Here is a 105695-nt window from a genome sequence, read left to right as displayed (position 1 = left end):
CTTCAGCGCCTCGTTGTACGCCTTCCAGTTCGTCGTGCGGTACTTCGTCCGCTTCCTGTTCTTCGCTTCTGCCTCTGTCACGCCGTCAGTCTATGGCTGACGGCGGGGCGATTTGCGCAACAAAGCCCTACGCCAGTGTTGCAGTTGGGATTTGAAATCCGCCCCGTCTGGCGTTGGGATTATGCCGTTTGCTTATTGATTTGCGCAACAAAGCCGTATCAAAGAATAAGCCTGCTCAGCCAAGAATCCAATATACATAACCCACATTCCGGCAAGCTTGATGGTCCTCGGGATGCCGCCCGCGTCTGGCGTATAGGCGCCTATTCCAAAGAACATCGATTTTCCATTCCGAAACGCCCACGTATTTTGCGCAACAAGCAAGCTCGAAACAATTATCAGAATCGGGTTTCCAATCTCACACACCAACAACGCAGCCACCAAAAAGGCCAGCAGAACAGCACCCACAACAGCACAGATCAAGCCAATCATCTCAAACGATGCTTTTTGCATAACTATTGCCCTCGTGGACCATTTTTTGGCGGAGAGTACGGCAAAGGCGCCGGCCATTTAGGTGCCGGCGAACTAAAATCCTTGATCAACGGCTTAACGAAGGCGTCCCAGCCTCCCTGCAGATCAACAAAGGCGTTAAAGCGTGCCGCATTACCTGCCGAGTGCCCCAGCAATGAAACTATTACGCTCGCACTCACATTCTGAGCCGCCATCTTCGCAACCTCAGTTTTTAGATCTGAATCTGTTATGGCGGCGCCAATATTCGCCACGGTGCCGATGCTTGCGGCCACCCCACCCACGACTCCAGTCGGAGAAACTAAAATTCCTATATTTGCAGCCTTGTTCATGTCTTTGAATATTTGCGCATCGGCTGCCGCCAAATACAATTTGCTCGCCGCATCGCTTCTGTCGATGTTGTGCGCACCGGCAACACAGTCAGCAGTCGCACAAGGCCAGTATTTTGCAGAATATTGCTTTCCATCGAGAACATAGTTAATAGTATACCGCCCTTGGGCATCTAGGGGCAAACCAGTCCTCGTGTCGCGCGGCTGCCCAGGCGAAGCGGCTTCGGGCGGCAGCGCAAACATGCGCGGCATGTATACCGAGCTCAACCCACCTGTCTGTTCTTGCAAAAACTTTGTCGCCTCAGGCGATACGGACCTTAGTACTTGCACGAGCTTTTGCCCGTCGGCGCCGACCGTCCATGCCGCATTGGGATCAAAGATCTCCTTTTCCCAATTCGGTATATTTACTCGCATTCCTGCTGAAATATCTTCACCGAGCGCCCGATTTCCCAACGCGCGCATCGCGTCCTCAATCTGAGCAGCAGTAAATCTTCCTCCACTTCGGGCTGCCAAAGTTTGAGCTAGCGCGCGTTCGTCAGGATGCAACTGCCGATTGTTCGCATCTGCATTGAACGCCGCCGCCGCACCGGCCGTGCCGCCGACGCCTGCCCCAGCCACCGTCACCGCCAGGTTCTTCAGCGTGTTGATCGCCGTGGGGTCGGTGATGCCCAGGCTGGTGACGACCTTATCCATCGCGTTCAGCGCCAGGCTGCCGGCGATGTTGCCGGTCGCCCCCGGCGTGCCGAAGGCGATGCCGCCAATGGCCGTGTGCAGTGCGCTGCGGTACAGCCCGCCGTCCTTCCACTTGTCCGCTTCAGCGCAATCCTTCTTGTCAGGGCACGCATCAAACGCTTCTTTGTACTTGGCCCCCGCGTAGTCCCCCGCCGCCTTGTAAGCCGCCTTCCCGAACGCCGCCGTCACCGCCACCCCGTCGCGCAGCTCCTGCGTGGCCTTGGTCTTGTCAAACGTGTGCAGCAACGGCTGGTGCAGGCCGCTCGGGCTGGTGCTCAGGCTGGTACGGTCCTGGTAGACCCTGGCATCGACGGCGTTGATGCGGCTGTCCAGCGCCGCAATCTCGCCACGCAGGGCTTGCACGGCCTGGTTCCATTCCTGCCATCGGCTGTTGTTGCCGTAGTAGTCGGTGCCCGCCCCAACGCCCACTTCCACTGGCGCCGGCAGGCTCGCCGTCGTGGTGGCCGCCTCGGCTTTCCCCGGCACACCCAGCACGCCCGGCCGCACGCTGTCCACCGATGGCGACGGCGCTCCCTGCACGTTGTAGTAGCAGTCGTCGCACGGCGGCGGCTCGCTCCACAGCAGTTGCTCCAGTTCGCTTTGCTTTTGGCTGCGCTGTGCCGCCAGCGGCTCCCGCTGGGCTGCCTTCATGGTCGCTACCCGCGCCGGCTGCAGGTCCGCTCGCGTGAGGTGCACGCCGCCGGCAATGCTGCTGCGGGTCGTGAAGGTCTCCTGGGTGTCCAGCCGCGCAAAGCCCATGGCGCTGCCTGCGGTGCCGCCGCCGGCCGGGGTGACGCTGGTGCTCAGGCTCACGCTCCAGCTCTTGCCTGAGACCACATCCCGGTTGGCCACGTCCTCGTGCGTCAGCGTCTGGGTCTCGAAGTAGTTCTTGCTGGCGTCTGCCTTGCTCGCCACTGCCGCGCCACTCAGATGGGTGTGTCCCCACACCTGTACGTCCAAACCGCGCGTGCCCGCCACGATGGCGCTTTGCTGCTTGATGGATTCGTACTCGGCCAGCAGTCTGAGCTGGCTGGCGCTGAGCCCCAGGCTGGGGGCGCCAATGCTCCCGCCGGGGATTGGGATACTCACATTGATGCCCCAGCTCTGTTCCTTGGCCTGGTAGAAGGTCTCGTCCTGCGGGCTGACGAGGCTGAGGTTGCCCCCAACACGGTGGCCGACATACACCTGTGCTCGTTCGCCGGTGGCCTTTGCGCCGCTCAGGCTGGTGTCTCGTCCGCTGAACATGCTCAGTTCGCCGCCGGCCGTCAGCTCGCTGTTGAAGAACGTCGTGCCCCAGCCGTTGCTCCAGGCGTTGGAGCGGCTGGCGGCGAGGTTGACGCTGAAGCCTTGTGACGGCCCCCCAATTCCGAAGCTGATGCCCACCGATGCCGAGCTGCTCGTGCGTCTGGTCTGCTCGCTGTCCCGGCCGACTGCTGCCGTCAATGTCAGGTCGCGGTCTGCGCGTACGCTGAGGTTCTGGCTGGCTGTCACGCGGCTGCCGATGAGGTTGATGTCGCCGTTGTCGCCGGTGCCGGTGGCGGTGAGGCTGGCGTTGCGCCCCGCGTTGATGGCGGACTCGATGGGCGTGCTGGTCTTGCTGAGGCTTTCGAAGTCACTGGCGCTGGCGCCGATGCTGGCGCTGAAGCTCCAGCCGCCGGCCGTTGCCGCGCCCGACAGCGTGTCGGCCTTGAGCAGATTCTCGAAACTCGTGTAGTTGTTGTAGATGGTCAGCCCGCTGGTGAGCAGCGCCATGGCTTGGTGGCGGCCGTTCTCGGTGCGCTTGGCGACACGGTTCATCTCGCCGACGGTCTGCACCGCGCTGACCAGCGGGCTGGTGGCCGCCAGCGTCAACCCGCTCTGCCGCTCCCGCACGATGTTGAGCACACTGCGGGTGTTGTTGTTGCTCTGCAGCGTGATGTTCTGCGCAGCGATGTGGATGTCGCCGATGGGGGCGGTGATGTCGCTGGACAGCTGCAGGTAGCTGCCCCCGGCCGTGGCCAGCACATCGCCGGCCAGGCTGCCCACGCTGGTGCTGGCCTGGCGGGTTTCCTGGGTGCTGGTGATGTCGCTGCGGCTCTTGGAGCCGATGGTGATGGACAGGCCGCCGTTGCCGAAGATGCCGCTCTTTTTGACCGCGCGCGACTCGTACGCATAACTGGCCTCCTGCGTGGCGAGCAGGTTGAGGTCCTGGTCAGCGTGCAAGCCCACGGCGCCATCGGCCATGACGAGGCTGCCGACGATGTTGAGATTGCCGCCGGCACCCAAGGAGACCGAGCGGCCGCTGATGTCGCTGGGGTTGGCGGTCTCCTCCAGGCTGGTCTTGGTGATGTCAGTGACGCGCTTGCTGAACCACTTGCGCTTGACCTCGTAGAAGCGCTCGTAGGTGGTGTCGGTGGTGATGTCGTGGGCGACGTCCAGGTCCCGCGCGGCCACCAACGAGACGTGGCCGTTGTTGGACTCGATCTTGGCGCCGGTGATGAAGAGCTTGCCCTGTTCGGCACCGGTGCCGCTGGCCAGCAGCGCGACGTCGCCGCCGGCCACCAGGCGGGCCTGCACCAGGTTCTCGGTGGTGGGCATCAGGGTGGTGTTGCCGTTGACCGTGACCTCCTTGGTCAGGTCTTTGCGGGCCAGCAGCGCAACGCCGTTGCCCTGCACGGCAATGCTGCCGCCGGCCTGCACCTGGGTGCCGTCCAGCGTGACGATGCCGCCGGTGGACTGCAGGGCCACCGAACCGCCCGCGTCCAGCGTGGTGCGGGTGTAGCGGGTGAGGTCGCGCGTGGTGTTGCCTTCATAGACGCGGCTGCTGCTGGAGGTGGGTGACAGCGTCAGGTCAGCCGCCGCTGTCATGGCCACAGAGGCCCCGGCCTTGAGGCTGCCGGCCTTGTAGGTCAGCTCGCCGCCGCTGTTCAGGCGGATGTCGCCCGTGGCCTGCAGCGTCAGGGCATCGGTATCCATAGCACCTGCGGAGGCCAGCATCACGTCGCTGCCATTGACTGTGCCGCCCGTCCAGTTGACGGCAGCGGCGGACTGCACCAACGCCAGGCCCGTGCTGTCGACGGAGGCGCCCGCCGCGCTCACGCCCTGGGCGCTCACCACAGCGGCACCGCCGGCCGTCGTCTTGAGCGTGCCGGTAAAGCCCAGGTTGCCGGCGGCATCCAGCGTCAGGCCGCCTGCGCTCGCCTCCAGCCGGCCACGGATGTTGACGCCCGGGCCGGCCTCGTTGGCCAGCAGGTAGATCTGGTTGGCCAACATGCCGGCGGCGGCGCCAATGTCGATGGACACGGCGGGCTGGGCGTCGCTGCGGCCTTGCGGCGTGGCCGCCAGCGTGGTGTAGCTGACCTGGTTGGGGCCTGCCACGGCGTAGATGGCGCTGTTGCCGGCCGGCAGGTTGACCGGACCGTCCACCTGCACCGCGCCACCGATGAGGTCCAGCGAGCTGAGGCTGCTGCCGTTCAGGCCGCCCGCGCCGATGGCGACCGTGCCGCCGCTGACCGAGAAGCCGTCCAACGTGGAGCCCACCAGCGGCCGGCCGCTGACCAGGCTGGCGCGGTGGGTGTTGATGAAGCCGCAACCATTGCAGGTGATGCCATTGGGGTTGGCGATGACGACGTCGGCCGGCATGCCGAACACTTCGATGCCACCGGCCAAGGTGCTGGCGGCCGTGCTGGTGACTTCGTTGACGATGAGGCGGGCCTGCGCGGCCGGGTTGCCGGCAAACAGCACATTGCCGCCGATGGCGCCGGCCAGTTGCGAGGTCGCGGTCGTGGCAGTGGCGAACTTGGCGTCGGGCTTGGGCGCCATAACCGGGATCTGGCAGCGTGCGCAGGGGCGTGGCTCGGGAGGGGGCCGGGGTGTGGGAGTCGGCGCGGGGGTGGGGGCCGGCGGGGGCGGCGGCGCGAAGCTGCCGGGCGCGGCCGTCGAGTTGTTGAGCACCAGGCCTGCGGCGTTCACGTTGAGCTGCGTGAACAGGTTGTGCGACACGCCGGAGCTGTTGGCTGGCGCGATGTGCACGACGGTGGTGCCGTTGCCTGCCGTGTCGATTTTGGGCTTGCGGCCAGCGGGCGCGTTGGCTTCGGCCGTGGCTTGCGCCCAGGCTTGCGGCAGGCCGGCCGGCGCCAGCGCGTGAAGGCCACCCAGCAGCAGGATGGCCTGTGCGATGCGGGTCTTGGTGCTCGTCTGCTTCATGGTCTCTCCCTGAGATTCAGTAACTTGCATTGACGCTGGCATACAGCACCGCCGAGGACGCCTGAAAGCCGCGCGGGTGCTGCAGCGGCGCGGCCACGGCAATGTCGACGGCCAGCCCCCCCCCAACTTGCCACCCACCTGGCCACGCAACCCGGCGGCTGCACCGGCGAGAGTGCGCCCGCCCGGCGCGCCGCCGGCCACGCGCCCGATGTCCAGCGCCGCATAGGGCTGCACGGCCCAGCCGGCGCGCCACTCGATGCCCGGGCCACACCAGTCCTGCTTGAGGCTGACCTGTTCGCGGGCCGCGAGCAGGTCACGGGCGTCAAAGCCACGCACCGTCCAGCGCGAGCCAATGACCGGAAAGTCGGCACCGCTGGCGGGGTCGCGCACACCTGCCCAGGACAGGCGCAGCTCATGGCGCCAGCTGCCCCAGCCCCGCTGCCAGCCGATCTGCGCGCGCGCCGTGCGCGCCAGCGGCGGAGGCTCGAGAGCCACGTCGTCGCCGAGCGGCCGGCGGGTGCCGACGCCTTGTTCGTAATCAAGCTGAAATTCGCCACTCTCGCGACGCCACCAGCCGTTGAAACCCCAGTCATGCGAGCGCAGGTTGCGCCGCTGCAGCACCAGCTCCACGTCGTCGATGTGGTTGCGCGTGCGGCGGTCACTCACACCCAGCCACACGGCCCAGCGCGCCCGCGCTGCGAAACGCCGTCCACTGCCAGCGGGCCTGCCACCCGGCGTCGTGGCCGTTCTCGCTGAAGGTGGTGGACAACCCCTGTATCGGCCGTGAATGCTCGCTGCGCGTGCCGTTGAGGCTGAACAGGTGGTATCCCCAGGGCAAGGTGTAGCCGAGCATGCCGGTGCGCTGCATGGGGCCACCGCCGCCTTGCAGGTTGCTGGACACGTAGGCCGTGAGCTGATCAGCCAGGCCCAGTGGTGCGTCCAGCACGAAGCTGAGGGAGCCCTGCAGGCGGCCGAATTCCCGCGTGCCGGCGTTGTCGGCACCAACGCTGAGCCGCCAGCGTCGCCCGCCGGGCGCGGCCATCACCAGCACGCTCTCGTCAGCAGCTTCGGCGGCCTCGATCTGCATCTGGGCCGCCTGGCTGGACAGCCGGGCCAGGTTCTCCAGCGACTGCTCGATGTCACGCAGGTTCAACACCTCCCCCGCATGCACGGCCAGTGCATTGCGGCTGGCAGCCTGCGCTGCGCCGCGGCTCTCGATGCGGGCAATGCGCCCCAGGTGCAGCGCCAGACGCAGCGTGCCGTCTGCGACGGTTCTGCGCCGGCAGGCTGAGGCTGCTGGTGACATAGCCCAGCGCCACCAGGCGCGCCTCCAGGTTGCGGCGCAGCCGGTCGATGCTGTCGGCGCCCAGGCAGGCATCGGTGAAGGCGCCCAGGTCGGTGAGCACCACGTCCAGAGCCGCCGGTGCCGCCGACGGCGCCAGCCACTGCACGCGCTGGATCGGAAAGCACGGCGACTCCGCCCTGACGGGCTCCAGCCAGGGCGCCTGCCTCGCGCCCGACCATTGCGGCGCCTGGCGCGATTGCGCCTCGCGGATCTGCTGGGTGCGCTCGCGCTCCAGCGCCTCCAGCTGCTCACGGCGGTCCTGAGCGTGACCGGCGCTCAGCGCCAACGCCAGGCCGGCGCCCCACAACCGCCTTCGCCACAACCGCCACGCGCACCCGTGGCGCGCCCTCGCCTGCTCCACACGCCCTCCCTCACGGCCGCAGCGTCTGGGAACTACTTGGCCAAACGGGAGGGATTCTGATCAGCCATGCCAGCTTGTGCCCAGGAGACTTCCTGTCCCATAAGCCAGCGACGGGCGACCCCGCAGGCTCAGCGCTTGTCGCCCTTGCTCGAAATGCTGCCCATGCCGGACACCGAGCGCTGCACAGCGGGGCTGCCGAAATAGTCCACCGAGCCCACACCGGAGATGTGGGCGGACAGCTCGTCCGTGACCCACAGCACCACGTTGCCGATGCCGCTGACGCTGACCCGCGCCTTGTGTGCCTGCAGCCGGTCTGCCACCACCTTGCCCTTGCCAGAAATCTGCAGCGACAGCTCGTCCGCTCGGCCGCCCAGCTGACCGTCACCGGCACCGCTGATGCCGAAACTCAGCTGGCGCACCTGCAGTTGGTCCAGCCGCACGCTGCCGGCGCCGCTGATGCTGAGCTTGAGCTGGTCAAGCTTCAGCAGCCCGGGCGCGTGCAGGTCGCTGGCGCCCGAGACCGACAGCTGGCTGAGCTGGCGCATCTCCACCTGCACGAAGGGCTTGTCCGCATGCCAGAACTTCCAGCCCCCGGCCGGCTGGATTTCCAGCCGCCGGCCGCGCAGGCGCAGATCCACGCCCTTCTGCACCTCGTCATCGCCGGCCACGAAGACCTGGTCCCGCTCGCCCAGCACCAGCACCACACGCGCCGCGCCGCCCAGGTCCAGCCGGTCGAACTCGCCCGGCGTGTAGACGCGGCCGGGCCCCGGCGGCAACGGTGGCGCCGGGGTCGCGGGCAGCGCCGCCGGGGCGGCCGGCGCGGGCAGGGCGGGCGCCGCCGCCGGGGGCTGCGCCTGGGCGGCACCGGCCGCCAGCAGCAGGGCGCGCAGCAGCGCCTTCACAGCGACTGCTCCCGCAGCATCTTGGAGACCTCGCGGTTGGCCGTGATGCGCGTACCGTCGCGCAGCTGCACGACGAGCTGCGAGTTCTCGTCCGGCGTCAGGCTGTCGACGAAGTCCAGGTTGACGATGCAGCCGCGCTGCACGCGCAGGAAGCGAGTCGGGTCCAGCCGGGTCTCGAAGTCCGCAATCGGCAGGCGCACGAGGAAGCTGCGGCCGCGGCTGGTGATGGCGGTGTACTTGTTGTCGGAGCGCAGGCACTCGATGTCGGCCACCTGCAGCGGGAAGATCTTGCCCTGGTCGCGCACCAGCAGGCGGGTCAGCGGCGCGTCCGGCGGGGCCGTCAGCGCCTGCGCCACCTCGGGCGTCAACGGTGCCGCATCGCGCAGCGCATGGGCCACGGCCTCGTCGAAGCGCTCGCGCGAGAAGGGCTTGAGCAGGTAGTCCACCGCGTGCAGCTCGAAGGCGGTCAGCGCATGCTGGTCATAGGCGGTGGTGAAGATGATGCGCGGCTGGCTGGCGTCGCCCTGCAACGCCTGCACCACCTGCAGCCCGTTCAGGCCGGGCATCTGGATGTCGGTCAGCACCAGCGCGGGCCGCAGCGCGCGGATCTTCTCCAGCGCCTCCTCGCCATCCTCGCAGACGGCCACCAGCTGCAGGCCCGGCGTGGCACGCACCCAGTCTGCCAGCGCCTCGGCGGCCAGCGGTTCGTCTTCGGCGATCAGGACGGTGGTCGTACTCATGCGAAGGCACTCCGGGATTTCTTGGTGATGGACGCAAAGCCACCGGTCGAAGTTGCCCAGCGACTGCCGTGGAACCGGCTTTGCCGGGCCACTGGCAGTGCCCCCTTGAGGGGGCGCGCGAAGCGCGTAGGGGGTGGCCTCATGCCTGTGGGATGAAAAGATCGACGCGAAAGCCCGCGCCAGGGGCCGTGTGGATGCGCAGCCGGGCCTGGCCGCCGTAGTCCAGCGAGAAGCGCTTCTGCAGCGCCGCCAGCCCGACGCCACGGCGCTGGCCGGGCTTGGGAGCCAGGGCCTCGGGCGCGCAGCCGGGGCCGTCATCGGCCACGGCGAGCTCCAGGCCCTGGTTGAGCGCGTTGCGGCGCGCGGTGATGGTGACGGTGCCGCCCGCGCGGCGCGGTGCCACGGCATGCAGGATGGCGTTCTCCACCAGCGGCTGCAGCGTCAGCGGCGGCAGCTCGTCGGCCATCACGCGCTCCTCCAGCTGCCAGTCCACGCGCAGGCGCTGGCCCAGGCGCAGCGCCTCCAGCGCCAGGTAGTCGCGCAGGAAATCCACCTCGTCGGTCAGCATGACGCGGTCCTCCGTGCCCCGCTTGGTGTCCAGCACGTAGCGCAGCATGGACGCGAACTGCAGCAGCGCCGCCTCGGCCTGCGCGGCGTCCTTGCGCGTCAGCGCGATCAGCGTGTTCAGCGTGTTGAACAGGAAATGCGGGTTCAGCTTGCCGCTGATGGCCGACAGCTCGGCCTTGGCCAGCGCACTCTCGGCCTGCGCCGCCGCCACCGCCGCCGCCCGCACCGCCCGCGCCTGCAGCACCGCCGTGAACGCGGTGACGATGGCCGCATACACCACCAGCCCCCACACCGAGCGCCACAGCAGCCCGGCCATCAGCACGGCGCCGGCATGGTCGCCGCCGAACAGCAGCGCATTGACCGCGAACTCGCCGGCCTGCCACAGCGCCGCGAACGCCACGGCCGCCAGCCCATGCGCCATGGCCGTCGCGCCGGGCTGGGCATCGCTGGCATGCAGCCGGCGCGCCACCGGCCACACGGCCACGCCCAGCAGCATGGGCGCCCACAGCATGGTGGTGGCCTGGTAGACGGCCAGCCAGAACGGATCCAGCCCGCGGTCGAACTCGCTGCCGGCCAGCACGAACAGACACCAGGCCAGCGCGCAGCAGCCGGCATAGGCCAGCCACATCCGCCGGTTGGGGCGGGGCGGGGCAGGGCGGAGTCCGAGGGTGTCCATGCATTCATCTTAGGGAGCCCCGGCACGCGGCCGGCGGCTGCGGAGACGAAGTGCGGGCCGCCGGGTGCGGGATGCGGTCTGCGGGGTGTTGCTGACGGTGCACGGCCCCCCGCCCGGCATAATTCGCCCCCTTCCCCATCGAAATTCAGGCGAGCGTCATGGCCAGCGTCAACAAAGTCATCCTCATCGGCAACGTCGGCAAGGACCCCGAGGTCCGCTACAACCCCAGCGGCGGCGCCTGGGTCACGCTGAGCCTGGCCACCACGCGCAACTGGAAGAACCGCGAGACCGGCGAGCGCCAGGAAGAGACCGAATGGCACCGCGTCGTCTTCAACGACCGCCTGGCCGAGATCGTCGGCGAGTACGTCAAGAAGGGCCGCCCGCTGTACGTCGAGGGCCGCCTGAAGACCCGCAAGTGGCAAGACAAGGAAGGCCGCGACACCTACACCACCGAGATCATTGCCAGCGAGATGCAGCTGCTGGGCGGTCGTGAAGGCGGCGGTGGTGGCGACGAAGGTGGCGGCGGCTACAGCCGTGGCGCCGGCGGTGGTGGCGGCTACAGCCGCGGCGGCGATGCCGGTGGCGACGACTTCGGCGGCGGTGGCCGCCCGGCCGCCCGCCCGGCCCCGCGCCCCGCGCCGCAGCGCGCCCCGGCCCCGGCGCCCAAGGCGTCGACCGGCTTCGACGACATGGACGACGACATCCCTTTCTGAACGGCACCTGCCCGCACAAGACCCGGCCCGTGGCACATGCCACGGGCTTTTTTTCGCCTGCACTGCGTCGGGGCTGGCCAAGACCGGGGCGGTGCCTGTCGCACCAAGCCGGCACCGGCTCACACCCCGGGTCGCACAGCGGCGAAGACGGGCTTCACCAAGTCTTCCCCTCAGAAGCCCCCGGGTTACCCCCTGTCCGCAGGGGGAGGCGTGACAGAGTTGGCACGCATCCCGCTTTATTCTCATTGCCCATAAATTCAAACCAATTTCCAGGGGGTTTCCATGAGCTTCAAGCCTGTCATCTCGGCTCTGCTGGCCACGGCTGCGTGGCTGAGCGCGTCGCCGGCGGCTGCCGTTGTTGCTGCGCCTGCAACCCCGCAAGTCAACGTGGAGATGACAGCCGTTGAGTACAACGGCCTGACGTCGGACACACCGGCCTTCATCAGTCCGTCCACCACCTACACGGTCGCGACGGACTACAGCACCAGCTCGGTGACGACAAACAGCACCATCAGGCGAGTTTGGGAAGCGCCCACCGAAACCACGGCGGGCCTGGCCTATCTGTACGACGTCGCCGAGACGACGACGACGGTCACCGACCACATGGCCTCGTACGACCACTACAGCTGGGGCCAGCAGCTGAACACCCCCGATGTGTCTGGCACGAAGTACGTGACCTTCAGCGCCACGATCGAGTCCAGCGCCATGACGTCCGTCTGGCTGAACGTCTACACCACGGGGAGCTACACGCCCGCGTCCAGCCCCTTCGGCGCCAGCGTGCCGGCGCTGCCGTCGTTCTACTTCCGCATGGCAGGTGAATCCTCCTGGACACTGCTCAGCGCCTATGGCTCGACCTCCGCCGAGTCCAGCACGTTCGGCACCGAAGCCAGCTTTGGGCTGAAAGTCCTGGACGGCTCAACGACCCACATCCAGTTTGCTGCCGTCGCCGGCAACGGCATTGCCCTCGATGCGCTCAGCGTGTCGATGGGTCAGGGCTACTACAACCCGTTCGATCAAGTGCGCAGCGTCACCACCACCACCACCGAGACGCTGGTCGGCGCCGAAGTGCTGGCCCCCGTGCCGGAGCCCGAGACCTACGCGCTGTTCGCCGCCGGCCTGCTGTTCGTCGTGATGCGGCTGCGCAACCGCAACCGCTGAGCGCCGGGGCAACCGCCCCTGCCGCCCTGCCTCGAAGCCCGGCCACCGTGCCGGGCTTTTTCATGCCCGCGCCGAATGACACCCGCACGGCACACCCTCCCCTGAAACCGCGACAGGCAAGTCCCGAGCACCCCGTGCCGAGGGCGCTGTTAGGTTGCGCGCCCCACTTGGTCTTGAACGGAGAACACCATGGCATGGCAAGGATGGAAGGGCACGGCGCTGACCGCGCTGGCGGCACTCGCGACCTGGACGGCAGGGCCTGCCCGGGCCCACGGCGAGCATGAGCATGGCGCCGCGGCCGGGCCGGCGGTGTCGTTCGTGCAGTTCTCGTCGCCCAACCTCACGGCGCCCGGCACGCCGCTGACGGTGCAGGGCAAGCTCAGCGTGCCGCGCCAGCGCGGCTGGCACGGCCACCGCAAGCTGCCGGCCGTTGTCATCGTGCACGGCTCGGCCGGCATCGACGCGCGTGGCGACTTCTACGAGGCCGCGCTGAACGATGCCGGCATCGCCACACTGCAGATCGACATGTGGCAGGCGCGCGGCTACACCGCGCCCGGCCAGCGGCCCGCCGCGCCCATCCTGACCTACCCCGACGCCTTCTCAGCGCTGCAGTTCCTGGCCCAGCAGCCTGGCATCGACGGCGCGCGCGTTGGCGTGCTGGGCTTCTCCTGGGGCGGGCTGGTCAGCATGGGCACGGCCGAGCGGCTGTATGCCGGCCAGTTCGGCGGCGGCCGGACCTTCAAGGCCCATGTGGCGCACTACCCGGTGTGCTACGCCTGGAACAACGCGCCGCTGCTGGCCGCCGTGCGCAGCACGCCGGCGCAGTACGGCGTGCAGTGGTTGGCCCTGACCGGCGCGCCGGTGCTGATCCAGGTCGGCACCAAGGACGACTACGACAACAGCGCCAAGCCCTGCCAGGACCTCGCCGCCGCAGCCAACGCCAGCAATGGCAGCAACAGCCTCGTGCGCGTGGTGGCCTATCCCGACGCCACGCATGGCTGGGACCGCCTGATGGTGCCCATGACCGTCAACGACCCGTTCGCCAACCAGGGCAGCTTCTTCAGCACCGGCGTGCCGCCGGCGGTGAAGTTCACCCCTGATGCCGAGCAGGCCTACCAGTCTCGCGCCCGCGTCGTGCGCTTCTTCGAGCGGCAGCTGTAAGGCGGGCGGCCGGGCCGCAGCCCCATCGGCCTGTCATGCAGGCCGCCTACGCTGGCCGGGCTCGCACTCCGCCATGCTGTCGCTCCTGCACCTATCCCCCTGGGCCTGGCCCCTGATCGGCGTGCCCGCGCTGGCGGCCGCCGTCGTCGCACTGCAAGGGCGGCTGCTGTTCGGCCGCACCTGGCACATCCGCCGCGCCGCCCCCGGCCCTGCCGCCGCGCGGCGTCGCAGCGAGGCCGTGTGGCTGGCGCGGCCCGGCGGCATTCAGCTGCAGGGCTGGCTGACCGTGCCGGCCGAAGCCCCACCGCGCCGCCTGCTGCTGTGGTTTGGCGGGCGCAACGAGCATGTGGCCTGGACGCCCGACCTCGCCGGCTGGCTGCCCGACGACTGCGCGCTGCTCGCCTTCAACTACCGCGGCCTCGGCGCCAGCAACGGCTGGCCGGGCGAGACCGCCTGCGTGGCCGACGCGCATGCCGCTGCAGACTGGGGCCTGGCGCGGCTCGCGCTGCCGCCCGGCGCGCTGCACCTTGCTGGCCGCAGCCTGGGCACCGGCGTGGCCATGCAGCTCGCAGCGCGACGGGCCGCCGCCGGCACGCCGGTGGCCAGCATCGCCCTCATCACACCGCTGAAGAGCCTACGCGCCGTGCTGCGCCGAAACCCGCTGACCGCCCCGCTGACGCCCTGGCTCCGCTCGCCGCTGGACAGCCTGGCCGCCGCACGGGCGCTGCGCTGCGAGGTGCTCGTGCTGCTGGCCGAGACCGACCGCCAAGTGCCGCACGCGCATTCGCACCACCTCGTCGACGCGCTGCGCCGCGCAGGCTCGGCCGTCACCGTGCACCAGCTCGCTGGCACCAACCACCGAAGCTTGGCGCGCACGCCGGCCGCCATGCAGCACTTGGGCAGCTGGCTGCCGCCCACACCGCCGGCCGCGCATTCGTCATCCCGCTGAGCGTTGCTGGTGGCGCGGGCCCTGCCCGACAGCCCGCTGGCACACTGCGCCGGCATGAAGCGCCGCCTGCTGCTGTCGACCGCCCTGCTGCCCATGCTGACCCTCGCTGCTCCCCCGGTGCCCACCGTGCTGCCCCTGTGGCCAGAGGGCGTGCCGCCCGCCCGCCGCGCCGACGCGCCGGCCGCACGCGGCGAGGTAGCCCCTGAGCGCACCGACGAGCAGGGCCGCATCGCCCATGTCTCGCTGCCCACGCTGACCGTCGTGCCGCCTGCGGTGGACCGACCCAACGGCACGGCCGTCATCCTGTGCCCGGGCGGCGGCTACAGCGTGCTGTCCTTCCAGCGCGAGGGCCTGCAGTACGCCGCCTGGCTCAGCACGCTGGGCATCACCACCTTCATCCTCAAGAGCCGGCTGCAGGACTGGGGCCACCCCGCGCCGCTGCAGGACGTGCTGCGCGCGCTGCGCCTGGTGCGCTCGCGCGCGGCCGAGTTCGGCGTGCGGCCCGACCGCATCGGCGTCATGGGCAGCTCGGCCGGCGGCCACCTCGCGGCCACCGCCAGCACGCTGTTCGAGCACGCCGACGGCCGCACCGGCGCCGCGCTCGATGCCGTCAGCGCGCGGCCCGACTTCGCCGTGCTCGTCTACCCCGTCATCACGCTGATGCCGCCCGCCGCCCACCCCGGCTCGCGCAAGGCGCTGCTGGGCGAGCAGCCCGAGTCGGCGCTGCTGACGCTGCTGTCCGTGGACCAGCAGGTCACGCCCGCCACGCCGCCCACGCTGCTGCTGCACACCCAGTTCGACAAGACCGTGCCGGTGGACAACAGCCTGCTGCACTACCAGGCCCTCACGCGCGCTGGCGTGCCAGCCGAGCTCTACGTCTTCGAGCAGGGCGGCCACGGCATCGGCATGCGCGACGGCCTGGGCAATGCCTCCGCCTGGCCCCGCCGCGCCGAAGACTGGCTGCGCCAGCGCGGCCTGCTGAACAAGGACACCCCGCGATGAAACGCCGCCACCTGCTGACCGCCACCGCCGCCCTGGCCGGCACCGTGCCCGCCTGGGCCCAACCCGCCGGCACGCTGACGCTGCCCGGCATGGACCTGCACGACCCCTTCATCGTCACCGACACCGCCAGCCAGACCTACTGGCTGTTCACGAAGAACCACGGCGACTTCACCGGCCGACAGGCCATCGGTGTGATGGCTTACCGCAGCCGCGACCTCAAGCACTGGAGCAAGCCCGAGCTGGTGTTCCAGCTGCCCGCCGACACCTGGGCCGTTGAGGGCTGCTGGGCGCCAGAGGTGCACCGCTGGCGCAACAAGTGGTACTTGTTCGTCACCGTGCACAACGAGCGCCTGCCGCTGGCCGACCCCAGCCCGGTGCCGGGCCAGAAGACCTACCGCCGCAGCACCGTGCTGGCCGTGGCCGACACGCTGGGCGGCCCCTTCACGCTGGTGCGTGGCGGCGAGCCCGTGGTGGACAAGTCGCTGATGACGCTGGACGGCACGCTCCACCTGGACCGTGCCGGCAAGCCCTGGATGGTCTACGCCCACGAATGGCTGCAGCTGCGCGTGGGCGCCTTCGCCGCCGTGCCGCTGGACGACGAATTGCGCGCCGTGGGCCCGCCCCGCGAGCTGTTCCGGGGCAACGCCTCGCCCGCCGCCAAGCCGCAGCAGGGCCAGGGCATCATCGTCACCGACGGCCCGCAGCTCTACCGCACGACCGACGGCAGCCTGCACATGCTGTGGTCCAGCTGGGGCGACGACGGCTACTTCCAGACCGTGTCGCGCTCCCCCTCGGGCGAGCTGTTCGGCCCCTGGGAACACGGCCCCGTGTGGCTGGCCAAGGGCAGCGGCCACGGCATGCTGTTCCGCACGCTGGACGAACGCTGGATGCTCGTGGTGCACCGCCCATTCAAGAACGCGCGCGGCAAGCTCTACGACGTGCGGGAGCTGGCCAGCGGATTCGAGCTGGTGAGGCAGCGGGTGGAGCTGGATTTGGATGCGGCGCCGTTGGGGCCACAGGGGTGACGCCAAGCGAAAGTTGCCCCGCCGCCGGCCTGTAAAGTCGTTAGCGAGGGAGGCAACATGCTGTTCAAGAAAGCTGACGACAAGACCAAACGACTTCGCTTGCTGGAAGACCTGCACGCATCGCCCGTGCTGGACGCACGCCAGAAGAATCGACTCAAGGATGAGCTCTGGCGGGTCAAGCAGGGCCTCGACGGCGAGCGTGACGCAGCGTTCCACATCGACAGCCTGATGCGCGACGGTGCCAACACGGCAGTGCTGCACGACCTGCGCTTTGTCGTAGACGGCGAGGTTGCACAGATTGACCACTTGGTCTTCAACCGGTTGCTGGACTTCATCCTGGTGGAAACCAAGTGCTACGCCGGCGATGTCGAGATCAACGATGTAGGCGAGTTCACGGTGCGCTACAACAGCGGCAAGCGTTTTGGCGTGGCATCGCCATTGGCACAAAGTGAACGGCATGCGCGCGTGCTGGCAAAGCTGTTGGATCGCCTGGGCATCACCGGCAGGCTGGGCACGCAGCCCAAGTTCCACCATCTGGTGATGTTTCACCCCAAGGCCATCATCCAGCGGCCCGATGCGAAGCGGATGGACACCAGCAACGTCATCAAGGCCGACCAGTTCGCTCAATGGCGTGATCGCTGGCTGGATAGCCCGTCAACCCTCACCGCGTTGGCCAGCATCCTCAACGTGCGCGGCCGGGACACGCTGAAGGAATGGGCGGAGTTGTTGGTGCGAGAGCACCAACCGGCGGACTTGCTGGCGCTGCCAGACTTCATGCAACCGCGTGCTGGCGGATCAGCATTGGCCAACTCGGGGGCGGTCGCTGGGCAACAAACGTCGCGCGCTGCGGCTGCCCCTGAACAGGCGCCGGCCGCGGAGCCTGCCAAGCGGCTCATCTGCGCCAGTTGCGATGCCAAGATCAGCTACGCAGAAGGCAAGTTCTGCTGGAGCAACACGAGGCGTTTCGGTGGCCTGCAGTACTGCCGAGAACACCAGCAGGCATTCCGCTGACATCGAAGTCAATGGGGCCGGCCACTCAAGGCAGCAGAGGCAACCCGAGTTCCTTGAGGAACTCGTTGTGCTTTTGTTTGGCGCGCTTGATCTGCTTGTCTAGTTCGACGAGTTCGTCATGCACGGCCTGCAGATCGACTTCCTTTTCGGCCTGCGCCGTGCTCACGTAGCGTGAGATGTTCAGGTTGAAGTCGTTCTTCTCGATCTCGTCCATCGGCACGCGCCGGGCATACCTGGGTTCTTCTTCCCGGAACTGATAGGTGCGGACGATCTTGGCAATGTGCTCTTCGGTGAGCCGGTTCTGCCGCTTGTCCTTGACGAAATTTTCGGCGGCATTGATGAACAGCACGTCATCCGGCTTCTTGCATTTCTTCAGCACCAGGATGCACACCGGGATGCCGGTGGAATAGAACAGGTTGGACGGCAAGCCGATCACCGTGTCGATGTGCCCGTCCTTCAGCAGCTTGGTGCGGATGCGCTCCTCTGCCCCGCCACGGAACAGCACGCCGTGCGGCAGGATGATGGCCATCACGCCTTCGGGCTTCAGGAAGTGGAAGCCATGCAGCAGGAAGGCGAAGTCCGCCGCCGACTTGGGCGCCAGACCGTGGTTCTTGAAGCGCACGTCGTCCGCCAGCGCCTCGGTCGGCTCCCAGCGGTAGCTGAACGGCGGGTTGGCCACGATGGCGTCGAACGCCGGCTTTTTGGCCGGGTTCAGCTCGCGCAGCATCTCCCAGTCGTTGGTCAGCGTGTCGCCGTGGAAGATCTCGAACTCGGTGTCCTTCACCCCGTGCAGCAGCATGTTCATGCGCGCGAGGTTGTAGGTGGTGATGTTCTTTTCCTGCCCGTAGATCCTGCCAATGGTGCCGCCCGCGGCCTTCATGCGATGGCGCACGTTCAGCAGCAATGAGCCGGAGCCGCAGGCGAAGTCCATCACGCTGTCCAGCCGCTGCTTGACGCCGGTCCTGGGCTCCTGGCTGTCCAGCGTGACGATGGCCGACAGAACATCCGAGGCCTGCTGCGGCGTGTAGAACTCGCCCGCCTTCTTGCCCGAGCCCGCCGCGAACTGGCCGATCAGGTACTCGTACGCATCGCCCAGCGTGTCCACGTCGGTCGAGAACGCCGCCAGCCCTTCGGCAATCTTCTGGATGATGGTGCACAGCTTGGCATTGCGCTCGGTATAGCCCTTGCCCAGCTTCGTCGAGCTGAGGTCGATCTCCGAGAACAGGCCCGCAAACGTGCTTTCGAACGACTCGGTCTCGATGTGGCGAAAGCCGTCCTGCAGCACGCCCAGCAATTCGCCGTCGTGCGTGCGGGCCATCTGGGCGATGTTGCTCCACAGGAATTGGGGCTTGATGACGTAGTGCGCCTTGCGGCGCATCTGCTTCTCGAAGGCCGGCACGTCACTCAGGTTCTCTTCGTACCAGACCTGCAGTGGCGTGCTCGCGCCGGTTTCACGCAGCACGTCACCCGCGATGTCGGGGTAGTCGCTTCCCAGCTCCTTCTTCGCCGCGGCCTCGTAGTTGTCGGACAGGTAGCGCAGGAACAGGAAGGCCAGCATGTAGTCGCGGAAGTCATCCGCGTCCATCGCGCCGCGCAGTTGGTCGGCGATGGCCCAGAGGGTCTTGCCCAGCTGCTTCTGTTTTTCTTCGGTCATGGGGAATCGTTGATCCGTGAATCAGTGCAGCTCGGACGGTGCGCCGCAGCACTTCTTGAACTTCTTGCCACTGCCGCAGGGGCAGGGCTCGTTGCGGCCCACCTTGCCGCTCAGCCGCCGCGCCTGCTCACGCTCGGCCACGGCCTGCCGCAACGGCAGCCAGAACGCATGCAGGCGCAGCAGGCTCTCCTCGATCTGCGCCGCCAGAGCCTCGCGCTGTTCGGGCGTGCGGGTCAGCGCATCCTGGTCGTCAGAAAACTCGTCGGCGCCCAGCAGGCCGATGGGCCGGTACCAGCGGCTGGCCTCGGCGTCGTCCAGCAACGGCTGCCAGGCCGGCCGGCTGAGCTTGACGCCCTCGTCGAAGCCGTAGGCCCAGGCCTCCGCATCCTCGTACTCACCCAAGTCGCCGTACTGAGTCGTCCCCCAGCAGGGCTCCACCATCGGCGGGCGCTGCTCAAAGCCGCGCACGATGCTGTTGAAGTGGCGCATCACGAGGCCGATCAGGTGGTTGGCCTCGTCCAGGCTTTCCACAACGGGCAGCATGGCGCCATCGGCACGCCTCCAAACCAGCGGCAGCCAGCGGCTGGGCATCACCGTTTCCGGCCCGATCGCCAGCGCATGCAGAAAGCCATCCAGCATGTCCAGCCTCATGCCTTCGTCGGTGTCTGAATCCAGCAGGAAAGCGTCCAGCTCGCCCAGCTCGTCGTCCGACAGCGGCGTCATCATCAGTTCCGCGCCGCTCGGCAAAACGGCCGGCTGCCCGGCCTGTGCCAGCCGGTGCAACAGCTCCGGCTCGGCGGCCTCGGCCTCCTGCTGGGCGTGGGTCACGAAGTGGTGGACACCCTCTTCCTCGAAGGCCTCGAAAGCCGCCGCCAGCGCAGCGGCGTCGGTCTCGAAATGCTCGTCCCAGACGGTGGCCGTGCCCAGTTCGTCCACAACTTCCAGAATCCACGCTTCGCCAGCCCCCCGGTAGATCTCGATGCTGAGCGTGTGCCCCTCGGCGCTGTACGTTTGCGTCAGCGGGGAGTGGATGAGTTCGATGTCGTCGTCGGTCATGACTGGGCGGTGGCCATGGTGGGCGTCTTGCCGAAGATGTCCGGCAGGGTGAACTGGTAGCGGCCGAGGAAGGCATCGAGGATCTGCCGGAACAGGCGCTTGTTGTCCTCCACCATCTCGGCGGGCTGGTAGATGTCGTACTTGCCGTGGCTGAGCAGGTTCAGCGCGCGGGCGAACAGGTCTTCATCGTCCAGGCCGTGGATGCAGGCCGAGAAATCGTCGTTGCCAAAGAAGGTCGCCGTCTTCTCCAGGATGCTGCGCAGCATGTTGAAGTGATAGGTGTAGAGCCTGCCGGCGTCCGCGGCCTGCTTGACCTCGGCCAGCATGGACACATGGTGGAAGAACGGCGTGTCGTCGGTGGCTCGCAGCGTGTAGGCGTCGCCGCGCTCCGGCCGGTGCAGGAAGTAGCGCTTGTGCGCATCCTTCTTCAGCTCGTTGCACACCACGTTGAAGAACAGCGCATGGTGGGTCGACACCACCGCCTTGATGGGCGCGGGCACCTGGCGCGGCGGGTGGTCGGCATCGCCCGGCCCGGCCGGCGCCGCGGCTTCGGGCCGCGTCCTGCCCTTGGCCCGGCGCAGCAGCTTGGCCAGGTCGCTCGCCACGGCAATCGCGTTGTTGTCGTCCAGCGAGGTGATGGGGTCGTCGATGTAGAGGTGCTTCACCCACTGGTAGGACTCGGCCCCGTCGATGACGCGCTCGCAGATGGCCATGAACACGCACCAGATGAAGATGTTCTCCTCCCCGCGCGACACCTTGATGTGCTGAGCCTCGCCCTTGCGGAAGCTCACCGTCCAGCGGTCGTAGTCGATGTCGAACAGGAAGTCCGCATAGCGCGCCAGGTAGTGGCCGATGCGCTCGTCCAGCGCCAGTTCCTTCAGGCCCTTGAAGAAGGTCGAGTCGGTGTTGATGTGCAGCCGCCGCTCGCTGTCCTTCTCCAGGTCGTTGTCCCAGGAGAACAGGTCTTCGGTAAAGGCGTTGAAGTACAGCGTGTCGCCCACCGTCTCGTCGATGACGAGCGGCTGGCCCGCGCGGTCACCGGCACGGAACGGGCGCTTCGTCTTCTTCTTGCCCGCGTCCTTGAACGCCATCGACAGCCGCGTCTTGCCGGTGCCGTTGTAGGCATAGAGCAGCACGAAGTCCTGCCCGCCGCCGTTCAGGTCGTCACGCAGGCGCTGGACGAGCCGGCGCATGTCGGTGAAGCGGTGGACTTTGGGCGGGGTGCTCATGCGTCGAGAGCCGATGTCAAAGGAAACAACCGCTGCATCAGGCCGTCCTTGTGCCGCCGAAGTGCATCAAGTTGTTCCCGTTGGGCGGCTATTTGATCGTTGAGGCACCCAAGCGAATTGGCGATGCACTGTTGTTCGTCGATATCACTCGGCAGTGTCACTTGCAAATTTGCCTGCTCAATGATGCCGATGTACGCGCGTGTTCCGCCCCCGCTAGCTTTGAGTAAGTTCTTCTGAAATACCGGAGCACAGAATAGATGTGCCAGGAACGCATTGGAGAGCTTTTCTTTGTTTCTGACCCGGAAATAGGTCACCTGCGGCGTAAGCATTAAATAGGGCACGGGGATCGCCGGAACAACTGCCACTGAACCGACCGTTCCTTTGTGCGACAGGAGAACATCACCTTCTTTTGCAAATCCCTTTTTCAGACGATCAGCCAGTTCCTCTTCAATAAAGTGACAGCCTTCGATGTCGACCTTCCCGTCCTTCAGATCGCTGGCCATGATGAAGGGAATCCCTTCCGGTACGTAGTCAGATGATTTCGGGTGAATGCTTCCGTGATTCCCGTCTCTAGGCGGGTAAAGCAACCCTTCATCAACCAACTTGCCGATTTTGGTTGCTCGCCATTCCGCCCTATCCCGGAAGCGGGGAAATCGCAAACGCGGCAGATTTTCTCCTTCGCAGGGGAAAAGCCGCTGCATCAGTCCGTTCTTGTGTACCTCCAGCGCTTTCACTTTGCGTGCTTGCGCGCCGATCACTTCGTCCAATGAACTCAGGCAGTCGGCGATTTTTCGTTGCTCGATGTTCGACGATTCACCCGTCGGCAGCGGTACGGGCAGCTTCATCAGGTCAGCATCGTTGATGCTCAGCGAACCGTGCGCGCGAGCGCCCACCTGGATGAAGTTCCGCAACCACTTTCCATGCAAATTGCCTTGGAAAAGGTAATTCAGATATGCCGGCACGGCAGAGTCGTATTTGCTACGAAAGCAAGTGAATATGCTATTCGGCACCGCAGCCAACTCGCTGCCGCTGTAAAGCGTCAGGAAGCCCTCAGGATATTCCTTGGTGGAGCTTTTGTTGTAGGCGAAGTCATTTGGCTCCAAGCGCAAGTAGTTCTTGTAGGAATCTCCTGCAATCACGCGGCCAAATTTCTCTTCCTGGCTCACGAGCCCAACGCCTGAAGTGATGCTCATCGGAACACAAGCGGCATTGCCGACTTTCTCGGAAGTGATGGACACCATCGCGCCCAGCTTCACCGTCGTCCAGTTGCCGGCGTTCTGAAACTCCGGAAACCGCAATTTCGGCACCAGCTTCTTGTCTTTACTCATTGCCCGCATCCCCCGGCATTGCCAGCAACTCATGCAACCTCGCCGCAATCACCTGCTTGTCCGGCAACTGCAACTCATACTGCGCCACCAGCGCCGGCGACAGATTGCGTGACAGCGCGTACTCCACCACTTCGTCATCCTTGTCCCGGCACAGCAGCACGCCGATGCTGGGGTTCTCGTGCGGTTTCTTCACGTCGCGGTCCAGCGCCTCCAGGTAGAAGTTGAGCTGGCCCATGTGCTCGGGCTTGAAGGGCCCCACCTTCAGCTCGAAGGCCACCAGCGCCGACAGGCCGCGGTGGAAGAACAGCAGGTCAATGAAGAAGTCCTGGCTGCCCACCTGCAGGCGGAACTCCTCGCCCACGAACAGGAAATCACGGCCCAGCTCCAGCACGAAGGCCTTCATGTGCCGCACCAGCGCGCGCTGCAGGTCGCCCTCGCTGTGGGGCTCGGGCAGGCCCAGGAATTCGAGGACGTAGTGGTCCTTGAAGACGCCGCCCGCCGCCGGGTGCAGTTCTCTCAACGCTGTTGAGAGTGTTACCGGCGCCGCCACGATGCGCTCGAAGGTGCTGGCGCTGATCTGCCGCTCCAGCTCGCGGAAGGTGTAGCGCTCCCGGGCGGCCAGCGCCAGGTAGAAGCGGCGCTCGTCGGCCGCCTTGCAGCGCGAGAAGATGGCCAGGTTGTGGGACCAGGGCAATGCCCTCAACAGCGTCGGGAGTTCTGCGTCGCCGGCCTCGGCCTGGTAGGCCTCGTAGAACTGCTTCATGCGCCAGAGGTTCTTGTCGCTGAAGCCCTTGATCGATGGGTCGGCCGCCGCGATGTAGCGGGCCAGCTCGGCCACCACACCCTTGCCCCAGCCGCCCTGGGCCACCTGGTGGCTCAGGGTCTGCCCGACACGCCAGTAGAGGTCGATCAGCGCGGTGTTGGCCTGCGCGAACACGCGCTGCCGCGCCTGCTGGATGTGGCCCAGCACGTCGGCGAAGGCCGGCGGGTGCGGGCTGGCGGGCAGGTCACTCATAGGCGCTCAGCCCCGAGATCTCGCGCCCTTGCGCCCGTTTGGCCAGCAGCGGGATCAGGTCGGTCATCAGCGCGGCCTCGGCCTGCGCGCGAGCCTTCCAGCCGAGGTCCAGCGGGGCCATGAGGTCGCTCAGCGCGTCGCCGTCGAGGATGAGGCGCTGCAGCAGGGCGTCCACGAAGGCTTGCAGTGCCGTGGCGGCCAGGCCGTGCGTGGCGGCGATGCGGGCCAGCTCGGCGCCGTCCTTTTCTTTCTTGAAGTGGGCATAGCCCTCGCGAATGGCAGCCTCACTCAGGCCCTCGCCGGCCTTCAGCGTGTTGATGTAGTCGGCGATGTCGTCGCCCTCGTCCATGAACTTGGCGTCGGCTCGGATGAGGCCCATGAGCTGGTCGCGGCTCATGGTCTGCCGGCTGCCCGTGCCCTGCTGCGAGTAGCGGGCCATCAGGCCCATGATGTAGTCGTAGTCGATGACGGCAGAGGCGAACAGCACGAACTCGAAGTCGAGCTGGTCGGCCTCGCTGGAGCCTGTGCCGTCGGCGCCCTCTCCACCCTTGGCCTGGTGGGCCTTCAGGTCCTTGGCCGTGTCGAGGTAGACGCCGCGGAAGGCTTGCAGGTCTTCGCGCGGCAGGATGGCTTCGATGGCGGCGGCGTTGTCGGAGGTAAGGTCGGTGTACTGGTCGAGCTGGGTCTTCAGGCGCTGCACTTCCCTGAAGGCCTTGATGAAGCCCGCGCGGGCGTCGTCGCCCAGGAGCTGGGGCACGGCTTCGGGCGCGCAGGGCAGGCCCTGGGAGGTCATGAAGTCAGCGAGCTTTTGCACCGCAGCGTCCAGCTTTTCGATCACCACGGGCGCCTTGTCCACCAGCCAGATCTTGCGGGCCTCGGCGTCAGACTTCTCGCCGGAGAACAGCGCGATGGCGGCGTCGACGTTGTCCTGCTGCTGGCGGAAATCGAGGATGTTGCCGTAGGGCTTGCTGCCATTCAGCACGCGGTTGGTGCGCGAGAAGGCCTGGATGAGGCCGTGGTGCTTCAGGTTCTTGTCGACGTACAGCGTGTTGAGGTACTTGCTGTCGAAGCCAGTCAGCAGCATGTCCACGACGATGGTGATGTCGATCTTCCTGGCATGCGGGAAGTCGGCATTGGGCCATTGCTGATCCTTGATGCGCTTTTGCACGTCCTGGTAGTAGAGGTCGAACTCGCCGATGCTGTGGTGGGTGCCGTAGCGGGCGTTGTAGTCGGCCAGGATGGCCTTGAGGGCCTGCTTCTTCTGGTCGGGCTCGACCTCGTTGTCGGCCTTTTCCTGCGGCAGGTCTTCCTGGATCTGCTTCACATCCGCATTGCCCTCGGCCGGCGGCGAGAAAACGCAGGCGATGTTGAGAGGGAGGAACGCGGGGTCGGCCTGCGCCCGCGCCTGTTGCAGGTCGCCAAAAAGGCTGTAGTACTCGATGGCGTCGTTGATGCTCGCCGTCGCCAGGATGGCATTGAAGCGGCGCCCAGCCGTGGCGGTGTCGTGCTTGGCCAGGATGGCCTCGAGCACGGCCTTCTTGGCCAGGGCTTCGCCGGGCTTGGTGGCGTTCTTGCCCTCAGGCCGGTAGTAGTCCACGTGGAAGCGCAGCACATTGGCGTCTTCGATCGCGTGGGTGATGGTGTAGGCATGCAGCTGCTTCTGGAACAGGTCTGCCGTGGTCTTGAACTGCCCCTCTTCGCCCTCGAACTGCTTGGCCGTGGCGTTCTTCTCGAAGATGGGCGTGCCGGTGAAGCCGAAGAGCTGGGCCTTGGGGAAGAAGCTCTTGATGGCCTCGTGGTTGTCACCGAACTGCGAACGGTGGCATTCGTCGAAGATGAAGACGATGCGCTTGTTGCTCAGGGGCTCCAGTTGCTCCTTGTAGGTCTGCAGTTCGTTCTTCTTGCGCTGCTTGTTGCGCTTGCTGGGATCAATCAGCGCCAGGCCCAGCTTCTGGATGGTGGTGACGATGACCTTGTCGGCGCGGTCATCGGACAGCAGGCGCCGCACCAGCGTGCCGGTGTTGGTGTTTTCCTCGACGCAACCGTCCTGGAAGCGGTTGAACTCCTCGCGGGTCTGCCGGTCCAGGTCTTTGCGGTCCACCACGAACAGGCATTTCTCGATGTCGGGGTTGTCCTTGAGCAGCGTGGAGGCCTTGAAGGACGTGAGCGTCTTGCCACTGCCGGTGGTGTGCCAGACATAGCCGTTGCCACAGTTCTGGTGGATGCAGTCCACGATGGCCTTGACGGCATACACCTGGTACGGCCGCATCATCAGCAGCTTCTGCTCGCTGACCACCAGCACCATGTAGCGGCTGATCGTTTCGCCCAGCGTGCATTTGGCAAGAAAGACCTCGGCAAAGCGGTCGAGGTGGGTGATCTTCTTGTTGGCCTCGTCGGCGAACTGGTAGATCGGCAGGAAGCGTTCGTCGGCGTTGAACGCGAAGTGCCGCGCGTTGTTGTTGGCGAAGTACCAGGTATTGGTGCGGTTGCTGACGATGAACAGCTGCACGAAGCACAGCAAGGTTCTGCTGTAGCCGTTGCCCGGGTCGTTCTTGTAATCGACGATCTGCTCCATCGCCCGGCGCGGGCTGATGTCCAGCGTCTTCAGTTCCACCTGCACGCAAGGCACGCCGTTGATGAGCAGGAGAACGTCGTAGCGGTGGTGGCTGTAGTCGGTGTTGACGCGCAGCTGGTTGACCACTTCAAAGCTGTTCTTGCACCAGTCCCTGATGTTGACCAGGGTGTAGTTGAGCGGGGTGCCGTCGTCACGCGTGAAGGTGTTGCGCTCGCGCAGGCGGCGGGCGGCAGCAAACACATCGGGGGTGACGACTTCTTCCTTCAGCCGCTTGAACTCGCCGTCAGAAAGGTGAACGCGGTTCAGTGCCTCGAACTTCTCGCGAAAGTTCCGCTCCAGGCCCACCAGATCGCGAATGTCGTCGCGGTACTCGTACTTGAGGCTCTGGAGCTTGCCGATGAAGCCGTACTCGATCTGCTCTTCCTTGACGCCCTGGCTCAAAGAGGCGGGAGGCAGTTCATAGTGTTGCTTGGCAGGGGGCATGGGCGGTGCGGTGGAGAAGCCGCGGTGCGGGCGGTCGATGGGCGAAATGTGCCGTGATTCTGGCGCCGGACCAAGTGGCTACGGAGCGGCCTCGGCAGTCACTGCCCACGCGCGACAGACGCACCGATCGCTCAAATGCAAGAGCCCGGCTGGCCGGGCTCTTTGCCATGTGAGAGGCGCTTTGCGGAGACCATCCTTCAGCGCGACCCAGCAGGAAGATGATGATCAGACGTCGATATTGCCCGCGCGCAGCGCGTTCGTTTCGATGAAATCCCGACGGGGCTCCACTTCGTCGCCCATCAGCATCGTGAACACCTTGTCCGCCTCGATGGCATCGTCGATCTGCACGCGCAGCAGGCGGCGGACCGTGGGGTCCATCGTCGTTTCCCACAGCTGCTCCGGGTTCATCTCGCCCAGGCCCTTGTAGCGCTGGCGGCCGACGCTGCCTTCGGCTTGCGTCATCAGCCAGGCCATGGCGGCGCGGAAGTCGTCGACCTTGGCTTCCTTGGCCTTCTCGCCCTCGCCCTTGCGCACGATGGCGCCCGGCTTGATCAGCCCTTGGAAGCTCAGGCCGGCGTCGGCCAGCACTTCGTAGTCGGCGCCGTGCACGAAGTCGGCATGGATGACACTGGCGCGCACGTTGCCATGGTGGGTGCGGGCGATCTTCAGGAAGAACTTGTCGGTGCGCGGATCGGTCTCGACGGTGACCTCGGCGTTGTGCAGCCGGCCCTTCAGCGCGACGGCGCTGGCTTCGGCGTCTTCGCGGGTGTCGACCTTCAGCGCCAGGCCGTTGGCCAGCACGTGCAGGGCTTCGCCGTCCATCCAGTTGGACAGTCGCTCGATGACGCTCTGCGCGGTGACGTACTTGCGGGCCAGCGTGTCGAGCGCGTCGCCGCTCAGCGTGGTGCCGGCGCCGGTGTCGAGGTGCGCGTCCTGCAGCGCGACCTTGAGCAGGAAGGCGTCGAACTCGTGGCCGTCCTTGAGGTACTGCTCGTGCTTGCCGACCTTGACCTTGTACAGCGGCGGCTGCGCGATGTAGATGTGGCCGCGCTCGACGAGCTCGGGCATCTGGCGGTAGAAGAAGGTCAGCAGCAGCGTGCGGATGTGGGCGCCGTCCACGTCCGCGTCAGTCATGATGATGATGCGGTGGTAGCGGAGCTTGTCGGGGTTGAAGTCGTCACTGCCGGCGCCGCGGCCGATGCCGGTGCCCAGGGCGGTGATCAGCGTGATGATTTCGTTGGACGTCAGCAGCTTTTCGTAGCGCGCTTTCTCGACGTTCAGGATCTTGCCGCGCAGCGGCAGGATGGCCTGGAACTTGCGGTCGCGGCCCTGCTTGGCGGAGCCGCCGGCGGAGTCACCCTCGACGATGTAGATCTCGCACAGCGAGGGGTCTTTTTCCTGGCAGTCGGCGAGCTTGCCGGGCAGGCCCAGGCCGTCCAGCACGCCCTTGCGGCGCGTCATCTCGCGGGCCTTGCGCGCGGCTTCGCGGGCGCGGGCGGCGTCGAGGATCTTGCTGCAGATCATCTTCGCGTCGAGCGGGTTCTCCAGCAGGTAGTCGGTCAGCAGGCGGGAGACGATGTCTTCCACTGGCGCGCGCACTTCGCTGGACACCAGCTTGTCCTTGGTCTGCGAGCTGAATTTGGGCTCGGGCACCTTCACCGAGACCACGCAGGCCAGGCCTTCGCGCATGTCGTCGCCGGCGACTTCGACCTTGGCCTTCTTGGCCAGGTCGTTGTCGTCGATGTACTTGTTGATGACGCGGGTCATCGCGGCGCGCAGGCCGGTCAGGTGGGTGCCGCCGTCACGCTGCGGGATGTTGTTGGTGAAGCAGAGGACGTTCTCGTTGAAGCCGTCGTTCCACTGCATGGCCACTTCGACGCCGACGTTGGTACCCTGGTCGCTGGTCTTGTCGCCCTGCGCGTGGAAGATGTTCGGGTGCAGCGTCGTCTTGCCCTTGTTGATGAACTCGACGAAGCCCTTCACGCCGCCCGCGTAGGCGAAGTTGTCTTCCTTGTTCGTGCGTTCGTCGACCAGGCGGATCTTGACGCCGTTGTTCAGGAACGAGAGCTCGCGCAGGCGCTTGGCGAGGATGTCGTAGTGGTAGTCGTTGTTCTGCTGGAAGATTTCCGTGTCCGGCAGGAAGTGGACTTCGGTGCCGCGCTTGTCGGTCTCGCCGATGATCTTCATGGGACGGGTCTCGAAGCCGTCGACCATGACGCTTTCGCCGTTCTGCGGGATGCCCTTGGCGAACTCGATGAAATGCACCTTGCCGCCCTGGCGCACGGTCAGGCGCAGGAACTTGGACAGGCCGTTCACGCAGGACACACCCACGCCGTGCAGGCCGCCGGAGACCTTGTAGCTGTTCTGGTTGAACTTGCCGCCAGCGTGCAGCTCGGTCAGCGCGATCTCGGCCGCCGAGCGCTTGGGCTCGTGCTTGTCGTCCATCTTGACGCCGGTCGGGATGCCGCGGCCGTTGTCGATGACGGAGATGGAGTTGTCGGTGTGGATGGTGACGACGATGTCATCGCAGTGGCCGGCCAGCGCCTCGTCGATGGAGTTGTCGACAACTTCGAACACGAGGTGGTGCAGGCCGGTGCCGTCCGACGTGTCGCCGATGTACATGCCCGGGCGCTTGCGCACCGCCTCCAGGCCTTCCAGGATCTGGATGGAGCTGGCGTCGTAGGCGGCCGGCGCGGGAGTGGGGGCCGGTGCCGGGGTGTTTTCGGGGGTGACGCTATCGCTCATGGGGCAACTCTCAGAGGCCGCAACGCGGCCGGTACAACTCTCAAACTAGAACCCCCGCTTGGCGGGGGCAGGGGGTGCACCACATTCAGGCACACCGTGCCAATGAGGATCGTCAGATCCTCATTGGCATCACGACGTACTTGAAGCCCGTCGTGTCCGGGATGGTCAGCAGCGCACTCGACGCGCTGTCGTTGAGGTCGATGCAGACCATGTCCTGGCTCATGTTGGCCAGCGCATCCATCAGGTAGGTGACGTTGAAGCCGGTCTCGATCTTGTCGCCGCCGTAGTCGATCTCGATCTCTTCCTTGGCCTCTTCCTGCTCGGCGTTGCTGGACGCGATGCTCAGCAGGCCCGGCTCGAAGGTCAGGCGCACGGCCTTGAACTTCTCGCTGGTCAGGATGGCGGCGCGCTGCAGGCTGCTCAACAGCGTCGTGCGGCCCAGCGTCAGGCGGAACTTGTGGTTCTTGGGGATGACGCGGTTGTAGTCGGGGAACTTGCCCTCGACCAGCTTGGTCACGAACTCCATGCTGTTGAAGCTGAACTTGGCCTGGTTGCCGGCAAAGCGCATCTCGATCGCATCGTCGTCCTTGCCGTCCTTCAAGAGGCGCTGCAGTTCCAGCACGGTCTTGCGCGGCAGGATGACTTCCTGCTTGGGGATGTCGACATCCAGCTCGGCCTGGGCCAGCGCCAGGCGGTGGCCGTCCGTCGCGACCAGCGTCAGGTTCTTGCCTTCGGCGACGAACAGGATGCCGTTCAGGTAGTAGCGGATGTCATGCACCGCCATCGCGAAGTGCACCTGGTTGATCAGGCCCTTCAGCGCCTTCTGCGGCACGCTGAACGCGGGGCCGAAGTCGGCGGCTTCCTGCACCAGCGGGAAGTCGTCGGCCGGCAGCGTCTGCAGCGTGAAGCGGCTCTTGCCGCCCTGCAGCGTCATCTTGTTCTGGTTGCTCGTCAGGCTGACGGCCTGGTCACTCGGCAGCGCGCGCAGGATGTCGATGAGCTTGCGGGCACCGACGGTGGTGTTCAGGTCGCCGGCATCGCCGTCGAACTGCACGGTCGTGCGCACTTGAATTTCGAGGTCGCTCGTCGTCAGCTCCACCTGGTGGCCGGTCTTGCGGATCAGCACGTTGGCCAGGATGGGCAGCGTATGACGCCGCTCGACGATGCCGGACACCGCCTGCAGCGCGCCGAGCACCTGGTCCTGGGGAGCTTTCAAAACGATCATGAGGGCCTCTTGGGGGGAGAGATTTCAGCTGGGGCAAGCCCCAAAACCGCGCGCGCGCGTGACGCTGCGATTGTCGCCCGGAAAGGGTGCGCCCCCGGCCAAGGGGGCAACGCCGGCAGCTACGGGACAACCCGTAGCCCAACCCTGAACTCAGCCTTTCAGCGTCTGCTCCAGCACGTGCAGCTGCTGGTTGAGCTCAGTGTTCTTCTGGCGCTCGCCGCCAATCTTGCGCACCGCGTGCAGCACCGTGGTGTGGTCACGCCCGCCGAAAAGCTCGCCGATCTCGGGCAGGCTCTTCTGCGTCAGCTCCTTGGCCAGGTACATCGCAATCTGGCGCGGCCGCGCGATGCTGGCCGGGCGCTTCTTGGAGTACATGTCGGCGACCTTGATCTTGTAGAAGTCGGCCACCGTCTTCTGGATGTTCTCCACACCGATCTGGCGGTTCTGGATGGACAGCAGGTCCTTCAGCGCCTCGCGCGCCAGGTTGATGCTGATCTCCTTGTGCGAGAACTTGGCATAGGCCAGCACCTTGCGCAGCGCGCCCTCCAGCTCGCGCACGTTGGCGCGCACGTTCTTGGCGACGAAGAAGGCCACGTCTTCCGGCATGGGCGCGCCTTCGGCAATCGCCTTCTTGATCAGGATGGCCACGCGCATTTCCAGCTCGGGCGGCTCGATGGCCACCGTCAGTCCGGCATCGAAGCGGGAGGTGAGGCGCTCATCGATGTCCACCAGCCCCTTGGGGTAGGTGTCCGACGTCATGATGATGTGCGCCTTCTTGGCCAGCAGCGCCTCGAAGGCGTTGAAGAACTCCTCCTGCGTGCGGTCCTTGCCGGCGAAGAACTGCACGTCGTCGATCAGCAGCAGGTCCAGCGAGTGGTATTTGGCCTTGAGCTCATCAAAGGTCTTGCGCTGGTAGTTCTTGACGACGTCCGAGATGAACTGCTCGGCGTGCAGATACAGCACGCGGGCATCAGGCCGATCCTTCAGCAGCGCGTTGCCGACGGCGTGGATCAAGTGGGTCTTGCCCAAGCCCACGCCGCCATAGATGAACAGCGGGTTGTAGGTCACGCCCGGCGCGCCGGCCACGTGCAGCGCCGCCGTGCGGGCCATCTGGTTGGCACGGCCCGGCACGAGGGTGTCGAACGTGAGCGACGGGTTGATGCGGTGCTTGGCAGAAGCCGGCGCCTGCGAGGGCAACACGATCGATGACGCCGCCGGCACCACGGGCTTCAGCGCCGCGCTGGGCTCAGCCGGCAGCACGGACAGCTGTTGCGGCGCCGCCGCCGCACCGGGCGGCGGCACGGCAATCGGGGCTGCCGTGTCACGCGCAGCCAGCGCCAGTTCCAGCCGCGTCGGGCGGCCGGCGAGTTCGGTCAGGATGGCCTCGATGCGCGCCGCGTACTGGCGACGAATCCAGTCGCGCTTGAAATGGTTGGGCACCTTCAGCGTGGCCACCAGCGCGCTGGCGGCATCGGCGCCTTCGCCGGCCACGGTGGCAGGCGGCAGGGGGCGGATCCAGGTGTTGAATTGCTGCTCGGGCAGTTCGGTGGCCAGGCGCTCACAACCGCGCCGCCAGAGGTCCGAAGCCCATTCCGCCGTGTTCATGCTCGCTGACACCTGCATCCCATCCGCCCTGTTGTGTTCTTCTAGGCTCATTGTGGAAAACTTGTTTTCGAGCAGCCGGATTGTACGTCTCGAGCGCTCGCAAAAGCAGGGTTATCCACAGAATTTCCAGCAGGGTCAATCCCCGGCAAACCCGCCTGGCAGCACGCTGCTTGTTGACCGGCAAGGCGGCATCTGCTGTAATCGCGGGTTTTCGCGCACTGCGACTGCTTTGCCGTGCGCTCCTTTTGCCGGGGACCAACCGCTGTGCCCGGAGCGAACAAACTCCTCCAAAGAGGTTCCCCATGAAGCGTACTTACCAAGCCTCCAAGACCCGCCGCGCCCGCACCCACGGCTTCCTCGTGCGCATGAAGACGCGTGGCGGCCGTGCCGTCATCGCCGCTCGCCGCGCCAAGGGCCGCAAGCGCCTGGCCGTCTAAGGCCTTGTCGCACATGGCGGCGCGCCCGCGCCGTCGACTGCCGGGCAGCTGATGATCGGTCGCATCCAACGCCCGGTGGATTTCGAACGCGTGCTTGCGCGTCCGAGCCGCTCGCGCAGCGCGCACTTCGCGCTGCACCACCTGCCTGCCAACCCGGCGCCCAGCGCCTGGGTGGCTGCTCGTCTGCGCTCTGCTCAGGCCGAGTTATCAACAGGTGACGCACTCGTTATCCACACCCCTGTGGAGCCCATCCCGCCTGCGGCGCCTGAAAGCTGCTGGGTGGGTATGGTCGTTCCCAAACGGCATGCAAAGCGATCGGTCACGCGCCAGCTCTTGAAGCGGCAGATTCGCGCCGCATTTGCCGAGCGCCCCGGCATGCCGCCGGGCTTGTGGGTGGTGCGCTTGCGTTCTCCGTTTGATCGCCAGAAGTTTCCCAGCGCCGCCTCTGACGCGCTGCGTGCTGCTGCGCGCGCCGAGCTGGCCCAGCTGCTGGACCGCGTGCTGAAGGCGGAGAGCGCGCCATGACCCCTAGCTGGCCCGCGCGCGCATTGATGGCCGTAGTGCGCGGCTATCGGCTGATGCTCAGCCCCTGGCTGGGCAACAGCTGCCGGTTCGAGCCGACCTGCTCGCGCTACTCCCTGGCAGCGCTCGAAAAGCATGGCGCACTGGCCGGCAGCTACCTGACGGTGCACCGCATCCTGCGCTGCCAGCCCTGGTGCGACGGCGGCCACGACCCCGTGCCGGACAATGCGCCGCGCCTGTTTTCCCGATTGATCTCCCCGGTGCCCTGCGCGCCGTCTTCCTCCGAGCCCCCTCATGACTGATATTCGCCGCACCGTGCTCTGGATGGTGTTCGTCATGTCCCTCGTCCTCCTGTGGGACGGCTGGCAGAAGCACAACGGACAGCCCTCGATGTTCAGCCCCACGCCGCGCGCTGCCGCGCCGGCACCGCAGGGCGCGGCTTCGGGCGGCGTGCCGACGCCCACCGTCGCGGGCGCAGCCCAGGCCCCGGCAACCACCGCGCCCGCCGCGGCACCGTCCGAGAAGATCACCATCCGCACCGACGTGCTGACGGTCACCGTCGACACATTGGGCGGCGACATCGTGCGCGCCGAGCTGCCCAAGTACCTGACGTCGCCCGACCCCACGGTCACCGACCAGCTGCTGCAGATGGTGCGCCTGAAGGACCCGGCGCCTTTCACGCCCGAACCGGTCGTGTTGTTCAATGCCGCCCAGCAATACCGCGCCCAGACCGGCCTGGTGGGCGGCTCCGGCCCGCTGCCGACGCACAACACGCCCATGACGGCCGTGGCTGGCGAGCGTGAGCTCAAGGCCGGCCAGGACGAAGTCCAACTGCGCCTGGAGTCGGCCGAGGTGGGCGGCGTCAAGCTGGTCAAGACCTACACGTTCAAGCGCGGCGCCTACACGGTGGGCGTCGCCCACGAAGTCGTCAACGCCGGCACGGCGCCGGTCACGCCGCAGGTCTACCTGCAGCTGGTGCGCGACGGCTCCACCGTCACCGGCGGCGCAGCGTTCACGCCCAGCTTCACAGGCCCGGCCGTCTACAACGACAAGACCAAGTTCAAGACCGTCACCTTCGAGGACGTCGACAAGAACAAGGTCGACATCGAGAAGCAGGCCGCCGATGGCTGGGTCTCGATGATCCAGCACTACTTCGCCAGCGCCTGGCTGGTGAACGAGGCCGGCAACCGCGAATTCTTCATCCGCAAGCTGCCGGGCCAGGCGGGCGTGCGCGGCGACACCTACGCCACCGGCATGGTGTTCACGCTGCCCACGCTGGCGCCCGGCGCCAGCACGACGCAGAAGGCCACGCTGTTCGCCGGCCCGCAGGAAGAGAACAAGCTGGCAGAACTGGCGCCCGGCCTGGAGCGCGTCAAGGACTACGGCATGCTGACCATCCTGGCCGAGCCGCTGTTCTGGCTGCTGGACAAGCTGCACGGCATCATCGGCAACTGGGGCTGGACCATCGTCGCCCTCGTGCTGCTGCTGAAGATCGCGCTGTACGGCCTGAACGCCAGCGCCTACAAGTCCATGGCCCGCATGAAGGCCGTGGCGCCGCGCATCAACGAGATGAAGGAGCGCCTCAAGGACAACCCGCAGCAGATGCAGCAGGAGATGATGAAGATCTACCGCGAGGAGAAGATCAACCCCATCGGCGGCTGCCTGCCCATCTTCCTGCAGATGCCCATCTTCATGGCGCTGTACTGGGTGCTGCTGTCCACGGTCGAAATGCGCCAGGCGCCGTGGATCTTCTGGATCACCGACCTGTCGGTGCGTGACCCCTACTTCATCCTGCCGCTGCTGATGATGCTGTCCAGCCTGTTCCAGGTCTGGCTGAACCCGCCGGCCGCCGACCCCATGCAGCAGAAGATGATGTGGATCATGCCCGTCGCCTTCGGCGTCATGTTCTTCGTGTTCCCGGCCGGCCTGGTGCTGTACTGGCTGACCAACAACATCCTGTCGATCGCGCAGCAATGGATGATCAACAAGCAGATGGGCGTGAACTGACCCCACCCCACGTGACCGGAGTCACGTGAATCTGCACAGCCCCCGTGCTCGGGGGCTTTTTTGTGCCCGGCGATGGGCGTTCAATCGCGTTGCGGGGCAGAGAACACCGGCCCGGACGAGGCTCACGAGAGTCCTTGAACCTGGCCTCCCCCGCGCCAAACATCAGCCGCAGCGCCTCCCGGTCGCTGCGGCTTTTTTCATGGCCTCAACGGCCGCGGGCTTTCCACGAAGCCAGCTGGTCCGGGCCGATGACGAAGTAGGACTTGTACTCGCCACCCTGGCGCGAGCCCATCTCGATGGCCTCGATGTCCACGTTGAGCTTGGCATTCGCGCCCTGGCGGTGAACGATGGGCATCGAGTCCGTGTTCGGGCCCGTCACGCGGCCCCAGACACGCATCATGTCCTTGCCCTTCTCGCGCAGCGCCTCGATCTCGCGGGCGCGCTCCAAGGGCAGCTTGACGGTGAACTGCAGGTCGCGGCAGCCGCCGCACAGGCCCTCGAAGTCGGGCACATAGTTCAGGTTGCTGCGGTACTTGCCGTCGTCAAAGCCCACGCCCATGCGGCGCGCGCCGTTCCTGACGAAGACGTAGTACTCACCCGTCGCAACGTCCGGGCCGCTGAGCGAGACGTACTCGGCCTGGTAGGCCATCACGATCTGCAGCGAGGCCGGATCGGCAGGCATTTCCTGGCGGGTCTTGTCGGCCCACGCCTGCTTCTTGAACTCGTTGGTCTCGTCGGCGCTCTCGGGGTGGACGATCTTCGAGATCAAGGCCCAGTCAGGCTTGGGCACCGAGGCGGCCTGGGTCTTCCAGCGGGCCAGGTAGGCGTGGAAGGCGCTGTCGGGTTGCTTCTCGTACTCACCCTCGACCCACTCAGTCGCCTCCTGGCGCTGGTAGCCGGCGAAGCGCGCCGGCAAGGCCGCCGTGCCGTCCAGCACCAAGGCGCTGACAGAGCCGAACTTGCCGGCGTCCTTGTAGCGGGATGGCTGCGGCTGGGCAGCGGCCGGCTCGGCAGGCGGCGCCTCGGCCTGCTTGCCGCAGCCGGCGAGGGTCAGCGCGGCCAACAGGGCCAGGGTCAGGGGAGCAGGGCGGATCGACATGCGGGCATCTCCGATGCAGTGAGGGATGTCCTGCTTCACGAGAAATTCCGCCCCCAGGCGCCAGGCGCGTCAGTTGCCCCACCAGGTCCAGATCACGCCGTAGCCCGCAGCCTGCATCAAGCGCCCAGCCGGCGCCACCCACAGCGGGCTGCGCAGCACGTAGCGCTTGCCGGTCACACGTTCGGTGACCTGCAGTTGGCAGACCGCACTGAACTGGTTGGTGTGGGTGGCGCCGGGCGCGATGGCGTAGGTGACGGTGTTGGCGAAGTTGCCCTGGGCATGCGTGAGCGCCACGCCGTCGCGCACCAGGCCTAGCCGCGGGTCCTGTAGGTCGGCCGCACAGGCCAGCAGGCTCGGGCTCTCAAAGCGGACCAGCCAGTCGTCGCTGGACCACACATCCACCCCGCTGCCATCGGCACGACGCACCTGCGGCTGCAGCGTATGCGCACAGGCCTGCACGGTCTCCAGCAACTCGGCCTGCAGGCCGTAGAAGGGCTGCATCCAGCACGCGGCGTCGACGTTGAACGCGCGCCGCACATCGGCAGCCACGGCATCGACCGCCAGCACCAGCTGGTAGCCACTCAGCAGCTCGGCGCCAGCGGGCAGCGGCAGCAGCGAGAGACCGTCCACGGGCGCTGGCGTCGGGGTGGGCGTCGGCGTGGGGTCGGTGGCCGGCGGTGTCTGGCAGGCGGACAGGTCGCCGCCACCGCCCAGCAGCCACGGCGCGGTGGCCGCACTGGCCTGCGCGTCGCCATTCGCGCCCAGCTTGAGCGTGGCGCCGACCTCCAGGCCCAGCTCGGACTTCCAACCCAGGCAGTTGCGCAGCCCCGTGGCGACGAGTTGAGCGCTCACGCCCAGGTTGGCGCGCAGGCTGGCGCTGAACGGCGCGACGGTCTCCAGAATCTTGAGCTGCAGGTCCGGCCCGGCCTTGAGCTGCAGGCCCAGGCTGGTGGTGGAGACGGCCGCGGCGGGCGTGCCCGTGGGTGCCTGGCTGGCACCGCTGGCGTCGATGCGGTTGCTGGACTGCAGCTGGCGGGTCGCGGGGTCGTAGTGCAGCGCCACGTGGGCGCGCGTGTCGCCGGCGATGACCCGCATCTCCAGCTTGGCGTCACCGCTGGCCTGGGCCTGCAGCATCACCGGCACCTCCACCTGAGCCAGGCCCAGCGTCTGCGGGATCACGTAGCGAAAGCGCGTCAGCTCCAGGCCCTTGCTGGTGCTGCCGTCGGCTGCCGTCGTCAGAAGCTGTAGCAGCAGCGTCTGCGTGAAGGTGAGGTCGCCGGTCAGGTCGAAGGTCTTGAACCCGCTGGCGGCCGTGAAGTCCAGGTCCAGGTTCAGCTTCATCGCGAGCTGACCCTTGTAGCTGATACCCACCGGCCCCAGCGAGCCCAGCTCCGCGGAGAAGCTGGTGCCGGCCGTCGCGCTGGCCAGCGGCCGGGCCATGCCGGCGGGCGTGCTGGCTGGCAGCGCGCTGGCGTCCTGCACGCTGGCCTTGATGCGCAGGCTGGCGAACACCTCGCCCAGTTCGGGCGCGCGCGTGCCCACTTGGGTGCCGGTGGCGTCCACCGCCGTGACGAGATAGGCGCGCCCCGCCACGATCAGCACCTGCCCCACCTGAGCGCCAGGGGCCGCACTGAATTGCAGCGTGCCGGCCGCGTCGCTGTGCAGCAGCTGCGGGCTGCCGCTGGCTGTGCTGAGCTCGCGCACGCCGGGCTGGTAGGCGGCCTGCACGGTGGTGTCGCCGCTGGCCGTCGGTGGTGCCGGCACGGTCAGCGGGCTGGGCGGCGTGGGCGCGGCGCTGTCGCTGCCGCCACCGCAGGCGGTGAGCAGGGCCAGCAGACCGATGGCCGCCACGCGGCGGGCGGGGGTGAGGCGGGCGCGCGTCATGGCGGGCGCGAGATCAGGAGCTCACCAGCAGGGACACAAAGCCCTTGCTGCCCAGCGACGCATTGCCACCGGTTGGGGTGGCCTGGATGACGATGACGTAGCGCGGCGTGCCGCCGGGGCGTGCCAGGCTGTAGGCGTGCATGGCATAGCTGCCGGCCGCCAGGCCCGCCGTGCTGGGCACGGCCACGTCGCCCACCATGCCCAGGCCCGTGCCACCGCTGGCCAGCGCAGCGCTGATGGTTGCGGCCGAGATCGTGAAGGCCGTGGCGCCGATGGGCGACACGGTCACTGAGCCATCGGCGTTCACGACGGCGCTGTCATTGGCGGTTGACGTGACCTTGGCGATGTCGCCCGTGGGCGCGCTGCCGGTGAACCGGCAGTCCTCCGCCACGTAGAGCCGCGTGCCGGCAGGAATGTCCGTGGCCTTCATGAGCGCCGTGGCCGTGGGTGCCACCATGACGACCATGCTCTTGGCATAACCGCCGACGGAGGCGCCGGTCACGTCCTGGCGCACCACTGAGCATTGCTGGATCAGCCGGCCGTCGGCACCCGGCGCGAGCCAGCTCAGGTCGGCCGCCAGCACGATGGCACTCTTGAGGCTGACACTGTCGGTGCCCAGCGTGATCGTCGTCTCGCCGCCACCCAAGGCGCCGCGAAAGCTCGTCGATCCCGTGGCCAGGATGCCCTGCGTGGCCGACGCCGAGGCCACCGTGTTGGTGCCGATATTCAGGCCTGTGCCGTACAGCGCGTAGACGTCGTAGCGGGTGAAGGGGAAGCTGGTGGTGCTGCCCGAACTTCCAGAAGAGCCCGAGGACCCGGACGAGCTGCCGCTGCTGCCCGTCGAGGCGCTGGCGCCCCCATCACTGCCGCCGCCGCCACAAGCGCTCAACAGGGCGGCCGTCAGCAGGCTCAGGCCCAGGGTCGAAAACTTCTTCATTGCCGGTTCTCCTTGATTGCAAGAGGTGGCTCCGGCGATTGCGCCAGGGCCTTCTCCTGCATTCACGAGAACGGGCGCCGAAAAGCGCCATGCCCCTCACCGGCCGAGATCAGCCGCCGCGCAACAGCGCCATCGGCGTCGCCAGCAACTGCTCTCCGCCGGCAGCTTGCAGTTGCTGTATCAACCGCTGCGCGACGGACTGGCCGGCCGCGTCCACGGCGTGCGCATCGCGCAGACGCGCAAAGGCCTGGGCGCGAGCGAACACGATGCTGGGGTCATCAAGGCCAAGCACCTGCTTCCAGCGTGCCGCCGCCTCTTCGGTGCGTCCCTGTGCGGCCAACCATTCGCCTTCACGCAACCACAGCACGGCTTGGCGAGCCGGCACCTTCGCGAAGAACTGGGCTGCCACCGCATGGCCCTGGTCCAGCAACGCACGCGCGCGGTCGAGGTCCCCGGCGTGAACGGCTTGCGCCGCGCAGGCCTGCTGGATGCGAATCCGCAGCGCCGGCTGCGGCGCCTGGACATCGCGGCCCCAGTGCTGGCAGCCCTCGCGCAGCGCCTCCCAGTCGCCGGACTGCTGCGCAACATCCAGCGCCGTGGCCTCCACCGTCAGCCCGAAAGCGGTCATGGCGCGGTTGGCTGGCAGCAATGCAATTCGGCGCGCCTCAGCCACGTGAGCTCTCGCCCGATCGTGCGCGCCAGCCGCCATCTCCAGCAACGCCAGGTTGGCCTCGCCACGCGCCAGAATCACCACGTCGGGCCCCATCGCCTTGCGCAGCCCTTGCAGGCCGTGGTTGATGAGCGCCACAGCTTCAGCGGGACGCAACGTCAGCATGGCCAGCTGCCCCACCTGGTCCTCGGAGGCGGCAGTCTTCCAGTCATCGACGCCACGCTGCACTCGATTAGCCTGCACACCGCGCATGCCTGCCTGGTAGGCAGATTCCATGTCCCCCTGGCCCAGGTAGGCCACGATCAGCTGCTCGTAGACCGTCCCCAGCAGGTTGGGGCCTGGCAGCGGCGCAAGCAACTGAGCGGCGGTCTGCAGATGGGCGATGTCGGCCGGCACTGGCGCATGCAGGCGGGCGCCGAAACCACCAACCGCGAGATGGGCCAACGCCAGCCGCTGCGGGTCTTGCTCGCCCAGCGCCTCGTAGATGGCCAGGGATTCCGTGGCCGACTGGAAGCCCTCCCGGTAGCGGCCCGCGCTCTCCCACAGATCACGCTGACCAAGCAGCGCATCGGCATAGGCACGGCTGCGTGTGCCATGCAGGATCCGAGCTTGGTGAACCCGCTCCTCAGCCAGCTGGCGGGATAGGTCGGGCAGGCCAAGCTGCTGGGTCAGCGTACCCAGGTCCACCAGCAACTGCTCGCGCGCCAGCGGCTCGTCCTGGAGCGCGCCCAGCACGCGCCGCGCGCCGTCCTCGATCAGCTGGCGCGCGGGAACGTCGCGATTGCGTGTGTCAGGCTGGGCCTCGCGCAGCGGGTTGAACAGCCCCGTCAGGAATTCATACATCGCCCCGGCGCGGCGAGCCTCCTGTCGCGCCTCACGAGCAGCCTGCAGCGCCCACCCCGTCGTCCCCACCAACACCAGCACCGCCAGGGTCGATGCCCCCACCGCCCAGCGGTGACGCGCGATGGCGCGGCCCGCGCGGTAGCGCCAGGACGGAGGCCGGGCCTCCACAGCATCGCCGGCCAAGTGTCGGCGCAGGTCAGCGGCCAGCGCGTCCATCGTCGCGTAGCGGCGCGCGGGCTCCTTGGCCAGGGCTTTGGCGACGATGGCGTCCAGGTCGCCGCGCAAGTCCTTGCGCGTCGCGGTGTCACGCGTGGCGGCGGACGGCACGGGCGGCTCGATCTCCAGCACCGCGCGTTCCAGCGCATGGCGCGAGGCCGGCGCGGCGGCTGCGTAGGGGCTGGCGCCGCCGAGCAGCCGGTAGGCCAGCACGCCGAAGGCATAGACGTCGCTGGCGATGCCGGGCTCCTCGCCGCGCACCTGTTCGGGCGACGCGTACTCGGGCGTCATCGGGCGCTGGCCCAGCTGCGTCAGCTCGGCCTCGCCATCACCGTCACCCCTGGCCGCGAGGCTGCGCGCGATGCCGAAGTCCAGCAGTCGCACCTGACCGTCGTCCTGCACCATGACGTTGGCGGGCTTGATGTCGCGGTGCAGCACCAGGCGACTGTGCGCGTACTGGAGTGCGTCGGCCACCTGCAGCAGCAGGCCCACGCGCTCGGGCACGCCGGACTGTCGGGCCTCGCACCAGGCCAGGATGTCACGGCCGGCCACGCATTCCATCGCGAGCCAGGGCAGGCCGTCGGCGCTCACACCGGCGTCGTACAGCCGCGCGATGCCGGCATGCTGCAGCCGCGCCAGCAGGTCGCGCTCGCGCTTGAGGCGCTCCAGCCATCCTTGGGCCGGGCTGTGCGGCAGCTTGAGTGCCACTTCGCGCTGGAAGTCACCGCTGTGCGGGCGCGCCCGCCACACGCTGGCCATGCCGCCACGGCCCAACTCCTCGATGAGTGCCCACGGGCCGACATGCTGGCCGGCCTGCCACTGGGGCGCGCCGGCAGCGCTGCCCTCGGTGCCGCCGGCCAGGCTGGCGGCGAGGCTCAGGAAGCCGGCGTCGGCCGCCGCGGCCTCGGCCTGCAGCAGCCGGTCCAGCGTAGCGCGCCAGCGCTGCTGCGCCGGCGGCAGCGTGTCGAGAAAGTGCTGACGCTGATCGGGGGCCAGGGCCAGGGCGGCGTCAAGCAGGGGTTCGACGGCCTGCCAGTCATCAGGAGTGAGGGCGGACATGAGAAGGCGGCGAGGCGCCGCGGGGCAAAGGTCAGTCGTTCAGTGAGGCCCACAACAGCGCGCGGGCTTTCTGCCAGTCGCGCTGCACCGTACGGCGCGACTGGCCCAGCGCCTCGGCGCATTCGGCCTCTTCCAGGCCGACGAAGAACCGCAGCTCGACGAGCCGGGCCAGGCGTGGGTCCTGGCGCTCCAGGTCGGTCAACGCGTCATGGATCTGCAGGTATTCGCTGTCGCGGTGGGCCAGCGTGGGCAGCTCATCCAGCGGCACATGGGTGGCGCCGCCGCCGCGCTGCTGCGCTTGGCGCGCACGGGCGTAGTCAACCACGATGGAGCGCATCACCGTCGCGGCATAGGCCATGAAGTGGTCGTGGCTCATGGCCTGCCAGCCAGCCTGGCGTTCCAGCTTGAGCCAGCCCTCGTGCACCAGGGCCGTGGTGTCCAGCAGCGTCAGCGGGCCGCTGCGGCGCAGGCGCTGGCGGGCCAGTTGACGCAGCTCGCGGTAGAGCTCATCGCGCAGGGCGGGGTCCAGCTGAGTGGGAGATTCGGTCGGGGCGGCGTCGATCGGGGTCACGGGCGGGGCGCGGGTTGCGGAGCGGCAGAGGTTCGACAATGCCGCCATGCTGTCTCGCCATGCCGACCCCATCGCCGCCATCGCCACCGCTCCCGGCCGGGGCGCGGTGGGCATCGTGAGGGTGTCTTCACCGCAAGACCTGACACCATTGATCTTAGCCGTCTGCGGCCGCCCACTGAAAGCGCGCGAGGCGACCTACCTGCCGTTCCGCGACGCCACCGGCGCGGCCATCGACCAGGGCCTGGCGCTGCACTTCCCGGCGCCGCATTCCTACACCGGCGAGCATGTGCTGGAGCTGCAGGCCCACGGCGGCGCCGTCGTCATGCAGCTGCTGCTGGCGCGCGTCATCGAGGCGGGGCTGAACGTGCGCCTGGCTGAGCCGGGTGAGTTCACGCAGCGCGCCTTCCTGAACGGCAAGCTGGACCTGGCCCAGGCCGAGGCGGTGGCCGACCTCATCGACGCCAGCACCGAAGCCGCAGCGCGCAGCGCCAGCCGTGCGCTGGGCGGCGCGCTGTCGCATGAAGTGGGCGTGCTGCGCGACCAGCTCATCCAGCTGCGCATGCTGGTGGAAGCGACGCTGGACTTCCCCGAGGAGGAGATCGACTTCTTGGAGAAGGCCGACGCCTTCGGGCGGCTGGACCGCCTGACGGCGCAACTGAGCGCCGTCCAGGCCCGCACGCGACAAGGCGCACTGCTGCGCGATGGGCTCAAGGTCGTGCTCGCCGGCCAGCCCAACGTGGGTAAGAGCTCGCTGCTGAACGCGCTGGCGGGCGCCGAGCTGGCCATCGTCACGCCCATCCCGGGCACCACGCGCGACAAGGTCAGCCAGACCATCCAGATCGAGGGCGTGCCGCTACACATCACCGACACGGCCGGCCTGCGCGACGACACGGCCGACGAGGTGGAGCGCATCGGCGTGTCGCGCTCGTGGGACGCCATTCGCGATGCGGACGTCGTGCTGTTCCTGCACGATCTGTCCCGGGTCAATGACCCGGTCTACGCGTCCGAGGACGAGCGCATCCGCGCGCGGCTGGCGGCGGTCGATGCCGGCCGCATCGTGCAGGTCTTCAACAAGACCGATCTCGGCACGGCGTCGGCCGGTGAGATCGCGCTGAGCCTGAAGACCGGCGAGGGACTGGAAGCACTTCGCCAGCGACTGCTGAAGACCGCCGGCTGGCAGGCCGTGCCAGAAGGGCTGTTCATCGCCCGCGAGCGCCACGTGCAGGCACTGGCTCGCACAGCCGAGCATCTCGAACTCGCCCGAGCCATCGCCGCGCAGCGTGACGCGGCGCTGGACCTGCTGGCCGAGGAGCTGCGCCTGGCGCATGACGCGCTGGGTGAGATCACAGGCGCGTTCTCGGCGGACGAGCTGCTGGGGGTCATCTTCAGCAGCTTCTGCATCGGCAAGTAGTCAGCGGTGCGCAGCCCGCCAGCGCGGGTAGGCGTCCAGCGCCTTCTGCGGCCAGGTGCCCCACCAGGTGTAGCCGTTGCGGCGGCCCTTGGAGATCTCATTGACGTCGTCGTGGATGGTCTTGCCCCAGTCGCCGAAGACGGGGCGGCCGGTGGCGACGTCGTAGACCCGCGCCCACAGCGGGCCGGCGCCGGGCTGCGAAATGAGCTGGCGGCCGTCGGGCGTCATCGTGAAGGCATGGTCGCGCAGCGCCTGGGCTTGTAGCCAGGCGATGCCGGCCTCGACGGCAGCCTTCATCGCGGGCGTGGGGTGGGGCTGCTGCATCAGGAACAGCAGCACGCCGGCGCTCTCCGCGCTGGCCAGACCGGGTGGCTCGTAGTTGCGGGCGGAGATGGGCGCGAGGGTCAGCGCATCGGCCTGCTGTGGCCAGATCGTCAGGCGGCCGTCCACCTTCACCTGCGCAGCAAGCAGCAGCTCGACCGCCCGCACCGCTGCCGCGCGCGCCTGGCGGCGCAGCGGCTCGGGCACGAACGCGAAACCGGGCGCGCCGTCAGCCACGTCCTGCAGCAGCCGCGCGGCCTCGGCCACGGCGTCGTCGTTGAAGGTGATGCCGTCGTGGAAGCCGCCTTCCAGCGGGTAGTTCTGCGGCCAGCCGCCGTTCGGGGTCTGGGCCATCAGCAGATAGCCGATGCCGCGCAGGATGGCCGCCCGGCAGGCGTCGTCGGCGCGCTGCTCGTTCACACGCGCCAGGAAGCGGATCTCGCTGTGCGTGGCGTCGTTGTCCAGCGTGCCGACAAAGGTCCAGAAGCGGTCTCGCGGCTCGTCGAAGCTACCGGTGCCGACGGTCATCGTCTCGGCGTTGTTCGCGTAGCGCTGGCCGGGCAGGCGCGGCGGACCGCGGCGATCCTGGTTCTTGCTCCAGCCGCCGCTGGGGGTCTGGAAGCTCAGGATGGTGGCGGCAATGCGGGCCGCCTCGGCCGACGCATACCAGCCGAGCTCGCGGTCTAGCGGCGCGTTCATCTTGCCGGCAGTGGGCGGCGGCGGCACGGCATCGCCGGCCTTCAGCTCACGGGCCAGCGTGGCGCGGTCCAGCGCCATCTGGCGGTTCGACTGCTCGATGTAGGCCTGCCAGGCCAGGCGCTGCGCGACAGGCAGCTCGGCGATGCGGGCAGCGCTCAGCGCGGGCGCGGGCGTGTTGTGGCCGATGACGGCGGCCAGCGCCGCCCCCGGCAGCAGGGCAAGCAGTAAAAGGCGCTTCATGGCAAGGGCAGCAGGCCTTCGGCGCGCAGGTCCCAAGCGCCGTCCTTGGGGAATCCGGGGGCTGGTCCGGCCGGAGCGCCGTCCCAGCCACCGGCCATCAGGCCCAGCGCCATCAAGTAGGCGGCGTTGGTGGGCAGGTAGGCCACGGCACCCTCGGGGTCGCGCGGGCGGCGGCTGTAACCGCTGGGCATGAAATGGGCCGCAGCACGGGTGTTGCCGAGGATGGCCACGGCGCGCTCCGGCTCGCCCAGCCTCGCGGCCGTCAGCGCGCCCTGGCCCATCTGCCAGCTGACCCAGCCGCCATCCACGCCGCGCTGCTCGTGCACGGCATGGAAGGTGCGGCGGGCGGTCTCGATGTCGATCTTGTCCGTGGCCGGCAGATAGCCCAGCGCCAGCAGCATGGACGACGGCGCGCCGCGCTTGCCCGGGCCGAACACGTTGCGGATGCCCTCGATCTCCAGGTACTTGCCGTCCTGCTGCGGCAACGGGGCGAGGTGCTTGATGACGTCGGCCCACTTCGGTTCGGGCGGCAGGCCCTGGCGCTGGCGCCACTGCTGCGCGACCTGCAGGCCGTAGTACCAGAAGGCCACCTCGAAGGTCGGGTTACGCACCAGCTCGACGGACGTGCTTTCGCTGACGTTCTTCAGCGGCGGACCCAGGTGATAGATGCCGGTGGCCGAGTCGCGGTGCGCGAACGAGGCCAGGAACTTGGCCGACTCGGCCACCAGCTCGCCATAGCGCGCCAGCGTCTCTTTCGTGGGCTTGGCGCGGTAGACCAGCTCGGCCAGGTAGATGGGGTTGGGCTGGTTCCAGATGATGTAGGGGTTGATAGCGCCGGGCGTGGGGCGGCCGTCCAGGCCCGACATCTTCGGCCAGCGCACGCCGTCGAAGCCCTCCTTCCTGGCCTGCGCGATGCCCTGGGGCAGCTGACCCAGGTACCAGGCCAGGCCCTTCTCCAGCAGGTCCACATGACCCCATTGGTAGAACTGCGCGGCGTGGAAGACGTAGACCTCGGAGTTGTGCTTGCCGAACCAGCTCAGATGCTGCAGCCCGGTTTCGGCGGGCGGGAAGCTGCCGGCGTAGTTCACGCGCATCAGGTACAGCGACTGGATGGTGCGGCGCTCGATCTCCTGGGCGCGCGGGTCGGTGGCGGCACTCAGGTCCACCATGCCGCCCTTCGTCCAGTAGTCGCGCCAGGCCTGCTTGGACGATGCCAGCGTGCTGTCAACCGTCTCGTTAGGCGCCGGGTGCTCGGCGTCGGCAAACGCGGCCGTGAAAGCGATCGTGTCGCCCGTCGTCGCACGCAGCCGGTAGTCGTGCGGCGCGGCGAGCTGCGGCGTAGCGGCGCTGACCAGCTCGGCCAGCGTGCTCCAGCGCAGCTCGGTGTCGTAGCGCGTGCCGTCGGCCTCGCGGGCGATGCGGGCGTGGCCCGGGGCCACCTGGGTTAGCGTGCTGCGGTGCTTCTCCGGCTGCTCCCAGATGAAGGGCGGCTTGTGCGCGATTGACGTGCGGTAGGCATACGGGAAGCGCACGCGCACCTGCAGGTCGCCGCTGGCAATCAAGGGTGAGCGCGCCTGCACGGCCAGCACGGCGGCGCTGCCGTGGGCGGCGGTCGTCACCTCCAGCGGCTGGCCGCGCACCAGCAGCTTGCTGGTGACGATGCCGGTCCACAGGTCCAGCGTCTGGTGGATGCCGGCGATGTCTTCGCTGCGCAGCACCTCACCGTACAGCGTGAATTGAAACTGGCCCAGCGGCATGGGCTGGGGGTTCTCGCGGTAGTAGCGACCGGCAGGGGTGTTCTGGTGGATGGGGTAGAGGATCTGGCGGCCGTGGAAGGGCACGGGCGCCAGCGTGTCCTCGAAGCGCAGGCCCTCGGGGTTGGGGAAGCTGTGCCAGCTCCAGGTGTTGCGCGTCTCCAGCGGCAAGCCGCCGTCGTAGTAGAGGCGCTCCAGCGTCTGCAGGCCGGTCACGTCCACGGTGACGGCGAAGTCGCCGTTGCCAACGGTCAGCGCGGACTCGGGGTTGAGGCCGGTGTTGCGCACCGCATGGCGGGCGACGACGGCGGCGCGGTCGATACGGTCGACAGGCTCGGCGGCCTGCAGGGCCGAGGCCGAGAGCAACAAGGGCAGCAACAGGCGAGCGAGCATGGGGCACTGTCGCCGAGATCACCGCGCCCATGTGCGCAAGCGCTTGATCGCTTGGCAAGAAGGGCTGCCGGCTGCCTCCCAACGTCGCTGGCGCGGCGTTCCGTGCTGCCGTCAACGCACCAGGCGCTTGGCGCCATGGTCACGCCAGGGGCAGCGTGGGGCTGAATCAGCGTTGAACAATGAGGTCCGAGCCGCTCGCCGCACCGCATGCGAGGGCACTGTCGAACCCTGCGCAAAGGCGCGCCATGGCGTCTGTCAGGCAACGTCGGCAACCCAGTTTTCCAGCAAAAGCCCCGGCACCCGCTCGAACTCGCCAACGTTGTTGGTGACCAGCGTGAGCCCTTCACTGCGTGCGTGGGCAGCGATGTGCGGATCGTTCACACCGATGGGCCGGCCCGCCTTCTCCAGCGCGCCACGGATCGCGCCGTAGTGCTGCGACGCCTTGGCCGTGTAGGGCCGCACCTCGAGCAGGCTGGCGAACTCCTCGATGACCGCCAGGTTCTGCGCTACCTTGGCACTCTTCTCAGCGCCGTGATAGAGCTCACTCAGCGTGATGGCCGAGATGGCCATGCGGCCAGCGTTCTCGTTGAACACGCTCATCACCTCGATCGGTCGCCGCTTGATGACGTAGATGACGATGTTGGTGTCGAGCAGGTACTTGAGCATGGCGGCTGCCGCCTCAGAGGGCTTCGCGCTCTGCTTGGCCCTGCGAGGCTCGCTCGGCCATGAAGTCCTCGGATGGCTGCGGCCCGCGCAGGAAGAATTCGTCCCAGGTCTGGCCCACTGGCGAAATGATGCGCTCCACGCCGCGGGCACGCACCTGCACCTTCTTGACGCCTTCGGGCAAGCGCACATCGGCCGGCAGACGCACGGCTTGAGACCTGTTGTTAGTGAAGACGGATGTGATGCTCATGGCCCCTCCAAGCGGGATATGGCAATTGTATATACCACTCGGATGCCCAAGGCTTTCTCAGTCGTCGTTGAACAGCGTCTCGGCCAGGTACAACCCCGCCGCCACCGTCATGCCGAACAGGCTGCCGGACTGCGGCATGGCCATCAGCTCGGCGCTGCTCAGGCCCACGCGGGCGGTGGTGACGGCAATCTGGTCGCCGCCGGGGCCGCCCAGGGCGGGGCAGGTCACGTCGCGCACTGGCACGCTGTAGCGGGCCAGCAGGCGGCCGTCGGAGGCGTAGCGGGCCACGGCGCCGTTGCCCCATTCAGCGTTCCACAGGCAGCCCTGGGCGTCGATGGTGGAGCCGTCCGGGATGGCGGCCTCGCCGTCCTTCCTGACGAACACGCGCGGCTCGCTGACACGGGCGCTGGCCGAGTCGTAGTCGCACACCATGATGCGGCGCGTCGGCGAGTCGCAGTAGTACAGGCGCCGGCCGTCAGGGCTGAAGCAGATGCTGTTGGCGATGGCCACGCCATCCAGCGGCAGGCGGCGCAGGCCGCGGGCGCGGCTGTATTGGTAGAAGCCGCCGATGGTGCGGCGCGGTTCGGCCTCGTCCAGCGTGCCGAAGACAAAGGCGCCACTGCGGTCGCAGCGGCCGTCGTTGGCGCGGGTGCTGGGCAGCTGGGCCTCCAGCGGCGCGAGTTCCTCGGGCTGGGTGTCGACGACGCCCGTGGCCTGCAGGTCGGGCAGCGTGAGGCGCGCGATGCGCTTGGCCATGGCCAGGATGAGCGCGCCGGAGCGGGCGTGCACGAAGCAACCCACGCGCTCGGGCAGGCGCACCTGCAGCGTGGTGGCGGCGCCGGGTGTCCACGCGTGGATGCATGAGCCCTGGATGTCGGTCCACCACCAGCGGCCGCTGGGGGCGTGCCATTGCAGGCCTTCACCGAGGCTGTGGGCCTGGGCCAGGGCGAGGGTGAAGGGGTGTGCTTGCGAGCTCATGCGGATGGGCTGTCGGTGCGGGATTCGAGGGCGGCACGGGCCTGCTTGCGCGCGATTGCCGAGGCGTGGCGCTGGCGCTCCTCCGGCGTGAAGGGGCGCAGTGGCGGCACGGGGGCAGGCTTGTTGTCGTCGTCCACGGCCACCATCGTGAAGTAGCAGCTGTTGACGTGGCGCTTCTGCTGGGTGCGGATGTTCTCGGCCACGACCTTGATGCCCACCTCCATCGACGAGGTGCCGGTATGGTTGACGCTGGCCAGGAACGTCACCAGCTCACCCACGTGGATGGGCTGGCGAAAGATGACGCGGTCCACCGACAGTGTGACGACGTAGCGGCCGGCATAGCGGCTGGCGCAGGCGTAGGCCACCTGGTCCAGCAGCTTGAGGATGTTGCCGCCATGCACATTGCCGGAAAAGTTGGCGGTGTCCGGCGTCATCAGCACGGTCATCGTCAGTTGGTGGGCGGGCAGGTCCATCAGCGCTCCTAGGTGAAGCGGTGGATTGTGGTGCTGCGGAACACCTCGCCGGGCCGCAGCACGGTGCTGAGCCAGTCGGCGCCGGCTTCGTGGTGCGGCGAGTCGGGGTTGTGCTGGGTCTCCAGGCACAGGCCGTCGCCCTGGCGGTAGATGTGGCCACCCGGGCCGGCCAGCGTGCCGTCCAGGAAGTTGCCGGAGTAGAACTGCAGCGCAGGCTCGCTGGTCAGCACGTCCATGCGGCGGCCGGTGGCGGGGTCCTCCAACGTGGCGGCAGCGCGCAGGCCGTCGGCGTCGGGCGCGCCGTCCAGCAGCCAGTTGTGGTCATAGCCCTTGGCGCGCAGCAGCTGCGGGTGGGCCTGGCGTATGCGGGCCTCGATGACGGTCGCCGTGCGGAAGTCGAACGGCGTGCCGTCCACGGCGGCGTGCTGCAGCGGGATCAGGTGCGCATCCACCTCGCTATAGCGCGACGCGGGAATCGTCAGGCGATGGCCCAGCACGCTGCCGCGACCGGCGAGGTTGAAGTAGTCGTGGTGCGTCAGGTTGACGACGGTGGCGCGGTCGGTCGTGGCCTCGTAGTCGACGCGCCAGCTGTTGTCGATGGCGCTCAGCGCATAGCGCACGCGGACCTGCAGCTCGCCGGGGAAGCCCTGGTCGCCATGCGGACTGGTGAGGCTGAAGCGCAGCGCCGCTGCTTCGCCCGGGCGGGGCGGGTCAGGTTCGGCCTGCCAGAGCCGGTGGCCGAAGCCCTCGGTGCCGCCATGCAGGCAGTTGGGGCCATCGTTGCGGGCCAGCGCGTGGGTCTCACCGTCGAGCTCGAAGCTCGCCCCGGCGATGCGGTTGCCGTAGCGGCCGACGATGATGCCGAAGGACGGGTTGCGGTGGACGTAGTCGTCCAGGTTGTCGAAGCCCAGCACGACGTTGGCTGCGGTGCCCTGCGCGTCGGGCGTCCACAGGCCGGTGACGATGCCGCCCAGCGTGATGGCGGTGAGCTTCAGGCCCAGGCCGTTTTCCAGCGTGTATTCATGCACCGCCCGGCCATCGGGCAGGCGTCCGTATTCGCGGCATTCCACGGTCATTGGTGCACCCTTCGGCCTGCGGCCTGTCCCGCCAAGCGGGAGCGAGCTTGCTTGGGGCGGCCCTGCGCGGCGCTCATACCCAACCTCCGTCCACGACGAAATCCTGTGCGGTGCACATGGCGCTGTCGTCAGCAGCGAGGAACAAGGCCATGCTCGCAATGTGCTGCGGCATCAGCGGTGCGTTGATGCACTGACCCTTGGCGATTTCCTGCTTGGTCTCTTCGGTGACCCAGAGCTTCAATTGCTTTTCCGTCATCACCCAGCCCGGCACCAGCGTGTTGACGCGGATGTTGTGCGGACCGAAATCGCGTGCCAGGCAGCGCGTCAGACCTTGTGCGGCCGCCTTGCTGGCCGTGTACGCGGGCATGCCGCCCTGCTTGAGCATCCAGCTGATGCTGCCGAAGTTGACGATGCTGCCGCCGCCCAGCGCCTTCATGTCGGGCAGCACGGCCTGGGCCGCGAAGAACTGGTGCTTGAGGTTGACGGCGGTGCTCGCGTCCCAGAACTCGGGCGTGGTGTCTTCGACCGCATGGCGCTTGTCGTTGGCCGCGTTGTTCAAAAGCACGCTGAACGGGCCGGTGCGCTCGCGCAGCGCAGCGATGGCGGCGCGCAGCGCATCAACCTGGGACAGGTCCGCCGCCATGAACTGCGGCGCGTAGCGCGAGCTGCCGGCCAGCCGCGCCGCCAGGGCCTCGCCCTCAATGGCGGCCAGGTCGATGAAGGCCACCCGAGCGCCCTGCGCGGCGAAGGCCTCGACCAGCGTCTCGCCGATGCCGGTGGCACCGCCCGTGATCAGGACCGCCCGGTCCTGCAGGCTGGGAAAACGGGCGAGGGAACTCATCGAATGTCTCCGGAAGATCAGCGGCCCCGGCTCTCCGGCCAGGCAATGTTTGAACCTGGATCCGACAGCTGACCGCTTGCGATTGACAGCAGGTGCTGCCCGGTCAACACGTTGGCGCTGACGCCGGGTTCCCCACGTCAGCGATCAGCGCTTCACACCCGAGGGCGTGGCGCTTCGAGCCGCTGGCTGTGTTGCTTCTCCTTGTGGGCACGAGCCCACTGCGTCGGCGCGCCTTGCCAGCGACCCGCCTCGCCACGCCCTCGGGTGTGCCCAACTGCCGGATCCAGGTTCAATTATTAGTCATACTTTTTTGTTTGCAAAGCCGGCAATTTTCGGGTTAACCCCAATGATCTTGCTTAAATAGTCATACTTTAATGATGGCATGCCGACGATGACAGCCGGCCGTGCGCCGCGTCACGCCGGTGCTTGATCCAACTTCCCCCAGAGACAAGGGACCGCACATGAGCGCCTCCACCTCCCGCCCCTATCGCGGCGTCTTCCCCGTCGTGCCGACCATCTTCAACGCCGACGGCACGCTGGACCTCCCCGGCCAGCTGCGCTGCGTGGACTTCATGATCGACGCCGGCTCCACGGGCCTGTGCATCCTGGCGAACTTCTCCGAGCAGTTCGTGCTGTCGGACGCCGAGCGCGAGACGCTGACGCGCGCCATCCTGGAACACGTCGCCGGCCGCGTGCCCGTCATCGTCACGACGACGCACTACTCCACGCAGATCTGCATCGAGCGCAGCCAACTGGCGCAACAGCTCGGCGCGGCGATGGTCATGGTCATGCCGCCGTACCACGGCGCCACGTTCCGCGTGTCGGAAGGCCAGATCGAAGGCTTCTACCAACGCCTGTCCGACGCGATCGCGATCCCGATCATGATTCAGGACGCCCCTGTCGCCGGCACGCCGCTGTCGGTGCCGCTGCTGGCGCGCATGGCGCAGAACATCGCCAACGTGAAGTACTTCAAGCTGGAGATGCCGCAGGCCGCCGCCAAGATGCGCGAGCTGATCCGCGTCGGCGGTGCCGCCATCGAAGGCCCTTGGGATGGCGAGGAAGCCATCACGCTGCTGGCCGACCTCGACGCCGGTGCCACCGGCGCGATGACGGGTGGCGCCTTCCCCGACGGCATCCGCAAGATCTTCGATGCATTCCACGCCGGGGACCGCGAGACCGCCGTCGTCGAGTACGGCCGCTGGCTGCCGCTGATCAACTACGAGAACCGCCAGGGCGGCATCCTGACCGCCAAGGCGCTGATGAAGGCCGGCGGCATCATCCAGAGCGACGCGCCGCGCCACCCCTTCCCCGAGATGAGCCCCGAGACGCGCGCCGGCCTGCTGGACGCAGCCAAGCGCCTCGACCCCCTCGTGCTTCGCTGGGGCAAGTAATGCGCGCGCTGTGGGCGCTGGTGGCGACACTGGCGCTGTGTCTGGGCACGCGTGTCGACGCCGTCGAGCCGCCGCAGCCCGAGCCCGGCGCGCACGACCCGACGCTGCTGATCCAGCCCGACCGCTGGTTCGTCTTCACGACCGGCAAGGGCCTGCAGCGCCTGGCCTCCAGCGACCAGGGCAAGACCTGGCAGCGACTGGCGCCGGTGTTCGAGCAGGCTCCCGCCTGGTGGGCGCAGGCCGTGCCCGAGCACAAGGGGCTGGACGTCTGGGCACCCAAGGTGTTCCAGCACCAGGGCCGCACCTGGCTGCTGTACTCCATCTCCACCTTCGGCAAGAACCGCTCGGCCATCGGCCTGGCCAGCAGCGACCGGCCGGACGGCAACGACTGGCGCGATGACGGCCTGGTCGTGCAGAGCGTGGCCAGCGACAACTTCAACGCGATCGACCCCGACCTCTTCGCCGACCGCGACGGCACGCTGTGGCTGAGCTACGGCTCCTTCTGGGGCGGGCTGCGGCTGACGCCGCTGGACGCGGTGACGCTCAAGCCCATCGGCAGCACGCGCTTCATCGCGCGCAGCCCGGCCATCGAAGCGCCGACGATCGTGCGGCGTGGCGACTGGGTCTACCTGTTCGCGTCCTACGACCTGTGCTGCAAGGGCGCCGACAGCACCTACAACGTCCGCGTGGGCCGCGCCCGCGCCGTGACCGGGCCTTACCTGGACCGCGAAGGCCGCGACTTGATGGACGGTGGCGGCACGAAGCTGCTGGCCGCCACCGGCACGCGCTGGAAGGGGCCGGGGCACCAGGACGTCGTCGGTGACGTGATCGTGCACCACGCCTACGACACCGAACGCGGCGGCAAGCCGCATCTGCGCATCGCGCAACTGAGCTGGTCCGCAGACGGCTGGCCCGTGATCCAAGAAGAATGAACCGGAGACTGCCGTGGCAGGCCTGAAGCTGGAGAACATCTGCAAGCGCTATGGCGCGGTGCAGGTCATCGAGAACCTGTCGCTGGACGTGGCGCCCGGCGAATTCGTCGTCTTCCTCGGGCCCTCGGGCTGCGGCAAGACCAGCCTGCTGCGCATGATCGCGGGGCTGGAGGAAGTGACGGGCGGACGCATCCTGCTTGGCGACCGCGACGTCACCGTGGCGCCGCCCGGCCAGCGCAACCTGGCCATGGTGTTCCAGCACTACGCGCTGTACCCGCACATGACGGTGCGCGACAACCTCGCCTTTGGGCTGAAGAACCTCGGCGTGCCGGCCGCGGAGATCGACAAGCGCATCCAGGAATCGGCCCGCATGCTGGAGCTCAGCGCGCTGCTGGACCGCAAGCCGGGCCAGTTGTCGGGCGGCCAGCGCCAGCGCGTGGCCATCGGCCGTGCAGTGGTCAAGGAGCCGGGCATCTTCCTGTTCGACGAGCCACTGTCCAACCTCGACGCAGCGCTGCGCGGCCGCACGCGGCTGGAGCTGGCGCAGCTGCACCAGCGCCTGGGCGCGACCATGGTGTTCGTCACGCACGACCAGATCGAGGCGATGACGCTGGCAACGCGCATCGTCGTCATGAAGGGTGGCGCCATCGAGCAGGTGGCCACGCCGGCCGAGCTGTACCGCCGGCCGGCGACCAAGTTCGTCGCGAGCTTCATCGGCACGCCGGGCATGGGCTTTGTGCCGGTGGAGCGCGGGACGGATGTCGATGGGCGTGCGGTCGTGACGGTGCCGGGTGGCTTGAGCATCACGACCCGCGTGCCGGTGGCGGGCCTGCCCGCGCAGGGCCTGATGCTGGGCGTGCGGCCCGAGAACCTGAAGGTGGCTGAAGCCGGCCCGCTGCGCGGCCGCGTGGAACTGGTGGAGTTCCTCGGCGAGCGCACGCTGGCGCACCTGAAGCTGGAGGGCGATTCGCCGTTGATCGTCACGGTACCGGCCGGCATGTCGCCCAAGCTGGGGTCGTATGTCGCCGTGTCGGTGGATGTCGCTGAGGCGCATCTGTTCGATGCGGAGGGGCGTGCGCATCATGCGCGGGAGGCTTTGTCGTGAGGCACGGCTTGCCGCGAAGGCCCAGCCGGGATTTCGTCCCGGCGGCCGACTCACTTTCTTGTGCGCACAAGAAAGTAAGCAAAGAAAGCGCCCCTGCAAAACCGGCCCTTCGGGCTGCCCTGCGATGCTCGAAGCCCTGGGCCCGCACAGAACTCCCTCCGCTACGCTCCGGTCAAACAACTGTGCGGAGTCAGTGCTTGAAGCGCGCTTCGCGCGCGCCCTGGGCTTCTGCGCTTCTCGGCGGTTTAGAAGGGGGGACTCAGCGAAGCCCAACGGCTCGGCTGCGCCGTAGCCTCGATACGAAAACGCGTAGCGATCACGCCACCCGAGCGGCGTTGCATTCAACGGATGAGCCCGGCGTGCAGCCGGCGTTAACCGGTTTGAAGGAACGATGGATGGCGCTCGTCACAAGTGGTAGGCGAGAGCGCAGCGGCTCGCATCTGCGCCAGCTCCCGCTGGCTGTTGCACGGCGCAGCTCGTGCAATTGGTGCTGGTGTGCGGTTCAGGGCCTCTTCTTTGGTGACTTTCTTCTGGCCCCGCAGAAGAAAGTTACCCCGCCGCCGGGCGGGACTCCCGGCATGGGCCTAGCCATCAAGCCGAACCAGCCGGAGCCAACCCAATGAGCGCCGCCCCCACCGTCGGCCTGCGCGCCAGCCGCCCCGCCTACGCCCTCTTCGTACTGCCCTTCGTGGCGATGTACGCGCTGATGCTGCTGTGGCCGCTCGCCAAGGGCGTGTGGATCAGCTTCCACGACCACGATCTGCTGTCCGACGACAGCTTCTGGGTGGGCCTGGCCAACTACGCCGAGCTCTGGCAGGACGAGGTCTTCCGCCAGGTCGTTTGGAACACGCTGCGCTTCGTCGCCATCAGCACGCCCATCTTCGTCATCCTGTCGCTGATGCTGGCGCTGGCACTCAACCGCCCCGGCAAGCTCGCCACCTTCCTGCGCGCCACCTTCTTCTGCGCATCGGTCTTCTCGGTCACGCTGATCACGTTGGTCTGGAAGTTGGCCCTCATGCCCGAGCGCGGCCTGATTGCGCAGATGTTCACCGCTTTAGGCATCCCCGAGCTGCCACTGCTGACCAGCGACAACCTGGCGCTGCTGACCATCGCCCTCGTCACCGTCTGGTGGATCATCGGCCTGCCGATGATCATGTTCCTGTCGGCGCTGCAGCAGATCCCTGGCGACATCTACGAAGCCGCCGCGCTGGACAACACGCCGCGCTGGCGCGTGCTGACACACATCACGCTGCCCAGCCTCAAGCGCGCCATCGTGCTGGTCGCGCTGATCGAGGTGATTCGCCAGTTCCAGGTCTTCCCGCAGATCATGCTGATGACCAACGGCGGGCCCAACAACACCACGCGGTCCATCGTGCAGTTCACCTACGAGCAGGCCTTCATGCAGCTCTCGCTAGGCTACGCGACGGCGGCCTCGCAGATCCTGCTGGCCATCATGCTGGTCGGCGTCTCCGCCCAGCTCTGGCTCGAACGAGACAAAAGATGAAGCCCCTCGTCCAACGAGTACGTTGGCCGGTCCCCCGCAGGGACGGCGATGCCCGCGGCATCGAGCCGCGAGCACATCGCCCAAGCGGGCCGGCTTGGGAGCGGCCCGGCGCTCGGCCCGAATGCGGAATGGAAAACTGACATGAACCCCTTGCTCAGACGCGGTTGGTTCGACCGCATCGTCATGGCCGCGCTGACGCTGCTCGCGCTGGTCTGGATGGCCCCGCTGCTGTGGGTGCTGGCGCTGTCCTTCAAGCCCAATGAATTCCTGCTGCGCCACACCGACGTGTTCCTGGCGCCACCCTACACGCTGGTCAACTACCTGGACATCCTGCAGACCTCGCAGGTGTTTCGCTGGCTGGGCAACAGCGCGCTCGTGGCGCTGCTGCAGACAGTGGGCGTGCTGGTGCTGTCGTCGCTGGCCGGTTACGGCTTCGCGCGCTGCGAGTTCCCCGGCCGCAAGCTGCTGTTCGCCCTCGTCATGTTCGGCCTGGCCGTGCCGGCGCAGTCGGTCTTCATCCCGCTGCACCGGCTGTTCTCGGACTGGAACCTGCAGAACACCATCGCCGGCCTGGCACTCCCAGGCCTGGCCGCGCCGTTCGGCGTGTACCTGATGACGCAGTACTTCAAGGCCATCCCCGCCGAGCTGGAAGAGGCCGCGATGCTGGACAACGCGTCGCGCTTCAAGACCTTCCTGACCATCATCCTGCCGCTGACTCTGCCCGCCCAGGCCACGCTCGGCATCTTCACCTTCCTTGCCTGCTGGAACGACTACCTGTGGCCGCTCGTCATCGCGACGCAGCCCGACATGTACACGCTGACCCGCGGCCTGGCGTCCACACAGACGAACTTCGCGCAGTCGGAAGGGCTGGGCTTCCTGATGGCCCAGGCCGTGTTCGCCGGTGTGCCCGCGCTGATGCTGTACCTCTTCTTCCAACGCCACCTCGTGACGGCGGTCGCCGGGACGGGCAAGTCGTGATCCTAGATCCGGCAGTTGACCGCTCGCCACTGATCGGAAGTCTTGTGACCTCAACACCTTTGCGCCGCCGCCCACGTCACCACCGCGATGACCAACGCTGCACGCCTGCTGGCCCGTCGCTTCGGGCCGCTGGCTGCGTTGCTTCTCCTTGTGGGCAGGAGCCCACTGCGTCGGCGCGCCTTGCCAACAGCCCGCCTCGCCTGGCCCTCAGGCGCGCCCAACTACCGGATCTAGGATGAAGCGCCTGTTGATTTGTCTTTCCGCCGCGCTGCTCACGGCCTGCAGCCAGGGCGCCAAGGACCCGGCCAAGACCGAGATCACGCTGATGCGCTTCTTCGGCAGCTGCGAGTCGCAGTTCGGCCAGGTCGCGCGCGCGTCTGAAGGCGTGGGCGAATGCGGCATCGTCACCGCGCTGGTCAACGAGTTCAACGCCACGCACCCCGACATCGTCGTGAAGACGCAGATCGGCGAATGGGGCCCGTACTACGACCAGCTCACCGCTCGCCTGGTGTCCAAGGACATCCCGACGGTCGCCGTCATGCACGAATCCGCTTTGGGCGACTATGTGCGGCGCAAGCTGGTGCTGCCGCTGGATGCCGACCTCGCCCGCGTGGGTGTGCCGGTGGACGACTTCACCGAACATGCCCGCAAGGGCACCACGTTCAACGGCCAGACCTATGCGCTGCCCTTCGACACCTGGGCCTGGCTGTGGCACATCAACACCACGCTGATGAAGCAGGCCGGCCTGCTGGGCGCCGACGGCCAGCCGGTGCTGCCGCGCTCGCCAGAAGAGCTGCTCGCGCAGGCGCGCCAGTTCAAGCAGAAGACGGGCAAGCCCTTCTTCGCCTGGGCCGTGGCCAACGAGACCGCCGCCAACAACCGCACGTTCCAGACGCTGATCGCGCAGCAGGGCGCCCCGCTGTTCTCGGCTGATGGCAAGCGCATCACCATGCAGCAGCCCGCCGTGACGAACGCGCTGTCGCTGATGCAGACGCTCTACCAGGAAGGCCACGTGCGGCCCAACCTCGACTACGCGGCCGCCAACCAGGCCTTCCTGAACGGCCAGGCCGGCGTCGTCGTCGTGGGCACCTGGACCATCGACCAGTTCCTGCGCGAATCGCAGAAGCCGGACTCGCCGTTGAAGGGCGGCTATGCGGTGCGGCCATTCGCGCAGTTGTACGAGCGCCCGGCGGTGTTTGCCGACGGCCACTCGTGGGCGCTGTTCAAGGGCGGCACGACCGACGCGAAGAGCCACGAGGCCGCGCTGACCTTCCTGAAGTTCGTCTGGGACCGCACCGCCGAGTGGTCGCGCACCGGCCACCTGCCGGTCAGCCAGACCGTGGCACAGAGCGAAGCCTTCCGCGCGCTGCCGCAGCGGGCGGCGCTGGCCGAGATCACCACCACCGGCGCGTCCATGCCGGGCAACGTGCCCACGCAACGCAACATCGAACTGCTGATCGGCGAGGACGTAGCCAACCTGCTGCTGTCGGGCAAGCCCGTGGCCGAGGTGCAGGCCAGCGTCGAAAAGCGTGTCAACAAGGCGTTGCAAAAGGCTCGCCGCTGACATGGAACGCCAACAAAGCCGCGTAGACCGGGGCATGACCCGCCGTCTGGTGGCCCCGATCCCACCATGCCGGCGGGTCACGACCCGCCCTACAGGTGACCACTGACATGTTCCAAGCCTCCCTCACCGTCGACCGTGATTTCGACCTCGCGCCGCTGGACCGCCGCCTGTTCGGCGTGTTCGTCGAGCACCTGGGCCGCTGTGTTTACAACGGCATCCATGAGCCGACGCATCCCACGGCGGACGAGCACGGCTTCCGCAACGACGTGGCCGCGCTGACGAAGGAGCTGGGCGCGACGATCGTGCGCTACCCCGGCGGCAACTTCATGTCGGGCTACAACTGGGAAGACGGCGTCGGCCCGAAGGACCAACGCCCGCGGCGCCTCGACCTCGCCTGGTTCTCCACCGAAACCAACCAGGTCGGCACGCATGAGTTCATGGCCTGGTGCCGCAAGGTCGGCATCGAGCCGATGTTCGGCGTCAATCTCGGCACGCGCGGGCCGGACGAAGCGCGCCATTACCTCGAGTACTGCAACCACCCCGGCGGCACGGCGCTGTCGGACCTGCGCCGCAGCCACGGCGTGGAGGCGCCGCTGGGTGTGAAGTTCTGGTGCCTGGGCAACGAGATGGACGGCCCCTGGCAGATCTGCCAGAAGACGCCGGACGAGTACGGCCGCATCGCCAAAGAGACCGCCAAGCTGATGCGCTGGGTGGACCCGACCATCGAGCTGGCTGCCTGCGGCTCGTCGGCCTACGACATGCCGAGCTACGGCGTCTGGGAAGACCGCGTGCTGGAGCACTGCTTCGAGTTCGTGGACTACCTGTCGCTGCACAGCTACTTCGTGAAGCCGCCGCCGGCCCAGCCGGGCGACACCAGCAGCGAAGCCTTCTTCGCGCAGATCGAGACCAACGCGCGCTACATCGAAGACACCGTGGCCATCGCCGACGCCGTGGCCACGCGCAAGCGCTCGTCCAAGCGGCTGATGCTGAGCTTCGACGAGTGGAACGTCTGGTACCGGGCCCGCCACGGCGAGCACCTCAAGCAGGCCGGCTGGCCCGAGGCGCCGCGGCTGCTGGAGGAGGTCTACACGGCCGAGGACGCGCTGCTCATCGGCGGCATGCTGACCATGTTCATGAACCATGCGGACCGGCTCAAGGTGGCCTGCATGGCGCAACTGTGCAATGTCATCGCGCCCATCATGACCGAGCCCGGCGGCCCGGCCTGGCGCCAGACCATCTTCCACCCGTTCGCGCAGGCCGCGCGCTGGGCGCGGGGCGATGTGCTGCGGCCGGTCATCCGCTCGCCCGGCTACGCGAACGCCAAGCACGGCGAGCTGCCCTACCTGTGCGCCAGCGTCGTGGACGACGCCGCCACGGGCCAGACGGCCATCTTCCTGCTGAACCGCCACCTGACCGATGAGATGGACCTGTCCATCACGCTGCGCGGCTTGGGGCAAGAGCGCCAGCTGGTCAGTGCCGAGCAGCTGCACAGCGCCGACCTGAACGCCACCAACACCGCCGACGCGCCCGACCGCGTCGTCCCCGTTCCCCTGGATGACATCGCCCTGCTCGACGGGCAACTGAGCGTAAAGCTCAAGCCGGCCTCCTGGAACGTCATCGTCACGAAAGCCGTCCGCGCATGAACGCTTGGCAGAACCCCCTCATCGAACAGCGCGCCGACCCGCAGATCACACTTGTCGACGGCCGCTACTGGTTCACCGCGTCGGTGCCCAGCTACGACGCCATTGAGATCCGCGCGGCCGACAGCATTGCCGGCCTCTCGTCCGCCACGCCCAAGACCATCTGGCACAAGCACGACAGCGGCCCCATGAGCTTCCACGTTTGGGCGCCGGAGCTGCACCGCATTGACGGCCGATGGTTCGTCTACTTCGCGGCCAGCGAGCGGGGCGACATCTGGAAGCTGCGCATGTACGTGCTGGAGTGCCTGGGCGACAACCCGCTGACCAGCGAGTGGATCGAGCGCGGCCAGATCACCACGCCCGAGGAAGGCTTCTCGCTGGACGCGACACCCTTCGAGCACGGCGGCAAGCGCTTCCTGTGCTGGGCGCAGAAGAGCCCGCCCACGGAGAGCAACCTCTACATCGCTGAGATGGCTAACCCGTGGACGCTCAAGACCGAGCCCGTCGTCATCACGCGGCCCGAGCTGGCTTGGGAGCGCATCGGCTTCTGCGTCAACGAGGGCCCGGCGCTGCTGAAGCGCAATGGCCGCGTCTTCATCGCCTACTCGGCCGCCGCCACCGACGCGAACTACTGCATGGGCCTGCTGTGGGCCGATGAGCGCGCCGACCTGCTGGACCCGACGAGCTGGCACAAGTCGCCCACACCGGTGTTCACGACGGACGAGTCCGTCAGCCAGTTCGGCCCCGGCCACAACAGCTTCACGACGACGCCGGACGGCCAAACCGACCTGCTGGTCTATCACGCCCGCAACTACCGCGACATCGTCGGCGACCCGCTGAACGACCCCAACCGCCACACCCGCGTGCAGGCCTTTGGCTGGCGCGCAGACGGCTTCCCCGACTTCGGCACGCCCGTGGCCGACGGCCCCTGTTCACTCTGATTTCACGGAGATCGCGACCATGCGCCTCACACTCGCTTCGCTGTTGTTCGCTGTTCCCGCCCTTGCCCAGGCCCTGAGCAGCCCCGACGGCCAGTTGCAGGTCGACGTGTCGATCAACGACCAGCAGCAGCTGGTCTACACCGTACAGCGCGCCGGCCAGCCGGTGCTGCTGGCCTCGCGCCTGGGCCTGGTGCTGGAGCAGGGCGACTTCGCGAACGGCCTGAAGCTCGTCACCACCTCGCCCGTCAAGGCCCACCGCGAGCAGTACACACTGGCCGCCGGCAAGAAAAGTCGCGTCGACACCCTTGCCAACGAGCAGAGCTTCCTGCTCGCCAATGCCCAGGGCCGGCAGTTCGTGCTGCAGCTGCGCGCCGCCAACGACGGCCTGGCGCTGCGCTACACCGTGGACGGCCCGGACCGAAAGACCTTCAAGGACGAGCTGACCAGCTTCGCCTTCCCCGCAGACGCGCGCGCCTGGCTACAGCCCATGTCCGTCGCCAAGACCGGCTGGAAGCGCACCAACCCGTCTTACGAGGAGCATTACCAGGCCGACATCGCCGTCGGCACGAAGGCGCCGAGTCACGCCGGCTGGGTCTTCCCTGCACTGTTCCGCGCCGGCGCCAACTGGGTCGCGCTGACCGAGGCCGGCATGGACGGCCGCTTTCACGCCTCGCGCCTGGCGAGTGATTCGACCGGCGGCACCTACCGCATCGGCTTGCCCGAGGCCAGCGAGGTCAACACGGGCGGCCACCTGCTGGCCGACGTGAACGGACCGCTGACCACGCCGTGGCGCGTGCTCGCCATCGGCCCGCTGAAGACGGTCATGGAGTCCACGCTGGGCACCGACCTCGCCGCGCCCGCCATCGCGTTCGACAAGACCAAGCTGCAGCCCGGCCACGCGTCGTGGAGCTGGGCGATCCTGAAGGACGACGCCACCGTCTTCGACGTGCAAAAGCGCTTCATCGACTACGCCGCCGACATGGGCTGGAACTACACGCTGGTGGACGCCGACTGGGACCGCAAGATCGGCGACGCCAAGATGAAGGAGCTGGCCGATTACGCCAAGACCAAGAACGTCGGCCTTCTCGCCTGGTACAACTCCTCGGGCGCCTGGAACGACACCGAGTACAGCCCCAAGAACGCGCTGTTGACGAAGGCCGCGCGTGCCAAGGAATTCGCCCGCGTGAGGGCCATCGGCATCCAGGGCCTGAAGGTGGACTTCTTCGGCGGCGACGGCGCCTCGTCCATCGCCTACTACGTGGACATCCTGAAGGAAACGGCCGCCGCCGGCCTGCTGTTGAACTTCCACGGCGCCACGCTGCCGCGAGGCTGGAGCCGAACCTACCCGCAGCTGATGACGGTGGAGGCGGTCAAGGGCTTCGAGTTCGCCACCTTCGAGCAGAAGGACCAGGACAAGGTGTCCGGCCACGCCGCCATGCTGCCGTTCACGCGCAACCTGTTCGACCCCATGGACTTCACGCCCGTCGTGTTCCACGAGATCCCGAACATCAAGCGCGCCACGCGCAACGGCTTCGAGCTGGCGCAGAGCGTGCTGTTCCTGTCCGGCATCCAGCACTACGCCGAGACACCCGAAGGCATGGCCACCGTGCCGGCCTACGTGAAGACGTTCATGCGCGAGCTGCCGCGCGCCTGGGACGAGGTGCGCTTCCTGGGCGGCGAGCCCGGCCGGTGGGTCGCAATCGCGCGCCGCGCCGGCACGCAGTGGTTCGTGGCCGGCTTCAACGCCGACGACACGCCGCGCGAGCTGACGCTGGACCTGGCCTGGCTCGGCCAACGCGAAGGCCAGCTCATCACCGACGGCGCCGGCCCGCGCGAGTTCGCCGAAGGCAAGGTCGCCGCGCCGGCCGCCACGCTGACGCTGGCCCCCAAGGGCGGCTTCGTCGCACGCTTTCGATAATGCGGTCTTTGTTCGGTAGCCTGCCGTTGATGAAGACCCGCGCGGACCATTCCACCTACAGCGCCCCGGCCGAGGGCAAGAGCCAGCACGGCCGCATCGTCAGCGAGCTGGGCCTGGCCATCGTCGGCGGCCAGCTGCAGCCCGGCGACAAGCTGCCGCCCGAGGCCCAGCTGCTGGAGCGCTACGAGATCAGCCGCCCCGTGCTGCGCGAAGCGGTTCGCGTGCTCGTCGCCAAGGGGCTGGTGGTTTCACGCCAGCGCGCCGGCGCCATCGTGCGGCCGCGCAACGAGTGGCACCTGCTGGATCCCGACGTGCTGTACTGGCTCATCCAGGCACAGCCCCAGCGCGACTTCGTGCAGACGCTGCTGGAAGTGCGCCAGATCTTCGAACCCGCTGCCGCCGCGCTGGCCGCCAAGGCCGCGACCGACGAGCAGCTGGCCGGCATCGCCACCGCCTACGAAGGCATGGCCGCAGCCAAGACCACGGCCGAGCTGCTGGAGCCCGACCTGGCCTTCCACCGCCGCATTGCCGAGGCCACCGGCAACGACCTGCTGGCCTACATCGGCAACATGCTGTCGCTGGCGCTGCGCGAGTCCATCATCCTCTCCAGCCAGCTGCCCAACACGCACGAGCTCTCGCTGCCGCGCCACAAGGCCATCCTGACCGCGCTGCAGGCCCGCGACCCACTGGGCGCCCGCCAGGCGACGCTGGTGCAGCTGGACGAGACCGGCGACGACATCAACAGCGTCCTGGCCAACGATGGCCGCGTGAACCTCGCCTGACCCAGAAGACCCCCATGGCCCGTGAAGACGACGATGACGAGGCCGGCGCGTCACTGACCGACGCCAGCCCCAACCCCAACTGGTTCCTGCGCGCGCGGCTCAAGACGCGTCAGCTGCTGCTGCTCATCGCGCTGGACGACGAACGAAACATCCACCGCGCCGCCGAGGTGCTGTGCATGACGCAGCCCGCCGCGTCCAAGCAGCTCAAAGACCTGGAGGACATGCTGGACGTGAAGCTCTTTGACCGCCACCCGCGCGGCATGGAGCCCACGCTCTACGGCGAGACCATGATCCGCCACGCCCGCATGGCGCTGACCAGCCTGTCCGCCGCGCACGACGACATCGTCGCGCTCAAGCACGGCCTGTCGGGCCAGGTGGAGGTGGGTGTCATCATGACGCCCGCCATGGGCCTGCTGCCGCGGGCCATCGCGCGCATCAAGCTGCAGGCGCCACGGCTGCGCATTGGCGTGCACATGGAGAGCAGCAAGCAGCTGCTGGGCATGCTGCAGCGCGGTTCGCTGGACTTCATGATCGGCCGCATCCTCGAGGACGACAGCGCCGCCGGCCTGCACTACGAAGAACTCACCGTGGAGCCCGCCTGCGCCGTGGCCCGCGTGGGCCACCCGCTGCTCAAGAGCGACAACCTCAAGCTCGCCGACCTGGCCGACCAGCCCTGGATCCTGCCGCCGCCCGGCAGCGTGCTGCGCCACCGCTGGGAGCTGATGTTCCGGCGCGCCGCGCTGGAGCCGCCCACCAACTGCGTGGACACCACGGCGCTGCTGCTCATCACGGCCCTGCTGCAGCAGACCGACTCGCTGCACGTGATGCCCGTGGAAGTGGCGCGCTACTACGCGTCGCTGAATGTGCTGGCCATCCTGCCGATTGAATTGCCGTGCCACATGGATGCGTTCGGCATCATCACGCGGGAGGGCCACCTGATGTCGCCGGGGGCGCGGCAGTTGCTGCATGAGGTGAGGCTGGCGGCGCGGGATTTGTATTGATCGGTTCCACGCCGAGTTGGTTGGGCTGTTTTTGCGGAGAGCGTGCCTGCTCGCTGCATTGCCGGGATGCGCGCCCGGCGGCGCGGTAACTTTCTTCTGCGGGGCCAGAAGAAAGTCACCAAAGAAGAGGCCCTGAACCGCACACGAGCATCACGGCGCCAGCAGCAGCGCGCTAAAACGCTCGGTCGGTGGGCGCCCCGACGCGACCCGCTGCGCTCTCGCGGCTGTCCCTGTGACGAGCGCTACTCATCGGCCCTTCAGGCCGCTTGATGCCGGCTGCACGCCGGGCTCACCAGGATGCTGAAGTCAGCGCCGCTCGGGCGGCGCGACGTTTGCGTAGGCTGGGGTGAGCCTTGCGAACCCCAGCGTTCGTGCTTCGGGAACGTTGGGGTTCACCTTGTTCACCCCAACCTACGAGTAGCGAACAAGGTGATCCCTACGGCGCATCGCGTTCACCCCAATCTTGAAGTAACTTCATGTTGCATAGACTCACCCTAAGCAAAGTGCAGCCCTGCTTAGGCTAGCTGGAGTGCAGGATGTTTTCGGATCGTTACCCGCAACGATCATCCCCGAGCACCTCGCAGGATCCGCGACAACGGTTGCCGATGCGATCGTCCAGCTCGTAAAGCTTCGCGGTCAGATCGTGCACTCAGGCTCAGTTCCCAGCACGCTTAAGAAACCACACGCCCGCCAATGGCGACAGTTCGTGCAAGACCTAGCCGACGAGGTCGACAAGGCATGTCGAGCCAAATGTGATCGCCTTCTTTCAAGAGGTGAATAGACCCCAACGATCCCGCCATGCGGCACCGGAGGTCTCGAACGCACCCGCGTCGCCCGAGCGACGCTGACTTCATCACCCTGGTGAGCCCGGCGTGCAGCCGGCGTTAAGCGGCGTGGAGGGGCGATGCATGGGGCTCGTCACAGGGACAGCCGCGAGAGCGAAGCGGGTCGCGTCGATGCGCCATACGACTGAAGGTTTCCGCGCGCCATGGATGGCGCCGTGAAGGTCGTGTGCGGTTCAGGGCCTCTTCTTTGGTGACTTTCTTCTGGCCCCGCAGAAGAAAGTTACCGCGCTGCCGGGCGCGCATCCCGGCAATGCAGCGAGCCAACACCAACGCCCGCCAAAGCATCCATTGCCACAGTCGGCCGCCCAACACAGCCGCGCCGAGAATCGCCCCATGCGCCGCCCCCACCCACTCCTTCTCGCACTGCCCCTGGCCCTGCTGCTGCAGGCTGCCAGCGCCGCTCCGCTGCCCGCAGCCGCCCGTGCGGAGATCGAAGCCTTGCTGGCGCGGCTGCAGGCTTCGGGCTGCGAGTTCAACCGCAATGGCAGCTGGCATGCCGGCGCCGAGGCCCGCGCGCATCTGCTGAAGAAGCTGGACGTGATGGCCGGCCGCGGCCTCGTCGCGAGCGCCGAGCAGTTCATCGAGCGCGGCGCGGCCAGCAGCAGCATGAGCGGCCAGCCCTACCGCGTGCGCTGCGCCGGCCAGGTGCCGGTGGACAGCGCGCCGTGGCTGAAGGCCGAGTTGCAGGCGCTGCGCGCGGCACGGGCGGCGTCCAGCCCGCGCTGAGCGCCTGCTGTGGCCCGCAGCAGCCTGCGCCGCGCCGAGCTGGCCCTGGCCGCCGTGCTGGCGGCCGTGCTGGCGCTGGACATCGCCTGTCCGCTGCCCCAGCCCACCGCCGACACCTCCACGCTGACCGTGCTGGCCGCCGACGGCACGCCGCTGCGCAGCTGGGCCAGTGACGACGGCGCGCAGCGCCACCCCACCACGCCCGACGCCGTCTCACCGCTGTACCTGCAGGCGCTGCTGCACTACGAGGACCGCTGGTTCCACTGGCACCCCGGCATCAATCCCGCCGCATTGGCCCGCGCCGCCTGGCAGTGGGCGCGGCATGGGCGCATCGTGTCGGGCGGCTCCACGCTGACCATGCAGGTGGCCCGCCTCGTCGACGAGCGCGCCGCCGGCCGCAGCCTGGGCGCCAAGGCGCGCCAGATCGCACGCGCGCTGCAGCTGGAGCTGCACCACAGCAAGACCGAGATCCTGGCGCTCTACCTCAACCTCGCGCCCATGGGCGGGCCGCTGCAGGGCGTGGAGACGGCCGCGCGCGCCTATCTGGGCAAGGGCGCGGCCGAACTCTCGCAGGCCGAGGCCGCGCTGCTGGTGGCGCTGCCGCAGTCGCCAACACGGCTGCGGCCTGACCGTGCTGTGGCCGCCGCGCAGGCCGCGCGCGACAAAGTGCTGACGCGCATGCAGACGCTCGGCGTGTGGGCCGCAGCGGACGTGGCCGACGCCAAGCTGGAGCGCGTGTTCGCGCCGCCGCTGCGCGCCCGCTGGCTGGCGCCGCTGGCGGCCGAGCGGCTGCGCCAGCAGGCGCGCCGCGAGGGCGCGGCCGTGGCCGTCATCCACACCACGCTGGACGCCGGCCTGCAGGCCAGGCTGGAGCAGCTGCTGGTCGACCGCCTGCCCACGCTGCCCGAGGCCAACTCCCTGGCCGCGCTGGTGGTGGACAACCGCACGATGGAGGTGCGCGGCTACGTGGGCTCGGCCGACTTCGGCGACGACCGACGCGGCGCCCATGTGGACATGGTGCGTGCGCTGCGCTCGCCGGGCTCCACGCTCAAGCCCTTCCTGTACGCGATGGCGCTGGACGACGGCCTCGTCCACTCCGAGAGCCTGCTCGTCGACGCACCGCAGAACTTCGGCGGCTACGCCCCGGGCAACTTCCAGGCCGACTTCTCCGGCCCCGTCAGCGTTGCCGAGGCCTTGGCGCGCTCGCTGAACGTGCCGGCCGTGGACCTGCTGGCCCAGCTCGGGCCCGAGCGCTTCGCCGGCCGGCTGCGCCACGCCGGCCTGCGGCTGCGCATGCCGGCCAACGCCGCGCCCAACCTCAGCCTCATTCTGGGCGGCGGCAGCACCTCGCTGGAAGAACTGGTCGGCGCCTACGCCGCGCTGGCCCGCGACGGCCTGGCCGGCAAGCCGCGCCTGCTGCGAGCCGAACCCGTGCAGGACACGCCGCTGATGAGCAGCGGCGCCGCCTTTATCGTGCGCGAGATCCTGGAGAGTGGCGGCCGCCCCGGCAACCCATTCCGCGAGAGCGCCCAGCGGGTGGCCTGGAAGACAGGCACCAGCTTCGGCTTCCGCGACGCCTGGGCGCTGGGCGTGACGGACCGCTACACGCTGGGCGTGTGGGTGGGCCGACCCGACGGCACGCCCAACCCCGGCCACTTCGGGGCCAACACCGCCGCGCCGCTGCTGCGCGACATCGCCGCCGCACTCGGCCCCGCCGGCCCGGACCGGCAACAACTGGCCCCGCGCCGCCAGCCCGACAGCGTTCGCGCCGTGCCCATCTGCTGGCCGCTCGGCACGGCGCTGGCCGCCACCGCGCCCGGCCACTGCCTGCAGCAGCGTACCGCCTGGACACTGGACGGCGCCGTGCCGCCGACCTTGCCCGACCGTCTGACACCCGGCGGCCTGGTGCAGGCGGTGTGGACGCAGGCCGGCCAGCGCGTGCGGCCCGACTGCGCGCCCGCCGCCGAGCGCGTGGACGCGGTGCGCTGGCCCACGCTGCTGCTGCCCTTCCTGGACGCCGCCCAGCTGCACCCCGCCGAGCGCCTGCCCTGGGCGCCCGGCTGCGCGGCGCGCACGCCCAGCGCGCAGGCGCTGCGCATCGTGGGCCTGGAGCCCGGCACCGTGCTGCGGCCCACGCCCGGGCGGCCCGAGGTCACGCTGCGGCTGCAGGCGCTGGGCGCGCAGCAGGGCCTGAGCTGGCTGCTGGACGGGCAGCTCGTCGCCAGCAGCGAGGCCGCCGAACACGCCCAGACGCTCACGCTGCGCCAGCCCGGCCGCCACGCACTGACCGCCCTGGACGGCCGCGGCCGCTGGGCGCGCGTGGCCTTCGAGCTGCAGGCCCCGCTCAACCCGGCGAGCAAAACTGCCGGGATCCCTCAATGACGAAGGTGACGGTCACCGCCCTTCGTTAAGCTGCCAAGTTGGAACCCGCCCATGGGCCTGCTGACCGCTCCGTCCGCCGGAGCCTCCCACCATGAATGAGCTGTTGATCTGGATTCTGGCCGCCGCCGCTGCGGTGCTTGTCGTGCTGCTGCTGTGGCTGGGCCGCGTGCGCCAGCGCCGCGCCCGCGAGGACGCCGAACGCCGCGAGGCCCAGCGCCTGGCGCAGGCCCAGGCCGAGCACGCGGCCCGCGCCGCGCAGCTGGCCACCGCGCAGGAGGCAGCCACTGGCGCGCCCGAAGCCCCGCTTGCCGCGGCCGCCGAGGCCAGGCGCCTGGCGGAGCAGGCCCGCCAGCAGGCCGAGGCGCAGCGCGACTCCGAAGAAATCACCCGCCGCATCGCCGAGGCCGAGGCCGCGCGGCTGGCCCAGGAGCGCGCCCGCCAGGAGGCTCACGAGGCCCTGCAGGCCGAGGAAGCCGCCGCCCGCGAACGCGCCGAGCGCGAGGCCGCCGAGCAAGCCGAAGCCACCCGCGCCCAAGCAGCGGCCGAGGCCGAAGCCCGTGCCCGGGCCGAACGCGAGGCTGCTGAACAGGCGCAGCGCGAAGCCGCCGAGCGGGAGGCCGCCGAAGCCGCACGCCTGGCCGCCGAGGCCGATGCCCGCGCGCAGGCGGAACGCGAGGCAGCTGAAGCCGCTGCGTTGGCCGAAAGCCTGGCGCGTGAACAAGCCGAGCGCGAAGCCGCTGAACGTGAAGCGGCCGAGGCCGCCCAGCGGGCCGCGCGCGAGGCCCGCGAGCAGATCGAGCGCGATGCTGCCGAAGCCCGCGCCGCCGCCGAGGCTGCGCGCGCCGCCGAAGAGACCCGCCTGCAGGCCGAGGCTGCCGAGCGCGAGCTGGCCGTCCAGCAGGCCTTGCAGGCCCCGCCGCCCGAAACCGCCCCCACTCGCGAGCTGCGCGCCGACGAGCTGCTCGTGGTGGTGGCCGACGACTCCAAGATCGTGCGCGTCAAGCTCAGCCGCCTGCTGGCCGGGCAGGGCTACCGCGTCGCGCTCGCCGACAGCGGCGAGCAGGCCCTGGACCTGCTCGCGGCCGAGCGGCCGCATGTGCTGATCACCGACGTCGAGATGCCCGGCATCGACGGCTTCGAGCTGACCCGCCAGGTGCGCGCCACGCCGCACTGGGCCGCGCTGCCGGTGCTGATGATCACGTCCTCCGACGACAAGACCGAGGCCGCCGCCGCCGCTGGCGTGACCCAGCTGCTGGGCAAGCCCTTCTCCGAGGAAGCGCTGCTGGCCGCCATCGAGCGCGCCCGGCTGGCCGTGCGCGTGTCGGCCTGAGCGCGGCAAGGGCAGCGATGTCGGGCGGCGACTGGAAGGAGATGTTCAACGCCGGCTGCGAGGGCGACCTCGCGCTGGTGCAGTACCACGTGCAGGCCGGCGTGGACGTGAACTACGCGCACCCGGAATTTCTGTCCACGCCGCTGGTGGCCGCCATCCTGGCCCGCCAGCCGCAGGTCGCGCTCTACCTGCTGGAGCATGGCGCGCTGCCGGACCTGCCCTCGGAGTTCGACGGCCTCACGCCCATGCAGGCGGCGGTGCGCACCGGGCTGGGCGACGTGGCCGAGCGGCTGCAGGCCCTGGGCGTGGCGCGCTCGGCGCCATCGGCGCTCCCTGCAGCGCGGCGCTGGTGGCAGGGCTTGTGGAGCTGAACAGCCTGCGGTGGTCGGGCATCATCGCGCCCACAACACAGGGAGTCAGCCCATGCTCATCAGCAACCTCGAAACCGCGCCCGGCCACCGCATCACCGCCCACCTGGGCATCGTGCAGGGCAGCACCGTGCGCGCAAAGCATGCCGGCAAGGACATCCTGGCCGGGCTGAAGAACATCGTCGGCGGGGAGCTCAAGGCCTACACCGACCTGATGCAGGAAGCCCGCGCCGAGGCCGTGGAGCGCATGACGGCCGAGGCCCGCGCCATCGGCGCCAACGCGGTACTGAACGTGCGCTTCGTGACCACCAGCATCACCATGGGCGCCGCCGAGATCCTGGCTTACGGCTCGGCGGTGACGGTGGAAGCGGCTGCATGAACCTGAACTTCTGGCTGGACACCTTCAGCCTCTGGGCGCTGCTCATCGCGCTGGCGCTGGGCTATGGCGTGGGACGCTGGCTGGAGCGGCGCCACTACCGAAGCCTTCGCGAGCGCGAGCAGGCGCTGCGCCACGTCGTCGCGCTGAACACGCGCTATGTGCCCGAGGGCGTGGCGGCGACGTCGGCGCAGCTGGTCAGCGGCGGCGTGGTCATCTCGTCGGACTACTTCAAGACCTTCGTGGCGGGCTTCCGGTCCTTTTTCGGCGGGCGCTTTCGCGGCTACGAGACGCTGCTGGAGCGCGCCCGGCGCGAGGCGCTGCTGCGCCTCAAGGCCGAGGCCGAGGCGGCGGGCAGCACGCTGGTCATCGGTGTGCGCTTCCACACCACGACGATCGCCGGCTCCACGACGCCCTCGGTCGAGGTGCTGGCCTTCGGCACAGCGCTGACGCAGGCGCCGCTCGCGCCCACGACATGACGCCCCCGCGGCTGGAGAACCGGCTGCCGCCGGAAGACCTGCTGGAGCGTGACGAGCACCCGCTGCGCGAGCTGGCCTGGCTGATGACCGCCAGCCTGGCGCTGTTGGCGGTGCTGGTGCTGCTGACCGGGCTGTCGGCGCGCTGGCTCGCGCCGCGCCTGCCGTTTGCCTACGAGGCGGCACTGGCCCAGCGGGTGTTCGGCGCGCCAGCACCCGCCACGCCCGAGGCCGCCCAGCGCCGCGCCGCGCTGCAGGCGCTGGCCGACCGCGTGGCCGCCGTCATGGCGCTGCCGCCCGGCATGCGGGTAGTGGTGGCCGACGAGCCGTCCGACCTGGTGAACGCCTACGCCACGCTGGGCGGGCGCATCCACGTGTTCCACGGCCTGCTGCGCCGGCTGGACAGCGAGGAGGCGCTGGCCGCGCTGCTGGCCCACGAGATCGCCCATGTGAAGCACCGCCACGTGGCCGCCAACCTGGGCCACGGCCTGGCCGTGGTGCTGCTGCTCTCGGTCATCACGCCCGACGGCGCCGCCCAGGCCGCGCAAGGCCTGCTGACCGGTGCGGCGCAGCTGGCGCTGCTGGGCTACTCGCGCGACGCCGAGCGCCAGGCCGACGCCGAGGCGTTGGCCGCGAGCCTGGCGCTGTACGGCCACGCCGGCGGCATCGGGGCCCTGTTCACCACGCTGCCGCAGCGCGATGCGCCGGCCGGCACGGCCTGGCTCAGCAGCCACCCGGACACCGCCGAACGCCTGGCGGCGCTGCGCAGCGCCGCCGCCGCGCGCGGCGCCGCACTGGGCGGGCCGGCCACACCCCTGCCCGCCGCGCTGCGCCCGCCGCCGGCGCCCGCCAAGTAACTGCGCTGGGTGACAACGCCCCGCCACGCCGGCGCGTTATCGTTGCCCATCCATCGCTTTGCCCTCACCCCCCCATGCAAGCCACTCGCCTCCTCTCCCTGCTCGCCGCCCTGGCGCTGGCCACCAGCGCCGCCCAGGCCACCTCGTTCGCGTCCTCCGCCGCCGGCGCAGGCTCGGCCTCGTCGGGCAGCGTTTCCGACTCGATGAAAGCCTCGTCCGGCAGCAGCACCGGCGGCGAGAAGCGCGCCGAGGGCCGCTACCGTGTCACCGACGTGGCCCAGGCCGACGCCGGCCGCCTGCGGCTGACGCTGGCCCGCGAAGGTGCCACCACCGTAGAGCTGACGCTGCCCCAGCAGGCGCTGGCCACCCGCGCTGTGCAGGTGGGCGACGAGGTGCAGGCCACGCCGCAGACCTACGGCGTCGCATTCGCGCATGCCGACACCGGACGCGCCTTCTTCCTGGTGCTGGAAGACGCCTGGGCCCGCGAGTTGGCCGCGCGCGTCGTAACGCCCTGATGGGCCGTCTGCTGCCGGCACTGCTGGTGGCGCTAGCCACTGCAGGCGCCGCACAGGCCGGCTCGGTGCTGCCACAGGGCTGTGACCGCCCGGTGGCCGTCAACGCCACGCAGCAGGACCGGCTGCTGCGCTTCACGGCCGTGGTGCGCGAGGCGTTGGCCGCGTCGGGCGCGCCGGCCGCGCTGGTCGCCCGCTCCGGCACCGACCTGTCGCGCCTGGGCCTGCGCTACTCGCATGCCGCCGTCGCGCTGGCCGACGGGCTGGACACCCCCTGGGCCGTGCGCCAGCTCTACTACGCCTGCGCCGAGGGCCAGCCGCGCCTGTTCGACCAGGGCCTGGCCGGCTTCGTGACCGGCAGCGACGATCCCAACGTCGGCTACCTCAGCGTGCTGCTGCTGCCGCCCGAGGCCGGCGCCGCGCTGGCCGCCGCCACGCTGGACCGGCCGCGCGCGCTGGCGCTGCTGAACGCGCGCTACAGCGCCAATGCCTACCCGTTCAGCACCGAATACCAGAACTGCAACCAGTGGGTGGCCGAGTTGCTGGCCGCCGCCATCGCCGGCAGCGCCACGCGCACCGAGGCGCAGGCCTGGCTGCAGCGCGAGGGCTATGCGCCGCAGCCGGTGCCCGTGTCGCCGTGGCTGATGCTGGCGGGCCGATTCGTGCCCTGGGTGCGCTTCCACGATCACCCGGACGCGCTGCTGCAGGCCGGCCTCGTGCAGACCAGCCTGCCCGACAGCCTGGAGGCCTTCGCGCTGCAGCGCTGGCCCGGCGCCCGGCGGCTGGAGTTCTGCCACGGCCCGGCCGGCGTGCTGCAGCGCGAAGGCGGCCCGCCGCTGACCGAGGGCTGCCGGCCGCAGCCGGGCGACCGCGTCGTGGCGCTGGACTGACGACCACCCAAGATTCGACAGAAGTGCGGATGGCAAGCGGCCCCGCGCTGCGCACAGTGCGCTCCCGTCAACACCGACCGAGGTCGATCAGGGAGCTGCCATGGATGAATTGCTGGACATGCCCGCCGCCGAGACGGCAACGCCCACACAGGCCGACCCGGCCGCGCTGCAAGGCTCGTCCTTCGACTACCTGCTGCGGCCGGGCGCCGACCTGACCGCCAAGGCCCGGGCTTTCCACGACTGGGCCAGCACGCGCGTGAAGCACGGTGTATTCCCCTACGCCAAGCGACTGGGCGGGCGGCCCGGCGCCACCGCCGAGCTGATGCTGCTGGACGGCCAGCGCCATGCGGGCCTGAACTACTCGTCGCAGGAGTACCTGTCGCTGGCCCGCCACCCCGCCGTCTGCGCGGCCGCGCAGCAGGCCATGGCGCGCTACGGCGTGCACAGCGCCGGCTCCACCGCGCTGGCTGGCAATGTGGAGGAGGCCCTCGCGCTGGAAGCCGAGCTGGGCGCGCTGCTGCGCATGCCCGAGGTGCTGCTGTTCCCCACCGGCTGGGCGGCCGGCTTCGGTGCCATCAAGGGCTTGGTGCGCGAGACCGACCACGTCGTCATGGACCAGCTGGCCCACAACTGCCTGCACGAAGGCGCCCGCGCGGCCACGCCCAATCTCCACCTGCACCGGCACCTCGACATGGCGCACGCCGCGCGGGTGCTGCAGCGTGTGCGCCAGCGCGACCCGCACAACGGCATCCTGCTCGTCACCGAGGGCTGCTTCTCGATGGACGCCGACTCGCCCGACCTGAAGCGCCTGCAGGCGCTGGCGCGTGAGCACGGTGCGCTGCTGATGGTGGACGTGGCGCACGACCTGGGCTGCCTGGGCCCGGACGGCACCGGGCAGCTGGGGCTGCAGCAGATGCTGGGCGAGGTGGACCTGGTGATGGGCTCGTTCTCCAAGACCTTCGCGTCCAACGGCGGCTTCGTGGCCTGCCACGACCGCGCGATCAAGGAGTACCTGCGCTTCTACGCCTCGCCCAATACCTTCTCCAACGCGCTGTCACCGGTGCAGGTGGCCATCGTGCGCGCCTGCCTGGCCGTAGTGCGCTCCGCCGAGGGCCAGCAGCGCCGCGACCGACTGATGCACGCAATCCTGGGCCTGCGCGCCGCGCTGACAGCGCAGGGCATCACGGTGCTGGGCCAGCCGTCGCCCATCGTGCCGGTGCTGCTGGGCGACGACGCACTGGCCCGCCTGGCCTGCCGCGAGATGAGCCAGGCCGGGCTGCTGGCCAACCTGGTGGAGTACCCCGCCGTGTCGCTGAACAGCGCGCGGCTGCGCATGCAGGTGATGGCCGACCACACGCCCGCGCTGGGCGAGACGGCGGCGCGGATCGTGGCGGATGCGTTGCGGCGGGCACAGGCCCTGGCGGGCGGCGCTGCGCACTGATGGAGGCGCCCCGAAGCGCAGCGCGAAAATGCCGTGCATGACGTCCACCGCTCCCCTCGCCGCGCCCCCGGGCCGGCTTGCGCTCTACCTGCAGCTCATCCGCTGGGACCGCCCGGCCGGCTGGCTGCTGCTGCTGTGGCCCACGCTGGCGGCGCTGTGGATCGCCGCGGACGGCTGGCCGGGCTGGCACCTGCTGCTGGTCTTCACGCTGGGCACCGTGCTGATGCGCTCGGCCGGCTGCTGCGTGAACGACGTGGCCGACCGCGATTTCGACCGCCACGTGAAGCGCACGGCCCAGCGGCCGGTGACCACCGGCGCGGTGTCGGTGAAGGCCGCGCTGGCGCTGGGTGCGGCGCTGGCGCTGGTGTCCTTCGGCCTGGTGCTGACGACCAACCCGCCGGCCATCCTGCTGAGCTTCGGCGCGCTGGCCGTGGCCATCGCCTACCCATTCGCCAAGCGCGTGCTGGCCATGCCACAGGCAGTGCTGGGCGTCGCGTTCTCGTTCGGCATCCCGATGGCGTTCGCCGCCGCGCTGGGCGGCATGGAGTGGCACCTGCGCTCGGTGCCGCTGTCGGCATGGGCGCTGCTGGTGGCCAACCTGTTCTGGGTGCTGGCCTATGACACCGAGTACGCGATGGTGGACCGCGACGACGACCTGAAGATCGGTGTGCGCTCATCGGCCGTCGCGCTGGGTCGCTGGGACGTGGCCGGCATCATGGGCTTCTACGCCGCCTTCCTCGGGCTGTGGACCTGGCTGGGCCTGCGCCTGGGGCTGGGCGCGTGGTTCCTGGCCGGCATGGCCGTGGCGGCCGCGCAGGCGCTGTGGCACTACACGCTGATCCGCCACCGCGGCCGCGACGACTGCTTCCGCGCCTTCCGCGCCAACCACTGGCTGGGCTTCGCGGTGTTCGCCGGCACGGTGCTGGACCTGGCGCTGCGGTAGGGCGGCGGCGACCCATCGCACCCGGCAGACCTCCTCCCCGAGAAGGCGAGGCCTCGCGGTGTTCGCCGGCACGGCGCGTAGGGCGGGTCGAGACCCGCCGCCGGGTGGCGACGACTCCTTGCGCCCAGAGAAAGCCGGGAGGTGAAAAGTCACCCGTGATCGCGCAGCGCGGCGAGCGCCGCCGCCGCCGGCCGCCACGTACATTGCCCGCCATCTTTCCGGGGAGTGAACCGATGTCCGATGTGTTGCGCGCGCCACTGTCACTGGCCTTGCTGCTGAGCCTGGCGCTGGCCGGCTGCGGGGGCGGCGGGGGCGGCAGCGGCACGTCGACCTCGGGCGGCTCAACCGGTGGCTCCAGTTCGTCCGGCGGATCTGGCAGCAACACGGCCACCGGACCGCAGGGGCCCTCATCCAGCTTCGCGCAGCAGTGCGCCGCCAACAACACGTTGGCCGCGGCCGGGCTGCGCTCGACGACGCTGGACACCGAGAAGAAATGGCTGCGCGCCTACGTTGACGAGGCCTACCTGTGGCGCGACGAGGTGCCCACGGTCGACCCGTCCGCCTCGGCCTACAGCGGCAGCGACGCCTATGCCGCGATCGACAACTACTTCGAGGCCCTCAAGACCCAGCAGCTCACCGACACCGGCCAGCGGCGCGACCGCTTCAGCTTCACCTACCCCACCGACAAGTGGAATGCGCTGAGCAGCAGCGGCCAGGAGGCGGGCTACGGCATCGAGTGGCGGCTGGCCAGCACCACGCCGCCGCGGCAGATCCGCGTGGCCTATGTCGAGCCAGGCAGCCCGGCCGAGCGGGCCGGCGTGATGCGTGGCGACGAGCTTGTCAGCGCCGACAACTACAGCGCCGACGTGTCCAGCGAAGCGGGCGTGGACGGCCTGAACGCGGCGATGTACCCCGAGGCCGCCAACGCCGCGCACAGCTTCGTGTTCAGCCGCACCGGCAGCGGCACGCTGACCCGCAGCCTGACCAGCGCCATCATCACCAAGACCCCGGTGCCCCAGGCCCGCGTGCTGAGCACGCCGCAGGGCAAACGCGCCGGCTACCTGGTGTTCCACGACCACATCGCCTCGGCCGAGCAGCCACTGATCGACGCGATGCGCAGCTTCCAGCAGCAGGGCGTGAGCGAGCTGGTGCTGGACCTGCGCTACAACGGCGGCGGCTACCTCTACCTCGCCAGCGAGCTGGCCTACATGATCGCGGGCACGGCCCGCACCGGCAGCCAGGCCTTCGAGACGCTGCGCTACAACGCGCGACGCAGCGCCGACAACCGCACCACGCCGTTCTACGGCACCTCCTGCCTGCTGGTGGGCAACCGCTGCACGCAGGAGCAGCCACTGCCCGCACTCAACCTCAGCCGGGTCTACGTGCTGGCGCAGTCGGGCACCTGCTCGGCCAGCGAGGCCGTCATCAACGGCCTGCGCGGCGTGGGCGTGGAGGTGGTGCTGATCGGCGGCAAGACCTGCGGCAAGCCCTATGGCTTCGCGGCCAAGGACAACTGCGGCATCAGCTACTTCCCCATCGAGTTCACCGGCGTCAACGCGCAGGGCTTCGGCGACTACGCCGACGGCTTCGAGCCCACCGCCAGCGGCACCACGGGCACCCGCTTCGTGAAGGGCTGCAACGTGGCCGACGACTTCAGCCGGGCCCTGGGCGACACCGGCGAATCCCTGCTCGCCTCGGCGCTGGGCCATGCGGACACGGGCAGTTGCCCAGTGCTGCCGGGCGTGTCGTCCGCCACTGCGCGCGCGCAGGGCGCCTGGAGCGGAGAGGGCGGTGTGGCGCTGTCACCCCGCCGCCACCCGGCGCGGGACAACCGCATCTGGGTCGCGCGCTAGCCCTTCTTGTTCACGCCTCCGGGCAGGCGCTCGCGGATCGCGTCGCTCCAGCGCAGCAGGCCCAGCGTCTCGCTGTGCGGCATGCGCGGGCTCTCCAGCAGGCCGGCGCGGATACAGGCCTGCGCCTCGGCGATCTCGCCCTCGAAGCCATTGACGGCATGCGGCGCGGCGAAGCGCTGCACCGGCACCTTGCGCGTGACCAACTCCACCGCCTCCGAACCCCAGAAGTCCATCGGGAAGCGCAGCGCGGCCTTGGCGCCCATCGCCTCGAAGGCGTTCATCGCCGACGCGTCGAAACCGCAGCGGAACTGCGACGTGACGCCGCCGGGGAAGTGGAAGGTGGCCGTGACGGAGGCATCCACGCCGGTGGGCGCCAGCGTGGCGGCCACCTCGATGCGCTCGGGCTCGGGGCACACGCCGCCGTTCATCTGCTGCAGCACCCAGCGCGTGACGACGAGGTTGTAGATGCCGATGTCCCACAGCGCCCCGCCGGCCAGTGCCGGGTTCCAGCAGCGGTGCGTCAGGTCCTCGGGGCCTGTGAAGCAGAAGGTGGACGCCATCGCGCGCAGCTCGCCGATGGCGCCCTCACGCAGCAGCCTGCCGGCCAGCTCGTAGGCCGGCAGGAAGCGCGTCCACACCGCCTCCATCAGGAACACGCCGCGCTCGCGGGCCAGGGCTATCAGCGCCTGGCCTTCCTCCAGCGACGTGACCAGCGGCTTCTCGCACAGCACCGGTTTGCCGGCCAGCAGCGCGGCGCGGATGTACTCGCCGTGGTGGGAGTGCGGCGTGGCGATGTAGACCGCGTCCACCTCACCGTCGGCCAGCAGGTCGGCCAGCACCGTCTTCACGCGCGCAGGTGCGCCGTCGCCACGCCACTGCTCTGCGTAGGCCTGGCCCTTGGCAGCATCGCGCGCGAACACCGCCGCCAGCCGCGCACCGGGCACGCCGGCCAGCGCGCCGGCAAAACGGTTGGCGATACCGCCGGGGCCGATGACGCCCCAGCGGAAGGATTCTTGAAGTTCAGTCATGGCGAGCGGCGATGAAGCTGTGGCCCGGGCGGAGGCGCGGACCGGTCGCGCATTGTGGGCGCGGCCGCGCCGCCATGAGGTTCAAGCCGGTTTCATCGCCCGGCCCCTGGGTTCACTTGCCGAGCAGGCCCGCCATCTCCAGCTTCAGCACCTTGGCCTGGGCGCGGCGCTCCTTGGTCGCGGCGCGCTGGTAGGCCTCCTCGGCCTTCTCGCGCAGCACGACGGCGCGCGCCAGCGCCTCCTGGTAGCGCTCGATGGTGTAGGTGTTCTCGGTGCCGATGTAGACGCTGCGCGCCAGCGGCGTGTCGCCGAAGCGGGGCAGGGTTACCGCGAAGCTGCAATCACGGACACGACTGCCCGCGCGCTGGCGAACGATGGGGCCGGAGATGCCCGACGGCAGGTCGCTCTGCTTCTTGCGGCTGGGCGTGCGGCGCAGGCGCGACGGCGCCGGCAGCGTCGCGATGCGCTTGAGCAATTCCTTGGTGGCCAGCGCCAGCGCCTTCTTTGCGCCGCTGCCGTCCTGGCTGTGATCGGAGTACAGCTTGGTGCCGCCGTAGCGCAGCTGCCAGCCATGGGTGGAAAGGTGATCGATGCGCTGGATGCACTGCGGCACCATGAAACGCTCGCCGGTGAAGATCGCCACATCACGGGTCTTCATGTGTTGTCCCAACTGTTCTTAGCCTGCCTTTGCGCGGTCGCGGCAGGTCGTCTAACGCCCCTCTGCAGGGGCAGATTTTATGGGTGTTCACGACACGGTCGCGCATATATGACCGGGTGGAAACACCGCCCTCGATCACGCGTCAGGCTGCCGACAGCTAGGCGCCTGCGGGCTAACGCCCGGGTCGGTGCCGCCGCAGCTCGGGCGCGAACAGCTCCATCACGCGCAACTGCGCGCCGCTGCGGCTGAACACGGAGTGGCGCGACCACAGCATCTGAGCCGGCATGGCCTCGCCCGTGGCGGCCTGCCACTGGCGCGCGGCGTGCCGGCGCGTGTGGCCGTGGCGCGAGAGCCGGCGCGGCTGCAGCTCGCTGCGGCGGATGCGGTCGTCGTCGTACAGCAGGTGGGCCAGCGGCCGGGCGCCCAGCCCCTTCACCGCCCGCCACGGCCCCGTGGTGGCACGCTGGTGCAGCGCGGAGCGGGCCCACACCAGCGGCCGGTCGTCCACGCGCAGGATGACCTCGCGCACCACCGTGAGCCCGCGCGGCGGCAGGCCCAGCGCCGCGCGCTCCAGCGCCCGGAACGGCGCCACGCGCTGGCGCAGCACCTGCACGCTGAAGCGCTCGCCCAGCCGCGCCAGGCGCCGGCTCAGCGAGCCCGGCGCGCGCAGCCAGTCGCGCAGGCTGTCTCGGGTGGCAATGCCCATGGACGCTTCAGCCGAACTCCCGGCCCAGCTCGGCGGCACGCTGCTGCGCGGCGATCACCGCGCGGCGGATCGCCGCGTCCACGCCGTCGGCCTGCAGCGCCGTGATGGCGGCATGCGTGGTGCCGCCCTTGCTCGTCACGCGCTCGCGCAACGTGGTGGGCGACTCGGGCGACACCAGCCCCAGCGCCGCCGCACCCTGGCAGGTGGCCAGTGCGAGGCGCCGGCCCTGCTCGGCGCTCAGGCCCATGTCAACCGCCGCAGCCATCATGGCCTCGACGAAGAAGAAGAAATACGCCGGGCCCGAGCCCGACAGCGCCGTCACGGCATCCAGATCGTCCTCGCGCTCCACCCACAGCGTTTGCCCCGTGGGCCTGAGCAGGTGCTCGACGGCGGCGCGCTCGACGGCCGACACCGCCGGCCGCGCATAGAGCCCGGCGATGCCCTGGCCGATCAGCGCCGGCGTGTTGGGCATGCTGCGCACCACGCGCTCGCTGCCGGTCATCCGCACGAGGGCCTGCGACGGGATGCCCGCCATCACCGACAGGTGCAGCGCCCCTCCCAGCCAGGCCTGCAGCGGCTCGGCCGCCGCCGTGAACAGCTGCGGCTTGACGGCCCACACCACGGTCGCGACACCGGCCAGCACTGCGTCGCCAGCGGCCAGCGCCTCGATGCCGAAGTCGGCACGCAGCTTGTCGCGCTGCGGCGCGTGGGGTTCGACCACGAGGACGTCGGCCGCCTTCACCTGGCCGGCGCGCAGCAGGCCGCCAAGGATGGCGCCGGCCATGTTGCCGCCACCGATGAACGCGAGGGAGTGCGCAGAATTCATGGGCCGCGAGTCTAGGGCCTGCGCCGGGCAAGATTCCCCCGCAAGAAGTGCCCGCCGCAGCCCGGCCGGGCCGGTCGCTCGGCGACACTGCCGACCGCCATGCTGCGCCTGCTCACCGTTCCCGCCTGGGCCCCAGACGGCTCGCCCCCTCACCGCCTGCCGGCCACTGTGCCGGGTGCGCTGGTGCTGGTGCTGGCCCTGCAAGGCACTACTGGCATGGCGCGCGAGCGGCTCGCCGCGCTGTTCTGGCCCGACGCCGAGCTCAGCGACGCGCTGCACCACCTGCGTGTGAACCTGCACCGCGCCCGCAGCCTGCTGCGCGGCTGGGGCTTTGCCGAGCGCCTGCAGGCCGACGGCTCCCAGCTGGTGCTGGACCTCCCCACCGACCTGGCTGCCGAGCCCGCCAGCGCCAGCCCGCCCGCCGCGCAGGACTGGCTGGCCGACTGGCGGCTCACCGGTTACGAAGGCTTCGACGCCTGGCGCCGCGAGACCGCCCAGGCCCTGCACCGCCGCTGGCTGCAGCAGCAACGGCGGCAGTTCCCGGACATCGCCAACCCGCCGCCGCCCGCACGCGACGCCGAACACCTGCAGCTGCGCAGCAGCGCCGCCCCGGCCGTGCTGCTGCTGGGAGAACCCGGCGCCGGCAAGAGCACGCTGCTGGCCACCGCCTTCCCGCACGCCCCCTGCCTGCGCGGCCTGGAGGGCCTGCACGGCATGCCCTACCGGCCGCTTCTGGACGCGCTGCGCCCGCGCATCGCCGCCCTGCAGGCCGCGCTGGACGACCCGCGCGGCACACTCGGCGCCTACCGGCTGGACCTCGCCCGCCTGCTGCCCGAGCTGGCCCCGGACGAACCGTTGCCGCCGCTGGACGCGCTGACCGCCCAGGCCCGGCTGACCGAGGCGCTGGCGCGCGCCTTCGAGGCGCTGAGCCCCGTGCTGCTGGTGGACGACCTGCAGTGGTGTGACCCGGCCACAGTCGAGTGGCTGCTCATGCTTGCGCAAGGCGACCGGCTGCGCTGGCGCGGCGCCGCGCGCACGCACGAGATGCCGGCTGCCACAGCGCAGGCCCTGCAGCCGCTGACGGATGCCGGCCGCCTGCTCACGCTAGCGCTGGCGCCGCTGTCGCGCGAGGACCTGGACGTCGTCTGCCGTGCACGCTGGCCCGACAGCAGCTTCGGCACTGAGGCGCTGGACCAGCTCCACACCCTCAGCGCCGGCAACCCGTTCGCGCTGAACGAACTCGTCGCCGCCGGCGCGCCCGCCCAGGCCACCGCCAGCTCCCTGCCTGAGCGCGTGCGCCAGATGGTGCAACGCCGGCTGGAGGCGCTGCCCACGCTGGCAGCGCAGGCGGTCGAGGCTGCCGCCATCCTGGTGCAACCCGTGCCGGAAGCAGCGCTGCGCCTGATGCTGGGCCTGCCCGACGGCGAGGCCGGCGACCGCGCCTGGCAGCAGGCCCGCGAGCAGGCCCTGGCCGCCGGCATGCTGGACCTGCAGGCCGACGGCCTGACCTGCGCGCACGACCTCATCCGCCAGGCCACCGCCGCCCGCCTCGCCACGCCCCGCCGTCTGGCCCTGCACCGCCATGCCGCGCTGTGGCTGGCCACCCAGCCGCAATCCGATGCCATGAGCGTGGCCGAGCACTGGCGCGCCGCCGGTGAGCCGCAGACCGCGCTGGCCTGGCGCCATCGCGGCGCCGAGCAGCTGAAGGCGCGCGGCCGCTTCGACGAGGCCTGTGCAGTCTGGCGCGAGGTGGCCGACCACGCGCAGGACTTCACCCAGGCGCTGCTGGCCCGGCTGGAGCTGGCGGCCTGCGACCTGTTCGAGGACCTGGCGCGCGGCGAGGTCACGCTCAATGCCATCCGCGCCCAGCTCGACGGCGTGGCTGACCTCGCCCAGCGCCAGCTGATGGAAGGCCGGCTGCGCGCCGCGCTGGTGGACAACCGCGTCTTCGCGGGCGACTTGGCCGCCGCCGCCGTGCACGCGGCGCGCCTGCGCGAACTGCTGCCGGTGCTGCCGGCCGCGGAACGCCTCCACGTCTACGAGGTGCTGATCGAGCTGGCCATGCGCGAGCCTGACATCCCGGCCGCCTGGGCGCTGCTGGGCCAGCTGCGCCAGGCCGCGCCGCGGCTGCCGTCGGTGCTGAGCTTCGAGGGGCAGATCCACTGGTTCGGCGGCCATGTGCGGCCCGCGCACGACGCGCTCGCCACGCTGCTGGCGCGCCACCCCGACTACTGCCGCGGCCTGACCATCGAGAACGACCTGGCCGTCATGCTGCACGCGCTGGGCGAACTGGCGCAGGCCGAAGTCATGGCCCGGCGCAGCCTGCAGAGCTGGGCCGGCGTCATCCACACCGAAAGCCTATCGCACCTGGTGCTGGGCAGCGTGCTCACCAGCGCCGGCCGGCATGCCGAGGCCGAGGCCGTGCTGCTGAAGGCGCTGGCGCAGGCGCAGGAGCAGGCCAGTGCCTTGTTCGAAGCCGAGGCGCGCGTGCGCCTGGCCCGCTTGCGCCTGCAGTGCGGCCGCGCCGCCGAGGCCGCCGAGACCCTGGCCATCGCCGGCCCACTGCTGCGCGAGGCACAGGAACCGCTGCGGGTGTCCAACTGGGTGTTGATGGCCACGCTCACCGCCACGGCGCTAGGCCAGCGACCAGCGCCGCAGGAGATCGCTCGGCTGCGCGCCGCGAGCGCGCGGCTGCAACACCCCATGGTCCAGGCCCGCGAGGCCCGCGTGGACGCCGAACTGGCGTTGGCCGACGGCGACGGCGCCGCCGCGCTGGCCGCCGCCGACCGCCAGGCGGCCGTCGCCCGCAGCCACGGCCTGCAGGAGTGGGCCGCCGAGGCGGTGCTGCTGGCGCTGCGCGCACGCCGCCTGATGGGCGAGCCCGAGGCCACGTTGCGCCCGCTCGCGCAGGACGTTGAAGCCCAGGCCGCCAGCAAAGGCTACGCCGACCTGCACTGGCGCGCCGCCACCTGGCTGGCTGCCCACGGCGGCACGCCAGCCGACGCCAGGCGTGCCCGCGCCGCGTTGGCGCGGCTGCGCGGCAGCGAACGGCCGTCTCTTTTCGACGGCAAGGCCGCCGCCCGCCGCGAGCCGCGCTGGGGCTGAGCGCCCGCGCAGCGGATGTCATAGCCGGCGGCTTACCGGCATAGGCACCGTTGCCGCTGGCTCCTTGCCACTATTCACCCCCTCCCTTGAAAGAGCCTCCCCAACTGCGGGGGCCCGCACCGGCAGCCCGACGCGCTGTGGGGGTGCCGCTGAGACGCCGCTGAGACGCCTGACCGGCAGCATCGGGTTCTCTCTGGACACCCGCCCGCCGCGCCATGACGCCGACCCGCCTCACCTTGACCCGCCTGGCCCTGGCGCTGCTGACACTCAGCGCCGCCTCGGCAACGACCGCAGCCACCGTCACCTGGACCGGCGCCACGACAGGCGGCACCTGGGACGTGGTCAACAACTGGGACAACGGCAATGCCGGTCGGCCAGGGGCCGGTGACTCCGTGCTGCTGGGCAGCGCCAACACGACGATCCGCGCCGTCCTGCCCATGCAGGCGGCCACGGTCACCGGCAACGGCACGTTGACCATCCTCAGCGGCGCCGCCCTCTCGCTGAGCGACAGCGCCAGCCTGGGCGGCCTGAACCATAGCGGCACCCTGAACAACACCGGCCGCGTGGTGGTGACGGGGGCCAGCACCCTCTCGGGCGCCATCCTCAGCGGCGCGGGCACCACGCGCTATGAAGGCGTACTCGCCATCCAGGGCAATACCAGCGTCCTGCAAAACGGGCAGACCCTCGAAGTGGCGGGCGCGACCACGGTGCAGGGCAACACGATTACCGGCCTGTCTGTCAGCGGCGGTGCGCGCATCGTCAACCAGGGCACGTGGGTCGATACCGCCAGCGCCAACAGCCGCCTGAGCGGCAACGGCGGTACCAGCGCCTTTGACAACCAGGGCAGCTTCACCAAGGCCAGCGCCACCACCACCACCATCGGCAGCTTTGGCCTCAGCTTCAACAACAGCGGCAGCGTCAACGTCGACGCTGGCACGCTGAGCCTGATCGGCAACGGCGCCAGCACCGGGCAGGTCCGCATCGCCAGCGGCGCCACGCTGGACTTTGCCGGCAGCGGCGCCACCTTTGACCTGCACCGCGGCGTGACCAACGCCGGCAGCTTCCAGGTCCGTGCCGGCATCATCAACGCGGCACAAGGCCTGGCGCTGGGCGGCAGCACCGTCATCACCGGCGGCACACTGACCCTGGGCGGCGACAGCCAGTTCGACACGTTCAACTTCGTCGGCGCCGGTCGACTCAACAGCAACGCCACGCTCATCGTCACCGGGCCCACCACTTGGGGCGGCGGCACCTTCGCGGGCACAGGCACCACGCGGCTTGAAGGCGCGATGAGCCTGGTGGGCGCCTCGTCCAGCGCTCTCAGCGGCGGCACGTTGGTGCTGGCCGGCACGACCACCCACACGGGGAGCGGGGGCATCAACATCAATGCCAACGGCGCCCGCCTCGTCAACGAGGGCAGCTGGCTGGATCAGGCCGCCGGCAACGTGAGCATCGGTGGCAGCGGCGGCACGCGCTTCGACAACACCGGCCGCTACATCAAGACGAGCGCCTTCACCACCAGCATGGGCACGTCGGGCACGGCCTTCAACAACACCGGCACGGTGCAGGTGGAGGCTGGCACGCTGGACTTCTTTGGCGGCGGCAGCAGCCCCGGCCAGTTCACGGTGGCCGCTGGCGCCACGCTGCAGTTCAGCGCCGGCACCATGGCCTTGGGGCCCTCGGTCAGCAATCTCGGCACCTTCAGCATCCGGGGCAGTGGCGCCGTCGTGAACGCGGCACAGGGCCTCGCGCTGGGCGGCAGCACGGTCATCAGCGCTGGCCGGCTCAACCTGGGTGGCAACAGCCAGTTCGAGCGCCTGGATTTCGTCGGCAGCGGCCGGCTCGACAGCAATGGCATCCTCGTCGTCACCGGGCCCACCACCTGGGGCGGCAGCACGTTTGCGGGCACGGGCACCACGCGGCTCGAAGGTCCGGTGAGCCTCGTGGGCGCCTCATCCAGCCACCTCAGCGGCGGCACGCTGGTAATGGCCGGCACCACCACGCAGACCAGCAGCGCCAGCATCAACATCAACGCCAGCGGCGCCCGCCTCGTCAACGAGGGCACGTGGCTGGACCAAGCCGGCGGCAACATCAGCATCGGCGGCAGCGCGTCTCGCTTCGACAACACCGGCAGCTACATCAAGACCGGCACCTTCACCACCACCATCGGCAGCTTCGGTACCGTCTTCAACAACACCGGCACCGTGAACGTGCAGGCCGGCAAGCTGCAGGTGTCCACGGGATTCAGCAACACCGGCCTGATCACCCTCGCCGCGGGCACCGAGCTGCACGGCACGGTCGGCGCCTTCACCAACGCCGGCACGCTGGCCGGCGACGGCACGGTGCGCGCGGCCGACCGGCTCACCAACACCGGCACGCTGGCGGCCGGCGGCCTGAGCGACGCTGGCACGCTGAGCCTCATTGGCGGGCTGACGCAGCAGGCTGGCGGCATCTTTCTGGTGGACCTGGGCGGCACCATGGCCGGCAGCTTCGACATGCTCACCATCAGCAGCGTCGCCACGCTGGGCGGCACGCTGGCCGTCAACCTGCTGGACGGCGCGCACTTCAACGTGGGCGACAGCTTCACCGTGATGACCTGGGGCCAGCGCCTGAACAACAGCCAGTTCACCAACCTGGACCTCAGCCAAGCCCAGGGCTACACGTTTGCCACCGAGTACGGCGCCAACAGCCTGACCTTGCGCGTGATGACCGCCGCCCCCGTGCCCGAGCCGGGCAGCTGGGCGCTGATGGCTGCGGGCCTGGCCGGCCTGGGCGCACTGCAGCGCCGCCGCACAGCCGCCACGCGCACGGCCTGATACCTCAACGCCTGCGCCGCAGGGAGCCCGCCATGTCCAAAGCTCTCGACGACCTGCTGACCAAGCTGCCGCTGTGGCTGGGCCAGTTCACACGTACGCTGACCCACCCCAGCCAGGTGCTGACCGAGCAGCTGAGCGCGGACACCGCCGCCAGTGCCTCGACGGAAGCCAAGCCCGTGCAGGACGGCGTGGGCTTTTTGATCCTGTCGTTCGCCGTGGCGGCCGGCGTGGCAATTACCTTCCCTGTGGCCAGCATGGCCCCGCTGGCACCCGCGCCAGCCGACGGTGCGCTCGCCCAGAGTGCCTTGGTGCTGCGCCATCTGTTCGTGTTCCTGGGCGCCGCCGCGCTGGTGCACGGCGCCAGCAAGCTGCTGGGCAACCGGCAGGCCTTTGCCGGCTTCTTCGGCGCGGTGGCGCGCTTTGGCGGCGTGACGCTGGTGCTGCTGGCCCTGGCCGGGGCGCTGACCAACGTGGGCATGGCCGACCCCATCGCCGCGCGCAACTGGCAGCAATTGCGCCAGGTGGCCGTGCAGATGGGCGAGAGCGCCAAGACCGCGCTCTGCCAGGCCGACGCCCAGACGGGCCAGCTGCCGCCCGGCACGGCGATCAACGGACTGACCCCCACCCGGCTCGCCGAAGCCCAGGCGCTGTACCTGGACACCGCCGCCCGCCCGCTGGTGGTGATCGCCAGCGCGCTGGAATCGCTGTGCCTGCTCGCGCTGACCGTGTGGCTGGGCTGGGTGTGGTGGCGCTATTTGCGCGTCAGCGGGCTCACGCCCGGCCGCGCCGTCGCGGCGAGCGCCGTGGGTGCCGTTGGACTGGGTGCCGGTCAGCTGCTGCTGGTGCTGATCGACAGCGGCCAGATGGCCTCGCAGCTGATGCGCAGCTGCAGCTGAACTCACCCCACACGCCTCCGATCCCCATGACACATCGCCTCCTCGTCCGGCTGCTGCGCCACACCATCACCCTGCTGACCGCCAGCCTGCTCTGCGTAAGCGCTGGTGCCATGCCCCTGGTCAGCGCCGAGGCGGCCTTGCTGGCGCTCATCAACGATGCACGCGGACAGCTGGGCGCCTCGGCACTGACCGTGAACGACCGCATGCGTGACGCAGCGCTCGCCGCCGCGCAAGACATGGCCGCCCACGCCATCACCGGCCCTGTAAGCAGCGATGGCAGGACGGTGCTGGATCGCCTGGGCGACGCCGGCTACACCGCCGCCACCTTCCAGCCCGTGGGCCTGGTGGGCACGGGCGGCCCGGACGGCAGCGCCACGGTGCTGCTGGATCTCTGGCTGGCCGACGCCACCAGCCGCACCACGCTGACGGCCACATCGGCCACCGAGATCGGCGTTGGGCTGAGTTTCGACAGCGCATCGCGGTCGTACTGGTCCCTGGTGATCAACCCGGTGGTGCCGGCCGACAACGGTGGCAACAACACCCCACCCACCCCGCCGGCCCTCCCCGGACTGGACCCGACCGCCTGCGCGGCCGGCCTGGCCACCCTGGACCGCGCCCAGTGCCTGCTGAACGACCTGCGGCTGCGCCAGGGCCTGCAGCGCCTGGCGCTGGACGGCGCCCTGACCGACGCCGGCCAGGCCCACAGCCTGGACATGCTGAGCCACGACTTCCTGGGGTTCCTGGGCAGTGATGGCAGTGACCTCACGCGACGCACGGCGCAGGCCGGCTATGACGGCGCCGCTCTCGGCCAGCTGGTGGCGGGCGGCTTCGCAGGTGTGGACGCCGTTCTGGGCGCCTGGCTGGACGAGGCATCCAGCCGCGACGTGCTGCTCAACCCCCTGGCCAACGAGTTCGGCCTGGGCCTGCAGGGCAGCGGGCGCGACAGCCGCTGGACGCTGTTCACCGGCCAGGCCGACGACACCGCGGCCGCCCTGCCCGAGCCCGCAGCGCTAGGCCTGGCCTTGCTGGCCTTAGCAGCGCTGGGCGTGGCCCAGGCCCGCCGCCGCCCCACGCCCATCTTTCTCCCGACCCCGAGGACCTGAGCCATGCGCCACCTTGCCCTGCGCACCCTCCCCGCCGCCCTGGCCCTGCTGGGCCTGCTGCCCGCCCCCGGCGGCGCGGCCGTTCACACCTTCACCGGCACCGTCAGCGGCAACTGGAGCGACACGGCCAACTGGGCCGACGGCCTGCCCGGGGCCGGCGGCGAGCTGCTGCTGGACAGCGCCGCGCGCCCCGCCAGCTTCAACGACATCGCCGGCGGCCTCAGCCTGCTGGGGCTGACCTTGGGTGCCAACGCCCCGGCCCCAGCGCTGACCGGCAACGCGCTGCGCTTCCAGGGCGCGGGCGCCTACCTGCGCATGCTGTCCAACGCCGGCCACGGCAGCGTCGACAACGACCTGCAGCTGGACAGCACGCTGCAGCTCACCGGCGGCCCCAGCAGCGCCAGCCAGCTGTTCCTGCGCGGCGACATCAGCGGCAGCGGTGGCCTGGCCGCCGTGAGCGGCCGCACGGTGCTGAGCGGCAACAACAGCTTCGCCGGCCTGACCACGGTGACGGCCGGCGCGGCGCTGGGCGTCGCAGGCGCAGCGCTGGCCGGCACGAGCGGCATCCAGGTGGCACGCGGCGGCGAGCTGCAGATCGTGGACGCCAACGTCATCACCACGCTGACCGCCCCACTCGCGCTGGGCGGCACGCTAAGCAGCAGCGCCGGCTTCGTGCAGACCATCTTCGGCCCCATGCCCGGCGGCATCGTCAACAGTGCCATCACGCTGACCGACACGGCCACCGTCGCCGCGATCGCCGGCACGGCAGCCCGGCCGGTGCACATGGTGGTGAACGGCTCCATTGACCGCGCCGGCCAGGCGCTGACGCTGACGACCGCCGGCGCCCGCAGCACGCTGGCCACGGCGGCCATCACCGGCAACGGCACGCTGACGCTGCGCCCCAATGGCAGCACCCTCACCACCGGCGCCGTCAGCGGCACGGGCGACCTGATCGCCACCGGCAGCGGCGGCAGCGCCACCGTGGCCCGGCTGACGGACGACGGGCAGGTGCGGGTGGACTTCGCGGCCAACAGCTTCGGCGAGCTCGTCATCACCGGCGACATCAGCGGCCAGCGTGACCTGGACGTGCGCGGCGGCACGCTGAACCTGCGCACCGCGGTGCCGCTGGGCTTCAGCGGCCAGATCACGCTGCAGGGCAGCGGCACGCTCAGCCTCGGCCGCGAGAGCTACCTCGGCAGCGCCAGCCCGGTGCTGCAGTTTCTGAACGGCGGCCGGCTGGTGCTGCGCGACGGCTTCGGCCTGGCGCGCAACATCGTCACCAGCGGCGGCCGGGGCTTGCTGGAGCTGGGCGGCGGCAGCAACACCGTCAGCAGCGTCATCAGCGGCGACGGCGGCTTCAGCTTCATGGGCGGCGTCATCACGCTGACCGGCAACAACAGCTTCGCCGGCGGCCTGGGCGTGTTCAACGACGGCACCGTCAACGCGGCCGGTCAGCTCAACACCACCACCGTGCGCTTCCTGCACGACGGCAACCTCGGCCTGGCGGGCCAGGGCATCACGCTGGGCGGCGGCCTGGCCCTACCCGACGGCTATACGCTGGCCCGCCCGCTCACACTGGCGGGCACCCGCGCGACGGTCAGCGGCAGCGGCGAGCACGTCATCGCCAGCGCCATCACCGGCGACGGCCGGCTCAACCTCGGCGGCGCCGCGCGCTACGTGATGACCGGCACCGCCACCCACACCGGCGGCGTGGCGCTGGCCGGGCAGTCCAACGGCCAGGCCGCCGAGCTGGTGCTCGCCAGCGACGCCCAACTCGGCGCGCCCGGCGGCGTGTTGAACATCGGCCGCGCCAGCGGCTTCTTCGCGCTGCCCGGCACGCTGGTGGCGGCCGGCAACCTGGACATCGCCGCCACGCGCAGCACCAGCTTCCGCGCGATGACGGTGGACACCAACGGCTTCGACGTCGTGTTCAACCAGCCCATCACCGGCCTCGGCATGACCAAGGCCGGCGCCGGCACCTGGACGCTGAACACCGCCAACAGCGACGCCAGCGGCGACAACCTCGTGAGCGTGCTGCAGGGCGCGCTGGCGCTGGGGGTGAACGAGGCGCTGGGCGCGCGCAGCCTGGTGGACGTGGCGGCCGGCGCGCAGCTGGCGCTGGGCGGCCACGCGCTGACGGTGATGTCGCTGAACAGCGCCGCCGGCAGCACGGTGGACCTCGGCACGGGCGGCCGGCTCAGCCCGCTGTTCGGCGCGCTGGACGGCGCCCTCACCGGCCAGGGCAGCCTCGTCGTCGGCCGCGCCGGGTTCTCGCCGGGTGCCGTGACGCTGAACGGCGCCAACAGCTTCAGCGGCAGCATCGAGGTGACGAACGGCAGCCGGCTCACCGTCGGCCATGTCGACGCACTGGGCGCAGCCGGCAACCTCATCCGCCTGGATAACGGCTCGCTGGAGGCCAGCAACCGCCTCGCCGCACCGCTGGTCATCAGCAATGCCACCACCCTGCAGATCGGCACGGGCGGCGCCGGCTTCGTGGCGGGCGGCCAGTCCGTCGTCATCGAGCGCACGCTGACGGGGCCGCTGACGCTGCGCATCCAGGGCGGCAGCCTGCCCGGCAACGGCGGCGACAAGTTCGACGTGCGCCTGGCAAACGCCGCCAACAGCTTCACCGGCGACCTCTTGCTGGGCGACCCGCATGGCTTCGGCAGCGCGGTGCTCGGCATTACCGCCGACGGCTCGCTGGGCGCGGCCGGCAACCGGCTCATCCTGGGCAAGAGCTTCTTCGACGGCGAGAGCACCCGCAGCGCCCAGGGCGGCCTGCGCGCCTGGGACTCGCTGACGCTGGCGGCCACGCGCACCGTGCTGCTGGACGGCGAGTCGGGCGACACCGCCGGCTTCATCGACACCAACGGCCACACCGTGGTGGTGGAGGGCAGCATCGGCGAGCTCAGCTCGGACCAGGGCCTGCTCAAGACCGGTACCGGCACGCTGGTGCTGAACGGCGTGCAGGGCTACAGCGGCCTCACCACGGTGAACGAAGGCAGCCTCGGCGGCCACGGCGAGGTGGCCAGCCTGCGCGTGCAAGGCGCCGAACTGGCGCCGGGCGAGAGCGCCGGGCTGTTCAGCGTGCGGCAGGACTTGAGCTTCAGCAGCGCCGCCCAGCTCAGCATCGAGCTGGGTGGCCTGCTGCGCGGCAGCGGCTACGACGCGCTCAACGTTGGCGGCAGCATCGACCTCGGCGGGGACACGCTGCTGCGCCTGAGCTTCATCGACGGCTTCGTTGCCACCGCGGGCCAGCAGTTCCAGCTCATCCAGGCCGACGGCGGCCTGTTCGGCAACTTCGCCAACGTGGCCGACGGCGCGCGGCTCCTGACCACCGACGGCAGCGGCAGCTTCCTCGTCCAGTACGGCAACGGCCAGGGCCTGGTGATCAGCGACTTCCAGGCCGCCGCCGTGCCGGAGCCGTCCACCTGGGCGCTGATGCTGGGCGGCGCCGGGTTGCTGGCGTGGCGGCGGCGCTCGCGGGCGGGCCGCTGAACGACGCGCCTGGCTTCCTTCCTTCACCGTCACCCTGAGGACCCACCATGAGCCTTGATCTGCCGCACCGACCTTGCCTCCACGCCCTGGCCCTGGCCGCCGGGGGCTGGCTGGCCGCCCTCACGTCACCCGCCGCGCTGGCCCAGAACACCGTGGGCGCCACCGTGCCCTTGAGCGTCAGCATCGAAGGGCTGCCAGCCGGGCTGGCGCCCCGGGTGGTCACGGAGCGGCTGTTCTGCGGCGATGGCAACTTCACGCACGTTGTGAAGAACCCGGAGCTGGTGCTGCAGGCCGTCACGACCCAGCGGTTCGACTGGATCACGCTGCCCACGGGCTTGCGGCAGCTGCAGGTGACCCCGGTCACACGTTACGTCGGCAACTTCCAGATGCCGTACGGGCGGCAACCCGGAGATCCCACCATCGTTGTCGAGTGCAACACCAGCTGGGGCTACCCGGAGAACCAGCACCCGATGCAAATGAGTCTGCGGGTGGACGGCATCGTCGCCGGACGCCCGGCCAGCCAGTTCATCAATCTGGGCCCGCTCGGTGTCCGTTACCAGTCGCCGCAGCCCGTGCAACTGAACCGGACCCTTGCCTCGATGACGGAACACCTCTGGTCATGGACGGCCCAGGACGGCGGGCTGGCGCGCGGCATGCGACACAACGTGCAGGCCACCTTCCGGTCCGACACCGGCGCAGCTCAGCCCACGCTGACGATCAAGACAGCGCCGCCGCAAGGGCCGTTTCTGGGAATTTCCAGAACCCTCGCCGAACTGTTCCAGCACGTTGATGGGCGCTCATGTGTGAAGGCAGACGGCGTGGTGCGGTGCATTGGCGATGAGCCTGGCCCGGTGCTGCATGGCAACCTGCGCCTGTGGGGCGTTCAGCGCTACGACGAGCGGGTGGTGTTCTTGTTTGAGCTCCTGCAGTCATTCCCGACGGGTTCCGTCCAACTGGTTGCCTCGGCGCGCAGCACTGAACTGGGCAGCTACATCGGCCCTGGCGGCGTTGTCCCCGCACCGCTGCTGCCCTGGCAAGCCAAGACGATGACGCTGCGCGTGCAGTAGCGCCCGCCACGTTGACCGCACAGCAACAAGGCAGCCACAAACCTGGGACAGCCGCGCGCTAACGTGGCGGGCGTTGCCCCTGCCCGTGTTGCCATGCCGCTGCCCCGTCTCGCTTGCCCGCTGCTCATCGCCCTGACCCTGGCCGGCTGCGCCAACGCCCCGCCGGAACCCCGCCCCTGGGCCGAGGTGGCGGTGCAAGAGTTGCAGCTGGCGCTGGACAGCATCGAGGTGCAGGGCCGGCGCGTGGCCATCACGCGCAGCGCCACGGCGGCGGCCGCCACGCCCGTGGTCGTCTACCTGCCCGGCCTGGGACAGGACGCCGAGGCCGGCCAGCGCTGGGCGGCGGCATGGGCGCAGGCCGGCTACACCGTGCTGACCGTGCAGCCGCTGGCCGCCGATGCGCTGGCCTGGCGCTCGGCGCTGGCGCGGGCGGCCGAGTTCCGCGCGCTGGGAGAACACCACTACGGCCCGGTGCTGCGCGCCGAACGGCTGGCGGCCCTGCGCCAGTTGCTGCCCGCGCTGCAGGCCGCCCGGCCCACCCTGGACTGGCGCCGTGCCGCGCTGGCCGGCTACGAGACCGGCGCCCAGACGGCGCTGGACGCCCGCGCCGACGCCGCCTGGCGGGCCGTCATCGCCATCAGCCCGCCGGCCATGCAGGCGCCGGCCACCGGCGCGCCGGCCTTGCTGATCACCAGCGAGGCCGACCACGATCCGTTGGGCCTACTGCGCAACCCGGCCGAGCGCCTGCAGGCCCTGGCGGCCGACGGCATGCAGCTGGCCCAGCTGGGCGCAGCCTCACATGCGGCGCTGGCCGGCACGCGGGCGCCCGACGGCTGGCATGCGCAGGACCAGCACCTCGTGCGTATTGCCGGCCGTGGCCCCGGCCAGGGCGGCGGCGCGCCGGGTGGAGCACCTGGCGGCGGCGCCCGCGCGCCACGCAGCGGCAGCGCGACCGAGGCCGCCCAGTCTGACCTGGGCGAAGGGCTGTCGCGCAGCCGCGCCTTCCTGGACGCCTCGCTGCGCGGCCCGGGCTGATCAGTCCTCGCCCAAAAAGCCGCCACTCTGGTGCGCCCAGAGCCGCGCGTAGATGCCGCCCGCGGCCAGCAGCTCGGCGTGCGTGCCCTGCTCCACGATGCGGCCGGCGTCCATGACGACGAGGCGATCCATCGCCGCGATGGTGGACAGCCGGTGCGCGATGGCCACCACCGTCTTACCCTCCATCAGCGTGTACAGACTTTGCTGGATGGCGGCCTCCACCTCGCTGTCCAACGCGCTGGTGGCCTCGTCCAGCAGCAGGATGGGCGCGTCCTTCAGCATCACGCGCGCAATCGCGATGCGCTGGCGCTGACCGCCCGACAGTTTCACGCCGCGCTCGCCCACGAAGGCCTCGAAGCCGGTGCGGCCCTTGGGGTCGGACAGCTGCGCGATGAACTCGTCGGCATGGGCACGCACGGCGGCGCGCTGCAGCTCCTCGGGCGTGGCGCCGGGGCGGCCGTAGAGGATGTTGTCGGCCACCGAGCGGTGCAGCAATGAGGTGTCCTGCGTGACCATGCCGATGTGGCGACGCAGGCTGTCCTGTGTGACGCAGGCGATGTCCTGGCCGTCGATGCTGATGCGGCCGCCGCCCTCGGGCAGGTCGTACAGGCGCAGCAGCAGGTTCACCAGCGTGCTCTTGCCCGCGCCGCTGCGGCCCACCAGGCCGATCTTCTCGCCGGGGCGGATGGTCAGGTTCAGCCCGTCCACCACCACCTTGCCATTGGGGTAGGCAAAGCGCAGCTGCTCGAAGCGCACCTCACCCTGCGTCACCGTCAGCTCGGTCGCACCGCTTGCATCGGCAATCGACTGCGGCTTGGACAGCGTGGCCAGGCCGTCCTGCACGGTGCCGATGTGCTCGAAGAGGGACGCCATCTCCCACATCACCCAATGCGAAATGCCGTTCAGCCGCATCGCCATCGCGGTGGCCGCCGCCACGGCGCCCACGCCCACGGCGGACTCGCTCCACAGCCACAGCGACAGCAGCGCCGTGCTGCCCACCAGCAGCGCCGACAGCGCGGCGTTGACGATCTCGAAGCCCGTCACCAGCCGCATCTGGCCGTAGGCCGTGAGCATGAAGTCCTGCATCGCCGACTTGGCGTAGCCCGCCTCGCGCCGCCCATGGGCGAACAGCTTGACGGTGGCGATATTGGTGTAGGCATCGGTGATGCGGCCGGTCATCAGGCTGCGCGCATCCGCCTGCGCCTGCGCCACCCGGCCCAGCCGCGGCACGAAGAAGCGCAGCGCCACGAGGTACAGCGCCAGCCACACTGCGAACGGCGCCATCAGCCGGGCGTCGAACGCTGCCACGATGGCCACCATGGTGCCGAAGTACACGCACACATAGACGAGGATGTCCACGACGATGAGCCAGGTGTCGCGCACCGCCAGCGCGGTCTGCATCACCTTGGTGGCGATGCGGCCGGCGAACTCGTCGCCGAAGAAGGCCAGGCTCTGGTTGAGCATGCGGCTGTGGAAGATCCAGCGCATGCGCATCGGGAAGTTGCCGAACACGCCCTGGTACTTCATCAGCGCCTGCAGGCCGGCCAGCACAACCCCCAGCGCCAGCACACCCACCAGCGTCAGCACCACCGGCTGCGGCCGACGCCACAGCTCGGCCGGCTGCTGCGTGGCCAGCCAGTCGACCAGCGAGGCCATCAGGCTGAACAGCCAGGCCTCCGCCGCTGCGATGCCGGCGGTGAACAGCATCACCGTCAGCAGGTGCGGCCGCACCCCATCGGCACAGCGCCATAGAAAGGCAAAGAAGCTGGCCGGCGGCGCCGCATGGCCGGAGGTCTCGGGGTAGGGGTCGACGAGGCGCTCGAAGCGCGCAACGAGCGGTTGGAACAGGGAAGCCATGGCGCTAGTTTCGCTGCGGGGCGTGAGCGGGGGGTGGCGGCGATGTGACGGGGCGGCGGGCGGCCCGGTGCGTCGCTGCGCTGGAGCTCGGTATAGGCTGCAATGCTGCGGACGATCAGGCGCGACGGTGTGGAGCGCAGGGACACGGCCTGCGGATCCAACATGATCGACAAGACAGGGAGTTGAAATGGCGCTGAAAGACTACTTGAACGGCCCCAAGCACAAAGCAAGGGCGGAAGAGGTCGAGAAGGATTTGGCCGCACTGAATGAGCGGTACGGCCAGATGCAGGAGCTTGCCAAGAAGTACGGCGCCATGGAAATGGCGGAGGTTCAACGGCAGATCGAGGAAGCGCGCAGTCAACTGCAGGTGGTCAAGGACGAGATCTCGCAAGCCAAGCTGTCGAGCCTGAAGCTGCAAAGCCAGCTGCAAGAGCTGCGCAACCAAGTCTTGGTGGTCGAGGAGACGCTGCTGCTGGAGAGCTTCGCGCTGTACCACCCGAAATTCCAGTTCACGAGCAGCGCGGAGTACAAGGCACGGCTCGATGCGACGCGCGCCAAGCAGAAGGACATGATCAGGTCAGGCACGGCCGCGACCGGGAACATGGGCTGGGAGGTCAACGGCTCGAAGACTGAGGGCAAGAAGCTGGTCAACGACATGATCAAGCTGGTGCTCCGGTCCTTCAACAACGAGTGCGATTCGTGCGTGGACAACGTCAAGTTCGACAACGTCGAGCTCGGCGAGAAGCGCATCCGGCAGTCGTTCGAGGCATGCAACAAGCTGGGTCGGGTGATGACGGTGGAGTTGTCGCCTCAGTACCTGCATCTGAAGCTGGGCGAACTGCATCTGTCGCACGAGTTCCAGATCAAGAAGCAGGAGGAGAAAGAAGAGGCCAAGCGCGTCCGCGAAGAGCTGCGCGAGCAGCAGAAGCTGGACCAGGAAATCCGCGCTGCGCGGGAGAAGATTGCCAAGGAGCGGCGTCACTTCGCGGCGGCGCTGAAAGACCTGGAAGGGCGGCTGGCCAAGGCAGCAAGCGAAGAAGACCGGGCGGCGCTGCAGGCCAAGATCGATGAGGTCGAGCAAGGAAGGGCGGCGCTGGATGGCGAGGAAAAGCTCATCGACTACCGAGAGCAGAACGCCAAGGCGGGCTACGTCTACGTGATCTCGAACATCGGCGCGTTCGGCGAAGGGGTCTTCAAGATCGGCATGACCCGGCGGTTGGAGCCCATGGACCGGGTCGACGAGTTGGGCGATGCAAGCGTGCCGTTCTGGTTTGACGTGCACGCGATGGTTTTCTCGGAAAACGCGCCAGCTTTGGAAGCCAAGCTACACGAGCGATTCGCTGCTGGCAGGCTGAACAAGGTCAACGGCCGCAAGGAGTTCTTCCGGGCACGCATCGAGGAGATCGAGGCCGTCATCCGGGAGCACTACGACCCGGTGGTGCAGGTGGTGCGCGAGGCGCCTGCGGAGCAGTACCGCGAGAGCCTGAGGATGGCGATGCCTGCGGAGTCAATCCAGCAGTCGGAGCATGCAGCCGCAGCGTTGGCGGAGAGCTGAAAGGGAAGGGTGGCCAAGTGGTCTCAGAGGGTGAGAGTTTTTCGGCCGTGCTCGAAAGGCGCGTCAAAACGCCCTCGAACGAGGCGCAAAGCGCAGGCATAGCTCGGGCTATGCCGAGCATTTGCAACGACGGGCGGGGGTGATTTGACGGGCAAGGCGGGCATGGATGAAAGGCTCTCACCCTCTCAGACCAGGCCTGCTTGGCCGAACGAGATTCCAGGCGCCACCGTGGGTCGTTGCGCGACTTTGGATGGGTAGGTGCACGCCCATCAACCCGCAGTTAGTGCGCCAACCCTAGCAGGCAAGCCTCCGCCCAGCCCCAAGCCACCCAGCGACACCCGGCATCACCAAGGCCGCCCCTGCCTCACCGCCCGGTCATCCGACCACGTCGCCGCCAGGAAGTCCGCCGGCTCATCGCGAGACAGCGTGCGCCCATACCCTGCGCCGGTGCCGGCCACCAGCAGGAAGTCGGCGCTGGGGTGGATCAGCCGGGCGTTGAAGTAGGCGGACGCGAGCGAGGCCTGATCGCCGTCCGGCGGGTCGCGGTACCAGGGGCCGAAGCTGGCTTCCAGGTCACCCAGCCGCACGCGGCCCGGCTTGAACTGCGCGGTGAGCGCGGCCACCTGCGCGTCGGGTGCCGGGCTGACGGTGGCGATGTGCAACTCGGCCACGACGCCGTGCTGCACCTGGTAGGCCACGCCCCAGTCGGCCTGTTCGGTGCGCTGCGCGCGATGGGGCGAAGCCGCCAGCCAGCGCATCACATGGGCCGCGCGGCGCGAGTAGGTCAGCTGCGCGAACGCACGGCGCACGAAGTCCAGGTCTTCGGCCAGCGACGTGCTCATCTCCACGGGCCGCAGCGTCTGCGCCCATGGCGCCTGCGGCTGCAGGCCCAGCAGGGCGCCGCAGGCGGCCGGCAGGTGGCGCGTCAGCAGCCGGCGGCGGCCCAGGCGGGGCAAGGGGCGGGTGCTCAGCGGTCGGCGGCCGAGGCCGCTGAGGCGGGCAGCGCCATGGGCTGCGGCACGACGACGCCGGGCGACAGGGAGATCTCGTCCACCAGTGTCACCCCGGTCACGAAATAACGCGTTTCGCCGAAGCAGGAGCCCGGCAGGCCCACCTTCTCTTCGTAGTGCAGGTTCACGCGCCGGCCCATGACCTTGTTGATGGCCTGGGCGGTGGCCTCGTCGTGCACGGTGAAGTGGAACTTCTCGACCGTGCTGGAGCCGGGCAGCGACACCAGCGCCTGCTCGCCCTCCCAGGTCTTGCACACCCAGCCCTTGCGCGAGAGCTTCTGCACCCAGCCGGCGCGTTCGCCCTCGGAATAGCTCCAGTGCCAGGCAAACACGAACCAGGCCGCCACGAGCAGCAGCAGGGCGACGATGACGAGGGCAAGCTTCAGGCGCATGGCGGGTCGGTGAGGGGAGGCGCGGCGATTGTGCGTCAGGCCCGTGACGCAATTCCCCAGTCACACGGCCGGGTTGAACTTGGGCCAGACTGCGCCCCGCGGCCTGCTGCCGCACCCGCAGCCCTCCCACTTTTCTGCCAGCACCGCCATGACCCTGCTGCCCCGCTCCCCGCTGCCCCTGATCGCCGCTGCCGTGGCGACGCTCCTGCCCCTGGCCAGCCACGCGCAGCCGCCCGCCGAGGGCGACGCGCCCCGCAGCACCTGGGCTGCCGGCCTGGCCGTGATGCCCGAGACGCAGGCCTACCGCGACTTCGACGACAAGCTGCGCGTGCTGCCGCTGCTGACCTTCGAGAACCGCTGGGTGCGCGTGTTCGGCCCCGGCGTGGAGCTGAAGCTGGGCCGCAGCGGCCCGCTGAGCTACGGCCTGACGGCGAGCTACGCGCGCGACGGCTACGACGCGGGCGACTCGCCCTTCCTGGCCGGCATGGACAAGCGCCGTGCCAGCGCCTGGCTGGGCGGCCGCCTGGGGCTGCGCACCGAGTTCGCGTCGCTCAGCGCGCACTGGCAGGCCGACGCCAGTGGCCACAGCAAGGGCCAGAAGCTGCGCCTGGGCGCCGAACGCCGCCTGGCGCTGGGCGAGGTGGGCCTGACGCCGCGCCTCAGTGCCACCTGGCTGGACGGCAAGTTCATCAACTACTACTACGGCGTGCGCATGGGCGAGGTGCGCGCCGACCGCGCGGCCTACACGCCCGGCTCGACGGTGAACGCCGAGCTGGGCCTGCGCGTGGACTACCGGCTGGCGCCGCAGCAGACGGTGTTTGCTGACGTCGGCGTCACGCTGCTGGGCAGCGCCATCAAGCGCAGCCCGCTGGTGGACCGCAGCACGCAGCCCGAGCTGCGCGTGGGCTGGCTGTACGCCTTCTGAGCGCTGGCCGCGGGCGGCGGCGGGGCGGGCCGGCGGGATGACGCCGGTGGCCAGGCGTGCGGCGATGCCGCACACTCGGCCGTCCCCTTCACCACAAGACCGGTGCCGCATGCCCCCAGCCCCGTTCCGCCCCGATGAAGCTCGCGTCCTGGCTGCGCTGCAGGCCCTGCAGGTGCTGGACACACCCGCCGAGCCGATGCTGGACGCGCTGGCCCGCGCCGCGTCCATCGCCTGTGGCACGCCCATCGCGCTGATCAGCCTGGTGGATGCCGAGCGCCAGTGGTTCAAGGCCAACGTTGGGCTGGACGGCGCGACCGAGACCCACCGGGACCTGGCCTTCTGCGCCCATGCCGTGCTGGGCACGGAGGTGATGGTGGTGCCCGATGCGCGCAACGATGCACGCTTCGCGGCCAATCCTCTGGTCGTCGGCGACCCCGGCATCCGCTTCTATGCCGGCGCGCCCCTGCGCCTGAAGGGCGGCGAAACGATAGGCACGCTGTGCGTCATCGACCGCCAGCCACGCCAGCCCGACGAGCAGCAACTGGCGCTGCTGGGCTGCCTGGCGACGGCCGTGGCAGGCGCACTGGAGGCGCGGGTGGCGAGCAAGCAGGTGGAGGCCGCCGTGCGCGAGATGGCCTGGGCCGCCATGGTGCTGGAGCACAGCGCCGACGCCATCATCAGCCTGGACGCCGACCTCGTCGTGCGCCGCTGGAACCCGGCGGCCGAGCGGCTGTTCGGCTACAGCGCGGCCGAGATCATCGGCCGCTCGGCCAGCGTGCTGGCGCCGGCTGCGGAGCGCGCCGGGCAGCAGCAGGCGCGCAACCGCGCGGTGGTGGGCCAGGCCCACACCTACGACGCGGTGCGCCTGCACAAGGATGGCAGCGAGCTGCCCGTCTCCATCACGCTGGTGCCCGAGTTCGACGAGCAGGGCCATGTGCCCACGGCAACGCTGTTCGTGCGCGACACGCGGCACCACCAGCGAGCGCTGGCCAACAGCGCCGCAGCGGCCGAGATGATGCGGCGCCACTACGAGCACACGCCGCTGATGCTGCACGTCATCGACGCCTCCAACCGGCTGGTGATGGTGAGCAACCGCTGGCTGGACGCGCTGGGCTACCAGCGCGACGAGGTGATCGGCCGGCCGTCGCTGGACTTTCTGACCCCGGCCTCGCGCGAGAAGGCCATGCGCCAGGGCCTGCCCACCATCCGCGACACCGGCCGCATCGACGACATCGAGCTGCAGTTCGTCACCCGCGACGGCCGCGTGCGCGACGTGCTGCTGAGCGCCATCGCCGACATCGGCCCCGACCCGCAGGCCCACCTTGTGGTCGCCGGCCTGCAGGACATCACCGAACGCAAGCTGCAGGAGGCGGCGCGCCGCGACAGCGAGGACCTGCTGGAGCGCACCGGCCAGGTGGCCGGCGTTGGCGGCTGGTCGCTGGACGTAGCCAGCGGGCGCATCCGCTGGTCCAGCGAGACACGCCGCATCCACGGCGTGGACGCCGGTTATCAACCGCAGCTGGAGAACGCCATCGAGTTCTACGCGCCCGAGTCCCGGCCGCTGATCCAGGCCGCCGTGCAGACCGGCATGGCGACCGGCGCCCCCTGGGACCTGGAACTCCAGCTGCTGCGCATGGACGGGCGCCAGATCTGGGTGCGGGCCGTCGGCGCGGTCGAGTTCGAGGATGGCCGGCCCCTGCGCCTGGTCGGCGCGCTGCAGGACATCACGGAGCGCCGCCTGCTTGACCAGCGCCTGACCGACAAGCGGCTGGCCCTGGCGCGCTCGAACGACGAGCTGGAGCGCTTCGCCTACGTGGCCTCGCACGACCTGCAGGAGCCGCTGCGCATGGTCACCAGCTACGGCCAGCTGCTGGCCCGCCGGCATGCGGACGGGCTGTCCGCCGAGGGGCGCGAGTTCCTGCACTACATGGTGGACGGCGGCCAGCGCGCCCAGGCGCTGATCCGCGACCTGCTGTCGCTGGCCAGGCTGGGCAGCGAGGGCCGGGCCCCGGTGCCGGTGGCACTGGAGCAGGTGCTGGCCGACGTGCTCCAGCCGCTGCGCCTGAAGCGGCAGGAGACCGGCGCCCACATCACGCATGACGCACTGCCCGTCGTCACCGCCGACCCGGTGCAGATGCGCCAGCTGCTGGGCAACCTGGTGGGCAACGCGCTCAAGTTCACCGGCGCCCGTCCGCCGCTGATCCACCTCGGCGCACAACGCGAACCCGGGCACTGGCGCATCAGCGTGCAGGACAACGGCATCGGCATCGAGCCCAAGTTCTTCGGCCGCATCTTCGTCCTGTTCCAGCGCCTGCACCTGCGTTCCGAACACGAAGGCACCGGCATCGGCCTGGCGCTGTGCAAGAAAATCGTCGAACGCCATGGCGGCAACATCGGCGTGCAGTCCGCACCCGGCGAAGGCGCCACGTTCTGGTTCACACTGCCCGACACGCCCCCCTCCTCAGAGGCCTGAGATGGACATCCTGCTGGTCGAAGACAACCCCGCCGACATGCGCCTGATCCGGGAGGCGCTGGACGAAGACGGCATGGGCACCACCGCGCTGCACTGGTCCACCTCCGGCGAGTCGGCGCTGGACTACCTGCATGCGCGGGGTGACCACGCCGGCCGCGCCCTGCCCGACCTCGTGCTGCTGGACCTGAACCTGCCCGGCCTCAACGGCCACGAGGTGCTGGCCGAGATCAAGAACGACACCGCGCTGCGGCGCATTCCCGTGGTGGTGCTCACGTCCTCGGCGGCCCGCAACGACGTGCTGGCCGCCTACGACGCCCACGCCAACGCCTACATCGTGAAGCCCGACAGCTACGACAGCGTCCTGACCCTGGTGGGCTCCCTGCGCCGCTACTGGCGCGACACCGTGCTGCTGCCCTCGCGGGCCGCCTGACCGGCATGACAGCTGCCCAACCCGCCCCAACGGCCGGCTACCTGCTGCTCGTCGAAGACAACCCGGGCGACGCGCGCCTCACCCAGGCGCTGCTGGGCGACCTGCCCGCCGCCGGGCTGCCGCCGCTGCGCTGGGTGCAGACCGCCGCTGCCGCCGTGACGCTGCTGCAACAGGAGCCCGGCTGCGCGGCCGTGCTGCTCGACCTGGGCCTGCCCGACAGCACCGGCCTGGAGTCCCTGCAGGCCGTGACCCGTGAACACCACCACCTGCCCGTCATCGTGCTGACCGGCAACGACAGCGCGCCCATGGGGCTGGATGCCGTGGGCTCAGGCGCGCAGGACTTCCTCGTCAAGGGCCACTTCGACGCCGCAGCGCTGGTGCGCAGCATCGTCTTCGCCACGCAGCGCAAACGCGGCGAGCTGGCGCTGGTGGAGCGCTCGCTGCGCGACGACCTGACCGGGCTGCCGCGACGCACGCTGCTGCTGGACCGGCTGCAGGCCGCCTGCCGGCAGGCCCGGCGCAGTGGCGAGACCTCGGTGCTGCTGTTCGTCGACCTCGACGGCTTCAAGCAGATCAACGACGCGCACGGCCACGATGCCGGCGACGCGGTGCTGCGCGCCACCGCCCAGCGCCTGGTGGCCGGCGTGCGCAGCAGTGACTCGGTGGCCCGCCTGGGTGGCGACGAGTTCGCCCTGCTGCTGCCCAGCGCGGCCAGCCTGGACGCCGCAGAACGTGTGGCCGACAAGCTGCTGGCGTCACTGGCCGCGCCCATCCCGTACAACGGCGAGTTGTTGCAGGTCGGCGCCAGCATCGGCATGACGCTGGTGGATGCCGACGCCGAGTCGCCCGAGACGCTGCTGCGCCGCGCCGACGCGGCCATGTATGGCGCCAAGCGCGCAGGCAAGGGGCGGGTGCAGCGCTGCTGACGCCGGTCTCGCTGAGCGCCCAGGGCGGGCAAGCCCCGGCGCTGCAGCCCTCCCGCCTCGGCCGTGAACCCTAGGCGGCCGCCTCGGGATACCGCTCGCGCCAGGCGCGCAGCGCGCGGCGGTACTCGTCCATGGCCAGGTCGTGCAGGTCGAAGATGCAGGGGTCGCAGCCGTTGCCGCAGCAGGCGTCGAAGTCCGGCGGCGGCGGCGGCAGCGGCATGGGATCAGGCGTGTCGCTCACGACGCGGATTGTCGCGCCGGGCAGTGGCTCAGGCGCGGCGGCGCAGGCGCTCCACGTCCTTGATGGCCTGGATGGCGGCGTGGATGGCGCGCAGCTCCTCCAGCGGCCTGGACGCCACCTGCACCTCGGCCGGCAGCCGCTCGGCCCAGTCCAGCAGCAGCTGGGTGATGACGCCCAGCTGATCGCCGTAGCTGGCGACGTCAAACGCCAGGGCTTCGATGCGCGCATCGCCTGCGCCGGGCTTGATGCCGCGGAAGAAGACGTCGAGCCGGGGCTCGATGTCCTGCGTCACATCACCGCTGAAGGGCAGCTGCAGCTGCGGCGCCCACAACCAGAACCACGGAAACATGGCAGTCCTCCTGCGCGCCTTGCCGACAGGCGCCGGCGGCCATCGTGGCGCAGGAACACGACGTCGGCAAGAACGCATTTGAGGACGTGGCTTCGCCGGTCGACCCTGCGTCACAACCTCTAGGATCAGGGCACACCACGGAACCCATGTCATGCAGCCAGCGCCCCGAGAGACCATCGCCCCGCCGGACAGCCTCATCGAGAAGCTCATCCCCGGCTGTGACTTCCATGACGCTTGGGCCGTTCCGGCAGGCAGCCCCGGCCTCACGGCGCTGGGCCAGTTCCTGAAGGCCGCAGGCCAGACACCGCGCTGGGTATCGGCCTGCATGGCGCTGCGCAACCGCGTCGTGTCGCTGTTCGGACTGAAGGACCTGGGCGGGCTGGAGCAGCTGCCGCGCCACAAGG

86 protein-coding genes (1 of these 86 running past the window's edge) are annotated in these 105695 nt (G+C 69.3%); 48 read left to right on the top strand and 38 right to left on the bottom strand.

Annotated elements, in window-relative coordinates:
- Nucleotides 1-192: 192 nt before the first annotated feature.
- From ACG0Z3_RS06005 to ACG0Z3_RS05975, 7 genes are all read right to left on the bottom strand, one after another.
- Nucleotides 193-489 (bottom strand): hypothetical protein, encoded by a 297-nt coding sequence (locus ACG0Z3_RS06005; protein ID WP_394396242.1) that lies wholly within the window; start codon nt 487-489, stop codon nt 193-195.
- A 23-nt stretch (nt 490-512) separates the two neighbouring features.
- Nucleotides 513-6437: a two-partner secretion domain-containing protein gene (locus ACG0Z3_RS06000; RefSeq protein WP_394396240.1), complete on the bottom strand. Its 5925-nt coding sequence runs from the start codon at nt 6435-6437 to the stop codon at nt 513-515.
- Complete coding sequence (locus ACG0Z3_RS05995; protein ID WP_394396238.1) at nt 6430-6942, bottom strand: ShlB/FhaC/HecB family hemolysin secretion/activation protein; 513 nt, start codon at nt 6940-6942, stop codon at nt 6430-6432. Before ACG0Z3_RS05995 ends, ACG0Z3_RS06000 begins: the two co-directional genes overlap by 8 nt.
- Complete coding sequence (locus tag ACG0Z3_RS05990) at nt 6911-7423, bottom strand: POTRA domain-containing protein (RefSeq protein ID WP_394396237.1); 513 nt, start codon at nt 7421-7423, stop codon at nt 6911-6913. The genes ACG0Z3_RS05995 and ACG0Z3_RS05990 overlap by 32 nt, the downstream gene beginning before the upstream one ends.
- 182 nt (nt 7424-7605) lie before the next feature.
- Nucleotides 7606-8379, bottom strand: coding sequence for a head GIN domain-containing protein (locus ACG0Z3_RS05985; RefSeq protein ID WP_394396236.1), 774 nt, complete (start codon nt 8377-8379; stop codon nt 7606-7608).
- On the bottom strand, nt 8376-9119 hold the full coding sequence (locus ACG0Z3_RS05980; RefSeq protein WP_394396234.1) for a LytR/AlgR family response regulator transcription factor: 744 nt from the start codon (nt 9117-9119) through the stop codon (nt 8376-8378). Before ACG0Z3_RS05980 ends, ACG0Z3_RS05985 begins: the two co-directional genes overlap by 4 nt.
- Before the next feature lie 139 nt (nt 9120-9258).
- On the bottom strand, nt 9259-10362 hold the full coding sequence (locus ACG0Z3_RS05975; protein ID WP_394396232.1) for a sensor histidine kinase: 1104 nt from the start codon (nt 10360-10362) through the stop codon (nt 9259-9261).
- Between the two features lie 158 nt (nt 10363-10520).
- On the opposite strand from ACG0Z3_RS05975, the gene ssb reads away from it, so the two are divergent.
- The 7 genes from ssb (at nt 10521) to ACG0Z3_RS05940 (ending at nt 17381) form a co-directional block, all read left to right on the top strand.
- Nucleotides 10521-11075 carry a single-stranded DNA-binding protein gene (ssb, locus tag ACG0Z3_RS05970; protein WP_394396230.1) on the top strand — a complete coding sequence of 185 codons (555 nt, stop codon included), beginning with the start codon at nt 10521-10523 and terminating at the stop codon, nt 11073-11075.
- Nucleotides 11076-11357: 282 nt separating this feature from the next.
- Entirely contained in the window at nt 11358-12233 is an 876-nt protein-coding gene (locus tag ACG0Z3_RS05965; RefSeq protein WP_394396228.1) for a PEP-CTERM sorting domain-containing protein, read from the top strand.
- Nucleotides 12234-12422: 189 nt separating this feature from the next.
- Nucleotides 12423-13394, top strand: a complete 972-nt coding sequence (locus ACG0Z3_RS05960; protein ID WP_394396226.1) for a dienelactone hydrolase family protein — start codon at nt 12423-12425, stop codon at nt 13392-13394.
- Between the two features lie 73 nt (nt 13395-13467).
- Entirely contained in the window at nt 13468-14343 is an 876-nt protein-coding gene (locus ACG0Z3_RS05955; RefSeq protein WP_394396225.1) for an alpha/beta hydrolase family protein, read from the top strand.
- Between the two features lie 54 nt (nt 14344-14397).
- The gene (locus ACG0Z3_RS05950; protein WP_394396223.1) at nt 14398-15345 is read left to right on the top strand and encodes an alpha/beta hydrolase; all 948 of its coding nucleotides are present in this window, start codon (nt 14398-14400) and stop codon (nt 15343-15345) included.
- Entirely contained in the window at nt 15342-16370 is a 1029-nt protein-coding gene (locus tag ACG0Z3_RS05945; protein ID WP_394396221.1) for a glycoside hydrolase family 43 protein, read from the top strand. Before ACG0Z3_RS05950 ends, ACG0Z3_RS05945 begins: the two co-directional genes overlap by 4 nt.
- A gap of 99 nt (nt 16371-16469) precedes the next feature.
- On the top strand, nt 16470-17381 hold the full coding sequence (locus tag ACG0Z3_RS05940; RefSeq protein WP_394396219.1) for a nuclease-related domain-containing protein: 912 nt from the start codon (nt 16470-16472) through the stop codon (nt 17379-17381).
- Nucleotides 17382-17406: 25 nt separating this feature from the next.
- On the opposite strand, the gene ACG0Z3_RS05935 is transcribed toward ACG0Z3_RS05940, so the two are convergent.
- The 9 genes from ACG0Z3_RS05935 to dnaA form a co-directional block, all read right to left on the bottom strand.
- The gene (locus tag ACG0Z3_RS05935) at nt 17407-19035 is read right to left on the bottom strand and encodes a type I restriction-modification system subunit M (RefSeq protein WP_394396217.1); all 1629 of its coding nucleotides are present in this window, start codon (nt 19033-19035) and stop codon (nt 17407-17409) included.
- 21 nt (nt 19036-19056) lie between these two features.
- Nucleotides 19057-20091, bottom strand: coding sequence for a UPF0149 family protein (locus ACG0Z3_RS05930; protein ID WP_394396216.1), 1035 nt, complete (start codon nt 20089-20091; stop codon nt 19057-19059).
- The gene (locus ACG0Z3_RS05925) at nt 20088-21320 is read right to left on the bottom strand and encodes an AAA family ATPase (protein ID WP_394396214.1); all 1233 of its coding nucleotides are present in this window, start codon (nt 21318-21320) and stop codon (nt 20088-20090) included. The genes ACG0Z3_RS05930 and ACG0Z3_RS05925 overlap by 4 nt, the downstream gene beginning before the upstream one ends.
- On the bottom strand, nt 21317-22648 hold the full coding sequence (locus ACG0Z3_RS05920) for a restriction endonuclease subunit S (protein ID WP_394396213.1): 1332 nt from the start codon (nt 22646-22648) through the stop codon (nt 21317-21319). Before ACG0Z3_RS05920 ends, ACG0Z3_RS05925 begins: the two co-directional genes overlap by 4 nt.
- Nucleotides 22641-23663, bottom strand: coding sequence for a PDDEXK nuclease domain-containing protein (locus ACG0Z3_RS05915; protein WP_394396211.1), 1023 nt, complete (start codon nt 23661-23663; stop codon nt 22641-22643). The genes ACG0Z3_RS05920 and ACG0Z3_RS05915 overlap by 8 nt, the downstream gene beginning before the upstream one ends.
- Nucleotides 23656-26721, bottom strand: coding sequence for a type I restriction endonuclease subunit R (locus ACG0Z3_RS05910; protein WP_394396210.1), 3066 nt, complete (start codon nt 26719-26721; stop codon nt 23656-23658). Before ACG0Z3_RS05910 ends, ACG0Z3_RS05915 begins: the two co-directional genes overlap by 8 nt.
- Nucleotides 26722-26946: 225 nt before the next feature.
- On the bottom strand, nt 26947-29466 hold the full coding sequence (gyrB, locus tag ACG0Z3_RS05905) for a DNA topoisomerase (ATP-hydrolyzing) subunit B (RefSeq protein ID WP_394396207.1): 2520 nt from the start codon (nt 29464-29466) through the stop codon (nt 26947-26949).
- Nucleotides 29467-29578: 112 nt separating this feature from the next.
- The gene (dnaN, locus tag ACG0Z3_RS05900) at nt 29579-30691 is read right to left on the bottom strand and encodes a DNA polymerase III subunit beta (protein ID WP_394396206.1); all 1113 of its coding nucleotides are present in this window, start codon (nt 30689-30691) and stop codon (nt 29579-29581) included.
- A 150-nt stretch (nt 30692-30841) separates the two neighbouring features.
- Nucleotides 30842-32296, bottom strand: a complete 1455-nt coding sequence (gene dnaA, locus ACG0Z3_RS05895) for a chromosomal replication initiator protein DnaA (RefSeq protein WP_394396205.1) — start codon at nt 32294-32296, stop codon at nt 30842-30844.
- A 302-nt stretch (nt 32297-32598) separates the two neighbouring features.
- Between dnaA and rpmH the strand changes: the two genes are divergently transcribed.
- From rpmH to yidC, 4 genes are read left to right on the top strand one after another with little or no spacing between them, the layout of a single operon-like run.
- The gene (gene rpmH / locus ACG0Z3_RS05890; RefSeq protein WP_054021782.1) at nt 32599-32733 is read left to right on the top strand and encodes a 50S ribosomal protein L34; all 135 of its coding nucleotides are present in this window, start codon (nt 32599-32601) and stop codon (nt 32731-32733) included.
- Between the two features lie 51 nt (nt 32734-32784).
- Nucleotides 32785-33258, top strand: a complete 474-nt coding sequence (locus tag ACG0Z3_RS05885) for a ribonuclease P protein component (protein WP_394396203.1) — start codon at nt 32785-32787, stop codon at nt 33256-33258.
- Entirely contained in the window at nt 33255-33557 is a 303-nt protein-coding gene (yidD, locus tag ACG0Z3_RS05880; RefSeq protein WP_268167461.1) for a membrane protein insertion efficiency factor YidD, read from the top strand. Before ACG0Z3_RS05885 ends, yidD begins: the two co-directional genes overlap by 4 nt.
- Nucleotides 33550-35262 carry a membrane protein insertase YidC gene (yidC, locus tag ACG0Z3_RS05875; protein WP_394396201.1) on the top strand — a complete coding sequence of 571 codons (1713 nt, stop codon included), beginning with the start codon at nt 33550-33552 and terminating at the stop codon, nt 35260-35262. The genes yidD and yidC overlap by 8 nt, the downstream gene beginning before the upstream one ends.
- Before the next feature lie 205 nt (nt 35263-35467).
- Here yidC and ACG0Z3_RS05870 read toward each other — a convergent pair whose 3' ends face one another.
- From ACG0Z3_RS05870 to ACG0Z3_RS05850, 5 genes are all read right to left on the bottom strand, one after another.
- Nucleotides 35468-36361: a hypothetical protein gene (locus tag ACG0Z3_RS05870; RefSeq protein WP_394396200.1), complete on the bottom strand. Its 894-nt coding sequence runs from the start codon at nt 36359-36361 to the stop codon at nt 35468-35470.
- A 69-nt stretch (nt 36362-36430) separates the two neighbouring features.
- A complete protein-coding gene (locus tag ACG0Z3_RS05865; RefSeq protein WP_394396198.1) occupies nt 36431-38245 on the bottom strand; it encodes a hypothetical protein in 1815 nt (604 codons plus the stop codon).
- A 13-nt stretch (nt 38246-38258) separates the two neighbouring features.
- On the bottom strand, nt 38259-39182 hold the full coding sequence (locus ACG0Z3_RS05860; RefSeq protein WP_394396196.1) for a hypothetical protein: 924 nt from the start codon (nt 39180-39182) through the stop codon (nt 38259-38261).
- 109 nt (nt 39183-39291) lie between these two features.
- Complete coding sequence (locus ACG0Z3_RS05855; RefSeq protein WP_394396195.1) at nt 39292-41970, bottom strand: serine/threonine-protein kinase; 2679 nt, start codon at nt 41968-41970, stop codon at nt 39292-39294.
- 31 nt (nt 41971-42001) lie between these two features.
- Entirely contained in the window at nt 42002-42541 is a 540-nt protein-coding gene (locus ACG0Z3_RS05850; protein ID WP_394396194.1) for an ECF-type sigma factor, read from the bottom strand.
- A gap of 46 nt (nt 42542-42587) precedes the next feature.
- Between ACG0Z3_RS05850 and mnmE the strand changes: the two genes are divergently transcribed.
- Entirely contained in the window at nt 42588-43952 is a 1365-nt protein-coding gene (mnmE, locus tag ACG0Z3_RS05845; protein ID WP_394396192.1) for a tRNA uridine-5-carboxymethylaminomethyl(34) synthesis GTPase MnmE, read from the top strand.
- Here mnmE and pelA read toward each other — a convergent pair whose 3' ends face one another.
- The 8 genes from pelA to ACG0Z3_RS05805 all read right to left on the bottom strand — a co-directional run bounded on the left by pelA (nt 43953) and on the right by ACG0Z3_RS05805 (nt 51640).
- Nucleotides 43953-45212, bottom strand: a complete 1260-nt coding sequence (pelA, locus tag ACG0Z3_RS05840) for a pectate lyase (RefSeq protein ID WP_394396190.1) — start codon at nt 45210-45212, stop codon at nt 43953-43955. It abuts the gene before it with no gap.
- A complete protein-coding gene (locus ACG0Z3_RS05835) occupies nt 45209-47359 on the bottom strand; it encodes a hypothetical protein (protein WP_394396188.1) in 2151 nt (716 codons plus the stop codon). Before ACG0Z3_RS05835 ends, pelA begins: the two co-directional genes overlap by 4 nt.
- 255 nt (nt 47360-47614) lie before the next feature.
- Nucleotides 47615-48025 carry a type II toxin-antitoxin system tRNA(fMet)-specific endonuclease VapC gene (gene vapC, locus ACG0Z3_RS05830; protein WP_394396186.1) on the bottom strand — a complete coding sequence of 137 codons (411 nt, stop codon included), beginning with the start codon at nt 48023-48025 and terminating at the stop codon, nt 47615-47617.
- A 13-nt stretch (nt 48026-48038) separates the two neighbouring features.
- Nucleotides 48039-48272 (bottom strand): type II toxin-antitoxin system VapB family antitoxin, encoded by a 234-nt coding sequence (vapB, locus tag ACG0Z3_RS05825; protein WP_394396184.1) that lies wholly within the window; start codon nt 48270-48272, stop codon nt 48039-48041.
- Nucleotides 48273-48329: 57 nt separating this feature from the next.
- The gene (locus tag ACG0Z3_RS05820) at nt 48330-49250 is read right to left on the bottom strand and encodes an SMP-30/gluconolactonase/LRE family protein (protein ID WP_394396181.1); all 921 of its coding nucleotides are present in this window, start codon (nt 49248-49250) and stop codon (nt 48330-48332) included.
- Nucleotides 49247-49723: an acyl-CoA thioesterase gene (locus tag ACG0Z3_RS05815; protein WP_394396178.1), complete on the bottom strand. Its 477-nt coding sequence runs from the start codon at nt 49721-49723 to the stop codon at nt 49247-49249. The genes ACG0Z3_RS05820 and ACG0Z3_RS05815 overlap by 4 nt, the downstream gene beginning before the upstream one ends.
- A gap of 8 nt (nt 49724-49731) precedes the next feature.
- A complete protein-coding gene (locus tag ACG0Z3_RS05810) occupies nt 49732-50799 on the bottom strand; it encodes an aldose epimerase family protein (protein ID WP_394396177.1) in 1068 nt (355 codons plus the stop codon).
- A gap of 73 nt (nt 50800-50872) precedes the next feature.
- Complete coding sequence (locus tag ACG0Z3_RS05805) at nt 50873-51640, bottom strand: SDR family NAD(P)-dependent oxidoreductase (protein WP_394396175.1); 768 nt, start codon at nt 51638-51640, stop codon at nt 50873-50875.
- A 461-nt stretch (nt 51641-52101) separates the two neighbouring features.
- On the opposite strand from ACG0Z3_RS05805, the gene ACG0Z3_RS05800 reads away from it, so the two are divergent.
- The 23 genes from ACG0Z3_RS05800 to ACG0Z3_RS05690 all read left to right on the top strand — a co-directional run bounded on the left by ACG0Z3_RS05800 (nt 52102) and on the right by ACG0Z3_RS05690 (nt 78395).
- Entirely contained in the window at nt 52102-53031 is a 930-nt protein-coding gene (locus ACG0Z3_RS05800) for a dihydrodipicolinate synthase family protein (protein ID WP_394396173.1), read from the top strand.
- Entirely contained in the window at nt 53031-53963 is a 933-nt protein-coding gene (locus ACG0Z3_RS05795; protein ID WP_394396170.1) for an arabinan endo-1,5-alpha-L-arabinosidase, read from the top strand. Before ACG0Z3_RS05800 ends, ACG0Z3_RS05795 begins: the two co-directional genes overlap by 1 nt.
- A gap of 13 nt (nt 53964-53976) precedes the next feature.
- A complete protein-coding gene (locus ACG0Z3_RS05790; RefSeq protein WP_394396169.1) occupies nt 53977-55068 on the top strand; it encodes an ABC transporter ATP-binding protein in 1092 nt (363 codons plus the stop codon).
- 619 nt (nt 55069-55687) lie between these two features.
- On the top strand, nt 55688-56572 hold the full coding sequence (locus ACG0Z3_RS05785) for a carbohydrate ABC transporter permease (RefSeq protein ID WP_394396166.1): 885 nt from the start codon (nt 55688-55690) through the stop codon (nt 56570-56572).
- Between the two features lie 141 nt (nt 56573-56713).
- Nucleotides 56714-57550, top strand: coding sequence for a carbohydrate ABC transporter permease (locus tag ACG0Z3_RS05780; RefSeq protein WP_394396163.1), 837 nt, complete (start codon nt 56714-56716; stop codon nt 57548-57550).
- 235 nt (nt 57551-57785) lie between these two features.
- A complete protein-coding gene (locus ACG0Z3_RS05775; RefSeq protein WP_394396161.1) occupies nt 57786-59114 on the top strand; it encodes an ABC transporter substrate-binding protein in 1329 nt (442 codons plus the stop codon).
- 107 nt (nt 59115-59221) lie between these two features.
- Complete coding sequence (arfA, locus tag ACG0Z3_RS05770; protein WP_394396159.1) at nt 59222-60757, top strand: arabinosylfuranosidase ArfA; 1536 nt, start codon at nt 59222-59224, stop codon at nt 60755-60757.
- A complete protein-coding gene (locus tag ACG0Z3_RS05765) occupies nt 60754-61695 on the top strand; it encodes a glycoside hydrolase family 43 protein (protein WP_394396157.1) in 942 nt (313 codons plus the stop codon). Before arfA ends, ACG0Z3_RS05765 begins: the two co-directional genes overlap by 4 nt.
- Before the next feature lie 19 nt (nt 61696-61714).
- The gene (locus tag ACG0Z3_RS05760; protein ID WP_394396154.1) at nt 61715-63613 is read left to right on the top strand and encodes a glycoside hydrolase family 97 protein; all 1899 of its coding nucleotides are present in this window, start codon (nt 61715-61717) and stop codon (nt 63611-63613) included.
- A gap of 29 nt (nt 63614-63642) precedes the next feature.
- Nucleotides 63643-64395, top strand: a complete 753-nt coding sequence (locus ACG0Z3_RS05755) for a FadR/GntR family transcriptional regulator (protein WP_394396153.1) — start codon at nt 63643-63645, stop codon at nt 64393-64395.
- A 14-nt stretch (nt 64396-64409) separates the two neighbouring features.
- On the top strand, nt 64410-65396 hold the full coding sequence (locus ACG0Z3_RS05750; protein WP_268167480.1) for a LysR family transcriptional regulator: 987 nt from the start codon (nt 64410-64412) through the stop codon (nt 65394-65396).
- 1178 nt (nt 65397-66574) lie between these two features.
- Nucleotides 66575-66967 (top strand): YfeK family protein, encoded by a 393-nt coding sequence (locus ACG0Z3_RS05745; RefSeq protein ID WP_394396150.1) that lies wholly within the window; start codon nt 66575-66577, stop codon nt 66965-66967.
- A 9-nt stretch (nt 66968-66976) separates the two neighbouring features.
- On the top strand, nt 66977-69349 hold the full coding sequence (pbpC, locus tag ACG0Z3_RS05740; protein WP_394396149.1) for a penicillin-binding protein 1C: 2373 nt from the start codon (nt 66977-66979) through the stop codon (nt 69347-69349).
- Nucleotides 69350-69440: 91 nt separating this feature from the next.
- Nucleotides 69441-70679, top strand: a complete 1239-nt coding sequence (locus tag ACG0Z3_RS05735; protein WP_394396147.1) for a response regulator — start codon at nt 69441-69443, stop codon at nt 70677-70679.
- Nucleotides 70680-70696: 17 nt separating this feature from the next.
- Nucleotides 70697-71050 (top strand): ankyrin repeat domain-containing protein, encoded by a 354-nt coding sequence (locus ACG0Z3_RS05730; protein ID WP_394396144.1) that lies wholly within the window; start codon nt 70697-70699, stop codon nt 71048-71050.
- 52 nt (nt 71051-71102) lie between these two features.
- The gene (locus tag ACG0Z3_RS05725) at nt 71103-71426 is read left to right on the top strand and encodes a YbjQ family protein (protein WP_268167485.1); all 324 of its coding nucleotides are present in this window, start codon (nt 71103-71105) and stop codon (nt 71424-71426) included.
- A complete protein-coding gene (locus tag ACG0Z3_RS05720; RefSeq protein WP_394396141.1) occupies nt 71423-71902 on the top strand; it encodes a YbjQ family protein in 480 nt (159 codons plus the stop codon). Before ACG0Z3_RS05725 ends, ACG0Z3_RS05720 begins: the two co-directional genes overlap by 4 nt.
- Nucleotides 71899-72756 (top strand): M48 family metallopeptidase, encoded by an 858-nt coding sequence (locus tag ACG0Z3_RS05715; RefSeq protein ID WP_394396138.1) that lies wholly within the window; start codon nt 71899-71901, stop codon nt 72754-72756. Before ACG0Z3_RS05720 ends, ACG0Z3_RS05715 begins: the two co-directional genes overlap by 4 nt.
- A 74-nt stretch (nt 72757-72830) precedes the next feature.
- Entirely contained in the window at nt 72831-73271 is a 441-nt protein-coding gene (locus tag ACG0Z3_RS05710) for a hypothetical protein (protein WP_394396135.1), read from the top strand.
- Nucleotides 73271-74158, top strand: coding sequence for a DUF2145 domain-containing protein (locus ACG0Z3_RS05705; RefSeq protein WP_394396132.1), 888 nt, complete (start codon nt 73271-73273; stop codon nt 74156-74158). The genes ACG0Z3_RS05710 and ACG0Z3_RS05705 overlap by 1 nt, the downstream gene beginning before the upstream one ends.
- Before the next feature lie 100 nt (nt 74159-74258).
- Nucleotides 74259-75599, top strand: coding sequence for an aminotransferase class I/II-fold pyridoxal phosphate-dependent enzyme (locus ACG0Z3_RS05700; protein ID WP_394396129.1), 1341 nt, complete (start codon nt 74259-74261; stop codon nt 75597-75599).
- A 37-nt stretch (nt 75600-75636) separates the two neighbouring features.
- Nucleotides 75637-76542 carry a 4-hydroxybenzoate octaprenyltransferase gene (gene ubiA / locus ACG0Z3_RS05695; RefSeq protein WP_394396126.1) on the top strand — a complete coding sequence of 302 codons (906 nt, stop codon included), beginning with the start codon at nt 75637-75639 and terminating at the stop codon, nt 76540-76542.
- A gap of 233 nt (nt 76543-76775) precedes the next feature.
- Nucleotides 76776-78395, top strand: coding sequence for a S41 family peptidase (locus ACG0Z3_RS05690; RefSeq protein ID WP_394396123.1), 1620 nt, complete (start codon nt 76776-76778; stop codon nt 78393-78395).
- On the opposite strand, the gene ACG0Z3_RS05685 is transcribed toward ACG0Z3_RS05690, so the two are convergent.
- From ACG0Z3_RS05685 to proC, 4 genes are all read right to left on the bottom strand, one after another.
- Complete coding sequence (locus ACG0Z3_RS05685) at nt 78392-79423, bottom strand: Gfo/Idh/MocA family protein (RefSeq protein ID WP_394396120.1); 1032 nt, start codon at nt 79421-79423, stop codon at nt 78392-78394. The genes ACG0Z3_RS05690 and ACG0Z3_RS05685 overlap by 4 nt on opposite strands.
- Before the next feature lie 112 nt (nt 79424-79535).
- Nucleotides 79536-80081, bottom strand: coding sequence for a hypothetical protein (locus ACG0Z3_RS05680; RefSeq protein WP_394396118.1), 546 nt, complete (start codon nt 80079-80081; stop codon nt 79536-79538).
- A 172-nt stretch (nt 80082-80253) separates the two neighbouring features.
- The gene (locus tag ACG0Z3_RS05675; RefSeq protein WP_394396116.1) at nt 80254-80787 is read right to left on the bottom strand and encodes a chorismate--pyruvate lyase family protein; all 534 of its coding nucleotides are present in this window, start codon (nt 80785-80787) and stop codon (nt 80254-80256) included.
- A 7-nt stretch (nt 80788-80794) separates the two neighbouring features.
- Complete coding sequence (proC, locus tag ACG0Z3_RS05670; protein ID WP_394396113.1) at nt 80795-81613, bottom strand: pyrroline-5-carboxylate reductase; 819 nt, start codon at nt 81611-81613, stop codon at nt 80795-80797.
- A gap of 99 nt (nt 81614-81712) precedes the next feature.
- On the opposite strand from proC, the gene ACG0Z3_RS05665 reads away from it, so the two are divergent.
- From ACG0Z3_RS05665 to ACG0Z3_RS05635, 7 genes are all read left to right on the top strand, one after another.
- Nucleotides 81713-84718, top strand: a complete 3006-nt coding sequence (locus ACG0Z3_RS05665) for an ATP-binding protein (protein ID WP_394396111.1) — start codon at nt 81713-81715, stop codon at nt 84716-84718.
- A 215-nt stretch (nt 84719-84933) separates the two neighbouring features.
- Nucleotides 84934-87534: a beta strand repeat-containing protein gene (locus ACG0Z3_RS05660; protein ID WP_394396110.1), complete on the top strand. Its 2601-nt coding sequence runs from the start codon at nt 84934-84936 to the stop codon at nt 87532-87534.
- Between the two features lie 32 nt (nt 87535-87566).
- Nucleotides 87567-88430: a hypothetical protein gene (locus tag ACG0Z3_RS05655; RefSeq protein WP_394396109.1), complete on the top strand. Its 864-nt coding sequence runs from the start codon at nt 87567-87569 to the stop codon at nt 88428-88430.
- A gap of 26 nt (nt 88431-88456) precedes the next feature.
- Nucleotides 88457-89533, top strand: coding sequence for a CAP domain-containing protein (locus ACG0Z3_RS05650; protein ID WP_394396106.1), 1077 nt, complete (start codon nt 88457-88459; stop codon nt 89531-89533).
- Nucleotides 89534-89536: 3 nt separating this feature from the next.
- A complete protein-coding gene (locus tag ACG0Z3_RS05645) occupies nt 89537-93031 on the top strand; it encodes an autotransporter-associated beta strand repeat-containing protein (RefSeq protein WP_394396103.1) in 3495 nt (1164 codons plus the stop codon).
- A gap of 47 nt (nt 93032-93078) precedes the next feature.
- Entirely contained in the window at nt 93079-94098 is a 1020-nt protein-coding gene (locus ACG0Z3_RS05640) for a hypothetical protein (protein ID WP_394396102.1), read from the top strand.
- A gap of 93 nt (nt 94099-94191) precedes the next feature.
- Nucleotides 94192-95133, top strand: coding sequence for a hypothetical protein (locus ACG0Z3_RS05635; protein ID WP_394396099.1), 942 nt, complete (start codon nt 94192-94194; stop codon nt 95131-95133).
- On the opposite strand, the gene ACG0Z3_RS05630 is transcribed toward ACG0Z3_RS05635, so the two are convergent.
- A complete protein-coding gene (locus ACG0Z3_RS05630) occupies nt 95134-96990 on the bottom strand; it encodes an ABC transporter ATP-binding protein (RefSeq protein ID WP_394396096.1) in 1857 nt (618 codons plus the stop codon).
- Nucleotides 96991-97177: 187 nt separating this feature from the next.
- On the opposite strand from ACG0Z3_RS05630, the gene ACG0Z3_RS05625 reads away from it, so the two are divergent.
- Complete coding sequence (locus ACG0Z3_RS05625) at nt 97178-98545, top strand: SNIPE associated domain-containing protein (RefSeq protein ID WP_394396094.1); 1368 nt, start codon at nt 97178-97180, stop codon at nt 98543-98545.
- A gap of 344 nt (nt 98546-98889) precedes the next feature.
- On the opposite strand, the gene ACG0Z3_RS05620 is transcribed toward ACG0Z3_RS05625, so the two are convergent.
- Nucleotides 98890-99501, bottom strand: a complete 612-nt coding sequence (locus tag ACG0Z3_RS05620; protein WP_394396092.1) for a hypothetical protein — start codon at nt 99499-99501, stop codon at nt 98890-98892.
- A gap of 11 nt (nt 99502-99512) precedes the next feature.
- Nucleotides 99513-99947, bottom strand: coding sequence for a hypothetical protein (locus ACG0Z3_RS05615; RefSeq protein WP_394396091.1), 435 nt, complete (start codon nt 99945-99947; stop codon nt 99513-99515).
- A 148-nt stretch (nt 99948-100095) separates the two neighbouring features.
- On the opposite strand from ACG0Z3_RS05615, the gene ACG0Z3_RS05610 reads away from it, so the two are divergent.
- From ACG0Z3_RS05610 to ACG0Z3_RS05595, 4 genes are all read left to right on the top strand, one after another.
- Complete coding sequence (locus ACG0Z3_RS05610; RefSeq protein ID WP_394396090.1) at nt 100096-100872, top strand: MipA/OmpV family protein; 777 nt, start codon at nt 100096-100098, stop codon at nt 100870-100872.
- Nucleotides 100873-100981: 109 nt separating this feature from the next.
- Nucleotides 100982-103345: a PAS domain S-box protein gene (locus ACG0Z3_RS05605; RefSeq protein WP_394396089.1), complete on the top strand. Its 2364-nt coding sequence runs from the start codon at nt 100982-100984 to the stop codon at nt 103343-103345.
- Nucleotide 103346: 1 nt separating this feature from the next.
- Nucleotides 103347-103775 (top strand): response regulator, encoded by a 429-nt coding sequence (locus ACG0Z3_RS05600; protein ID WP_394396087.1) that lies wholly within the window; start codon nt 103347-103349, stop codon nt 103773-103775.
- Nucleotides 103776-103780: 5 nt separating this feature from the next.
- The gene (locus ACG0Z3_RS05595; RefSeq protein WP_394396086.1) at nt 103781-104701 is read left to right on the top strand and encodes a diguanylate cyclase domain-containing protein; all 921 of its coding nucleotides are present in this window, start codon (nt 103781-103783) and stop codon (nt 104699-104701) included.
- A gap of 70 nt (nt 104702-104771) precedes the next feature.
- Here the strand turns inward: ACG0Z3_RS05595 and ACG0Z3_RS05590 are convergent, their stop codons facing one another.
- Both ACG0Z3_RS05590 and ACG0Z3_RS05585 read right to left on the bottom strand, forming a co-directional pair.
- Nucleotides 104772-104942, bottom strand: a complete 171-nt coding sequence (locus ACG0Z3_RS05590; protein WP_394396085.1) for an oxidoreductase-like domain-containing protein — start codon at nt 104940-104942, stop codon at nt 104772-104774.
- 28 nt (nt 104943-104970) lie between these two features.
- Nucleotides 104971-105291 (bottom strand): hypothetical protein, encoded by a 321-nt coding sequence (locus ACG0Z3_RS05585; RefSeq protein ID WP_394396084.1) that lies wholly within the window; start codon nt 105289-105291, stop codon nt 104971-104973.
- Nucleotides 105292-105442: 151 nt separating this feature from the next.
- On the opposite strand from ACG0Z3_RS05585, the gene ACG0Z3_RS05580 reads away from it, so the two are divergent.
- Nucleotides 105443-105695: the 5' end (the start) of a DUF2867 domain-containing protein gene (locus ACG0Z3_RS05580; RefSeq protein WP_394396083.1), read on the top strand. 305 nt of this gene lie beyond the right edge of the window; only the first 253 of its 558 coding nucleotides appear in the window; its start codon is at nt 105443-105445; its stop codon lies off the right edge, out of view.

This window comes from Pelomonas margarita (assembly GCF_043555875.1).
GTDB classification, from domain to species: Bacteria; Pseudomonadota; Gammaproteobacteria; order Burkholderiales; family Burkholderiaceae_C; genus Pelomonas; species Pelomonas margarita.
Note: the sequence above shows the minus strand (reverse complement) of the source record. Positions and strands in the feature narration are given on the sequence as shown.

Coding starts and splice junctions, on each gene's coding strand:
- ACG0Z3_RS06005 (WP_394396242.1), bottom strand. CDS start 489: ATGATTGGCTTGATCTGTGCTGTTGTGGGTGCTGTTCTGCTGGCCTTT.
- ACG0Z3_RS05980 (WP_394396234.1), bottom strand. CDS start 9,119: ATGAGTACGACCACCGTCCTGATCGCCGAAGACGAACCGCTGGCCGCC.
- ACG0Z3_RS05975 (WP_394396232.1), bottom strand. CDS start 10,362: ATGGACACCCTCGGACTCCGCCCTGCCCCGCCCCGCCCCAACCGGCGG.
- ssb (WP_394396230.1), top strand. CDS start 10,521: ATGGCCAGCGTCAACAAAGTCATCCTCATCGGCAACGTCGGCAAGGAC.
- ACG0Z3_RS05965 (WP_394396228.1), top strand. CDS start 11,358: ATGAGCTTCAAGCCTGTCATCTCGGCTCTGCTGGCCACGGCTGCGTGG.
- ACG0Z3_RS05960 (WP_394396226.1), top strand. CDS start 12,423: ATGGCATGGCAAGGATGGAAGGGCACGGCGCTGACCGCGCTGGCGGCA.
- ACG0Z3_RS05955 (WP_394396225.1), top strand. CDS start 13,468: ATGCTGTCGCTCCTGCACCTATCCCCCTGGGCCTGGCCCCTGATCGGC.
- ACG0Z3_RS05950 (WP_394396223.1), top strand. CDS start 14,398: ATGAAGCGCCGCCTGCTGCTGTCGACCGCCCTGCTGCCCATGCTGACC.
- ACG0Z3_RS05945 (WP_394396221.1), top strand. CDS start 15,342: ATGAAACGCCGCCACCTGCTGACCGCCACCGCCGCCCTGGCCGGCACC.
- ACG0Z3_RS05935 (WP_394396217.1), bottom strand. CDS start 19,035: ATGACCGAAGAAAAACAGAAGCAGCTGGGCAAGACCCTCTGGGCCATC.
- ACG0Z3_RS05930 (WP_394396216.1), bottom strand. CDS start 20,091: ATGACCGACGACGACATCGAACTCATCCACTCCCCGCTGACGCAAACG.
- ACG0Z3_RS05925 (WP_394396214.1), bottom strand. CDS start 21,320: ATGAGCACCCCGCCCAAAGTCCACCGCTTCACCGACATGCGCCGGCTC.
- ACG0Z3_RS05920 (WP_394396213.1), bottom strand. CDS start 22,648: ATGAGTAAAGACAAGAAGCTGGTGCCGAAATTGCGGTTTCCGGAGTTT.
- ACG0Z3_RS05915 (WP_394396211.1), bottom strand. CDS start 23,663: ATGAGTGACCTGCCCGCCAGCCCGCACCCGCCGGCCTTCGCCGACGTG.
- ACG0Z3_RS05910 (WP_394396210.1), bottom strand. CDS start 26,721: ATGCCCCCTGCCAAGCAACACTATGAACTGCCTCCCGCCTCTTTGAGC.
- gyrB (WP_394396207.1), bottom strand. CDS start 29,466: ATGAGCGATAGCGTCACCCCCGAAAACACCCCGGCACCGGCCCCCACT.
- dnaN (WP_394396206.1), bottom strand. CDS start 30,691: ATGATCGTTTTGAAAGCTCCCCAGGACCAGGTGCTCGGCGCGCTGCAG.
- dnaA (WP_394396205.1), bottom strand. CDS start 32,296: ATGAACACGGCGGAATGGGCTTCGGACCTCTGGCGGCGCGGTTGTGAG.
- rpmH (WP_054021782.1), top strand. CDS start 32,599: ATGAAGCGTACTTACCAAGCCTCCAAGACCCGCCGCGCCCGCACCCAC.
- ACG0Z3_RS05885 (WP_394396203.1), top strand. CDS start 32,785: ATGATCGGTCGCATCCAACGCCCGGTGGATTTCGAACGCGTGCTTGCG.
- yidD (WP_268167461.1), top strand. CDS start 33,255: ATGACCCCTAGCTGGCCCGCGCGCGCATTGATGGCCGTAGTGCGCGGC.
- yidC (WP_394396201.1), top strand. CDS start 33,550: ATGACTGATATTCGCCGCACCGTGCTCTGGATGGTGTTCGTCATGTCC.
- ACG0Z3_RS05870 (WP_394396200.1), bottom strand. CDS start 36,361: ATGTCGATCCGCCCTGCTCCCCTGACCCTGGCCCTGTTGGCCGCGCTG.
- ACG0Z3_RS05865 (WP_394396198.1), bottom strand. CDS start 38,245: ATGACGCGCGCCCGCCTCACCCCCGCCCGCCGCGTGGCGGCCATCGGT.
- ACG0Z3_RS05860 (WP_394396196.1), bottom strand. CDS start 39,182: ATGAAGAAGTTTTCGACCCTGGGCCTGAGCCTGCTGACGGCCGCCCTG.
- ACG0Z3_RS05855 (WP_394396195.1), bottom strand. CDS start 41,970: ATGTCCGCCCTCACTCCTGATGACTGGCAGGCCGTCGAACCCCTGCTT.
- mnmE (WP_394396192.1), top strand. CDS start 42,588: ATGCTGTCTCGCCATGCCGACCCCATCGCCGCCATCGCCACCGCTCCC.
- pelA (WP_394396190.1), bottom strand. CDS start 45,212: ATGAAGCGCCTTTTACTGCTTGCCCTGCTGCCGGGGGCGGCGCTGGCC.
- ACG0Z3_RS05835 (WP_394396188.1), bottom strand. CDS start 47,359: ATGCTCGCTCGCCTGTTGCTGCCCTTGTTGCTCTCGGCCTCGGCCCTG.
- vapC (WP_394396186.1), bottom strand. CDS start 48,025: ATGCTCAAGTACCTGCTCGACACCAACATCGTCATCTACGTCATCAAG.
- vapB (WP_394396184.1), bottom strand. CDS start 48,272: ATGAGCATCACATCCGTCTTCACTAACAACAGGTCTCAAGCCGTGCGT.
- ACG0Z3_RS05820 (WP_394396181.1), bottom strand. CDS start 49,250: ATGAGCTCGCAAGCACACCCCTTCACCCTCGCCCTGGCCCAGGCCCAC.
- ACG0Z3_RS05815 (WP_394396178.1), bottom strand. CDS start 49,723: ATGGACCTGCCCGCCCACCAACTGACGATGACCGTGCTGATGACGCCG.
- ACG0Z3_RS05810 (WP_394396177.1), bottom strand. CDS start 50,799: ATGACCGTGGAATGCCGCGAATACGGACGCCTGCCCGATGGCCGGGCG.
- ACG0Z3_RS05805 (WP_394396175.1), bottom strand. CDS start 51,640: ATGAGTTCCCTCGCCCGTTTTCCCAGCCTGCAGGACCGGGCGGTCCTG.
- ACG0Z3_RS05800 (WP_394396173.1), top strand. CDS start 52,102: ATGAGCGCCTCCACCTCCCGCCCCTATCGCGGCGTCTTCCCCGTCGTG.
- ACG0Z3_RS05795 (WP_394396170.1), top strand. CDS start 53,031: ATGCGCGCGCTGTGGGCGCTGGTGGCGACACTGGCGCTGTGTCTGGGC.
- ACG0Z3_RS05785 (WP_394396166.1), top strand. CDS start 55,688: ATGAGCGCCGCCCCCACCGTCGGCCTGCGCGCCAGCCGCCCCGCCTAC.
- ACG0Z3_RS05780 (WP_394396163.1), top strand. CDS start 56,714: ATGAACCCCTTGCTCAGACGCGGTTGGTTCGACCGCATCGTCATGGCC.
- ACG0Z3_RS05775 (WP_394396161.1), top strand. CDS start 57,786: ATGAAGCGCCTGTTGATTTGTCTTTCCGCCGCGCTGCTCACGGCCTGC.
- arfA (WP_394396159.1), top strand. CDS start 59,222: ATGTTCCAAGCCTCCCTCACCGTCGACCGTGATTTCGACCTCGCGCCG.
- ACG0Z3_RS05765 (WP_394396157.1), top strand. CDS start 60,754: ATGAACGCTTGGCAGAACCCCCTCATCGAACAGCGCGCCGACCCGCAG.
- ACG0Z3_RS05760 (WP_394396154.1), top strand. CDS start 61,715: ATGCGCCTCACACTCGCTTCGCTGTTGTTCGCTGTTCCCGCCCTTGCC.
- ACG0Z3_RS05755 (WP_394396153.1), top strand. CDS start 63,643: ATGAAGACCCGCGCGGACCATTCCACCTACAGCGCCCCGGCCGAGGGC.
- ACG0Z3_RS05750 (WP_268167480.1), top strand. CDS start 64,410: ATGGCCCGTGAAGACGACGATGACGAGGCCGGCGCGTCACTGACCGAC.
- ACG0Z3_RS05745 (WP_394396150.1), top strand. CDS start 66,575: ATGCGCCGCCCCCACCCACTCCTTCTCGCACTGCCCCTGGCCCTGCTG.
- ACG0Z3_RS05735 (WP_394396147.1), top strand. CDS start 69,441: ATGAATGAGCTGTTGATCTGGATTCTGGCCGCCGCCGCTGCGGTGCTT.
- ACG0Z3_RS05730 (WP_394396144.1), top strand. CDS start 70,697: ATGTCGGGCGGCGACTGGAAGGAGATGTTCAACGCCGGCTGCGAGGGC.
- ACG0Z3_RS05725 (WP_268167485.1), top strand. CDS start 71,103: ATGCTCATCAGCAACCTCGAAACCGCGCCCGGCCACCGCATCACCGCC.
- ACG0Z3_RS05720 (WP_394396141.1), top strand. CDS start 71,423: ATGAACCTGAACTTCTGGCTGGACACCTTCAGCCTCTGGGCGCTGCTC.
- ACG0Z3_RS05715 (WP_394396138.1), top strand. CDS start 71,899: ATGACGCCCCCGCGGCTGGAGAACCGGCTGCCGCCGGAAGACCTGCTG.
- ACG0Z3_RS05710 (WP_394396135.1), top strand. CDS start 72,831: ATGCAAGCCACTCGCCTCCTCTCCCTGCTCGCCGCCCTGGCGCTGGCC.
- ACG0Z3_RS05705 (WP_394396132.1), top strand. CDS start 73,271: ATGGGCCGTCTGCTGCCGGCACTGCTGGTGGCGCTAGCCACTGCAGGC.
- ACG0Z3_RS05700 (WP_394396129.1), top strand. CDS start 74,259: ATGGATGAATTGCTGGACATGCCCGCCGCCGAGACGGCAACGCCCACA.
- ubiA (WP_394396126.1), top strand. CDS start 75,637: ATGACGTCCACCGCTCCCCTCGCCGCGCCCCCGGGCCGGCTTGCGCTC.
- ACG0Z3_RS05690 (WP_394396123.1), top strand. CDS start 76,776: ATGTCCGATGTGTTGCGCGCGCCACTGTCACTGGCCTTGCTGCTGAGC.
- ACG0Z3_RS05685 (WP_394396120.1), bottom strand. CDS start 79,423: ATGACTGAACTTCAAGAATCCTTCCGCTGGGGCGTCATCGGCCCCGGC.
- ACG0Z3_RS05680 (WP_394396118.1), bottom strand. CDS start 80,081: ATGAAGACCCGTGATGTGGCGATCTTCACCGGCGAGCGTTTCATGGTG.
- ACG0Z3_RS05675 (WP_394396116.1), bottom strand. CDS start 80,787: ATGGGCATTGCCACCCGAGACAGCCTGCGCGACTGGCTGCGCGCGCCG.
- proC (WP_394396113.1), bottom strand. CDS start 81,613: ATGAATTCTGCGCACTCCCTCGCGTTCATCGGTGGCGGCAACATGGCC.
- ACG0Z3_RS05665 (WP_394396111.1), top strand. CDS start 81,713: ATGCTGCGCCTGCTCACCGTTCCCGCCTGGGCCCCAGACGGCTCGCCC.
- ACG0Z3_RS05660 (WP_394396110.1), top strand. CDS start 84,934: ATGACGCCGACCCGCCTCACCTTGACCCGCCTGGCCCTGGCGCTGCTG.
- ACG0Z3_RS05655 (WP_394396109.1), top strand. CDS start 87,567: ATGTCCAAAGCTCTCGACGACCTGCTGACCAAGCTGCCGCTGTGGCTG.
- ACG0Z3_RS05650 (WP_394396106.1), top strand. CDS start 88,457: ATGACACATCGCCTCCTCGTCCGGCTGCTGCGCCACACCATCACCCTG.
- ACG0Z3_RS05645 (WP_394396103.1), top strand. CDS start 89,537: ATGCGCCACCTTGCCCTGCGCACCCTCCCCGCCGCCCTGGCCCTGCTG.
- ACG0Z3_RS05640 (WP_394396102.1), top strand. CDS start 93,079: ATGAGCCTTGATCTGCCGCACCGACCTTGCCTCCACGCCCTGGCCCTG.
- ACG0Z3_RS05635 (WP_394396099.1), top strand. CDS start 94,192: ATGCCGCTGCCCCGTCTCGCTTGCCCGCTGCTCATCGCCCTGACCCTG.
- ACG0Z3_RS05630 (WP_394396096.1), bottom strand. CDS start 96,990: ATGGCTTCCCTGTTCCAACCGCTCGTTGCGCGCTTCGAGCGCCTCGTC.
- ACG0Z3_RS05625 (WP_394396094.1), top strand. CDS start 97,178: ATGGCGCTGAAAGACTACTTGAACGGCCCCAAGCACAAAGCAAGGGCG.
- ACG0Z3_RS05615 (WP_394396091.1), bottom strand. CDS start 99,947: ATGCGCCTGAAGCTTGCCCTCGTCATCGTCGCCCTGCTGCTGCTCGTG.
- ACG0Z3_RS05610 (WP_394396090.1), top strand. CDS start 100,096: ATGACCCTGCTGCCCCGCTCCCCGCTGCCCCTGATCGCCGCTGCCGTG.
- ACG0Z3_RS05605 (WP_394396089.1), top strand. CDS start 100,982: ATGCCCCCAGCCCCGTTCCGCCCCGATGAAGCTCGCGTCCTGGCTGCG.
- ACG0Z3_RS05600 (WP_394396087.1), top strand. CDS start 103,347: ATGGACATCCTGCTGGTCGAAGACAACCCCGCCGACATGCGCCTGATC.
- ACG0Z3_RS05595 (WP_394396086.1), top strand. CDS start 103,781: ATGACAGCTGCCCAACCCGCCCCAACGGCCGGCTACCTGCTGCTCGTC.
- ACG0Z3_RS05585 (WP_394396084.1), bottom strand. CDS start 105,291: ATGTTTCCGTGGTTCTGGTTGTGGGCGCCGCAGCTGCAGCTGCCCTTC.